General features: G+C 70.3%; 107 protein-coding genes and 2 tRNA genes (2 of these 109 only partly in view). 76 read left to right on the top strand and 33 right to left on the bottom strand.

The features are described from left to right. From ACFWCH_RS13210 to ACFWCH_RS13225, 4 genes are all read left to right on the top strand, one after another. Positions 1 to 1,161, top strand: the 3' portion of a protein-coding gene (locus ACFWCH_RS13210; RefSeq protein WP_378803645.1) for an acetolactate synthase large subunit. 639 nt of this gene lie to the left of the window's left edge; only the last 1,161 of its 1,800 coding nucleotides appear in the window; its start codon lies off the left edge, out of view; the stop codon is at positions 1,159 to 1,161. Positions 1,162 to 1,164: 3 nt separating this feature from the next. Continuing rightward, positions 1,165 to 1,674, top strand: coding sequence for an acetolactate synthase small subunit (gene ilvN, locus ACFWCH_RS13215; protein WP_136036742.1), 510 nt, complete (start codon positions 1,165 to 1,167; stop codon positions 1,672 to 1,674). A 43-nt stretch (positions 1,675 to 1,717) separates the two neighbouring features. Further along, positions 1,718 to 2,746: a ketol-acid reductoisomerase gene (ilvC, locus tag ACFWCH_RS13220; protein ID WP_136046205.1), complete on the top strand. Its 1,029-nt coding sequence runs from the start codon at positions 1,718 to 1,720 to the stop codon at positions 2,744 to 2,746. A 93-nt stretch (positions 2,747 to 2,839) separates the two neighbouring features. After that, positions 2,840 to 4,114, top strand: coding sequence for an alpha-L-fucosidase (locus ACFWCH_RS13225; protein ID WP_378803646.1), 1,275 nt, complete (start codon positions 2,840 to 2,842; stop codon positions 4,112 to 4,114). An 18-nt stretch (positions 4,115 to 4,132) separates the two neighbouring features. Here the strand turns inward: ACFWCH_RS13225 and ACFWCH_RS13230 are convergent, their stop codons facing one another. After that, positions 4,133 to 5,284: an ROK family protein gene (locus ACFWCH_RS13230; RefSeq protein WP_378803647.1), complete on the bottom strand. Its 1,152-nt coding sequence runs from the start codon at positions 5,282 to 5,284 to the stop codon at positions 4,133 to 4,135. 199 nt (positions 5,285 to 5,483) lie between these two features. On the opposite strand from ACFWCH_RS13230, the gene ACFWCH_RS13235 reads away from it, so the two are divergent. The 6 genes from ACFWCH_RS13235 to ACFWCH_RS13260 all read left to right on the top strand — a co-directional run bounded on the left by ACFWCH_RS13235 (position 5,484) and on the right by ACFWCH_RS13260 (position 12,559). Then, the gene (locus ACFWCH_RS13235; RefSeq protein ID WP_136034947.1) at positions 5,484 to 6,743 is read left to right on the top strand and encodes an ABC transporter substrate-binding protein; all 1,260 of its coding nucleotides are present in this window, start codon (positions 5,484 to 5,486) and stop codon (positions 6,741 to 6,743) included. Positions 6,744 to 6,785: 42 nt separating this feature from the next. Next, positions 6,786 to 7,691: a carbohydrate ABC transporter permease gene (locus tag ACFWCH_RS13240; protein ID WP_136034945.1), complete on the top strand. Its 906-nt coding sequence runs from the start codon at positions 6,786 to 6,788 to the stop codon at positions 7,689 to 7,691. Next, positions 7,681 to 8,601, top strand: a complete 921-nt coding sequence (locus ACFWCH_RS13245; RefSeq protein ID WP_136034943.1) for a carbohydrate ABC transporter permease — start codon at positions 7,681 to 7,683, stop codon at positions 8,599 to 8,601. The genes ACFWCH_RS13240 and ACFWCH_RS13245 overlap by 11 nt, the downstream gene beginning before the upstream one ends. Before the next feature lie 2 nt (positions 8,602 to 8,603). Next, complete coding sequence (locus ACFWCH_RS13250) at positions 8,604 to 9,578, top strand: ROK family protein (protein ID WP_378803648.1); 975 nt, start codon at positions 8,604 to 8,606, stop codon at positions 9,576 to 9,578. A gap of 63 nt (positions 9,579 to 9,641) precedes the next feature. Next, positions 9,642 to 11,213, top strand: a complete 1,572-nt coding sequence (locus ACFWCH_RS13255; RefSeq protein ID WP_378803861.1) for a M81 family metallopeptidase — start codon at positions 9,642 to 9,644, stop codon at positions 11,211 to 11,213. Then, the gene (locus ACFWCH_RS13260; RefSeq protein WP_378803649.1) at positions 11,210 to 12,559 is read left to right on the top strand and encodes an alpha-L-fucosidase; all 1,350 of its coding nucleotides are present in this window, start codon (positions 11,210 to 11,212) and stop codon (positions 12,557 to 12,559) included. Before ACFWCH_RS13255 ends, ACFWCH_RS13260 begins: the two co-directional genes overlap by 4 nt. A gap of 83 nt (positions 12,560 to 12,642) precedes the next feature. On the opposite strand, the gene ACFWCH_RS13265 is transcribed toward ACFWCH_RS13260, so the two are convergent. After that, on the bottom strand, positions 12,643 to 15,477 hold the full coding sequence (locus ACFWCH_RS13265; RefSeq protein WP_378803650.1) for an FAD-binding and (Fe-S)-binding domain-containing protein: 2,835 nt from the start codon (positions 15,475 to 15,477) through the stop codon (positions 12,643 to 12,645). A gap of 74 nt (positions 15,478 to 15,551) precedes the next feature. Here ACFWCH_RS13265 and ACFWCH_RS13270 point away from each other — a divergent pair, with 74 nt between their 5' ends. Next, positions 15,552 to 16,214 (top strand): GntR family transcriptional regulator, encoded by a 663-nt coding sequence (locus ACFWCH_RS13270; protein ID WP_378803651.1) that lies wholly within the window; start codon positions 15,552 to 15,554, stop codon positions 16,212 to 16,214. A gap of 3 nt (positions 16,215 to 16,217) precedes the next feature. Here ACFWCH_RS13270 and ACFWCH_RS13275 read toward each other — a convergent pair whose 3' ends face one another. Beyond that, complete coding sequence (locus ACFWCH_RS13275; protein WP_136044571.1) at positions 16,218 to 17,159, bottom strand: hypothetical protein; 942 nt, start codon at positions 17,157 to 17,159, stop codon at positions 16,218 to 16,220. A gap of 82 nt (positions 17,160 to 17,241) precedes the next feature. Here ACFWCH_RS13275 and ACFWCH_RS13280 point away from each other — a divergent pair, with 82 nt between their 5' ends. From ACFWCH_RS13280 to serA, 3 genes are all read left to right on the top strand, one after another. Then, positions 17,242 to 17,790, top strand: coding sequence for a hypothetical protein (locus ACFWCH_RS13280; protein ID WP_378803652.1), 549 nt, complete (start codon positions 17,242 to 17,244; stop codon positions 17,788 to 17,790). Beyond that, positions 17,787 to 18,122 (top strand): hypothetical protein, encoded by a 336-nt coding sequence (locus ACFWCH_RS13285; protein ID WP_136034927.1) that lies wholly within the window; start codon positions 17,787 to 17,789, stop codon positions 18,120 to 18,122. The genes ACFWCH_RS13280 and ACFWCH_RS13285 overlap by 4 nt, the downstream gene beginning before the upstream one ends. Positions 18,123 to 18,270: 148 nt before the next feature. Further along, positions 18,271 to 19,875 (top strand): phosphoglycerate dehydrogenase, encoded by a 1,605-nt coding sequence (gene serA / locus ACFWCH_RS13290; protein WP_136034925.1) that lies wholly within the window; start codon positions 18,271 to 18,273, stop codon positions 19,873 to 19,875. Between the two features lie 61 nt (positions 19,876 to 19,936). Here the strand turns inward: serA and ACFWCH_RS13295 are convergent, their stop codons facing one another. Continuing rightward, complete coding sequence (locus tag ACFWCH_RS13295; protein ID WP_136034922.1) at positions 19,937 to 20,479, bottom strand: TetR/AcrR family transcriptional regulator; 543 nt, start codon at positions 20,477 to 20,479, stop codon at positions 19,937 to 19,939. Positions 20,480 to 20,575: 96 nt separating this feature from the next. Here ACFWCH_RS13295 and ACFWCH_RS13300 point away from each other — a divergent pair, with 96 nt between their 5' ends. From ACFWCH_RS13300 to ACFWCH_RS13335, 8 genes are all read left to right on the top strand, one after another. Then, entirely contained in the window at positions 20,576 to 22,111 is a 1,536-nt protein-coding gene (locus tag ACFWCH_RS13300; RefSeq protein WP_136034920.1) for an MFS transporter, read from the top strand. Positions 22,112 to 22,193: 82 nt separating this feature from the next. Then, a complete protein-coding gene (locus ACFWCH_RS13305) occupies positions 22,194 to 23,237 on the top strand; it encodes a 3-isopropylmalate dehydrogenase (protein WP_136036988.1) in 1,044 nt (347 codons plus the stop codon). A gap of 61 nt (positions 23,238 to 23,298) precedes the next feature. Continuing rightward, complete coding sequence (locus ACFWCH_RS13310) at positions 23,299 to 24,399, top strand: branched-chain amino acid aminotransferase (protein WP_136034915.1); 1,101 nt, start codon at positions 23,299 to 23,301, stop codon at positions 24,397 to 24,399. Positions 24,400 to 24,467: 68 nt separating this feature from the next. Then, entirely contained in the window at positions 24,468 to 25,247 is a 780-nt protein-coding gene (locus tag ACFWCH_RS13315) for a fumarylacetoacetate hydrolase family protein (protein ID WP_136034913.1), read from the top strand. Next, a complete protein-coding gene (locus ACFWCH_RS13320; protein WP_136034911.1) occupies positions 25,244 to 26,503 on the top strand; it encodes an MFS transporter in 1,260 nt (419 codons plus the stop codon). Before ACFWCH_RS13315 ends, ACFWCH_RS13320 begins: the two co-directional genes overlap by 4 nt. Positions 26,504 to 26,595: 92 nt before the next feature. Beyond that, complete coding sequence (locus ACFWCH_RS13325) at positions 26,596 to 27,153, top strand: hypothetical protein (RefSeq protein WP_136034909.1); 558 nt, start codon at positions 26,596 to 26,598, stop codon at positions 27,151 to 27,153. Positions 27,154 to 27,200: 47 nt separating this feature from the next. Next, positions 27,201 to 28,706, top strand: a complete 1,506-nt coding sequence (gene gltX, locus ACFWCH_RS13330; protein WP_136034907.1) for a glutamate--tRNA ligase — start codon at positions 27,201 to 27,203, stop codon at positions 28,704 to 28,706. A 99-nt stretch (positions 28,707 to 28,805) separates the two neighbouring features. Further along, positions 28,806 to 28,877, top strand: a tRNA-Gln gene (locus ACFWCH_RS13335). A gap of 74 nt (positions 28,878 to 28,951) precedes the next feature. On the opposite strand, the gene ACFWCH_RS13340 is transcribed toward ACFWCH_RS13335, so the two are convergent. Together ACFWCH_RS13340 and ACFWCH_RS13345 are read right to left on the bottom strand one after the other, a co-directional pair. Next, positions 28,952 to 29,311 (bottom strand): hypothetical protein, encoded by a 360-nt coding sequence (locus tag ACFWCH_RS13340; protein ID WP_136034905.1) that lies wholly within the window; start codon positions 29,309 to 29,311, stop codon positions 28,952 to 28,954. A gap of 114 nt (positions 29,312 to 29,425) precedes the next feature. Next, complete coding sequence (locus ACFWCH_RS13345; protein WP_136034903.1) at positions 29,426 to 30,265, bottom strand: hypothetical protein; 840 nt, start codon at positions 30,263 to 30,265, stop codon at positions 29,426 to 29,428. Between the two features lie 85 nt (positions 30,266 to 30,350). On the opposite strand from ACFWCH_RS13345, the gene ACFWCH_RS13350 reads away from it, so the two are divergent. The 4 genes from ACFWCH_RS13350 to pepN all read left to right on the top strand — a co-directional run bounded on the left by ACFWCH_RS13350 (position 30,351) and on the right by pepN (position 35,942). Then, complete coding sequence (locus tag ACFWCH_RS13350; protein ID WP_240744679.1) at positions 30,351 to 31,622, top strand: MFS transporter; 1,272 nt, start codon at positions 30,351 to 30,353, stop codon at positions 31,620 to 31,622. 10 nt (positions 31,623 to 31,632) lie between these two features. After that, positions 31,633 to 32,139: a hypothetical protein gene (locus ACFWCH_RS13355; protein ID WP_136034899.1), complete on the top strand. Its 507-nt coding sequence runs from the start codon at positions 31,633 to 31,635 to the stop codon at positions 32,137 to 32,139. Positions 32,140 to 32,217: 78 nt separating this feature from the next. Beyond that, on the top strand, positions 32,218 to 33,252 hold the full coding sequence (locus ACFWCH_RS13360) for a DNA topoisomerase IB (protein WP_136034897.1): 1,035 nt from the start codon (positions 32,218 to 32,220) through the stop codon (positions 33,250 to 33,252). A gap of 206 nt (positions 33,253 to 33,458) precedes the next feature. Then, positions 33,459 to 35,942 (top strand): aminopeptidase N, encoded by a 2,484-nt coding sequence (gene pepN / locus ACFWCH_RS13365; RefSeq protein WP_378803653.1) that lies wholly within the window; start codon positions 33,459 to 33,461, stop codon positions 35,940 to 35,942. Here pepN and ACFWCH_RS13370 read toward each other — a convergent pair. Both ACFWCH_RS13370 and ACFWCH_RS13375 read right to left on the bottom strand, forming a co-directional pair. Next, the gene (locus ACFWCH_RS13370; protein ID WP_378803862.1) at positions 35,939 to 36,409 is read right to left on the bottom strand and encodes a GNAT family N-acetyltransferase; all 471 of its coding nucleotides are present in this window, start codon (positions 36,407 to 36,409) and stop codon (positions 35,939 to 35,941) included. The genes pepN and ACFWCH_RS13370 overlap by 4 nt on opposite strands. 68 nt (positions 36,410 to 36,477) lie before the next feature. After that, positions 36,478 to 37,116 (bottom strand): MBL fold metallo-hydrolase, encoded by a 639-nt coding sequence (locus tag ACFWCH_RS13375; RefSeq protein WP_378803654.1) that lies wholly within the window; start codon positions 37,114 to 37,116, stop codon positions 36,478 to 36,480. Between the two features lie 152 nt (positions 37,117 to 37,268). Here ACFWCH_RS13375 and ACFWCH_RS13380 point away from each other — a divergent pair. Next, positions 37,269 to 37,341 (top strand) — tRNA-Glu (locus ACFWCH_RS13380). A 60-nt stretch (positions 37,342 to 37,401) separates the two neighbouring features. Here ACFWCH_RS13380 and ACFWCH_RS13385 read toward each other — a convergent pair. The 4 genes from ACFWCH_RS13385 to ACFWCH_RS13400 form a co-directional block, all read right to left on the bottom strand. Next, the gene (locus tag ACFWCH_RS13385) at positions 37,402 to 38,643 is read right to left on the bottom strand and encodes an MFS transporter (RefSeq protein WP_378803655.1); all 1,242 of its coding nucleotides are present in this window, start codon (positions 38,641 to 38,643) and stop codon (positions 37,402 to 37,404) included. Next, a complete protein-coding gene (locus ACFWCH_RS13390) occupies positions 38,643 to 39,191 on the bottom strand; it encodes a helix-turn-helix domain-containing protein (protein ID WP_136034507.1) in 549 nt (182 codons plus the stop codon). Before ACFWCH_RS13390 ends, ACFWCH_RS13385 begins: the two co-directional genes overlap by 1 nt. 89 nt (positions 39,192 to 39,280) lie before the next feature. Further along, the gene (locus ACFWCH_RS13395) at positions 39,281 to 40,429 is read right to left on the bottom strand and encodes a DUF4349 domain-containing protein (RefSeq protein WP_378803656.1); all 1,149 of its coding nucleotides are present in this window, start codon (positions 40,427 to 40,429) and stop codon (positions 39,281 to 39,283) included. Beyond that, complete coding sequence (locus ACFWCH_RS13400; protein ID WP_241115020.1) at positions 40,426 to 40,983, bottom strand: sigma-70 family RNA polymerase sigma factor; 558 nt, start codon at positions 40,981 to 40,983, stop codon at positions 40,426 to 40,428. The genes ACFWCH_RS13395 and ACFWCH_RS13400 overlap by 4 nt, the downstream gene beginning before the upstream one ends. Positions 40,984 to 41,239: 256 nt before the next feature. Between ACFWCH_RS13400 and ACFWCH_RS13405 the strand changes: the two genes are divergently transcribed. Further along, entirely contained in the window at positions 41,240 to 42,247 is a 1,008-nt protein-coding gene (locus ACFWCH_RS13405; protein WP_136034513.1) for a TerC/Alx family metal homeostasis membrane protein, read from the top strand. A 16-nt stretch (positions 42,248 to 42,263) separates the two neighbouring features. Here the strand turns inward: ACFWCH_RS13405 and ACFWCH_RS13410 are convergent, their stop codons facing one another. Together ACFWCH_RS13410 and ACFWCH_RS13415 are read right to left on the bottom strand one after the other, a co-directional pair. Further along, a complete protein-coding gene (locus ACFWCH_RS13410; protein WP_247638723.1) occupies positions 42,264 to 43,577 on the bottom strand; it encodes an LLM class flavin-dependent oxidoreductase in 1,314 nt (437 codons plus the stop codon). Further along, positions 43,574 to 44,869: an O-acetylhomoserine aminocarboxypropyltransferase/cysteine synthase family protein gene (locus ACFWCH_RS13415; RefSeq protein WP_378803657.1), complete on the bottom strand. Its 1,296-nt coding sequence runs from the start codon at positions 44,867 to 44,869 to the stop codon at positions 43,574 to 43,576. The genes ACFWCH_RS13410 and ACFWCH_RS13415 overlap by 4 nt, the downstream gene beginning before the upstream one ends. 187 nt (positions 44,870 to 45,056) lie before the next feature. Here ACFWCH_RS13415 and leuC point away from each other — a divergent pair, with 187 nt between their 5' ends. From leuC to ACFWCH_RS13445, 6 genes are read left to right on the top strand one after another with little or no spacing between them, the layout of a single operon-like run. Further along, a complete protein-coding gene (gene leuC / locus ACFWCH_RS13420; protein ID WP_247638724.1) occupies positions 45,057 to 46,502 on the top strand; it encodes a 3-isopropylmalate dehydratase large subunit in 1,446 nt (481 codons plus the stop codon). Positions 46,503 to 46,504: 2 nt separating this feature from the next. Beyond that, positions 46,505 to 47,101 carry a 3-isopropylmalate dehydratase small subunit gene (gene leuD / locus ACFWCH_RS13425; RefSeq protein ID WP_136037000.1) on the top strand — a complete coding sequence of 199 codons (597 nt, stop codon included), beginning with the start codon at positions 46,505 to 46,507 and terminating at the stop codon, positions 47,099 to 47,101. Positions 47,102 to 47,161: 60 nt separating this feature from the next. Next, entirely contained in the window at positions 47,162 to 48,529 is a 1,368-nt protein-coding gene (gene murA, locus ACFWCH_RS13430) for a UDP-N-acetylglucosamine 1-carboxyvinyltransferase (protein WP_136034524.1), read from the top strand. 5 nt (positions 48,530 to 48,534) lie between these two features. Next, positions 48,535 to 49,290, top strand: coding sequence for a 1-acyl-sn-glycerol-3-phosphate acyltransferase (locus ACFWCH_RS13435; protein ID WP_136034526.1), 756 nt, complete (start codon positions 48,535 to 48,537; stop codon positions 49,288 to 49,290). Continuing rightward, on the top strand, positions 49,280 to 50,413 hold the full coding sequence (locus tag ACFWCH_RS13440) for an NAD(P)H-dependent glycerol-3-phosphate dehydrogenase (protein WP_136034529.1): 1,134 nt from the start codon (positions 49,280 to 49,282) through the stop codon (positions 50,411 to 50,413). The genes ACFWCH_RS13435 and ACFWCH_RS13440 overlap by 11 nt, the downstream gene beginning before the upstream one ends. Beyond that, a complete protein-coding gene (locus ACFWCH_RS13445) occupies positions 50,319 to 51,401 on the top strand; it encodes a D-alanine--D-alanine ligase family protein (protein WP_247638725.1) in 1,083 nt (360 codons plus the stop codon). The genes ACFWCH_RS13440 and ACFWCH_RS13445 overlap by 95 nt, the downstream gene beginning before the upstream one ends. Before the next feature lie 19 nt (positions 51,402 to 51,420). Here the strand turns inward: ACFWCH_RS13445 and ACFWCH_RS13450 are convergent, their stop codons facing one another. Next, on the bottom strand, positions 51,421 to 51,903 hold the full coding sequence (locus tag ACFWCH_RS13450) for a DUF3515 domain-containing protein (RefSeq protein ID WP_206251329.1): 483 nt from the start codon (positions 51,901 to 51,903) through the stop codon (positions 51,421 to 51,423). Positions 51,904 to 51,926: 23 nt separating this feature from the next. On the opposite strand from ACFWCH_RS13450, the gene thiL reads away from it, so the two are divergent. After that, complete coding sequence (gene thiL, locus ACFWCH_RS13455; protein ID WP_136034536.1) at positions 51,927 to 52,922, top strand: thiamine-phosphate kinase; 996 nt, start codon at positions 51,927 to 51,929, stop codon at positions 52,920 to 52,922. Here thiL and rsmD read toward each other — a convergent pair. Next, on the bottom strand, positions 52,892 to 53,506 hold the full coding sequence (gene rsmD / locus ACFWCH_RS13460) for a 16S rRNA (guanine(966)-N(2))-methyltransferase RsmD (RefSeq protein ID WP_247638726.1): 615 nt from the start codon (positions 53,504 to 53,506) through the stop codon (positions 52,892 to 52,894). The two genes, thiL and rsmD, sit on opposite strands and share 31 nt — an antisense overlap. 61 nt (positions 53,507 to 53,567) lie before the next feature. Here rsmD and ACFWCH_RS13465 point away from each other — a divergent pair, with 61 nt between their 5' ends. From ACFWCH_RS13465 to mutM, 6 genes are all read left to right on the top strand, one after another. Next, positions 53,568 to 55,742 (top strand): ATP-dependent DNA helicase RecG, encoded by a 2,175-nt coding sequence (locus ACFWCH_RS13465; RefSeq protein WP_378803658.1) that lies wholly within the window; start codon positions 53,568 to 53,570, stop codon positions 55,740 to 55,742. A gap of 30 nt (positions 55,743 to 55,772) precedes the next feature. Further along, positions 55,773 to 56,270 (top strand): pantetheine-phosphate adenylyltransferase, encoded by a 498-nt coding sequence (gene coaD / locus ACFWCH_RS13470; RefSeq protein ID WP_136034542.1) that lies wholly within the window; start codon positions 55,773 to 55,775, stop codon positions 56,268 to 56,270. A gap of 114 nt (positions 56,271 to 56,384) precedes the next feature. After that, entirely contained in the window at positions 56,385 to 56,879 is a 495-nt protein-coding gene (locus tag ACFWCH_RS13475; protein WP_136034620.1) for a DUF177 domain-containing protein, read from the top strand. 2 nt (positions 56,880 to 56,881) lie between these two features. After that, positions 56,882 to 57,091: a 50S ribosomal protein L32 gene (rpmF, locus tag ACFWCH_RS13480; RefSeq protein WP_050721097.1), complete on the top strand. Its 210-nt coding sequence runs from the start codon at positions 56,882 to 56,884 to the stop codon at positions 57,089 to 57,091. 10 nt (positions 57,092 to 57,101) lie between these two features. Continuing rightward, a complete protein-coding gene (gene rnc / locus ACFWCH_RS13485) occupies positions 57,102 to 57,794 on the top strand; it encodes a ribonuclease III (protein ID WP_136034544.1) in 693 nt (230 codons plus the stop codon). Continuing rightward, positions 57,787 to 58,653 carry a bifunctional DNA-formamidopyrimidine glycosylase/DNA-(apurinic or apyrimidinic site) lyase gene (mutM, locus tag ACFWCH_RS13490; protein ID WP_247638728.1) on the top strand — a complete coding sequence of 289 codons (867 nt, stop codon included), beginning with the start codon at positions 57,787 to 57,789 and terminating at the stop codon, positions 58,651 to 58,653. Before rnc ends, mutM begins: the two co-directional genes overlap by 8 nt. 2 nt (positions 58,654 to 58,655) lie before the next feature. Here the strand turns inward: mutM and ACFWCH_RS13495 are convergent, their stop codons facing one another. The 4 genes from ACFWCH_RS13495 to ACFWCH_RS13510 form a co-directional block, all read right to left on the bottom strand. Continuing rightward, positions 58,656 to 59,978, bottom strand: coding sequence for an FtsX-like permease family protein (locus ACFWCH_RS13495; protein WP_247638729.1), 1,323 nt, complete (start codon positions 59,976 to 59,978; stop codon positions 58,656 to 58,658). Further along, positions 59,975 to 60,670 (bottom strand): ABC transporter ATP-binding protein, encoded by a 696-nt coding sequence (locus ACFWCH_RS13500; protein ID WP_378803659.1) that lies wholly within the window; start codon positions 60,668 to 60,670, stop codon positions 59,975 to 59,977. The genes ACFWCH_RS13495 and ACFWCH_RS13500 overlap by 4 nt, the downstream gene beginning before the upstream one ends. 98 nt (positions 60,671 to 60,768) lie before the next feature. After that, the gene (locus ACFWCH_RS13505) at positions 60,769 to 61,848 is read right to left on the bottom strand and encodes a GNAT family N-acetyltransferase (protein WP_247638731.1); all 1,080 of its coding nucleotides are present in this window, start codon (positions 61,846 to 61,848) and stop codon (positions 60,769 to 60,771) included. 131 nt (positions 61,849 to 61,979) lie between these two features. Next, positions 61,980 to 62,264 carry a hypothetical protein gene (locus ACFWCH_RS13510; protein ID WP_136034554.1) on the bottom strand — a complete coding sequence of 95 codons (285 nt, stop codon included), beginning with the start codon at positions 62,262 to 62,264 and terminating at the stop codon, positions 61,980 to 61,982. A 550-nt stretch (positions 62,265 to 62,814) separates the two neighbouring features. Here ACFWCH_RS13510 and smc point away from each other — a divergent pair. From smc to ACFWCH_RS13525, 3 genes are read left to right on the top strand one after another with little or no spacing between them, the layout of a single operon-like run. Then, positions 62,815 to 66,363, top strand: coding sequence for a chromosome segregation protein SMC (smc, locus tag ACFWCH_RS13515; RefSeq protein WP_247638732.1), 3,549 nt, complete (start codon positions 62,815 to 62,817; stop codon positions 66,361 to 66,363). 35 nt (positions 66,364 to 66,398) lie between these two features. Beyond that, positions 66,399 to 67,271 carry a signal recognition particle-docking protein FtsY gene (gene ftsY, locus ACFWCH_RS13520; RefSeq protein ID WP_136034558.1) on the top strand — a complete coding sequence of 291 codons (873 nt, stop codon included), beginning with the start codon at positions 66,399 to 66,401 and terminating at the stop codon, positions 67,269 to 67,271. Positions 67,272 to 67,314: 43 nt separating this feature from the next. Then, complete coding sequence (locus ACFWCH_RS13525) at positions 67,315 to 67,815, top strand: DUF2004 domain-containing protein (RefSeq protein WP_136034560.1); 501 nt, start codon at positions 67,315 to 67,317, stop codon at positions 67,813 to 67,815. Between the two features lie 20 nt (positions 67,816 to 67,835). On the opposite strand, the gene lipA is transcribed toward ACFWCH_RS13525, so the two are convergent. Further along, complete coding sequence (gene lipA / locus ACFWCH_RS13530) at positions 67,836 to 68,825, bottom strand: lipoyl synthase (RefSeq protein WP_136034562.1); 990 nt, start codon at positions 68,823 to 68,825, stop codon at positions 67,836 to 67,838. After that, positions 68,822 to 69,475 (bottom strand): lipoyl(octanoyl) transferase LipB, encoded by a 654-nt coding sequence (gene lipB, locus ACFWCH_RS13535; protein ID WP_136034564.1) that lies wholly within the window; start codon positions 69,473 to 69,475, stop codon positions 68,822 to 68,824. The genes lipA and lipB overlap by 4 nt, the downstream gene beginning before the upstream one ends. Positions 69,476 to 69,568: 93 nt before the next feature. On the opposite strand from lipB, the gene ACFWCH_RS13540 reads away from it, so the two are divergent. Then, a complete protein-coding gene (locus ACFWCH_RS13540) occupies positions 69,569 to 70,156 on the top strand; it encodes a TetR/AcrR family transcriptional regulator (RefSeq protein ID WP_136037014.1) in 588 nt (195 codons plus the stop codon). A gap of 36 nt (positions 70,157 to 70,192) precedes the next feature. Continuing rightward, positions 70,193 to 71,749 carry a signal recognition particle protein gene (gene ffh / locus ACFWCH_RS13545; protein WP_136034568.1) on the top strand — a complete coding sequence of 519 codons (1,557 nt, stop codon included), beginning with the start codon at positions 70,193 to 70,195 and terminating at the stop codon, positions 71,747 to 71,749. A 3-nt stretch (positions 71,750 to 71,752) separates the two neighbouring features. Here the strand turns inward: ffh and ACFWCH_RS13550 are convergent, their stop codons facing one another. Then, entirely contained in the window at positions 71,753 to 72,667 is a 915-nt protein-coding gene (locus ACFWCH_RS13550) for an EamA family transporter (RefSeq protein ID WP_136034570.1), read from the bottom strand. A gap of 78 nt (positions 72,668 to 72,745) precedes the next feature. On the opposite strand from ACFWCH_RS13550, the gene ACFWCH_RS13555 reads away from it, so the two are divergent. Continuing rightward, positions 72,746 to 73,639 (top strand): LysR family transcriptional regulator, encoded by an 894-nt coding sequence (locus tag ACFWCH_RS13555; protein ID WP_247638734.1) that lies wholly within the window; start codon positions 72,746 to 72,748, stop codon positions 73,637 to 73,639. Positions 73,640 to 73,691: 52 nt separating this feature from the next. Here ACFWCH_RS13555 and glpK read toward each other — a convergent pair whose 3' ends face one another. The 3 genes from glpK to ACFWCH_RS13570 form a co-directional block, all read right to left on the bottom strand. Further along, positions 73,692 to 75,206, bottom strand: a complete 1,515-nt coding sequence (glpK, locus tag ACFWCH_RS13560) for a glycerol kinase GlpK (protein WP_136034574.1) — start codon at positions 75,204 to 75,206, stop codon at positions 73,692 to 73,694. Positions 75,207 to 75,239: 33 nt separating this feature from the next. Then, on the bottom strand, positions 75,240 to 75,995 hold the full coding sequence (locus ACFWCH_RS13565) for an MIP/aquaporin family protein (RefSeq protein WP_136034578.1): 756 nt from the start codon (positions 75,993 to 75,995) through the stop codon (positions 75,240 to 75,242). 91 nt (positions 75,996 to 76,086) lie between these two features. Next, positions 76,087 to 77,796: an FAD-dependent oxidoreductase gene (locus tag ACFWCH_RS13570; RefSeq protein ID WP_378803660.1), complete on the bottom strand. Its 1,710-nt coding sequence runs from the start codon at positions 77,794 to 77,796 to the stop codon at positions 76,087 to 76,089. Between the two features lie 103 nt (positions 77,797 to 77,899). Between ACFWCH_RS13570 and ACFWCH_RS13575 the strand changes: the two genes are divergently transcribed. Next, a complete protein-coding gene (locus ACFWCH_RS13575; protein ID WP_136034582.1) occupies positions 77,900 to 78,871 on the top strand; it encodes a sugar-binding transcriptional regulator in 972 nt (323 codons plus the stop codon). A 15-nt stretch (positions 78,872 to 78,886) separates the two neighbouring features. Here the strand turns inward: ACFWCH_RS13575 and ACFWCH_RS13580 are convergent, their stop codons facing one another. Further along, entirely contained in the window at positions 78,887 to 80,038 is a 1,152-nt protein-coding gene (locus ACFWCH_RS13580; protein WP_136034584.1) for a glutamate--cysteine ligase, read from the bottom strand. 207 nt (positions 80,039 to 80,245) lie between these two features. Between ACFWCH_RS13580 and rpsP the strand changes: the two genes are divergently transcribed. From rpsP to ACFWCH_RS13610, 6 genes are read left to right on the top strand one after another with little or no spacing between them, the layout of a single operon-like run. Then, a complete protein-coding gene (rpsP, locus tag ACFWCH_RS13585; protein WP_136037018.1) occupies positions 80,246 to 80,680 on the top strand; it encodes a 30S ribosomal protein S16 in 435 nt (144 codons plus the stop codon). 6 nt (positions 80,681 to 80,686) lie between these two features. Next, positions 80,687 to 80,917: an RNA-binding protein gene (locus ACFWCH_RS13590; RefSeq protein WP_136034588.1), complete on the top strand. Its 231-nt coding sequence runs from the start codon at positions 80,687 to 80,689 to the stop codon at positions 80,915 to 80,917. Position 80,918: 1 nt separating this feature from the next. Further along, positions 80,919 to 81,527 carry a ribosome maturation factor RimM gene (gene rimM / locus ACFWCH_RS13595; protein ID WP_136034591.1) on the top strand — a complete coding sequence of 203 codons (609 nt, stop codon included), beginning with the start codon at positions 80,919 to 80,921 and terminating at the stop codon, positions 81,525 to 81,527. 12 nt (positions 81,528 to 81,539) lie between these two features. After that, entirely contained in the window at positions 81,540 to 82,247 is a 708-nt protein-coding gene (trmD, locus tag ACFWCH_RS13600) for a tRNA (guanosine(37)-N1)-methyltransferase TrmD (protein ID WP_247638736.1), read from the top strand. A 43-nt stretch (positions 82,248 to 82,290) separates the two neighbouring features. After that, positions 82,291 to 83,025 (top strand): class I SAM-dependent methyltransferase, encoded by a 735-nt coding sequence (locus ACFWCH_RS13605; RefSeq protein WP_247638737.1) that lies wholly within the window; start codon positions 82,291 to 82,293, stop codon positions 83,023 to 83,025. Next, a complete protein-coding gene (locus ACFWCH_RS13610; protein WP_136034598.1) occupies positions 83,022 to 83,453 on the top strand; it encodes a pyrimidine dimer DNA glycosylase/endonuclease V in 432 nt (143 codons plus the stop codon). The genes ACFWCH_RS13605 and ACFWCH_RS13610 overlap by 4 nt, the downstream gene beginning before the upstream one ends. Positions 83,454 to 83,462: 9 nt before the next feature. Here ACFWCH_RS13610 and map read toward each other — a convergent pair whose 3' ends face one another. Continuing rightward, positions 83,463 to 84,245, bottom strand: coding sequence for a type I methionyl aminopeptidase (map, locus tag ACFWCH_RS13615; protein WP_136034600.1), 783 nt, complete (start codon positions 84,243 to 84,245; stop codon positions 83,463 to 83,465). Between the two features lie 109 nt (positions 84,246 to 84,354). Between map and ACFWCH_RS13620 the strand changes: the two genes are divergently transcribed. The 9 genes from ACFWCH_RS13620 to ACFWCH_RS13660 all read left to right on the top strand — a co-directional run bounded on the left by ACFWCH_RS13620 (position 84,355) and on the right by ACFWCH_RS13660 (position 91,430). After that, entirely contained in the window at positions 84,355 to 84,843 is a 489-nt protein-coding gene (locus ACFWCH_RS13620) for an MFS transporter permease (protein WP_378803661.1), read from the top strand. Positions 84,844 to 85,012: 169 nt separating this feature from the next. Then, entirely contained in the window at positions 85,013 to 85,360 is a 348-nt protein-coding gene (gene rplS, locus ACFWCH_RS13625) for a 50S ribosomal protein L19 (protein ID WP_136034604.1), read from the top strand. Positions 85,361 to 85,478: 118 nt separating this feature from the next. After that, complete coding sequence (lepB, locus tag ACFWCH_RS13630) at positions 85,479 to 86,204, top strand: signal peptidase I (RefSeq protein WP_136034606.1); 726 nt, start codon at positions 85,479 to 85,481, stop codon at positions 86,202 to 86,204. Beyond that, positions 86,201 to 86,860 carry a ribonuclease HII gene (locus tag ACFWCH_RS13635; RefSeq protein ID WP_136037023.1) on the top strand — a complete coding sequence of 220 codons (660 nt, stop codon included), beginning with the start codon at positions 86,201 to 86,203 and terminating at the stop codon, positions 86,858 to 86,860. Before lepB ends, ACFWCH_RS13635 begins: the two co-directional genes overlap by 4 nt. Positions 86,861 to 86,913: 53 nt before the next feature. Further along, a complete protein-coding gene (locus tag ACFWCH_RS13640) occupies positions 86,914 to 87,240 on the top strand; it encodes a DUF2469 family protein (protein WP_017204525.1) in 327 nt (108 codons plus the stop codon). Between the two features lie 147 nt (positions 87,241 to 87,387). After that, positions 87,388 to 87,750, top strand: coding sequence for a YraN family protein (locus ACFWCH_RS13645; RefSeq protein ID WP_247638740.1), 363 nt, complete (start codon positions 87,388 to 87,390; stop codon positions 87,748 to 87,750). Beyond that, a complete protein-coding gene (locus ACFWCH_RS13650; RefSeq protein ID WP_247638741.1) occupies positions 87,747 to 89,276 on the top strand; it encodes a YifB family Mg chelatase-like AAA ATPase in 1,530 nt (509 codons plus the stop codon). Before ACFWCH_RS13645 ends, ACFWCH_RS13650 begins: the two co-directional genes overlap by 4 nt. Then, on the top strand, positions 89,273 to 90,451 hold the full coding sequence (dprA, locus tag ACFWCH_RS13655) for a DNA-processing protein DprA (RefSeq protein ID WP_136037399.1): 1,179 nt from the start codon (positions 89,273 to 89,275) through the stop codon (positions 90,449 to 90,451). Before ACFWCH_RS13650 ends, dprA begins: the two co-directional genes overlap by 4 nt. A 76-nt stretch (positions 90,452 to 90,527) precedes the next feature. Further along, positions 90,528 to 91,430 (top strand): tyrosine recombinase XerC, encoded by a 903-nt coding sequence (locus tag ACFWCH_RS13660; RefSeq protein WP_247638743.1) that lies wholly within the window; start codon positions 90,528 to 90,530, stop codon positions 91,428 to 91,430. 95 nt (positions 91,431 to 91,525) lie between these two features. Here the strand turns inward: ACFWCH_RS13660 and ACFWCH_RS13665 are convergent, their stop codons facing one another. Next, positions 91,526 to 92,173, bottom strand: a complete 648-nt coding sequence (locus ACFWCH_RS13665; RefSeq protein ID WP_378803662.1) for a murein hydrolase activator EnvC family protein — start codon at positions 92,171 to 92,173, stop codon at positions 91,526 to 91,528. A 304-nt stretch (positions 92,174 to 92,477) separates the two neighbouring features. Between ACFWCH_RS13665 and rpsB the strand changes: the two genes are divergently transcribed. From rpsB to ACFWCH_RS13710, 9 genes are all read left to right on the top strand, one after another. Next, complete coding sequence (rpsB, locus tag ACFWCH_RS13670; protein ID WP_136031920.1) at positions 92,478 to 93,419, top strand: 30S ribosomal protein S2; 942 nt, start codon at positions 92,478 to 92,480, stop codon at positions 93,417 to 93,419. Positions 93,420 to 93,462: 43 nt separating this feature from the next. Then, complete coding sequence (gene tsf, locus ACFWCH_RS13675; RefSeq protein ID WP_136031810.1) at positions 93,463 to 94,290, top strand: translation elongation factor Ts; 828 nt, start codon at positions 93,463 to 93,465, stop codon at positions 94,288 to 94,290. A gap of 90 nt (positions 94,291 to 94,380) precedes the next feature. Continuing rightward, positions 94,381 to 95,097: a UMP kinase gene (pyrH, locus tag ACFWCH_RS13680; RefSeq protein ID WP_136031812.1), complete on the top strand. Its 717-nt coding sequence runs from the start codon at positions 94,381 to 94,383 to the stop codon at positions 95,095 to 95,097. A gap of 66 nt (positions 95,098 to 95,163) precedes the next feature. Next, positions 95,164 to 95,718 (top strand): ribosome recycling factor, encoded by a 555-nt coding sequence (frr, locus tag ACFWCH_RS13685; RefSeq protein WP_378803663.1) that lies wholly within the window; start codon positions 95,164 to 95,166, stop codon positions 95,716 to 95,718. A gap of 6 nt (positions 95,719 to 95,724) precedes the next feature. Further along, entirely contained in the window at positions 95,725 to 96,867 is a 1,143-nt protein-coding gene (locus ACFWCH_RS13690) for a phosphatidate cytidylyltransferase (RefSeq protein WP_205814445.1), read from the top strand. Continuing rightward, positions 96,867 to 97,448, top strand: a complete 582-nt coding sequence (locus tag ACFWCH_RS13695; RefSeq protein ID WP_136037395.1) for a DivIVA domain-containing protein — start codon at positions 96,867 to 96,869, stop codon at positions 97,446 to 97,448. Before ACFWCH_RS13690 ends, ACFWCH_RS13695 begins: the two co-directional genes overlap by 1 nt. Before the next feature lie 65 nt (positions 97,449 to 97,513). Further along, entirely contained in the window at positions 97,514 to 98,188 is a 675-nt protein-coding gene (locus ACFWCH_RS13700; protein ID WP_136031819.1) for a transglycosylase SLT domain-containing protein, read from the top strand. Positions 98,189 to 98,197: 9 nt separating this feature from the next. Continuing rightward, positions 98,198 to 98,485, top strand: coding sequence for a hypothetical protein (locus ACFWCH_RS13705; RefSeq protein WP_136031821.1), 288 nt, complete (start codon positions 98,198 to 98,200; stop codon positions 98,483 to 98,485). After that, on the top strand, positions 98,482 to 99,204 hold the full coding sequence (locus ACFWCH_RS13710) for an alpha/beta hydrolase (RefSeq protein WP_168442836.1): 723 nt from the start codon (positions 98,482 to 98,484) through the stop codon (positions 99,202 to 99,204). Before ACFWCH_RS13705 ends, ACFWCH_RS13710 begins: the two co-directional genes overlap by 4 nt. Positions 99,205 to 99,231: 27 nt before the next feature. Here the strand turns inward: ACFWCH_RS13710 and ACFWCH_RS13715 are convergent, their stop codons facing one another. Beyond that, positions 99,232 to 100,293, bottom strand: coding sequence for an AI-2E family transporter (locus ACFWCH_RS13715; RefSeq protein WP_136031823.1), 1,062 nt, complete (start codon positions 100,291 to 100,293; stop codon positions 99,232 to 99,234). A 177-nt stretch (positions 100,294 to 100,470) separates the two neighbouring features. Between ACFWCH_RS13715 and ACFWCH_RS13720 the strand changes: the two genes are divergently transcribed. Further along, entirely contained in the window at positions 100,471 to 102,432 is a 1,962-nt protein-coding gene (locus ACFWCH_RS13720) for a glycosyl transferase (RefSeq protein WP_378803664.1), read from the top strand. Further along, on the top strand, positions 102,429 to 103,364 hold the full coding sequence (locus ACFWCH_RS13725; RefSeq protein WP_378803665.1) for a tetratricopeptide repeat protein: 936 nt from the start codon (positions 102,429 to 102,431) through the stop codon (positions 103,362 to 103,364). Before ACFWCH_RS13720 ends, ACFWCH_RS13725 begins: the two co-directional genes overlap by 4 nt. Before the next feature lie 51 nt (positions 103,365 to 103,415). Here ACFWCH_RS13725 and glgB read toward each other — a convergent pair whose 3' ends face one another. The 3 genes from glgB to glgX form a co-directional block, all read right to left on the bottom strand. Then, positions 103,416 to 105,623 carry a 1,4-alpha-glucan branching protein GlgB gene (gene glgB, locus ACFWCH_RS13730; RefSeq protein ID WP_136037392.1) on the bottom strand — a complete coding sequence of 736 codons (2,208 nt, stop codon included), beginning with the start codon at positions 105,621 to 105,623 and terminating at the stop codon, positions 103,416 to 103,418. Next, a complete protein-coding gene (locus ACFWCH_RS13735; protein ID WP_378803666.1) occupies positions 105,620 to 107,692 on the bottom strand; it encodes a maltotransferase domain-containing protein in 2,073 nt (690 codons plus the stop codon). The genes glgB and ACFWCH_RS13735 overlap by 4 nt, the downstream gene beginning before the upstream one ends. A gap of 64 nt (positions 107,693 to 107,756) precedes the next feature. Further along, positions 107,757 to 109,829: a glycogen debranching protein GlgX gene (gene glgX, locus ACFWCH_RS13740; RefSeq protein WP_378803667.1), complete on the bottom strand. Its 2,073-nt coding sequence runs from the start codon at positions 109,827 to 109,829 to the stop codon at positions 107,757 to 107,759. 104 nt (positions 109,830 to 109,933) lie between these two features. Here glgX and ACFWCH_RS13745 point away from each other — a divergent pair, with 104 nt between their 5' ends. Together ACFWCH_RS13745 and mnmA are read left to right on the top strand one after the other, a co-directional pair. Beyond that, positions 109,934 to 111,109, top strand: a complete 1,176-nt coding sequence (locus ACFWCH_RS13745; protein WP_378803668.1) for a cysteine desulfurase family protein — start codon at positions 109,934 to 109,936, stop codon at positions 111,107 to 111,109. Positions 111,110 to 111,118: 9 nt separating this feature from the next. After that, positions 111,119 to 111,155, top strand: partial view of a tRNA 2-thiouridine(34) synthase MnmA gene (gene mnmA, locus ACFWCH_RS13750; RefSeq protein ID WP_136031836.1) — the 5' portion only. 1,061 nt of this gene lie beyond the right edge of the window; only the first 37 of its 1,098 coding nucleotides appear in the window; it begins with the start codon at positions 111,119 to 111,121; its stop codon lies beyond the right edge, outside the window.

A 111,155-nucleotide genomic window follows, 5' to 3' on the forward strand; every position in this document is an offset into this window, starting at 1 on the left:
GCGGCCGCCCTGCTCGCCGAGGCCAAGAAGCCGGTGCTGTACGTCGGCGGCGGCGTCGTGCGCGGTCGTGCAGCCGCCGAGCTGCTGGAGCTCGCGGAGTCCACCGGCGCCCCCGTGGTGACCACGCTGATGGCCCGCGGCGCCTTCCCCGACTCCCACGCGCAGCACCTGGGCATGCCCGGCATGCACGGCACCGTTCCGGCGGTGCTGGCGCTGCAGGAGGCCGACCTCATCGTGTCGCTCGGCGCGCGCTTCGACGACCGCGTGACGGGCAAGGCGGCGCTGTTCGCTCCGCACGCCAAGGTCGTGCACGTGGACATCGACCCCGCGGAGATCTCGAAGATCCGCACGGCCGATGTGCCGATCGTGGGCGACGTGCGTGACGTGCTGACCGACCTCGACGCCGCGTTCCGCGGTGCGACGGGTGGCGCGAAGCCCGACATCGAGGAGTGGTGGTCGTACCTCGACGGCCTCCGCAACGAGTTCCCGCTCGGCTACGCGCCGACGACCGACGGGCTGCTGGCGCCGCAGTATGTGATCCAGCGCATCGGCGAGCTCACCGGACCGGAGGGCATCTTCGCCTCGGGCGTGGGGCAGCACCAGATGTGGGCCGCGCAGTTCATCAAGTACGAGCGTCCGAACGCGTGGCTCAACTCCGGGGGAGCAGGCACCATGGGCTACTCGGTCCCCGCGGCGATGGGGGCCAAGGTCGCCGAGCCGGAACGCCAGGTCTGGGCGATCGACGGCGACGGCTGCTTCCAGATGACCAACCAGGAGCTCGCGACCTGCGCGATCAACAACATCCCGATCAAGGTCGCCATCATCAACAACTCCTCGCTGGGCATGGTGCGGCAGTGGCAGACGCTGTTCTACGACGGCCGTCACTCCAACACCGACCTGAACACCGGCCACGGCACGGTCCGCATCCCCGACTTCGTCAAGCTCGCAGAGGCGTACGGCTGCCTCGCGATCCGTGTGGAGAAGGAGGAGGACGTCGACGCGGCCATCCAGCTCGCTCTCGACACGAACGACCGCCCCGTGGTGATCGACTTCGTGGTGAGCGCCGACTCCATGGTGTGGCCGATGGTGCCGCAGGGCGTCAGCAACAGCTATGTCCAGTACGCGCGCGACCACGCGCCCGCCTTCGACGAGGAGGACTGAGCCATGTCGACCCACGTGCTGAGCCTGCTGGTGGAGAACACCCCCGGCCTGCTGACCCGTGTCGCGGGGCTCTTCGCCCGCCGCGGCTTCAACATCGACTCCCTCGCGGTCGGCGTGACGGAGGTGCCGGGAATCTCCCGCATCACGGTCGTCGTCGACGTCGAGGAGCTTCCGCTGGAGCAGGTCACCAAGCAGCTGAACAAGCTGATCAACGTGATCAAGATCGTCGAGCTCGACCCGACCACCTCGGTGCAGCGCGAGCACATGCTCGTGAAGGTGCGCACCGACAACGCCACCCGGTCGAACGTGATCGAGGTCGTGAACCTGTTCCGCGCGTCGGTCGTCGACTACGCCTCCGACGCCCTGGTGATCGAGGTCACCGGGGACAAGGGCAAGGTCGAGGCGCTGCTGCGTGCGCTGGAGCCCTTCGGCATCAAGGAGATCGCCCAGTCCGGTCTCCTGGCCATCGGCCGCGGCGGCAAGAGCATCACCGAGCGCGTCCTGCGCGGCTGACCATTCCCCACTCTTCCGAACCACAATCAAGGAGAAACACACCGTGAGCACCGAGATCTTCTACGACGACGACGCCGACCTGTCCCTGATCCAGAGCAAGAAGGTCGCGATCGTCGGCTACGGCTCGCAGGGTCACGCCCACGCGCAGAACCTGCGCGACTCGGGCGTCGAGGTCGCGATCGCCCTCAAGGAGGGCTCCAAGTCCGCCGCGAAGGCGGAGGAGGCCGGCTTCCCGGTCAAGACCGTCGCCGATGCGACCGAGTGGGCCGACGTCATCATGATCCTCGCGCCGGACCAGCACCAGCGCACAATCTACAGCGAGTCGATCGCCCCGAACCTGACCGCGGGCAAGACCCTCGCGTTCGCGCACGGGTTCAACATCCGCTTCGGCTACATCGACGCCCCCGAGGGTGTCGACGTGATCCTGGTCGCCCCGAAGGCGCCCGGTCACACGGTGCGCCGCGAGTTCGTCGCCGGTCGCGGCATCCCGGACATCATCGCCGTCGAGCGCGATGCATCGGGTCACGCCTGGGACCTCGCGCTGTCGTACGCCAAGGCGATCGGCGGCACCCGGGCCGGCGTCATCAAGACCACGTTCACCGAGGAGACCGAGACCGACCTCTTCGGTGAGCAGGCCGTGCTCTGCGGTGGCATGAGCCACCTGGTGCAGGCGGGCTTCGAGACGCTCGTCGAGGCCGGGTACCAGCCGCAGATCGCCTACTTCGAGGTGCTGCACGAGCTGAAGCTCATCGTCGACCTGATGTGGGAGGGCGGCATCGCCAAGCAGCGCTGGTCGATCTCCGACACGGCTGAGTTCGGCGACTACGTCTCCGGACCGCGCGTGATCGACGAGCGCGTCAAGGAGAGCATGAAGGGCGTGCTGTCCGACATCCAGTCCGGCGCGTTCGCGAAGCGCTTCATCGAGGACCAGGACAACGGCGCCGAGGAGTTCCTCGCGCTGCGTGCCAAGGAGGAGCAGCACCCGATCGAAGCCACCGGCAAGGAGCTGCGGTCGCTGTTCGCCTGGAAGCAGCAGGACGAGGACTACGTGGACGGCAGCGCCGCGCGCTGAGTCGATCGTCGAAGGAACGGGCGTCCCCTCGGGGCGCCCGTTCTGCGTCTCCCGACCTCATTCGTCCGTCAAACATCGGATGTCTATGCCAGGATGGGAGGCATGCGACAGGAATGGTTTGATCACGCCCGCTTCGGGATGTTCGTGCACTTCGGGCTGTACAGCGGCGCGGCGCGGCACGAGTGGGTGCAGAACTATGAACGCCTCACCGACGAGGACTACCGCCCGTACTTCGAGAACTTCGACCCCGATCTGTTCGACGCGGCCGCCCTGGCCAGGACGGCCAAGGAGAGCGGGATGGGCTACGTCGTGCTCACGACCAAGCACCACGACGGCTTCTGCCTGTGGGATTCCGCACTCACGGATTTCACGTCGGTGTCGGCCGTCGGGCGCGACCTCGTGCGCGAGTACGTCGACGCGCTCCGCGCCGAGGGGCTCAAGGTGGGGCTGTATCACTCGGTGATCGACTGGCACCACCCGGACTTCACGGTGGACTGGAACCACCCCCGCCGCGACGACGAGAACGCGCACGCGCTCAACGAGGGTCGCGACATGTCGCGGTACCGCGCGTATCTGCACGGCCAGGTGCGCGAGCTGCTGACCGCGTACGGCGACATCGACTACCTGTTCTTCGACTTCACCTACCCCGAGGAGAAGGACGGCTGGGCCGGCAAGGGGCCCGAGGACTGGGACGCCGAGGCGCTGCTCGCTCTGTGCCGCGAGCTGCAGCCGGAGATGCTGGTGAACGACCGCCTGGGCATCCCCGCCGACTTCGTCACCCCGGAGCAGTACCAGCCGACCGCGCCACTCCTGCGCGACGGCGAGCCCCTGGTGTGGGAGGCCTGCCAGACCCTCAACGGATCGTGGGGATACCACCGCGACAACACCGATCAGAAGTCGCCGACGCTGCTGGTGCAGATGCTGGTCGACTCGGTCTCGATGGGGGGCAACATGCTGCTCAACATCGGTCCGGACGGCCGCGGGGCGATCGCGCCGCGTGATGCCGGGACGCTCGCGGAGATCGGGGAGTGGATGCGGCTGCACGAGCGCGCGGTCATCGGTGCAGGGCACGCCCCGTTCACCCCGCCGCGCGAGGGCGTGTACACGCTGCGGGGCGACCGCCTCTACCTCAGCCTGTTCAGCTGGCCGCTCGGGTTCGTGCACCTTCCCGGGCTCGCCGACCGCGTGACGTACGCGCGCCTGCTGAACGACGGCTCGTGGCTGCGCACCTCGGTGTCCGATCCCGAGCAGCAGGCGGATCTGATGACCCCCGCCGGCGAGGCCGAGGGGACGCTCACGGTGCATCTGCCCGTGCGTCGTCCCGACGTGCTGGTGCCGGTGATCGAGCTGCGCCTGCGCGCGGAGTGAGCGGGCGGTGGCGGCGGCTCAGGCCGTCGCCACCGGGATCTCCACGCCTTCGAGCGCCAGCCGCGCGGCGCCGTACAGGATCGCGTCCGCGCCCGTGGTCGCCGCCTCGATGCGCAGGCGCTGCGTGGCCAGGGGGTGGCAGGCCTCGTAGACCCGGCTGCGGACGGCCGCGATGAACGGCTCCGAGGCGCTCATGCTGCCCGTCAGGAACACGGCGTGCGGGTTGAAGAAGTTCACGACACCGGAGAGCGCCTGACCCAGGTGCGTGCCCGCCGTGCGGACGAGCGTGGTCGCGACGGGATCGGCGTCGCGCGCGAGCGTGAGCACGTCGGCGGTCGAGGCGACGGCGGTGTTGCCGCGCTCGTGCATCTGTCGCACGAGGCTGGCACCGCTGGCCACGGTCTCCAGGCATCCGGTGTTGCCGCACGAGCAGGGGATGTCGCCGCTGCCGTCGATGCGGGTGTGGGTGATGTCGCCCGCCGCGGCCGTCGCGCCGCGGTGCACGTGACCGTCGACGATGATGCCGCTGCCGATCGCGGTCCCCGCCTTCACAGTGATGCTGTGCTGTCCGTGACCGAGCTGCTCCCGATGCTCGCCGAGCGCCGCGAGGTTCGCGTCGTTGTCGACGACGACCGGCACGCCGTAGCGCTCGGCGAGGTGCTCGCCCACGCGGAAGCCCGGCCACCCCGGCATGCGCGAGGGCTGGTCGACGGATCCCGTGGCGATGTCGACCGGGCCGGGGAGACTGACCCCGATTGCGTGCACCCTGGTGTCCGCCACGAGGCGGTCGAACACCTCGGCGACCCGCGCGAGCGTGGCCTCCGGGCCGTCGGCGACGTCGATCGCGATCGTCTCGCTGTCGAGCAGCGCGCCGCTCAGGTCGTGCCGTCCCACGCGGGCGTGCTTTCCGCCCAGGTCGGCGGAGAGCACGAGGCCGTCGGAGGCGATCTGCAGCACGCGGGGCCGGCGACCGCCGCGCGAGGTGCCGGCTCCGGCCTCCTGCAGCACGCCGGCGTCGAGCAGCGCCTGCACGCGGAGTCCGACCGTGGACGCGGCGACGCCCATCGCCGCCGCCAGCTCCGAGCGGGAGCGGGCCTGACCGCGCGCGACGAGGTCGAGGATGCGCCGCGTGTGCGGGTCGTCGACGGGGGTGTCGGCGGGGTTCGTCATGGGAGCCCTTCGTCTCGGAGCATCGTCAGCGTAGCGGGGGAGTGTCGTGTTTCGGGGAGGTGACGCCGTATCACCGTCCGATAAACATCGGATGTTCAGCTTGCGGCACTCCCCGAACTATGAAAGCCTCACTTCATACGAAATCATATTAGGTTAATTCGACCCGCGAAATAACCTTTCCCTTCTCAGGAGGCATTCAATGAAGAAGTTGCGTGTGGGGGCTGTCGCCGCTGTCACGGGCGTCGCCGTGGCGATGACCGGTTGTGCCAGCACGGGCGGCTCCGGAGGCTCCGCCGACGGCGACGCCATCGTCGTCGACATGTGGGCGGGCAGCGAGTCCGACGTCGATGCGCTCGAGGCGCAGATCGAGTTCGCGCAGAAGCAGAACCCCGACATCACCATCAAGCTGCAGACGTCGCCCTGGAGCGACTTCTTCACGAAGCTGACGACCAACATGGCCAGCGGCAACATGGCGTGCATCACCGGGATGAGCGGCGCGCAGCTCGGCGGTTACACGGGCGGCTTCCGCGAGCTGAGCGAGAAGGACCTCGAGACGGCCGGGATCGACTGGTCGGAGTTCAACCCGAGCGCCGACGGCATCCTCAGCTTCGAGGGCAAGGTCTACGGCGTGCCGTTCGACGTGGCCACCATGCTCGTCTACTACAACCAGGACATGCTGACCGCCGCCGGTGCCGCCACGCCGGAGATCGGCTGGACGTTCGACGACTTCTCCGCGATCGCCGCCGACGCCACGAAGGACGGCAAGTACGGCTTCGGCATGGGCATGGGCGGCTACCAGTGGATGTCGATGCCCATCGCGTACTCCGCCACGCAGCCGGCCTCCGAGGACGGCACGCTGCACATCGACGACGACGCGTTCGTCGACGCGGCCACCTGGTACGCCGGGCTGGTCACGGAGCAGAAGGTCGCGGCGCCCGTCGCCTCGGCCTCCGACACCGGCTGGGGCGAGAACCAGTACACCGGCGCCAACGCGGCCATGGCCGTCGACGGCACCTGGAACGCGGTCAGCTACCTCAACAACGAGTCCGGCTTCGCCGCCGGCATGGTGCCGCTGCCCGCGGGCGTCGACGGCAACCCCGGACCGATCCTCGGCTCGGGCTACGGCATCGCCGCCAACTGCAAGAACCCGGAGGCCGCGCTGAAGGTCCTCGGCTCGCTGGTGGGTGAGGACGCGCAGGACTACATCGCGTCGTCCGGCCGCTCGTACCCCGCGCGCACCTCCTCGCAGCCGCTGTACTTCGAGTCGATCGACGAGCAGTACCGCGACCAGGTGCAGTCGGTGTTCGAGGCCGCGTTCGCCGACACCGTCCCGCTGTACATGACCAAGAGCTGGCAGAAGCTCGACAGCTACATCCAGCCCAACCTCGTCAGCGTCTACAACGGCCAGATGACGATGGAGGAGCTGCTGTCGAACGCCCAGGCGCAGTTCGGCGAGTGACCCGGCTCCGGCCGCCGCAGCAGTAACAGAGAAAGACAAGAGATGACGATCACGACGACACGTCGAGGATCGCTCGCCAAGGTCGAGGGCCGCCAGGCGCTGGGTTTCGCAAGCCCGGCCCTGGTGGGCCTCGCCCTGTTCACGATCGTGCCCGTCGGGCTGTCGATCGTGATGAGCGTCTTCGACTGGCCGACCTTCGGCGAGCGGACCTTCAACGGGGTGGACAACTACGTCAAGCTGTTCACCAGCAGCCCCGACTTCTGGCCGGCGCTGCGGAACTCGGCGGTGTACACGCTGCTGTACGTGCCGCTGAGCGTCGCCCTCTCGCTCGTGCTCGCTCTCGGACTCGGACCGCGGATCCGCGGTCGCGGCGCCCTGCGCGTGCTCTTCTTCATCCCGGTCGTGACGCCGATGGTCGCCAACGTGCTGGTGTGGAAGATGATGCTGCAGCCGCAGGGCCTCTTCAACGGCCTCTCGGTCAGCTGGTTCGGGATCGAGCTGCCGAACTTCCTCGCCGATCCCTCCTGGGCCATGATCATGGTCGTCGTGATGAGCGTCTGGCAGGGCCTCGGCTACAACATGCTGATCTTCTCGGCGGCTCTCGAACAGCTCCCCGAGAGCGTGCTCGAGGCGGCCAGCATCGATGGCGCGCAGGGCTTCCGCCGCGTGTGGAGCATCATCATCCCGATGATCTCGCCGTCGATCTTCTTCGCCACCATCATGACGATGATCACCTCGCTGCAGGTGTTCGTGCAGCCGCAGATGCTCACCGGCGGCGGCCCGGGCAACGCCACCAAGCCGCTCGTGATGTACATCTGGGAGCAGGGGTTCACGTTCGGCGACCTCGGCCTCGCGGCCGCCGCCGCCTGGATCCTGTTCGCCATCATCATCGCGATCACCGGCCTCCAGTTCGCCGCGCAGAAGAAGTGGGTGCACTATGAGCACTGAGACCCTCGTCCGCCCCGCCGGCCCCGCGCCGCGCCGCGACCGCGAGCGTGAGCGCGAGAAGGCTCGCGGAGCCTCCACGACTCCGGGTGCCCGCCTCCGTCTTGTACTCGCGCACGTCTGCATCTACATCGCCGCGCTCATCTTCATCGCGCCGCTCGTGTACGCGTTCTTCTCGGCCCTCAAGCCCAACTCCGAGATGTTCTCCATGCCGCCGACGCTCGTCGGCTCGGAGATCCGCTGGAGCAACTTCGTCGACGTGTTCGCCTACGGGCCGTTCCTGACGTACATCATGAACTCGTTCATCGTGGCGGTCGGCGGCACGCTGGTCGTGCTGGTGGTCTCGACCACCGCCGGGTACGCGTTCGGGCGGCTGCGGTGGAAGGGGCGCGACGCCGTGTTCGTGCTCTTCCTCGCCACGCTCATGGTGCCGGCCGAGGTGCTCGTGATCCCGATGTTCCAGGTCATGCAGTGGTTCAACTGGGTCGACACATACCAGGCGCTCATCCTGCCGTTCGCGTTCGGCGCCTTCGGGACCTTCCTCATGCGGCAGTTCTTCCGCGGGATCCCCTATGAGCTGGAGGAGGCGGCACGCGTCGACGGCGCCGGTCCCGTCCGGTCGTTCCTGCAGATCATCCTCCCGCTGTCGAAGTCGGCCGTCGCCGTGCTCGCGGTGTTCACGTTCCTGTCGTTCTGGAACAGCTACCTGTGGCCGCTGATCGTGACGGTCGACTACAACGCGCACGGCACGCTCCCGGTCGGACTGGCCAGCTTCGCCGGTCTCACCGGCACCCGCTGGGACCTGCAGATGGCGGCGGCGATCATCTCGATGATCCCGACCACCGTGCTCGTGATCGTGCTGCAGAAGCACCTGGTCAAGGGCATCGCGATGGCAGGACTGGGCGGACGCTGAGCATGATCGGTCAGGAACAGGGCACCACTGTGCCCATCGACGGTCGACCGCGTCCGCGAACCGGGCTGGCGGGGATCGACATCGGCGGCACCAAGATCGCCGCGCTCGTCGTGGGGGAGGACGGCTCCGTCGTCGCCCGCGGCAGCGTGCCGGCCCCTGCCGCCCTGGGCGGAGCGGCCATGGCCGATGCCGCGGCGGGCCTCGTCCGGGCACTCGCCGGCGAGGCCGGGGTGCCGCTCGCCGCAGCGGGCGTGGGCGCCGCGGGCGTCATCGACCACGAGACCGGCACCGTGCGCGCGGCCTCGGCCACGTTCGTCGGCTGGGCGGGATTCCCGCTCGCGGACGAGCTCGGACGACGCCTGGGCGTGCCGGTCAGCGTCGAGAACGACGTCAACGCGTTCCTGCTCGGAGAAGCGGCCGCGCTGAGCCGCACCGAGCGCGACGTGCTGGGCGTGATGCTCGGCACGGGCGTGGGCGGAGCCGTCATCATCGACGGCGCGCTCCACCACGGGCCCCACGGTGCGGCGGGCGAGATCGGACACACCCCCGGGTACAGCGAGCTCGTGTGCACCTGCGGGCAGACGGGGCACCTGGAGACGCTGGCCTCCGGAACCTCCATCGCCCTGCGCTACCGCGAGCGGACGGGCGGCGAAGCGGCAGACGCCCGGGCGGTCGCCGCCCTCGCTCGGGGTGGAGACGCGGACGCCCTCGCCGTGTTCGCCGCCGCCGGTCGCGCGGTCGCCCTCGCCAGTGCGAGCGCCGCGACCCTGCTCGACCTGCCGACCGTGATCGTGGGCGGTGGCGTCGCCTCGGCGTGGGACCTGCTGGAACCCGCGATCCAGGCGACCCTGCGCACGGACTCGCCGGTGTCGGGCATCCCGCTGCGCATCGTCCCGGCGCAACTGGGCTCCGATGCGGTCGCCCTCGGAGCGATCGAGACCGCCCGTCGGGCCCTCGCCCCCGCACCCCCACTCTGAATCGACTCCCCGGATGAGAGGTATCGCATCGTGACCGCACCCCAGGACGCCCACGAGATCTGGATGGGCCCGCTGCCGCCCGTCGCCGACGGCGGCCTGCCGAAGCCCCGCGTGGGCATCGCCGGCATCTCGATCGAGTCCAGCACGTTCTCGCCGCACATCTCCGGCGACGAGGCCTTCACGATCCGTACCGGCGCGGACCTCCGCGCCTACTACCCGTTCCTCGACGATGGGCGCGAGCTGGCCGAGGCCGCCGAGTGGGTTCCGCTCACGCACGGCCGCTCGCTGCCCGGCGGCGCCGTGGACCCCGAGACGTACCGGCGGATGAAGGACGCGATCCTCGACGGCATCCGCGAGCACGGGCCCTTCGACGGCTTCTTCTTCGACATCCACGGCGCCATGAGCGTCGTGGGCATGGACGACGCCGAGGGCGACCTGGCCCGTGCCGTCCGTGAGGCACTGGGGTCCGACACGCTCGTCTCCACGTCGATGGACCTGCACGGCAACGTGTCGGAGGTGCTGCGCGATGCGGTCGACCTGCTGACCTGCTACCGGATGGCTCCGCACGAGGACTGGCTCAACACCAAGGAGCGCGCGGTGTGGAACCTGCTCGACCGGCTGCGCGGGCCGCACGGCGCCGACCCGCTCGCGCGACGGCCCTTCACCGCCTGGGTGCCGGTCCCCGTGCTGCTGCCCGGTGAGAAGACCAGCACGCGGCTCGAACCGGCGCGCGGTATCTACGCCGAGCTGCCCGCGATCGAGGCGCTGCCCGGCGTGGTCGACGCGTCCGTCTGGATCGGGTACGCGTGGGCCGACGAGCCGCGCTGCCAGGCCTACGTCGTGGTCACCGGCGACGACCGTGAGGTCATCGCCCGGGAGGCCGAGCGCCTCGCCCGCCGGTTCTGGGGCGCGCGCGAGGACTTCGTGTTCGTGGCCGAGACCGGCACGCTCGACGAGGCGCTGGACCGCGCGCTTGCGCCCGCAGCCGCCCGGCCGTACCTCATCTCGGACTCGGGCGACAACCCCACCGCCGGGGGAGCGGGCGACGTGACCTGGACGCTCGCGCGCCTGCTGGAGCGACCGGAGCTCACCGACGGGAGCCAGACGACCCTCGTCGCGTCGATCTTCGACCGTGAGGCCGTCGCGCGCGCGGTCGCAGCGGGTGTCGGCGCCGAGGTCGAGCTCGAGGCGGGGGCCCGCGTCGACCCGGGTCCGCACGGGCCCGTCACGATCCGCGGCACCGTCTTCTCGATCACGCACGGCGACCCCGACGCGGGCACCCAGGCCGTGATCGCGGTCGGCGGCCTGCACGCCATCGTGACCGAGCGCCGCAAGCCCTTCCACCACCTCTCGGACTTCCGGATGCTGGGCCTCGAGCCCACCGAGGCCGACATCGTCGTGGTGAAGATCGGCTACCTGGAGCCGGAGCTGTACGAGCTCGCCGCCGACTGGACGCTCGCGCTCACGCCCGGCGGCGTCGACCAGGACCTGCTGCGCCTCGGCCACCACCGTCTGCGCCCTGGCGTCTACCCCTTCGACACCACCGGCACGCCCGACCTGACCGCGACGGTCGTCCGCCGCGGCGACGCCGAGACGCCCGTCGACTCCACCCCCGCAGAGGAGACCCCCGCATGATGAACTTCGAGAAGCGCACCGGGCCCGACCTCGGCTCCGCGGCACCGGTGTACCCCGCGAACGGTGTGCCGGAGTGGTACCGCGACGCGAAGCTCGGCTTCTTCGTGCACTGGGGCCTGTACTCGGTGCCGGCGTGGGCGGTGCAGCACGGCGAGGGCGTCAACATCCCCACGGAGGACGCCTACGCGTGGCACCAGTACGCGGAGTGGTACGGCAACACCGTGCGCATCGCGGGGAGCCCCACGTGGGAGCGGCACCAGCGCCTGTACGGCCCGGGCACCTCCTACGAGGACCTCGCCGACCGCTGGGACGCCGCCGCGTTCGACGCCGATGCGTTCGTCGGAGAGCTGGTGGGCGCGGGCGCGAGGTACATCGTGCCCACCACCAAGCACCACGAGGGCTTCTGTCTGTGGGACACCGCGACGACCGGCTTCAACGCCGTCGCGCGTGGGCCCCGGCGCGACCTGATCGCCGAGTTCCACGACGCCACGCGTCGCGCGGGCGCGAAGTTCGGCGTGTACTACTCCGGGGCGCTCGACTGGCACGTCAGCGACTTCCCGGCGATCGAGTCCGACACCGACCTGTTCCGGTTCCGCCGCAACGACGAGCACTTCGCGCGATACTCGGCCGCCCAGCTGGAGGAGCTCGTCGAACGCTTCGCGCCGGATGTGCTGTGGAACGACATCGAGTGGCCGGACGGCGGCAAGGGCGACCAGGAGTACGCGGTCGCCGCGCTGCTGCGCCGCTACTTCGATGCGGTGCCCGAGGGCGTCGTGAACGACCGCTGGGGTGTGCCGTACCACGGCTTCCTCACGCGCGAGTACACGGACATCCCGGAGATCATCCCCGAGCCGTGGGAGTCCACGCGCGGACTCGGCTACTCGTTCGGCTTCAACCAGGACGAGGACGAGCGCCACTCCCTGTCCGGCGCGGCCCTGATCCGCCTGCTGGTCGACGTCGTGGCCAAGAACGGCAATCTGCTCATCAACGTCGGCCCCGCGGCAGACGGCTCGATCCCCGAGCTGCAGCGCCGGGCCATGCGCGAGCTCGGGTCGTGGCTCGACGCGAACGGCGACGCCGTCTACGGCACGCGGCCATGGATCCGAATGGGGGAGCAGGCCGGGGCCCCGCGCCGCTACACGACCTCGGCCGGTGCCGTGCACGTCCACGCGCTCGACCCCGCGGCCGGCCGCATCGAGCTCCCCGCGGAGCTCGACCACGCCACGCTGCGCTGGAGCGACGGCTCGGAGGCGGAGGTGTCGCGAGACGGCTCCGGCGCTGTCGCCACCATCCCGCCGGGGCTGCAGCCCGCTCCGGTCGCGGTGCTGTCCGCCCAGGGCGTCTGAGCAGCCACCCCGCACGATGCGAACGACGAGGGCTCCGGTGTCGCGCACCGGAGCCCTCGTCCGCTTCCATCGCCCCGCGCGGCTCAGGGTCGCGTGAGCTCCTCCAGCACCTCGATCACGTGCCGGTAGGGGCGCCCGGTGGCGCGGGTCATGCCGATCTCACACGTGCGGTTGGCGGACACGAACGCGTCGAAGCCCCCGCGCTCCCCGTCAGCGGCCGCGACCTCGGCCGACTCCTGCGCAGTCGCACTCGCGGTGAGCTCGGGGTGCAGCATGCCGCGGTCGCCCGCGAACGCGCAGCAGCCCCAACCCTCGGGCACGAACACGTCGTCGGCCACGGCGGCAGCGATCTCCATCAGGGCCCCGGTCGCCCCGAGCGCCGTGGTCGAGCAGGTGGGGTGCACCGCGATGGAGGGGAGCTTCGCCGGCACGCTCAACCGCGGCAGCACCTCGCGGGCGACGAAGGTCGTGGCGTCCTCGATGCGCAGTCCCGCGTAGCGCGGATCCTTCGCGACGGACTGGGCGAGCATCACGTCGAGCCCCTCGGTGCACGACGCGGCGTCGCACACCACGGGGAGCTCGCCGTGACGGCTGGCCTCCCACAGCGACGCCAGCACCCGGTCGGACATCAGCCGGTAGCCGTCGAGGTGTCCCTTCGACTTCCACGGGGTGCCGCAGCAGAGCCCGCCGTTCTCCTCCGGGATCACCACCGCGATCCCCGCCCGGTCGAGCAGGTGGCGCAGGGCATCACGGGATCCGTGGCCGCCGTCCTCCGCGCCGAACATCGTGCCGATGCACGCGCCGAAGAACACGGCCTGCGCGTCGGGCGGTGACACCGGTCGATCGGGCTTCGAGCCGCCGCGGGGGAGTCCGCCGTCGTACAGCGGCACGGTGTCGGCGCCGAGCACGGCGCGTCCGAGCTGCGTCACGCCGCGGACGAGCGGGGCGGGGAGGGCGTCCGCGACCGTGAGGGCCACGCCGCCCGCGCGGGTGACCATGCTCCAGTGCTTCGCGGCGGTGCCCCAGACGGCGCCCTCGACCGCGTTCGACTGCTCGGCCCGCAGCCGCCGCACGAGGTCGCCCGTGTTGATGTCGACCGGACACGCGACCCCGCACATGCCGTCGACGGCGCAGGTCTGCACGCCGTCGTAGTCGTAGTCGGCGCGCAGGTCGCGCAGCAGCTCGGTGTCGCCCTGCTCCTCGGCCCACGCCATGTCGCGGCGCAGCACGATGCGCTGCCGCGGGGTGAGGGTGATGCTCTTGCTCGGGCACGTGGGCTCGCAGTACCCGCACTCCACGCAGCGGTCCACCTCGCTCTCGACCGTGGGAACGCGCTTGAGGTCGTGCAGGTAGGAGTCGGGGTCGTCGGAGAGCACCACGCCGGGGTTGAGGATGCCGTCCGGATCGATGAGTCGCTTGAGCTCCCACATCAGGTCGGTGAGCTCGTCGCCATACTGCCGCCGGACGAACGGCGCCATGATGCGACCGGTGCCGTGCTCGGCCTTGAGCGACCCCTGCTGGGAGAGGACGAGCTCGACGAGGTCGTCGGTGAAGCGGCGGTAGCGGGCCACGCTGTCGGGGTCGTCGAAGCGCTCGTTGAGCAGGAAGTGCACGTTGCCGTCCTTCGCGTGCCCGAAGATGACGGATCCCTCGTAGCCGTGCTCCGCGAACAGCTCGATCAGGCGCTCGCACGTGGCCAGCAGCCGGGGCACCGGTACCACGATGTCCTCCAGCAGCGCGGTCGTGCCGGAGGGGCGGGCACCGGCGACGGCGGTGTAGAGGCCCTTGCGCACGTGCCACAGCGCGGCCCGCTCGGCCGCGTCGGTCGTGAGCCGTGGCGGCACGGCGAGGGGGAGGGCATCGAAGTGCGACTGGGCGGCGGCGCTCGCGAGCGTCAGTGCGTCGGTGTCGGCCGCGTGCACCTCCACGAGGAGGGCGGCGTGCCCCCGCACGTCGATCTCCGCGATCGCCGCCGGGACGTCGCTCAGCCCCTGGGCCACGCGCAGCGACGCCGCATCCAGGAGCTCGATCGTGGCGAGACCGAGACGGGTGAGGTCGGGCAGTGCGGACATGGCGGCCGACAGCGTCTCGAACACGAGCAGCCCGGTCGCGATCGCGGGGCGTACCTCGATCGTGCGGAAGCGCGCCTCGGCGACGAAGGCGAGCGTGCCCTCCGAGCCGATCACGAGGTGCTCCAGGATGCGGACGGGGTCGTCGAAGTCGAGCAGGGCGTTGAGGCCGTAGCCCATGGTGTTCTTCATGGAGAACTGCTGGCGGAGGAAGGCCACGTGCTGGGGGGAGGCGAGCAACCGCGCGCGCAGGGCGAGCAGGCCGTCGGCGATCGCCGGCTCGGCGGCGCGGAGCACCTCGTTCGCGTCGGGACGGCCCGTGTCGAGGATGGTTCCGCTGGGCAGCACGAGCGTCATCGACGTGATCGTCTGGTACGAGTTCTCGGTGATGCCGCAGGCCATGCCGCTGGAGTTGTTCGCCACGACGCCGCCGATCGTGCACGCGATCTCGCTCGCCGGGTCGGGCCCGAGCTTGCGGCGGTACCGGGCGAGCCGTGTGTTGACCTGCCGCACGGTGGCGCCGGGGCCGACGCGGACGGCGGCGCCGTCGTCCTCCACCCGGATGTCGCGGAAGTGGCTGCGGGTGTCGACGAGGATGTCGCCGCTCACCCCCTGTCCGGAGAGACTCGTGCCACCGGAGCGGAAGGTGAGGGTGCGTCCGGCGGCGCGCACGGCGCCGAACGCGCGGGCCACGCCGGCCGCATCGGCGGGGGAGAGCACGGCATCGGGGACGAGCAGATAGTGGGAGGCGTCGTGGGCGCGGGCGAACCGGTCGATCGACCGGGCATGCACCTCGGTGTCCGGCCCGAGCAGCTCGTGGTCCAGCGGTTCGGCGATGGTGGTCGGCACGGTGCTCCTCTGCTCCGGGTCAAGATTGTCTGACAAGTGTACCGATGACCGGATGCTTCGCTAGGCTGACGGCCATGACCACCCTCACGGACCGCGGCCTCGGCGTCGTCGGCGTGGTCGATGCGGTGACCGCCCAGCTGCGCGCGCGCATCCTCGGCGGTGAGATCCGATCGGGCGAGCCGCTCACCGAGGCCGCGGTGTCGCAGTCCTTCGGTGTGGCCAGGCCCAGCGCGAAGGCGGCGATCGAACAGCTGGTCGCGAGCGGCCTGCTCGTGCGCACAGCACATCGCACCGCACGCGTGGTGGGTATCGATCAGGCGACGGTGCGTGACGTCTACCGCACGCGCACCCGCCTGGAGAGCGCCGCGCTCCGGGAGCTGGCACGGGCGCGCAGAGTGCCCGCCGCCGCGGTCGAGGCGAACGCGGAGCTGCTCGCGATGGGACCGGGGCCCGACCCGGCGACCGTGGGCCCCGATCTGCGCTTCCATACGGCGCTGATCGATGCGCTGCACAGCGAGCGGACCGGACGGATGTATCGGAGCGTGCTCGACGAGGTCCGGTTGTGCATGGCGCAGGTGCAGGGGCGGCGCCTGCTGAACGCGGAGGAGATCGCCGCACAGCATCGGGAGATGCTCGATGCCGTCGCCGCGGGTGCGGAGGACGAAGCGGCCGAGCTGCTGCGGGCGCACCTCGCGTCCGCGGAGGAGCGACTGGTCGAGGCGCTCGGGCGCGACTGAGCGTCAGCCCACGTTCGCCGGGGCGTCCTCGATCTGGATGGGCGCGTCCGCCGGGTCCGCCCACACCGGCGCGGGCAGCGGCGTGTCCACTGCGCCGTCCTGGATCGCGCGCAGCGCCTCCGTGATCTCGTCCGCGTTCTCCGGCACCGCGAGGCCGCACGTGCGCAGCTCCGAGGCGAACTGCAGCGTGAGGCGGATCTTGCCCGCCTCGATCGCCTGCGCCGTCGTGCCGGTGCGGATCTCACTGCCCGTCTGGATCGCGGGCACCTCGTCGCACACGTGATAGACCTTGCCGCCGTCGACCCAGACCACCTCGTCCTTGCCGAGCAGCTGGATCACGGTCGACTGATCGGCCGTGTACTGCTCGACCGACGGCGGGGCGAAGTCCACGCCGACGAACACGGCCAGTGCGGCCAGGACGACGCCGACGATGCCGGCCGTCGTCTTCTGCCCCTTGTCCATGTCCTTGTTCAGGAAGATCAGGATCACGAGCGGGAGGAAGGCGACGATCGCGATGATCGCGCCGAGCTGGTTCTGCACGAAGAAGCGGGTCTTGTCCGCCTTCCGCGCGGGATCGAGCCGGTTCGCCTTCTTCCAGAGCACGGAGCCCGTGATCGACAGGGCCGCGATCACGACGAGCAGCACGAGCAGAGCGATGAACGCCCACTGCGGGAAGTGTGCCGTGACGCCCTGCTCCTCGAGCAGACCCGTGTCGGGGTCGCGCACGAGCGTGCCGTCCTCGCCGACGTAGACGCGCTGGCGGAGCAGCCAGAAGATCCCGACGCCCTCGCCGATGATCGCGAGGGCCCACAGCGCGCCCGCGATCCAGCGGAAGCGCATCGCCGTCGTCTTCGCCGCGGCGCTCGGCGTCCACCCCGCCGGTGGCTCCGTGCTCGCGGCGGTGTTCCTGTCCGTGCCGGCGGTCCTGTCGTCGCTCTCGGCCACGTTGATCCCTTCCCCCGAAGGCCCGACCGCACCGGCCAGGGCACGCAAGATCCTAGTGGACGGGGTGTCCTACGCTGGAGGCATGACCTCCGACTCCGACGACGCCCTGAGCTGGGAGGGCGACGACGACACGGCGTCGCATCGCACCGGTCGCCCGCGGCGACGTGAGAACGCGGCCCCGCCCGTCGAGCCGCCTCTTCACGACGCCACGCCCACGGAGAGCGCCGCGGGCGCGCCCACGACGCGACCCCCCGCGTCTCCACCGCCCACCGAGGCGGCACCGCCGTCGGCGCCCGCGGCGTCCGTCGCCGCCGACGACGACGAGGCGCCGGCGGGACTCAGCAATGCGATGCTCCTGCTCGTCGGGGTGGTCGGCGGGGTGTATCTCCTCTATTCGGTCGGCTGGGTCGTCGGTGGGCTGCGGCTGCAACCGCTCGCCTCGTTCCTGGTCGCCGACGCGATGTTCCTGCCCTGGTTCGTGCTCGCGATCGCGGCGCCCGCGCTGTGGTTCCTCGCGACGTGGGTCCTCACGCGGGGGAGGGCCGCGTGGGTGCGGGCCGCCCTGCTGCTCGCCGGGGTCGTGCTCCTGGTGCCGTGGCCGTTCGTGACGGTGGGGGTGGTCGGATCATGAGCTCGTCGGAGAACGCATCGGCGGTGTCGTCCGGATCGCCGCGCTGGCTCGCCGGCACCGTCATCGTCCTCGCCGGGCTGTTCTACGCCTACGCGGTGTGGAACGCGGTCGCGCATCTGATCACGATGGCGCAGACCGGTCTGACGGGTGCGGGCTGGGCCGTGCTGCTGTTCGGTGTCGTCTTCCCCCTGATCGTGTTCGGCTTCGCCTCCGCGATCGGGCGTCGCCGGCGCGTGGGCGAGCTCGCCCTCGTGTTCCTCGCGGGGCTGGGCATCGTCGCCGTCTTCTGGATGAGTCTGCTCGCGCTCAGCCTCACGCTCCCCAGCGCCTGACCCGGACGCCACCGGTCGAGCCGGACCGCGCGGCGTCACACGGCACGGAGCGGCATGGCGGCTCGGGTAGAGTTGTCGCGATCGCGCCCCCGACGGTGTGCGGCGCATCGGCCCCTCCCGCCTGTCGCGCTGCCCCGAAGGATCCACTGTGCCGAAGCCCGTCGTGCTCATCGCCGAAGTACTCTCTCCCGCCACGATCGAGGCGCTCGGCCCCGACTTCGACGTCCGCCACGTCGACGGCACCGACCGCGAGGCCCTGTTCGCCGCGCTGGCCGAGGCCGACGCGGTGCTCATCCGCTCGGCGACCCGCATCGACGAGGAGGCGCTGGCGCACGCGCCGAAGCTGAAGGTCGTCGCGCGTGCGGGCGTGGGCCTCGACAACGTCGACATCAAGGCCGCGACCACGGCGGGCGTCATGGTCGTGAACGCTCCGACGTCGAACATCGTCTCGGCCGCCGAGCTCACGGTCGGTCACATCCTCAGCCTCGCTCGGCGCATCCCGGCCGCGCACGCCTCGCTCGCCGCCGGGCAGTGGAAGCGCAGCTCGTTCACGGGCGCCGAGCTCTTCGAGAAGACGGTCGGCATCGTGGGGCTCGGACGTATCGGTGCGCTCGTCGCCGCCCGCCTCGCGGCGTTCGACATGCGCGTCGTCGCGTACGACCCCTACGTCACGTCCGCCCGCGCCCAGCAGCTCGGCGTGCAGCTCCTGTCGCTCGACGAGCTGGTGGCGGAGTCCGACTTCCTGACGATCCACATGCCCAAGACTCCGGAGACCACGGGCATGATCGGCGCGGAGCAGTTCGCGGCGATGAAGCCGACCGCCTTCGTCGTCAACGTCGCGCGCGGCGGGCTGATCGACGAGGAGGCGCTGCACGAGGCGCTCGTCGCTGGCGAGATCGCCGGCGCCGGTCTCGACGTCTTCACGTCTGAGCCGCCGGCGGAGGGCGGCAGTGCCCGTCCGCTGCTCGACCTGCCCAACGTGGTCGTCACGCCGCACCTCGGCGCGAGCACGGAGGAGGCGCAGGAGAAGGCCGGTGTCTCGGTCGCCCGCTCGGTGCGACTCGCGCTGGGCGGCGACCTGGTGCCCGACGCGGTCAACGTGGCCGGCGGCGTGATCGACCCGTATGTGCGTCCGGGGATCTCGCTCGTGGAGAAGCTGGGCCAGATCTTCGCGGCCCTCGCGACCTCGCCGCTCACGAGCCTCGACGTCGAGGTGCACGGCGAGCTCAACGATTACGACGTCAGCGTGCTCAAGCTCGCGGCGCTCAAGGGCGTGTTCACGAACATCGTCAGCGAGACCGTGTCGTACGTGAACGCTCCGCTCCTCGCCGAGCAGCGGGGGATCGCGGTCCGCCTGCTCAAGGACGACGTGAGCGAGGAGTACCGCAACGTCATCACCCTGACGGGCGCCCTGTCCGACGGATCGCAGCTCTCGGTGTCCGGCACGCTGACCGGTCCGAAGCAGGCGGAGAAGCTCGTCGGCATCAACGACCACGCGCTGGAGCTGCCGATCGAGAAGCACCACGTCGTCATGCTCTACACCGACCGTCCGGGCATCGTGGCCGTGTACGGCCAGAAGTTCGGTGAGGCGGGCATCAACATCGCGGGCATGCAGATCGCGCGCCGCGCGGCCGGCGACCAGGCGCTCAGCGTGCTGACGCTGGACTCGCCCGTGTCGGAGGAACTGCTCGACGACGTGCGCGACGCGATCGACGCCGACCTGTTCCGGCAGATCGAGATCACCGAGGTCTGAGCCGCAGCACCACGGAGGAGGGGCGGGAGCGTGACGCTCCCGCCCCTCTTCGGTTCGCGAGTCAGGCGGTCGCGCGCAGGACCAGGGCGATCAGGTCGGCGAGCTCATCGCTGCGGGGGACGAGCCGCTCCGGGCCGTGCACGTCGAGCGAGTTGTTGAAGTAGAGCCCGTCGCTGACCAGCATCACCAGGTCGAGGCTGGCGGTGTCGCGCACGTGCGGGCGGATGGTGTCGGCCCAGCGGCGCCGGGTCTCGCGGAGCATGTCGGCCGCACGGGCCGAGCCACCCTGGGCGAGGCGGGTCGTGGCGATCAGTGCGCGGTCGAGGGCGTCGTCCTCCATGACCGATGTGCGGACGTAGTAGGCGACCGGGCCCTCCTCCGCCGCGTTCATGCGCTCCAGATCGAGGGTGGTGAGGTGGTCGAGCCGCTCCACGAGGCCGGCCTCGAGGTCGTCCTTGGAATGGAAGTGGTACAGCAGCCCGCCTTTGGAGACGCCCGCGGCCTTGGCCGTCGCGTCGAGCGTGGCCGCGCGCTCGCCCTCGTCGATGAGGATCGCCTCGAAGGCGTCGAGAACCTTCTCGCGGGCGAGGGGAGGTCGGGGCATCGTTCATCCTCTGTTCGGAAACGGGAGGCCGGTCTCTGTTACTATACCAGCCGGACGGTTCACTAACGGAGCCGCCGAGAGTCTGAGAGGTGTTCCATGAGCCGTACTGCGTCGATCCCGACGACAGAGACGGAAGCCCCGCGCGTCGGCGCCAGAGGGTGGGCGGCGCTCGTCGTCCTCATGCTCCCCGTGCTGCTGGTGTCGGTCGACAACACGGTGCTGAGCTTCGCCCTGCCCGAGATCTCGATCTCGCTCGCACCCACCGGTGCCGAGCAGCTGTGGATCATCGACGTGTACCCGCTCGTGCTGGCCGGACTGCTGGTGACCATGGGCACGCTCGGTGATCGGTTCGGGCGGAGGAAGCTGCTGCTCATCGGAGCCACGGGGTTCGCCGTGGTCTCGGCCCTCGCCGCGTTCGCTCCGACGGCCGGTCTCCTCATCGCCGCCCGCGCCCTGCTCGGCTTCTTCGGCGCGATGCTCATGCCCTCCACGCTGTCGCTCCTGCGCTCGATCTTCCAGAACCGCGATCAGCGGCGCATGGCGATCGCGGTCTGGGCGTCCGCGTTCTCCGCCGGTGCGGCCCTGGGGCCGATCGTCGGCGGGTTCCTGCTCGAGCACTTCGCGTGGGGCTCGGTGTTCCTCCTCGCTGTACCGGTGCTGATCCCGCTGCTGATCGGCGCACCGCTGCTGGTGCCCGAGAGCCGTGACCCGCACCCCGGTCGCATCGACCCGCTGAGCATCGCCCTGTCGATGGCCGCGATGATCCCGGTCGTCTACGCGATCAAGTCGTTCGCGGTGGACGGGCCCTCGCTGTACGCGGGGGGATGGGCCGTGCTGGGCCTTCTGATGGGCGCGCTGTTCGTGCGGCGTCAGCTCCGCTCCGACGTCCCGATGCTCGACATGGCGCTGTTCCGAAGGGGCTCCTTCTCCGGGGCTATCCTGGTGAACCTGCTCAGCGTGGTCGCCCTGGTGGGCTTTCTCTACTTCGTGTCGCAGCACGTGCAGCTCGTGCTCGGGCTCTCGCCGATGATGGCCGGGCTCGCACTCGTGCCCGGCATGGCGGCGATGATCGTGGCCGGCCTCACGGTCGTGCCGATCTCGCGTCGCGTGCCGCCGCACGTGCTGATCCCCGCGGCGCTGGTCTTCTCCGTGGTCGGCTACCTGATCGTGGCGATGACGACGCACGACCACGGTGTCGTGCCGCTGATCCTCGCGTTCGCGGTGCTCGGCATCGGCATCGGTGCCGCGGAGACGATCTCGAACGAGCTCATCCTCTCCAGCGCTCCGGCCGCGAAGGCCGGCGCGGCCAGCGCCGTGTCCGAGACCGCGTACGAGCTCGGCGCCGTGCTCGGGACCGCCATCCTGGGTGGCCTCATCACGGCGTTCTACCGCGGAGCGCTCGTGCTTCCGGAGGGGCTGCCCGCCGACGTCGCGCACGCGGCGCAGGAGACGCTGGCCGGCGCGTACACCGCGGCGCAGCAGCTCCCGTCGCAGCTCGGAGACGCGCTGTGGCAGGCCGCCGCCGACGCGTTCGGCTCCGGGGTGACGGTGACCTCGCTGATCGGCGCCGGGCTCGTGGTCGTCGCCGCGGTGATCGCCGCCGTCACACTGCGCAAGGCACCCACGCACTGACCACTACGCTGGGGGGACCGGCCCGTACGACCCGCGGTCGCGCCGCGGCCGGTCCACCCCCGTGCAGTGCGCAAGGAGTCTCATGTCGCGTGTCGTGAAGCTGGCTGTCATCCCCGGTGACGGCATCGGTCCCGAGGTCATCGCGGAGGCGGAGAAGGTGCTCGACGCCGTCACCGCCCACAGCGACGTGACGTTCGACAAGACCCGCTTCTCTCTCGGAGCCGGCCGGTTCCTCGAGACCGGCGACACGCTCACCGATGACGACCTGGCGGCGATCTCGGCGCACGACGCGATCCTGCTCGGCGCGGTCGGAGGCACGCCGGGCGACCCGCGCCTGAAGAACGCGAACATCGAGCGCGGCCTGCTGCTGAAGCTCCGCTTCACGCTCGACCACTACGTGAACCTCCGCCCGTCGAAGCTCTTCCCGGGTGCCCCTGGTCCGCTCGCCGACCCGGGGGAGGTCGACTTCGTCGTGGTGCGCGAGGGGACCGAGGGGCCCTACGTCGGCAACGGCGGCGCGATCCGCGTCGGCACGCCGCAGGAGGTCGCCAACGAGACCTCGGTCAACACCGCCTTCGGTGTGGAGCGCGTCGTGCGCTACGCGTTCGACCTTGCCGAGCGTCGGCGCCGGAAGCTCACCCTCGTGCACAAGACCAACGTGCTCGTGCACGCCGGGGCGATCTGGCAGCGCATCGTGAACGAGGTCGCGGCCGAACACCCCGATGTGACCGTCGACTACCTGCACGTCGACGCCGCCACCATCTTCCTGGTCACGGACCCCTCGCGTTTCGACGTGATCGTGACGGACAATCTCTTCGGTGACATCCTCACCGACCTCGCCGGCGCCGTCACGGGCGGCATCGGCCTCGCAGCCTCGGGGAACATCAACCCCGACGGCGCCTTCCCGTCGATGTTCGAGCCCGTGCACGGCTCGGCTCCGGACATCGCGGGTCAGCAGAAGGCCGACCCGACCGCCGCGATCCTCTCGATCGCGCTGCTGCTCGACCACCTCGGCTTCGCGGCCGAGTCGGCGCGTGTGAGCGCCGCGGTCGAGGCGGACATCGCCGCGCGCAGCGGTGCCCGCACCACCGCGGAGATCGGCTCCGCGATCACTGCCCGCCTCTGAGCGGCGGGCGTAGGCTGACAGGGCGCGAGGATGCGCCCACCCACGAGGATTGGATGACGACATGACGACGATCGACGCCGAGACGAGCGTGGCTCCCCTGGAGTTCGCCGTGACGAAGAACCTGAACGCCGCGAGCCCGACGCGGCTCGCCGAGGTGCTGGAGAACCCCGGGTTCGGGGTCGTCTTCACCGACCACATGGTCGACATCTGCTGGTCGGCCAAGGGCGGCTGGCACCGTCCGCGCGTGCAGCCCTACGGCCCGATCCCGCTCGACCCCGCCGCCTCGGTTCTGCACTATGCGCAGGAGATCTTCGAGGGCATCAAGGCCTACCGTCACGCCGACGGGTCCATCCACACCTTCCGTCCCGACCGCAACGCCGCCCGCCTGCAGGCGAGCGCGCGCCGCCTGGCGCTTCCGGAGCTGCCCACCGAGTACTTCATCCAGTCGCTGCGCGAGCTGATCACCGTTGACGGTCGGTGGGTGCCGTCGGGCGCCGACCAGAGCCTGTACCTGCGGCCGTTCATGTTCGCCAAGGAGGCGTTCCTCGGGGTGCGGGCGGCGCAGAAGGTCGCGTACTACGTGATCGCGAGCCCCGCCGGCGCGTACTTCAGCGGCGGGGTGAAGCCGGTGCGCATCTGGCTCTCGGAGGACTACGCTCGCGCGGGCAAGGGCGGCACCGGGAAGGCGAAGACCGGCGGCAACTACGCCTCGAGCCTCCTCCCGCAGGCCGAGGCCGCCGCCAAGGGCTGCGACCAGGTCGTGTTCCTCAACGAGAAGCGCGACGTCGAAGAGCTCGGCGGCATGAACGTCGTGTTCGTCTTCAAGGACGGCCGCGTCGTCACCCCGGAGTCCGACAGCATCCTCGAGGGCATCACGCGCGACTCGCTGCTGCAGCTCGCGGAAGACCGCGGCTACACGGTCGAGAAGCGACCGATCTCGATCGACGAGTGGCGTCAGGGCGTCGCCTCGGGCGACATCGTCGAGGTCTTCGCATGCGGCACGGCCGCCGTCGTCACCCCGATCGGTGCGCTGGTCGGCGACGGCTTCGACGAGCCGCAGCCGCTCGGCGAGCTGGCCCTGTCGCTGCGCGAGGAGCTGACCGACATCCAGTACGGCCGCCGCGAGGACAAGCACGGCTGGCTCGTGCGCCTCGACGCCTGATCCCCACCTCCGAAGACCCCGCGCCGGCTCGCCCGGTCCGGGGTCTTCGTCGTCGCTAGGCTGGACGCATGAAGATCGCCCGGTTCAGCCACGACGACGCCATCATGTACGGGATCATCGACGAGCGCGAGCTCGTGGTGCTGGCCGGGGACCCGATGTTCGCCGGGTACGAGACCACCGGCGACCGGGTGCCGCTCGCCGAGGCGAAGCTCCTCGCCCCCGTGATCCCGCGCTCCAAGGTCGTGTGCGTCGGCAAGAACTACCACGACCACGCCGCCGAGATGGGTGGGGTCGCGCCCGAGGAGCCGCTGCTGTTCCTCAAGCCGAACACGGCCGTCATCGGCCCGGACGACGCGATCGTGCGTCCCACCGCCCTGTCCGAGCGCACCGAGTACGAGGGTGAGCTGGTGGTCGTGATCGGCAAGATCGCCAAGAACGTCACGGCGGAGAACGCCCTCGACTACGTGCTCGGCTACACGATCGGCAACGACGTCACCGCGCGCGATCTGCAGCGCAAGGACGGACAGTGGTCCCGGGCGAAGGGCTTCGACACCTTCTGCCCGCTCGGCCCCGTGATCGAGACCGACTTCGACGCGTCGACGGCGACCATCGAGACCAGGGTCAACGGCGAGGTGCGGCAGCACGCGCCGCTCACCGACATGATCCACTCGGTGGCGGACATCATCGCGTACGCCTCGGCCGTGTTCACCCTTCTCCCCGGTGACGTGATCATGACGGGGACCCCGGCGGGTGTCGGCACGTTCACGGCGGGCGACGTCGTGGAGGTGGAGATCTCCGGCCTCGGCATCCTCCGCAACACCGCGCGCGACGCCGTTCCCGCGACATGACCTCCGGCGCCCTGACGGCGGCGCAGCAGACGGCGGTGCAGCGGCGCACCGTCCTCGTGCTGTCGCTCGGGCAGGTCCTCGGGGGCATCGCGTTCGGGGCGACCGTCTCGCTCGGTGCCCTGCTCGCGGCCGACATCTCCGGCAGCGACGCGCTCTCCGGGCTGGCGACCGCCTCCGTCACGCTCGGCGCGGCACTGTGCGCGATCCCGCTCGCTCGGCTGGCGGCACGGCTCGGTCGACGCCGCGCGCTCACGCTCGGCAACCTCTTCGCCCTGGTCGGCATCGCCGTGGTGATCCTCGCGGCCTCGGTCCAGGTGTTCCCGTTGCTCCTCGTCGGCATCCTGTTGATCGGTGCGGGCAACGCGGGCAATCTGCAGTCGCGGTTCGCCGCGACCGACCTCGCGGCCCCGCAGCACCGCGGCCGCGATCTGTCGATCGTGGTGTGGTCGACGACGATCGGCGGCGTCGCGGGACCGCTGCTGCTCGGCCCCGGCGAGGTCGTCGGCCACGCGATCGGGATGCCGCCGCAGACCGGGTCGTACGTGTTCTCGTTCGTGGCGCAGTGTGCCGCGCTCGTGCTGTACCTCGTGGCGCTGCGCCCGGATCCGCTCCTCGCGGCGCAGCGCCTCGCGACGCAGGCGGCCGCCGCCACCGGGACGACGGCGGTCGACCGTCCGCGGGTCGCGCGCTACGCCATCTTCGCCATCGCCGGTTCCCACGTGGTGATGGCGTCGGTCATGGCGATGACCCCGGTGCACCTGTCGCACATGGCGCACGGGGCACACGGCGCTGCGGCGACCCCGGCCGACGTCTCGGCCCTGGTGGGGATCACGATCGCGCTGCACGTGGGGGGCATGTACGCGCTGTCGCCCGTGTTCGGTGTGCTGGCCGACCGGTGGGGGCGGCTGCGCGTGGTGCTGCTGGGGCAGGTGCTCCTGGGCGGCGCGCTGGCGTTCGCGGTGTTCACGGGAACGGAGGCGTGGGGTGTGATGGTCGCGCTCATCCTGCTCGGCCTGGGCTGGAGCGCGGCGACCGTGGCGGGCGCCGCCCTGCTGACCGAAGCCTCGGCACCCGAGCTGCGCACGCGCCGCCAGGGTCGCAGCGACTCGCTCATGAGCCTCTCGGCCGCCGCCGGTTCCGTGCTCGCGGGCATCGTGCTGTCGAACTTCCAGTACGCGGGCCTCGGCATCGCCGCCTCCGTGCTCGTCCTCGCGATCGTGGTGCTCTCGCCGCTCGCGCGGACCACTGCGCGGTGACCGACGGCGGGGGAGCCGTCACACGGCGATCGCCCTGAGCGCCATCCGCTGAGCTCACGCGGAGGCGGTGTGTACTGCGCTACGGTCGAGCCATGTCCTCCCAGGCCGGACGAGTCGCCGCAGCTGCGCTCGTCGTCATCGTCGGCGCGCTCACCGGGTGTGCACCGAGCATCGGGACGCTGGTGAGGGACAGCCTCGCCGAGTCCGTGGAAGACGCGCAGGACTCGTTGTGGGAGTACCGCGACCAGATCGTCAGCGACCCGGAAGCGGCCGTCGCCGGACTCGGCTTCGTCCACGACGCGCGTGAGGGTGCCGAAGACGGATCCGGTCTGTACACCCTGGTGGCCCTCGACGACGCCGAGGACGCCGTGACCCTCACTCTCGTCGTGGGCGGCGGTGCGACGACCGGCGGCGGGCACTGGTATCAGCAGTCGAGCGCCGCGACGTGCGTCGACTTCGTCTTCCCGCAGGCCGCCGCCGAGATCCGTGCGGAGGACGGCGTGTGCGGAGACATCCCGGACGCGGACAGGTACGACGAGGTCGTCCCCTTCACCGAGCTCGACGTTCGGGAGTCGGTGACGGCGGCGGACTACCCGCCACCGATCTGCCAGTGCCACAGCGGAGGCGACTGCGACTGCCCGGGAGGCTGAGCGAGCGCCGCGGGCTGAGCCCCGCGCACCCGTAGAATCGAAAGGCTATGGCTACTCCTCACCCCCTCACCACGACCGCCAGCGGCGCCGACATCCGCGTCCGCTTCTGCCCCTCTCCGACGGGGCTGCCGCACGTCGGCATGGTCCGCACGGCTCTGTACAACTGGGCGTACGCGCGCCACAACGGCGGGAAGATGGTGTTCCGCATCGAGGACACCGACGCCGCGCGGGACAGCGAGGAGAGCTTCCGTCAGCTGGTCGACGCGCTCACCTGGCTTGAGATCGACTGGGACGAGGGCGTCGAGGTGGGCGGTCCCCACGCACCGTACCGCCAGTCCGAGCGGCACGACATCTATCGCGGAGTGATCGACAAGCTGCTCGCGACGGGCGCGCTCTACGAGAGCTACTCGACGGCGGAGGAGATCGACGCCCGCAACGAGGCCAACGGTCGGGCGAAGCAGCTCGGCTACGACAACTTGGACCGCGACCTCACGGATGAGCAGAAGGCGGCGTTCCGCGCGGAGGGTCGCCAGCCGGCCCTGCGCCTGCGGGTGCCGGACGAGGACCTCACGTACGTCGACCTCATCCGCGGCGAGGTCACCTTCCCGGCCGGATCGTTCCCCGACTTCGTGGTCGTGCGTCCGAACGGCGTGCCGCTGTACACCTTCGTGAACCCGGTCGACGATGCGCTGATGGGCATCACCCACGTGCTGCGCGGCGAGGACCTCATGCCCTCCACCGCCCGTCAGCTGTCGCTCTATGCCGCGCTGATCGACGCCGGGGTGACGACGTTCGTCCCACGCTTCGCGCACATGCCGCTGGTGCTGGGGGAGACGGGCACGAAGAAGCTCTCCAAGCGCGACCCCCAGGCCGACCTCTTCCTGCACCGGGAGCGCGGCTTCATCCACGAGGGGCTGCTGAACTACCTGGCGCTGCTGGGCTGGTCGATCGGCCCCGACCGTGACGTGTTCTCGCTCGACGAGTTCATCGCCGCGTTCGACATCGAGAACGTGAACCCGAATCCGGCCCGCTTCGACCAGAAGAAGGCGGAGTCGATCAATGGCGACCACATCCGCATGCTCGACGTGAAGGACTTCGCCGAGCGCTCGGTGCCGTACCTCGCCGCGGCCGGCCTGTTCGACGAGCCGACCCACGAGCAGCTCGTGCTGGCCTTCCGCGCCGCGCCGCTCGTGCAGGAGCGGGTGCAGCTGCTGGGTGAGGTGCCGGGCATGCTCGGTTTCCTCTTCCGCGACGAGGTGTCATACGACGCGGACGCCCTCAAGGGTCTGCCGGCGAACGCCGCGGAGGTGCTCGAGGCCTGCGTCGCCGCGCTCGAGCCCGTGCAGGACTTCACCCCGGAGAAGGTCCAGGAGGCCCTGTCGACGGCGCTCGTGGACGAGCTCGGGCTCAAGCCCCGCGTGGCCTACGGGCCGCCGCGCGTCGCCATCACCGGGCGCCGCGTCTCGCCGCCGCTGTTCGAGTCGATGGAGCTGCTCGGCAAGGACGAGTCGCTGCGGCGACTGCGCGCCCTGGCCGCGTTCCTGGCCGACTGAGCCGCGACGCGCCCGAGCGGCGGCACACGCCGGTGGTTTTGGCGATCGGTCGCCGCTCGGGTAAGCTTGACTCTCGGTGCGAGGCTCTGGTTTCGCCCTTGGGGTATGGTGTAATTGGCAACACGGCTGATTCTGGTTCAGTTGTTCTTGGTTCGAGTCCAGGTACCCCAGCACTTCACAGAAGCCCGGAAATCCGCAGGAATGCGGCTCCGGGCTTCTGTCGTTCTCGGGCGAGGGCGGGCACGCTACGGGGTGTTCGCCGGCGGGCCCGTCCGCTCCGCGCGGAGCACCAGGGCGATGGTGGCGAACGCGATCGATGCGGCGACGGCGGGGAGATAGGTCAGGATGTCGGGCGTGACCGTCGAGGCGCCCCAGCACACCGCGGCGGCAAGTGCGGACACCAAAAAGGCGAGGATGTCGAGGGGACCGCGCTTCCTGACGAAGACGGCGGCCAGGAGCAGCGCCGCGGCGATCAGTGGTGCCCCGGTGGTCAGCACGGCGGCGACGCCGTGGTGGTTCGCCGCGTTCCAGACCGCGAAGTAGAGCTGCGCTCCGGCGAGGACGGAAGCCGCGACGCGGCGGGTTTCGCGATAGAAGGCGTGCATCAGTGCTCCTCAGTGACCCGGGAGCATGGGCCGCTCCCGACGGAGTGAGGGTACGTCAGATCTGTGGGGGTGTCCGCATATGAGGACGCCAACGCGACCGAACCGTGCTCCCCGCTACTCGCACTCCCCGAGGAAGCCCAGGTAGCAGACGGCCTCGTGGGTCACGGCGGGCTCGTAGTCGTCGTTGGATACCTGGCGGGTCGCGGTCTCCGGCGTGCGGGTGAGGTGTCCGAAGTCGCCCAGGGAGGCGACGTACGTGCCGTCGACATCCTCCGCGATCATCCGGTCGATCTCGGCGCGGTGCTGTGCGCACAGGTCGGCCGCGGTCGGCACCAGTTCCACGCCGGCGCACGCCCCCGCGTACTGGGCCTCCATCGCGGCGATGCAGTCGGTCCAGTCCTGGTCGACGTAGCACGGGCTCACCCCGTCGTCGGCGACGAGGTAGGCGCCGGTCTCGTACTCCTCGCTGTGGAAGGTCTCGGGCTTCTCCGGCACGTCGACCTTGGTCCAGTGGCGCGCCGTGACCACGGCGTAGACCGTGACGATCGCGGCGATGAGCAGCAGGGCGCCGACGATCGACAGCGCGATCCAGAGCCCCGCACGACTCTTGCGGCCGGTGCCGTCGGCGGGCGGGGCGTTCGGGTCGAGCGGCGGGGTGGCGAACGGAGCGGCGCCGGTCGCGTACGCCTCGGTGGTCGCGCCGTACGCCGCGGGGTACGCGGTCGGCGCGGACGTGGGGAGGTCATGGCCGCCCAGGGGCATCGTCGCGGCGACGGTCGCGGCGGGCGGCGTGGCCTGGCCGCTGACGGTGAGCCAGTAGTCGTACCAGCTGCGGCTCGCCTGGTCGTCGGCCTGCACGCGCTGGGCCTCGGCGGCGGTCAGCGGGAGGCCGAGGGCCTGCAGCCCCTCGTCGCTCAGCAGGGACGATCGGAACTCCTCGTATGACAGCGGCATGGTCGCAGAATATCGGTTCGGCGCCGGATCGGCAGGCCGCGCGGCCGATGTCGGAAGACCCTGGAACACTACCGAGGTGATCGGAATGAGCTCCTTCTGGAAAGCGCTGCCCACCGAAGGGCGCTGGCTGCTGTCCACCGTCGCCATCCAGACGCTCGGGCGGGGCATGACGTTGCCGTTCACGATCATCTACCTGCACGAGGTCCGCGGGTTCGACCTGGGGCTCTCGGGTGCGCTGATGAGCCTGATCGCCATCACCGGGCTCGTCGTGACCGGTCCGGGAGGCACGCTCATCGATCGCTTCGGTGCCCGCCGCGTGCTGATCACGGGGCTGCTGGCGATGATCGCGGGGTGCACGCTCTTGGCGTACGCGACGCACCCTGCCGTGGCCACCGTGGCCGTCGTGCTGATCGGCGTGAACTTCGGCGTCTCCTGGCCGGGGTTCAACGCCCTGATCGCCTCGGTGGTCGAGGGTGAGCTCCGCCAGCAGTACTTCGGCGTGAACTTCGCGCTGGTGAACCTGGGCATCGGCGTCGGCGGCATCGTCGGCGGCTTCTTCGTGAACGTCGACGATCCCGCGACCTTCACCACGATCTTCCTCATCGACGCGGCGACCAGTCTCATCCCGCTCGCGCTGCTCCTCGGGCCGCTGCGACGTGTGCGCACGCAGCCCGACCACGACCCGGCCGACGAGACGGCGGGTGGCTACCGCGAGATCGTGCGCCGGCCCGCGGTGCTGTGGCTGACGCTGCTCACCTTCCTCTCCGTCTTCATCGGCTACGGACAGCTGGAGGCCGGCTTCCCGGCGTTCGCGCGACAGGTGGCAGAGGTGTCGACACAGGTGGTCGGCGTCTCCTTCGCCGTGAACACCGCGGTGATCGTGCTGCTGCAGTTCGCGGTGCTCCGGCTGATCTCCGGCAAGCGTCGCACGCGGGTGATGCAGGTGATGGCGCTCATCTGGGCCCTGTCCTGGGTCGCGCTCGGAGCTGCGGGGCTGCTGCCCGACTCGCTCGCGGCCGCGATCGGGGTGATCGCGTTCATGGGGGTGTTCGCATTCGGGGAGACGATGCTGCAGCCGACGGTGCCCGCGATCTACAACGACCTCGCCACCGACCGCACCCGGGGCCGCTACAACGCGATCAACTCGGCGGCGTTCCAGGGTGGAGCGATCACCGGGCCGTTGGTGGCCGGTCTGCTGCTCGGCGCGGGGGCGCAGGGCTGGTTCATCGGCGTGATGGTGGCCGGAAGTCTGGCGGTGGGCGTGCTGGCTCTCGTGCTCGAGCGCGTGGTGCCTTCGGAGGCGAACGGCGTCCCCCTCCATCGAACGGAGGAGGTCGCGGGCGAGGCCGCGGTCTAGGCTCCGGAGCATGGCACTCGAATCGCTCTTCCTCCGCCTCGATCGGATCGCCGGCGGGCGGCAGGCCGGCGTCGCGATCAGCGAGGCCGGACGCACGCATCCGAAGACCGTGCGCGCCTTCACCTGGATTCTCTGGCTGCTGGTCGCGGAACTGGTGCTCGGGGTCGGCGCCGTCGTCGTCGCGCTGATCCTCGCCGTCGACGGCGAGAGGGTGCCGTTCGCCGTGTGGATGCGCACGCTCATCGTGCTGGCGATGACGGCGACCCTGTTCTACTTCGCCTGGCGGGCCCGTCGTGGTTGGCGCTGGGCCTACCAGCGCCTGCGCCTCTTCGCGCAAATCTTCCCGGTCATCACGCTCGTCATGGCCGCCATCCCCGGGCTGTACCCGGTGTGGATGGTGACCGAGCAGATCGTGTTCAGCCTCATCATGATCGGCATCGCCGACTTCCTCACCAGCGACCACATGCGATCCGTCTTCGCGAAGGATCCGCAAGCGGATAGCACCTCGGCCGGGTGACGCGCCACTCCCTTTTCGTCCGGTCGCACCCGAGGCAGGCTTCAGGGGACCGGAACGACGACGGCGGGAGGAGCAGGGATGGCGCGGCTGATCAGGGTGGTGCCGGGCGTCGACCCGGGGTTCCGTCGACAGCGGTCGGGTTCCGGGTTCCGCTACGTCGACCCGACCGGCGCACCGGCGCCCGAGGCCGACCGGGAGCGCATCAACGACCTGGTCATCCCGCCCGCGTGGCGCGACGTGTGGATCGCGGCCGACCCGCTCGCGCATATCCAGGCCGTCGGCATCGACCAGGCCGACCGCAAGCAGTACCTCTACCACCCGCTGTGGCGCGTCTCCCGCGACCGCCGGAAGTTCGTGCGCGCCCTCGATCTGGCCTCCGCGCTCCCGAGCGCGAGGGCGCAGGTGACCAGGGCGCTGCGCGAAGAGGGGCAGACCAAGGACAGGGCCCTCGCGATCGCGTTCCGACTGCTCGACGACGCGGCCCTGCGCATCGGATCCGAGCGGTACCTCGCGCGTCACGGCAGCCGTGGACTGACCACGCTGAGGCGCCGCGACGTGCGCCTCAGCGGCCGCGACGTCGCACTGTCGTTCCCCGCCAAGAGCGGTCGCACCGCCTCGATCGAGATCACCGACGAGGCCCTCGCGGAGGCGCTCACGGACTTCGCGGCGGGAGCCTCGAATGCGTTCCTGCTCGCGTACCGCAAGGGGAGGAGGCGTGTGAAGATCACCCCCGCGGAGGTGAACGCGTACCTCAAGGACGTGTTGGGGGCGAGCTTCACGGCGAAGGACTTCCGCACGCTGCACGGCACGATCATCGCCGCCGACGCCCTCGCCCGCATCGGGGCCCTCGACCGCAAGGGTCAGCGCGCTCAGGCCGAGCGGCTGGCCGTGCAGGCCGCCGCGACCGCGCTCGGGAACACGACCGCCGTCGCCCGCAACAGTTACATCGACCCGCGGGTGTTCCGGCAGTACGCTCGCGGACGCACCCTCGACCTCGACGTGACCCCCGAGACCGCGATCCGTCGCCTCCTCGGCGGTCCCGAGACCTCCCGCAAGATCAACCGGCGAGGGACGAGCAGAGGGCGGCGATCAGCAGCGGCACGAGCCGCGTGAGCACGGCCGCGACCACCGGCCAGCACTGCGCGCGCGTCTTGACGCCGCGTACCGCGGCCGGGACCCGGTCGCGCGGCGACGAGGCCGTCGCGTCGGCCCGGCAGGCCGCGTCCCGGGGGCTCTCCGCGGAACCGGGGGCATCGGCTCGTCCAGGTCTGAACCTCGCCGAGGCCGTGCGAACGGCTCCAGGATGCCAGGATGGAAGGATGGACACCGCCAACCTGACCCGCGAGGAGACCGCCGCGCGATCCGCGGCCGTCACCCTCCACCGCATCCGCGTCGAGCTCGACCTGACCGGAGCGCCGGAGCGGGCCCGCACCGGATTCCCCACCGCGACCACGCTGGAGTTCGACGCGACGACCGACGCGACCTGGCTCGACTTCATCGGCGAGGAGGTGCGCCGCGTCGAGGTGAACGGCGAGGAGCGCGAGGTCGACTACGACGGAGCACGGATCGCGATCACCGGTCTGGCACCGTCCAACGTGGTGCGGGTCGAGGCGGTCGGCGCTTACAGCCGCTCGGGGGAGGGGCTGCACCGCTTCCACGACCCCGCCGACGACCGCACCTACCTGTACACGCAGTACGAGCCGGCGGACGCCCGCCGCGTGATGGCGTGCTTCGAGCAGCCCGACCTCAAGGCCGAGTACACCTTCGTGGTCGATGCGCCGTCGGGGTGGGAAGTGCTGTCCAACCAGTCGCCCGCCCATGTGGACCTCGGCGTGGGCGTGCAGCGCGTGGAGTTCGCCCCTACGCTGCCGATCTCCAGCTACATCACCGCGGTGGCCGCGGGACCGTACACCCGCGTGGACGGGGAGTGGACGCGCGACGAGCAGCGCATCGCCCTCGGACTGTTCGTGCGACGCTCGCTGGCCGAGCACCTCGAGTCGGACGAGATCCTGGAGGTCACGCGGCAGGGGCTCGACTTCTTCACCGAGGCCTTCGCCTATCCGTACCCCTGGGGCAAGTACGACCAGCTCTTCGTACCCGAGTACAACCTCGGCGCGATGGAGAACCCCGGGCTGGTGACCTTCACCGAGTCCTACCTCTCGCGCGGTGCCGCCACCGACGCACAGCGGGCGGCCAGGGCCAACACGATCCTGCACGAGATGGCTCACATGTGGTTCGGCGACCTCGTGACCATGACCTGGTGGGACGACCTGTGGCTCAAGGAGTCGTTCGCCGACTACATGGGCTCGCACGCGTCCGCGGTGGCGACGCGCTTCCACGACGCCTGGGTCACGTTCGCGATGCGGCGCAAGTCGTGGGCCTATCAGCAGGATCAGCTGCCGACGACGCACCCGATCGTGGCCGACATCCCCGATCTCGAGGCGGCGAAGCTCAACTTCGACGGCATCACGTACGCCAAGGGTGCCTCGGTGCTGAAGCAGCTGGTCGCCTACGTCGGCGACGAGGCGTTCTTCGAGGGCGCGCGACGCTACTTCGCGGCGAACGCCTTCGGCAGCACCACGCTCGACGACTTCCTCGTGGTGCTGAGCGAGGCGTCCGGGCGCGACATGAGCGACTGGGCGGCGGCGTGGTTGCAGACCACCGGGGTCTCGACGCTGTGGATCGAGGCGGACGACGACGGCCGCCGCACCCTCGTGCAGAGCGGGACCCGTCCGCATCGCCTCCGCATCGGCTTCTACGACCGGGTCGACGGTCGGATCGTCCGCCGCGAGCAGCGGGAGCTCGACCTTCCCGGCGAGCGGGTCGAGCTCGACGTCCCCGAAGCGGACCTCGTGCTCCTGAACGACGACGACCTCACCTACGCGAAGGCGAGGATGGACGACCGCTCGCTGGCGACCGCGGAGGAGTCGCTCTCGGCCATCGAGGACCCCCTGGCGCGGGCGCTCGTGTGGTCGTCGCTGTGGAACGCGACCCGCGACGGTGAGCTCGATGCGGGACGCTTCCTGCGCATCGCCCGTGCTCACGCCCCGGCCGAGCCGAACGGCGGACTGTTGGGGGCGGCGATCCAGAACGCCGCGTTCACCGTGCGCCACTTCGTGGCCGACGAACGCCGGGTCGAGGAGCAGCGCGCCTGGACGGAGGCCGCCTGGTCGGCGCTGCAGGCCGCGGAGGCGGGAAGTGACGCGCAGCTGTCGTGGGCGCGCGCGCTGGCGACGGCCTCGGCGTTCGACGATGTGCACCACGCCGACCTGCGCGACATGCTCGACGGCCGGGGTCCGGACGGTCTCGTGATCGATCCCGACCTGCGGTGGCAGCTGCTGACCGCGCTCGTCACCACCGGACACGCCGACGGTGCCGACATCGCGGCGGAGGAGGAGCGGGACGACACCGGCGACGGACGCACGGCCGCCCGCCGTGCCCGCGCGTCGCGCCCGGAGGCGCCCGTGCGCGCCGCGGCCTGGGCGGCTGCCTGGGATGACCGCTCGCTGACGAACGACCACCTGGACGCCGAGATCGCCGGGTTCCGCGCGGGCGGCCGTCGCGACCTGATCTCCGATTTCGACGCGGAGTACTTCTCCCGCATCCGCGACGCGTGGAGCGAGCGGAGCATCGAGCTGGCGCAGCGCCTGGTGATCGGGCTGTTCCCGGCCGGTGACACGCTCGACCCCGTCGACGCGTGGCTCGACGCGAACGCGGACGCCCCGGCGGCGCTGCGTCGCCTCGTGGTGGAGCAGCGCGACCACCTGGCGCGGGATCTCCGGGTCCGCGCCGGCCAGGCCTAGATCGGCTCGACGGTCATCCCCATGACCGTGCGCACGATCCACGGGTGCGCACGGTCGTCGTCGATGTGGCGCATGCCGAGCTTCTCGGCGACCCGGCGGGACGCGGTGTTGTCGGGGTGGATGATCGCGGTCAGCAGCGTCGGCGCGAGCTCGCGCCCGACGAGCTCGACGCAGGCGCGTGCGGCCTCCGTGGCGTAGCCGCGCCCCTGGAGCTCCGCGCGCACGTGGTAGCCGACCTCGAGCACGGGCTGCCCGTTCGACGACTGCCACGTGAGACCGCAGTCGCCAACGAACGCGCCGTCGTGGGTCTCCAGGGTCCACAGGCCGTGCCCGTCCTGCGCGTAGCGCTCGCGCATGCGGGCGATCCACGCGGCGCTCTCGGCGCGGGTCTTCGGCGCGGGATAGTAGGTCATCACCGCGGGGTCGCCGAGGAGCGCGGCGAGGTCGTCGAGGTCGTCGTCGATCATCTCGCGGAACACGAGCCGCTCCGTGGGGCGGGGCAGGAGCCGTCGCGGGGCCGACCGCGGTGGGGTGCTCACAGGTCGAGCGTGTCGCCGGGGTCGAGCACGAAGAACTCGCCGCCGTTCTGTTCCGTCGCCCACTGCAGCCGCTGCCGGTGCATGTTCCTGCCGATCACGGACAGCGTCATGTCGTGCGTGCCGAACGCCCGGCGCGGCTTGACGGCGAGCACGTAGTCCATCGCCTCGCCGATCTTGAGCCACGGGCCGCCGAGCGGTGCGGCCAGGGTCTGCACGTCCACACCCTCGGGTACTGCGTACGAGTCGCCGGGGTAGTAGAGCTCGTCGTTCACGAGCACGCCGACGTTGTCGATGGTCGGGATCGAGGAGTGGATCACGGCGTGGGTGCCGCCGAAGAACCGCAGTGTGAACGGTCCGACCTCGATCGTGTCGCCGGGCGAGACCACCGCGATGTCGTATCCCTCTGCCGCCCGGGCGACCCCTTCCGGGCCGTAGACGGGGGTGCCGGGCGCGGCGCGGAGGATCCGGTCCAGCTGCTCCGGCGTCCAGTGGTCGGGGTGCTCGTGGGTGAGGACGACCCCCACGAGTCCGCTGAGGTCGTCGGGCGGCGTGGTGAAGGAGCCGGGATCGATCAGGAGGGTCTGACCGTTGAGGTCGAGACGGAGGGCGGCATGTTCGAACTTGGAGACGCGCATGACACGAGTCAACCGCTCCGTGGCGGTCGCGGCAATCACCGCGACGGCGCGCCACGCCCGGGAGTCGCGCGGACGCGGTGCCGATTTGGCGCGCAGAGAACGGCCGTGCCATACTTGAACGGTTGTCGCGGGACGGAAACGCTCCGCCAGACGGCCCCATCGTATAGCGGCCTAGTACGCCGCCCTCTCACGGCGGTAACGCGGGTTCGAATCCCGCTGGGGTCACACAACACGACGAAAGCCCTCCGGTTTGCCCGGAGGGCTTTCGTCGTCTGCGGCAGGTGCTCATCCCGCGGGTCGCAGCGACAGGATGCGGAAAGCCGCCGTGCGAAGGGGGACGATCATGAGCGCCATCATCGCCCCGCCGAACACCGCGAACGGCACCCAGACCGCGGCCGCCGAGGCGAGCGCCCCGAATCCGGCCATCGCCGCCGGCATCAGGCAGTCATCGCCGAGGCGGGTGAGCGCGCCCATCCGTCCGAGGTACGCGGTGTCGACCGTCGCGGAGAACGTCGCGCTCAGCAGCACCGAGGCGAACCCTGCGGTGGCGCCGATCACGAAAGCCGCCGTTCCCACCGTCCAGGCCGGTCCCACGCCCAGTGCCGCGATCCCCGCCCCCTGCACGACCAGCGCCCAGAATCCGCCGTAGGCCTCGCGCCGCGGACGCCACTTCGCGACCGAGACCGCCCCGAGCGCGGCGCCGAGGCCCAGCAGCGCCTCGAACAGTCCGACGGCCTGGGCGCCCCAGCCCTCGTCGTGCGCACGCAGCGCCAGACCGATGCCCACGGCCGGCCCCACGGCGAGGTTCAGCCCCGACAGCGCGATCACCAGGGTGCGCGTGGTGCGGTTCGCGGCCAGGTGGGCGAAGCCGGAGCCGATGCCGCGCAGAGTCGACTGCCGGGCGGCACGCGCCAGGCGGAACCGGGGGCGCAGCCAGAGGGCGAGGAACGCCAGGACGACCGTGAACGTGAGCGCGTTGACCGAGGCGCTGCCCACCAGCCCGATGTGCGCGACCACCAGGCCACCGGCGGCGGCACCGCCCATCGTCCCGAGTCGCGAGGCCGTCTGCGCGGCGGCCCCGTACGACGGCAGGTCGGACGTGCGCACGAGCTGCCGGGCGATGGCGCCCGCCGACGGCTCGTAGAACGCGTCGCACACGCCGAACGCGACCGCGGCGAACACCAGCACTGCGACGGTGGGGGGCGTCGCCAGCACCCACAGGGCGACGGCGACGAGAACGGCCACGCGGGCCACGGTGAACAGCAGCATCACGCGGCGGGCGTCCACGCGGTCCGCGAGCACCCCGCCGAACAGCAGGATCAGTGCCCGGGGGAGGGTTCCGGCGGCGACGATGAGCCCGGCGACCGCGGGGGACGCGATCTGCACCGCCGTCCACGCCAGGGCGATGGTCCACAGCGCATCCCCTGCGTCGGAGAGGGCCTTCACGCCGATCCAGGCATGGACCAGGCGGTCGCGCCGGAACGGCGGAGGCGGCGCGAGCTCGACCGGCTCCTCGACCGCGGTCATCAGGGCTCCGTGGGGAATGCGTGGGCGAACACGAAAACCGGCACGCGCTCCTGGCCGTCGTCCAGGGCGATGCCGCCCTGCCACTCGCGGATGGTCTGCAGCAGCCGCGCGGAGAGGTCCCGCAGCTCGTCGGGGGAGGCCCACGCGGTGGTCTCGGTGTTGGATGCGTCGTACCCGGCATAGGCGGGGTCGTCCCGGTGCCGGTGCCAGCGCTGGAGCCGGTCGATCTGCATGCGGATGCCCTGGCGTTGCGCCTCGCGGGCGAGCAGCGCATCGGCGGGGGAGTCGGCGAAGTCGTCCACCGACCAGGTGAGCCCTCGTCGGGCCACCCGCCACCAGCTGGTGCGGCGGTCGTCCGACTCATCGGGCGCGCGTTCGACGACGCCCGCGCGTTCGAGCATGCGCAGGTGATGGCTGATGCTGCCGACCTGGCTGTCGAGGGCGCGCGCGAGCGTGGTCACCTGGCACGTGCCGTAGAGCAGGAGGTAGTCGTAGATGCGGCGGCGCAGCGGGTGGTGCACGGCGGTGATCACGGAGATGTCTTCCACGGGCATCACGCTAGGGCGGGGTCCACGGGTGCACAAGAGTTCTTGTATACCCCGGGAAATCAGGGTTGCGAGTCGGGTCCCTCTCGCCGTCAGCCCTCGTCGCCCGTGCGCGCGGCCGGTGCCTCGGAGCGATTCCGGCGGGTGCGACGCGACCGACGGATCAGCCAGACCACGAGCACGACCACCGCGGCGACCGCCAGCCAGGGGAGCAGGAAGCCCACCGCGATGACCAGTGCGTTCAGCGACACGACGAGGCCGTTCCACCCCGCAAGGAGACCGTCGCCGAAACCAGCGGGGTCAGCCGTGCTCGGCGCGGTGGCCTTCGTCAGCTGCACCTGCAGCGACGACATCGCCACCTGATCGTCGAGGGCAGCGAGCTGCTGCTCGTACGACTCCAGCTGCGCTTGCCGGTCGGTGAGAGCCACCTCGGCCTCGATGAGCTCCGACACGCTGCCCGACTGCGCCATGAGCTGCGTGAGCCGGTCGACCGACGCCCTGGTCGAGTCGACGCGTGCCCGCAGGTCGATCGCGGTCGACGTCACATCCTGCTTCGACGTGGAGGACGACAGCACCTCGCCGGTGTCGCCGAGCGCCGCGATCACGGCGGTGAGGTCGGTGGAGGGAACGCGGATGCTGATCCAGCCGTACGCGGAGTCGGCGGGCGCGGGCGCGCGAGTGTCGTCCGCCGCGAGCGCCTTGCCCACCTCGGTGCTCTCGACGTAGCCGCCGTGCTCCTCGGCCAGCGCGGCGATGGCGTCCGCCGCGTCGGGGATGCTCTTCACCTGCACCGTGGCCTGCGCGGTCGCGATGATGTCGCGGCCGGCGTCCGCCGTGGCGGCCCCCGGCAGCGTCACTCCGGGCAGCATCCCGCCGCTCGTGTCGGAGCGCGCGCCGTCGCCGGGCACCGAACCGGGCGGGACCGCGGTGGTGCCCTCCGGCGCGGAGTCGGTCGACGACTCGGTCACCGCGTCGCCCGGGAGGCTCAGTCCCTCGACCGTCGACACCGCGGAGCCCCCGACGCTGTGCAGGATCGGCGGGGTGACGAGCACGCCGATCACGAACGCGGCGGCGATCCCGCCCCCGGTGAGCCAGGCGCGGCGGCGCCGACGGGCCTTCCCCTCCGCCGGCCGCGCCGGGGCGCGCTCCTCGGCGATCTCGGCGAACACCGCGTGCTCGATGCGGGCGATGGCCTCGTCCGACAGCTCGGGGAGCTGCTCGGCGGGAGTCTGTGCGTTCATGCGTCTCTCACTTCCTTCACGGCGCCGCGCAACTGCGTGCGCACTCGCGAGAGACGGTTCCGGACGACGGCGTGCGTGACCCCGAGCTCCTCCGCTGCGGCCTGATAGGCGTAGCCCTCCGCCGCGCACAGCCGGAAGATCTCCCGGTCGAGCTCGCTCAGCGTGCCCACCTCGGCAGCGATCCGCGCGGCGAGCGCGGCCGTGATGACCTGCTCCTCCACGCTGACCGTGCTCGCCAGCTCCTCGTCGACCGCGTCCGCCGTGTGCGCCCGGTCGCGGCGACGCTGGCGCAGGCGGTTCGCCGCCTGGAACCGGCAGATCGTCGCGAGCCAGGGCAGGATCGACTCGCCCTGCAGCTCCAGGCCGGGGAGCTTGCGCCACGCGACCACGAACGTCTCCTGGGTCACGTCCTCGGCATCGGCGGGGGAGGCGAGGATGCCCTGCGCGATCCAGTACACGGGCCGCACATGGGCCCGGTAGAGCTCGCGGAAGGCGCCCTCGTCGCCGGCTGCGGCCTGGGCCGCCCACCTCTGATCAGTCGTCTGGGAAGGCATCGGGTTTCCGTTCGGTGTCTCTCACCGGTGAGTGTCACGATCGGGCCCATCGTCTCAGACCCGGATTCCCGACGCGATCGCTCACGCCGCAGGTCGGATGCTCCGGTAGCATGGCTCCGGCGAGAGGGAGTATCCCGGACCCGCGCGTAACGTCATCACGAGCACCGACACCGCTGCTCCGGGCGCGCGACGCACTTCGGTGCGGGGGAGAGACTTTCGGACATCACCGACCCCTCGCGAAAGGTGCAGTGCGCCGTTGGACATCCCCGTCTGGTTCGAGATCACCTCGATGGTCGTGCTCACGATCATCCTGATCGGCGACCTCCTGCTCATCCGGCTGCGGCCGCACATCCCCTCGACGAAGGAGTCGACCCTCTGGGTGGTGTTCTACGTCGGGCTCGCGCTGCTGTTCGCGGTGCTGCTGGGAAACGTCGGCGGCTGGCAGAACGCGGGCGACTTCATCACGGGCTGGGCGCTCGAATACAGTCTCTCGGTCGACAACCTGTTCGTGTTCGTGCTGATCATGGCGCAGTTCGCCGTGCCGCGTCGGCTGCAGCAGCAGGTGCTGATGGTCGGCATCATCATCGCGCTGATCCTGCGCGGACTGTTCATCCTGGTCGGCGTCGCGGTGATCGAGAACTTCTCGCCGATCTTCTACGTGTTCGGCGCCTTCCTGGTCTACACCGCGATCCGCCAGGCCATGCCGGAGGGCGACCACGAGGACGAGGTCAAGCGCGAGAACTTCATCGTGCGACTGCTGCGTCGCCGCATCGACATCAGCGAGACGTACGACGGCTCGAAGATCCGCACGACCGTCGACGGGAAGCGCATGTGGACGCCCATGGTGATCGTGTTCATCACGATCGGCGTGACCGACCTCATCTTCGCGATCGACTCGATCCCGGCGATCTTCGAGATCACCACGAACGGCTTCCTCGTGTTCGCCGCGAACATCTTCGCGCTGATGGGGCTGCGGCAGCTGTACTTCCTCCTCGGCGATCTGCTCGACCGCCTGCGGTACCTCCACTACGGCATCGCCGTGATCCTCGGCTTCATCGGCATCAAGCTGATCCTGCACGCGCTGCACGTGAACGAGCTGCCGTTCATCAATGGCGGACAGCACGTGGAGTGGGTGCCCGACATCGACAACATGGTGTCCCTGGGCGTCATCCTCGTGTCGATGACGGTCGCCACGGTGGCCAGCCTCGTGGCGTCCTCGCGGGAGAAGCGCGCGGAGCGGCGCAGCGCCCCCGTCGGGGACTGAGCGGCCGGGAGGCCCGTCAGAACGATCGCAGGTTCGCCTGCAGCCCGCCGTCGGCGTACTCGCGCCGGAGCAGCCCGCGTCGGCGCAGGATCGGCACGAGCTCGTCGAGGGTGCGGTGCAGGGTGACGGGGTGGAAGTCTCCCCACAGGAGCACGCCGTCGTTGCCCCAGTCGCCGAGTTCCTCGACGAGGTCGGCGAACTCGTCCGCGGTGCCCACGAATCCCGTCCGGTCGGAGAGGCGTCCCGCCCGCGCGAGAGCGGTGAGGTGAGCGCGCAGCGGGGCGTCCTCGCCGCGGTCCCCGATCAGCCGCTGGATGCTGCCGCGCGACACGTGCGCACCGAAGATCGACAGGTCGAGCGGTCGGTCGAGGTCGAGCGTGGTGAGGTCGGTCTCCAGGTCGCTCGACTGCTTGCGGGCGATCTGGTGCAGCGCGGCGTCGTCGGGGCGCGCGGAGGCGGCGACGATGCGGTCGGCCTCCTCGCTCGACGACGTGATGACGGGCTGGATGGCGAACAGGATCGTGATGTCCTCGGGGCGTCGGCCCTTCGCGACAGCGGCCTCGTGCACTCTCGCGCGATAGTCGCGCACCGACTTCTCGTGCAGCGGGGCGAGGGCGAGCTGCACGTCGGAGTTCGCTCCCGCGAAGCCCAGGCCGCGTCCGGAGCCCCCGGGCGAGACGATCGCGGGCTCCCCGTCCGTGAAGGGCAGGGCGTTCAGCGGTCCGTCGAACGCGTAGTGGCGGCCGCGATGCGCGACGGGTCGCAGGCGACTGCCGTCGGCGTACACGTCGGTGGCGCGGTCGGCGACGAGCGCCCCGTCGTCCCAGCTGTGCCACAGCGACCGGATGCCGTCGAGCCACTCCTCGGCGCGGTCGTACGCCTCGTCGTGCCCGAGCTGCGGGGCGTCGGAGAAGTGCCGCGCGCTCCCGGTGTCGGTGACCACGTTGAGGCCGAGCCGATGGCCGCTCAGGTGGTGCAGCGTGGCGAACTGCCGCGCGGACGTGTACGGCAGCGATGCGGCGGGGTTCACGGTGGGGACCACGCCGAGGTGCCGCGTGGCCTGGAAGAGGTACGGCGCGAGCAGCAGCGGGTCGTGCTTCGGGCCGCCGAACGCGTGGCGCACCCGGAGGTCGATGGTCTCGGGCGAGCCGAGCGAGGGGCTGTCCTCGATGATCACGAGGTCGAAGCCCGCCTGCTCGAGCGTGCGGGCGGCCTCCTGGTACACCTCGGGCCGCGTCCAGTCGTAGTCCCAGTCGAGGGACGGGTAGCCCCACCCCTGCGGGCCGAAGCCGCGGGCGAGGAACCATCCGAAGTGCTGCGGCCTGGTCATGCCACCGTCTCCCGCACCGACTCGAGCACGCGCGCCAGGTCGGCCACGAGGTCGTCGACGTCTTCGATGCCGATCGAGAGGCGCAGCGTCCCCGGTGCGACGCCGAGCACGCGGCGCTCCTCGTCCGTGCGCTGCGCGTGGCTCGTGGTGCCCGGGTGCAGCACGAGCGAGCGCACGTCGCCGATGTGGGTCATGTGCGTGAACACCTCGACCTCCTTCACGAAACGACGCGCGGCGGGGAGGCCGCCGCGCAGCGTGACGGTGAAGATCGAGCCGAAGCCGCCGTCCAGGTAGCGTCGTGCGGTCGCATGGTGCGGGTGGGTCGGGAGGCCGGCGTAGTCCACGCTCTCCACGGCGTCGTGCGCGGCGAGCCAGCGCGCGACGGCGAGCGCGTTGCGCGACTGCCGCTCGACCCGCAGCCCCAGCGTCTCCGTGCCCTGCCCGATGAGGAAGGCGTTGAGCGGGGAGGGGGAGGCGCCGAAGCGCGGCGCGACCGACTCCCGCACGTACGCGATGCGGGCGTTGCCGCCGTGGCGGGCGTACACGCTCGGCAGTCCGCCGCGGCCGGGGAGCACGAGGTGCGGGGCGTTGTGTCCGGCGCGGTCGGCGTCGAAGCGGCCGTCGTCGACGATCACGCCGCCGAGCACGGAGCCGTGCCCGGCGAGGAACTTGGAGGCGGAATGCACGACGATCGCTGCGCCGTGCTCGAGCGGGCGCAGCAGGGCGGGAGTGGGGAGGGTGTTGTCCACGATCAGCGGGATCGCGGACTCGTCGCCGATCGCGCTCACTGCGGCGACGTCGAGCACGTCGTTGCGGGCGTTCGCGAGCGATTCGGCGAACAGCGCGCGGGTGGTGGGACGGATGGCCTCGCGCCAGGCGTCTGGATCGGCGATGTCGTCGACGAACGTGGTCTCGATGCCGAGGCGGGCCAGGTTGTCGAGGAAGAGCCCCCGGGTGCCCTCGTAGATGTGGGTCGACGACACGATGTGGTCGCCGGCTCCGACGACCGACAGCACCGCGGCGGTCACAGCGGCCTGACCGCTCGCCACGAGCACCGCGTCCGCCCCCGACTCGAGCGAGGCGAGCTGGCGCTCGACCGCGCGCACCGTCGGGTTCCCGGTGCGGGTGTAGCCGAATCCCGTCCCCGTGCCGAAGTGGTCGGCGGCGTGGTCGAAGTCGTCGAACTCGAAGCCGGCCGTGAGGTAGATCGGGGTCGCGCGCGACGCAGCGGTCTCGCGACGGCGTGCGGCGTGGACGGCACGGGTGGCGAAGCGGGCGGTGTCGACGGTCATGCGGGGCCTCTCGATCGGGCGGGTGAGCAACAGAGTGTCACGGCGCGTCGCGGCGTGTCCGAGCGGTGGTAACCTGACGTCATGCGGACCGTGCTCCTTCTTAGCGGCCGCGGCGAGACCTCGATCTGAGCCCCTCCTCGTCGCGGAGTCCATCGTGGGCCGAACCGCCAGCCACAGGAGACACGCCATGACCAGCCCCGATTCCGGAGCCCCTTCCGCACGCCGCAGGACCCTCGCCGAGAAGGTCTGGGACGACCATCTCGTCGTGAAGGGCGAAGACGGCCAGCCCGACCTCATCTACATCGACCTGCACCTCGTGCACGAGGTCACCAGCCCGCAGGCCTTCGACGGTCTGCGCAGCGAGGGCCGCCCACTGCGCCGCCTCGACCTGACGATCGCGACCGAGGACCACAACACCCCGACGTGGGAGATCGACAAGCCGATCGCCGACCTCACCAGTCGCACGCAGATCGAGACGCTGCGCCGCAACGCGGCCGAATTCGGGGTGCGCCTGCACTCGCTGGGCGATGCCGAGCAGGGCATCGTGCACGTGGTGGGGCCGCAGCTGGGCCTGACGATGCCCGGCATCACGGTGGTGTGCGGCGACTCGCACACCTCGACCCACGGCGCGTTCGGCGCGATGGCGTTCGGCATCGGCACGAGCGAGGTCGAGCACGTCATGGCGACGCAGACCCTGCCGCTCAAGCCGTTCAAGACCATGGCCATCACGGTCGAGGGCACGCTGCGCCCCGGTGTCACGGCGAAGGACATCATCCTCGCGGTGATCGCGAAGATCGGCACGGGCGGCGGGCAGGGCTATGTGCTCGAGTACCGCGGCAGCGCGATCCGCGCCCTCTCGATGGAGGGCCGCATGACGATCTGCAACATGTCGATCGAGGCCGGAGCCCGCGCGGGCATGGTGGCGCCCGACGAGACGACCTTCGCGTACCTGGAGGGGCGGCCGCACGCACCGAAGGGCCAGGACTGGGAGGACGCGGTCGCGTACTGGCGCACGCTGCCGACCGACGAGGGTGCCGAGTTCGACGCGGAGGTCTTCATCGACGCGAACGAGCTCGAGCCGTTCGTCACGTGGGGTACGAACCCGGGACAGGGGAGCTCCCTCTCCGCCGCGGTGCCGGACCCCGCGCAGATCGCCGACCCGAACGAGCGCGCTGCCGCCGAGCGCGCGCTGGAGTACATGGCTCTGACGCCCGGCACTCCGCTCAAGGAGGTTCCGGTCGACGCCGTGTTCATGGGTTCCTGCACCAACAGCCGGATCGAGGACCTGCGCGCCTTCGCGTCGATCATCCAGGGCAAGAAGAAGGCCGACGGGGTCCGCGTGATGGTCGTGCCGGGCTCCGCGCGCGTGCGGCTGGAGGCCGAGGCTGAGGGCCTCGACAAGGTCATCACCGACTTCGGTGCCGAGTGGCGTTTCGCCGGCTGCTCGATGTGCCTGGGGATGAACCCCGACCAGCTCGCCCCCGGTGAGCGGTGCGCGTCCACCTCGAACCGCAACTTCGAGGGACGACAGGGCAAGGGCGGCCGGACGCACTTGGTGTCTCCGCTCGTGGCGGCCGCCACGGCGATCCGCGGCACCCTGTCCAGCCCGAGCGACCTGACGGAAGAGGCCTGACCATGGAGAAGTTCACGACCCACACGGGCATCGCGGCTCCGCTGAAGCGGTCGAACGTCGACACCGACCAGATCATCCCCGCGGTGTTCCTCAAGCGCGTCACCAAGACCGGCTTCGAGGACGCGCTGTTCCACGGATGGCGGCAGGACCCGGAGTTCGTGCTCAACCAGCCCGTGTACCAGGGCGCATCGATCCTCGTCGCCGGTCCCGACTTCGGTACCGGCTCGAGCCGGGAGCACGCCGTGTGGGCGCTGCGCGACTTCGGCTTCAAGGTCGTGCTCAGCCCGCGGTTCGCCGACATCTTCCGCGGCAACTCCGGTAAGCAGGGCCTGCTCGCCGCGACGATCTCGGAGGACGACCTCGAGCGGTTCTGGGCCGAGATCGAGCGGAATCCCGGGGCGCAGATGACCGTCGACCTCGAGGCGCGCACCGCGTCGGTCGGCGGCATCCAGGCCGACATCGGCATCGACGATTACACTAGATGGCGGCTCCTCGAAGGGCTCGACGACATCGGGCTCACGCTGCGCAACGAAGACAAGATCGCGCAGTTCGAGGCCCGTCGCGAGTCGTGGCGGCCGCGGACCCTCCCCGTTCAGTGAGACGGAGGGGGCGGGGGAGCCAGGGGTAACCCCGCCCCCGATGAACGAAGTGAGGCCCCAATGACGACACCCGTGCGCGACGCTCTTCCCGACGACGTCCCTGCGCTCACCGGAGACGTCCTCGCCATCCGAGGAGGCCGACCGCTGCGTGGCCGGGTCGACGTCAAGGGCGCGAAGAACCTCGCCACCAAGGCGATGGTGGCTTCGCTCCTGGGAGAGACGACGAGCGTCCTGCGCGACGTGCCGGCGATCAGCGATGTGGCCGTGGTCCGCTCCCTTCTCGAGGTGCACGGTGTCCGGGTGTCGGAGGGCGATGAGCCGGGCTCGCTCGTGTTCGACCCGAGCGACGTGGAGTCGGCGCACTTCGAGGAGATCGACGCCCACGCGGGCGCGTCCCGCATCCCGATCCTGTTCTGCGGGCCCCTGCTGCACCGGCTGGGCCAGGCGTTCATCCCCGACCTCGGCGGCTGCCGCATCGGCGATCGCCCGATCGACTTCCACCTGGACGCGCTGCGCAAGTTCGGCGCGATCGTCGAGAAGCTGCCGAGCGGCATCCGCCTCTCGACCGGCGGCACCCGCCTGCACGGCGCCAACATCCACCTGCCGTACCCGAGCGTCGGGGCGACCGAGCAGGTACTGCTGACGGCGGTGCGCGCCGAGGGCGTCACGGAGCTGCGCAACGCCGCGATCGAGCCCGAGATCATGGACCTGATCGCCGTGCTGCAGAAGATGGGCGCGATCATCTCCTACGAGCCGAACCGGGTGATCCTCATCGAGGGCGTCGAGAAGCTCCGCGGCTACGACCACCGGTCGATCTTCGACCGCAACGAGGCGGCCTCGTGGGCGTCGGCCGCTCTGGCGACGGACGGCGAGATCTTCGTCGGCGGCGCCAAGCAGCAGGAGATGCTGACGTTCCTCAACGTGTTCCGCAAGGCGGGCGGCTGGTTCGACATCCAGGAGGACGGCATCCTGTTCCGGCGCGACGGCGACATCAAGCCGGTCGTGATCGAGACCGACGTGCACCCCGGCTTCATGACCGACTGGCAGCAGCCCCTCGTGGTCGCGCTGACCCAGGCGCACGGCCGCTCGGTCGTGCACGAGACCGTGTACGAGAACCGCATGGGCTTCACGGAGGCCCTCGTGAAGATGGGCGCCGACATCGTCGTGCACCCGCGCGGGCTGCAGGACGGCCCTCGCCGCGTGCCGCGCCGTGACCTGGAGCAGGCCGCCGTCATCACCGGCCCGACGCCGCTGCACGGCGCCGACATCGTCGTGCCCGACCTGCGCGGCGGATACAGCCACGTGATCGCGGCGCTCACGGCCTCCGGCGAGTCGAAGGTGTCGGGCGTCGACATCCTGGCCCGCGGGTACGAGAAGTTCCTCGCCAAGCTCGACGCGCTCGGCGCCGACTTCGACGTCCTCCGGTGAGCCCGATGGCTTCCCGGTCGCCGGAGAAGACGCGTCCGAGTCTGTTCTGGCCGCTCGCGGCGATCGTCATCCCGCTCGTGTCGCTGCTCGCCAAGATCCGTGTCACCGGTGGTGAGAAGCTGCCGCGCGACGGCGCGTTCGTGCTCGCCCCGAACCACTACTCCGAGTTCGACCCGCTGATCGTCGCGGTCGCCGTGTGGCGCATCGGCCGAGCCCCGCGGTTCATGGCGAAGGAGAGCCTGTTCCGTGTCCCCGTGCTCGGATGGGTGCTGCGTCGCACGGGCATGGTGCCGGTCGCGCGGACGTCGTCGGCGACCGCGGCCAAGCAGACCATGGCGCAGTCGGCGGAGCTCGTCGAGCACGGCCGCGGCGTGATCGTGTACCCGGAGGGCACGCTCACGCGCGACCCGGATCTGTGGCCGATGCGCGGCAAGTCCGGCGCGGTCCGCCTCGCCCTCGCCGACGGGATCCCGCTGATCCCGATGGCGCAGTGGGGTACTCAGGAGATCATGGGTCGCTATCAGAAGGGCCTGAGCCTGTGGCCGCTGCGCAAGCCGGTCCGCGTGCTGGTGGGCGACCCGATCGACGTCGAGGATCTGCGCGGGCGTGCGACCGAGCCCGCCGCGCTGACCGAGGCGACGAGCCGCCTGATGAACGCGATCACGGCGCTGCTCGAGGAGTTGCGCGAGGAGAAGGCACCAGCGGAGCGGTGGAACCCCGCGAGCCACGGCCAGAAGGAGACCGGTCGACTTGACTCCTAAGAGGAACACACCAGCGGGACCCCGGGTCGCCGTGATCGGCGCGGGCAGCTGGGGCACCACGTTCGGGAAGATCCTGGCCGATGGCGGAGCGCAGGTCACGATGTGGGCCCGCCGCGCCGAGCTGGCGCACGAGATCGACGAGGCCAAGCGCAACTCGCGCTACCTGCCGGGCATCAACCTCCCGCGCACCATGGCGGCCACGCACGAGCTCTCCTCGGCGCTCGACGGGGCGGAACAGGTGTACCTGTCGGTGCCGAGCCAATCGCTGCGCGAGAACCTCAAGGCGCTGCGACCGCTGATCGCGTCCGGCGATGCCCGGATCGTCAGCCTCATGAAGGGGGTCGAGCGGGGCACGGGTCTGCGCATGAGTCAGGTGATCGAGCAGGAGCTGCGCTGCGACCCGGAGCGCATCGCGGTGGCGTCCGGCCCCAACCTGGCGCTGGAGATCGCGCGCGAGCAGCCCACCGCGGCCGTCATCTCGTCGCTGAGCCAGGAGACGGCGGAGGTCGTGGCGCGGGCCGCGCGCAACGGCTACTTCCGCACGTTCGTGAACACCGACGTGATCGGCACCGAGTTCGGCGGGGTGCTGAAGAACCTCATCGCCGTCGCGATCGGCATCGTCGACGGCGTCGGCTACGGCGAGAACACCAAGGCCTCGATCATCACGCGTGGTCTGGTCGAGATGACCGACTTCGCGGTCGCGAACGGCGCGCAGCCGGAGACGCTGCAGGGGCTCGCGGGGCTCGGCGACCTGATCGCGACGTGCCAGTCGCCGCTGAGCCGGAACAACACGGCCGGGCGGCTGCTCGGACAGGGCTATTCGTTCCAGGACGTCGTGAAGCAGATGCAGCAGACCGCGGAGGGGCTGGCCTCGGTCGCCCCCGTGCTGCAGCTCGCCCGCGAGGCCGGCGTCGACATGCCGATCGTCGAGCAGGTGAAGATGGTGCTCGACGGCAAGATGGATCCCCGGGATATCGCCCCGCATCTCACGACGGACGACGACACCCCGCAGGGGGAGAGGACCAACCATGGACAAGCAGACGGTGGTGGTGCTCTTCGGAGGGCGCTCCAGCGAGCATTCGATCAGTTCCGCAACGGCGGGGGGAGTGCTCGGCGCGATTGACCGCGACCGCTACGCGGTGATCCCGGTGGGGATCACGCGCGAGGGCGCCTTCGTGCTGGAGGACGACGACCCGGCGAAGTTCCCGCTCGATGCGGCGCACCTGCCCGAGGTGGTCGACAATGGCACGCGCATCCTGTGGCCGGAGCCGGGCGGCGACCGCACGCTCCGCGTGGTGCACCCCGGCGGCGCCGTCGACGGTCTCGGCGAGATCGACGTGGTGCTGCCCATCCTGCACGGACCGCACGGCGAGGACGGCACGATCCAGGGGTACTTCGACACGCTCGAGGTGCCGTACGCGGGCGGCGGCGTGCTCGATTCGGCGCTGTGCATGGACAAGCACTTCATGAAGATCGCCCTGCAGGCCGCGGGCATCCCGGTCGCGCCGTGGGTCACGGTGCGGCGCGCGGCGTGGGACGGCGACCCGTCGTCGGTACGCGAGCAGGCGGCCGGTCTGGGCCTCCCGGTGTTCGTGAAGCCCGCACGGGCGGGCTCGAGCGTGGGGGTGTCGAAGGTGAGCGCCCCGGAGGAGCTCGACGCGGCTCTCGCTGTGGCGTTCGCGGAAGACGACAAGGTCCTCATCGAGTCGGGGATCACCGGGCGCGAGATCGAGGTCGCGGTGCTGGAGGCGGCGGAGGGTGTCCGTGCCTCGCTCCCGGGCGAGATCGTCCTCACGTCGCGCGGCTTCTACGACTTCGAGGGCAAGTACCTCGGCGGCGACGGGGTCGACGTCGTGTGCCCGGCCGAGCTGAGCGACGCGGAGGTGTCGGCGGTGCAGGAGGCCGGGGTCCGCGCGTTCGAGGCGGTGGACGGCCGGGGCCTCGCCAGGGTCGACATGTTCCTCACGCCGTCGGGCGAGCTCGTGGTGAACGAGCTGAACACGATGCCCGGGTTCACGCCGATCTCGATGTTCCCCAAGTGCTGGGTGTCCTCCGGGCTGAGCTACCGCGACCTGATCACGGAGCTGGTGGAGGCGGGTCTGCGCCGCTGACCCGGGTTCTCCGCGGCGCTCAGCCCGCGGGGAACTCCACGCGGTCCGTGCACTGCGCGGTCGCGGGCGACAGGCCGGACTGGATGCTCGACGAGAGGGTGTTCACGATCGATTGGAAGTCGATCTGCTCGCCGCGGCGGATGATGACCTCCACCGCGGGCTCGCGCCCGTAGGTGACGAGGCGCTGCCGCTCCTCCTCCTGATCGAGCACCAGCCAGTCGACGCCGCCGAGCGTCGTGCAGACGAGCGCCGATGGCGCGGGGGGCTCCACGCCGCAGCGCAGCACGATCGTGGGGTCGCCCCAGGCGCCCGTGGCCTGCGCGTCGGTCCACACCCGGTCGAACCCGTCGACGCTGTCGGGGAGCAGCACGGAGACGGAGGCGCAGCCCGGATCGTTGGCGTCGTCCGCGGGTTCCAGGTGGACGGTGGTCGAGCATCCGGTGACGACGGCGGCGAGGGCGATCGCCCCGGCGACGGCGGCGAGACGACGAGAACGGGGCATGCATCCAGGCTACCTTTGACGACATGCACTCCCGACCCGATGCCGACGACCCGCGCCTGGCAGAGCTCTCGGAGGGACGCATCCTGCGGTCGATCCTGAGCCGCACGACCCCGGGAGCGCACACGCTCCTCGGGCCGGGTGATGATGCGGCCGTGATCGCGGCGCCGTCGGGCTCGGTCGTCGCGACGACGGACACGCTGGTGCACGGTCCCGACTTCCGACTGGCGTGGTCCAGCGGGCATGATCTCGGCTGGAAGGCCGCGGCCGTGAACCTCGCGGACGTCGCGGCGATGGGGGCGCGTCCGACCGCGCTGCTGGTGGCCCTGGCGGTGCCGCGCGATCTGCGGTTGTCGTTCGTGGAACGGCTGGCCGACGGATTCCGCGATGCGTGCGCGGCCCTGGCGCCGGGGTGTGCGGTGGTGGGCGGCGACCTGACGGTGTCCGATGTGCTGACGGTGGCGGTGACCGCTCTCGGTGACCTGGAAGGGCGCCCTCCCGTCACGCGGGCGGGTGCGCGACCCGGTGACGTGGTCGCGGTCGCCGGCGAACTCGGTCATGCCGCGCATGGGCTCGCGATCTTGTTCGGGCGCTTCCGCGACGGGGACGCGCCGATTCCGGTCGACCCGTCCCTGCTCGGACCAGGGGAGAGCGCGGCGGTGGCTGCGCAGCTGCGTCCGTCGCCGCCGATCGGGCTGGGCGTGGTGGCCGCGGCGGCCGGGGCGACCGCGATGATGGACGTCTCCGACGGGCTGGCGCTCGACGCGCGGCGGATGGCGGATGCCTCGGGGGTGACGATCGCGCTGGAGCGCGCCGAGCTCGGTGACTTCCCGGAGCGGGCGCTGGCGGGCGGGGAGGATCATGCGCTGCTGGCGAGCTTCCCGGACGGGATCCTGCCGCCGGGGTTCCGGGCGATCGGCACCGTGAGGGAGCGCGCGGACGAGAACCTGCTCTGCGACGACCTCCCGGTCGACGTCAGCGGCTGGGACCCCTATCGCGACTGGGACTCCGTGGCGGGCTGATCCTGTTCCGCAGGCGCGGCCTCGCCCGCGCGTTCGCACCACCAGAGCGCGGTGTCGCCATAGGTCTTCTCGCGGAATACGTGCAGTTCCGCCGCCTCGACGTCCGGAGGGGTGGAGCGACGGGCACGTTCGACGATCAGCACCGCGTCGTCGCTCAGGAGCGGCGCGAGGGCGATCAGGTCCGCGGTCATGGCGGCGTCATCGAGGTCGTACGGCGGGTCCGTGAACACGAGGTCGTAGGGCCCCGTGGCGCGGGCCAGGTAGGAGCGGACGCTCGCTTCGTGCACCCGTGCCGGCGGCCGGCCGCTCGCCCTGGCCACGGCTCCCGCGTTACGGCGCACGACGGCCGCGGCGGGGCGACCCCGCTCGACCAGGTCGGCGGTCGACGCTCCGCGGCTGAGCGCCTCGAGCCCGAGGGCCCCTGAGCCGGCGTACAGGTCGAGGACCCGCGCGCCGTCGATCGCTTCGAGCGACTCGAGCGCGGCGAACAGGGACTCCCGCACGCGATCGCTCGTGGGCCGCGTCCCCGCCCCAGGAACCTCGAGACGGATGCCGCGCGCGCGTCCTGCGATGATCCTGGTCACCCGTTCACGATACGACAGGGGGCGACGACGTCGTGTCGGTCGCGTTCTCTAGACTCGGAGCATGTCGCTCACGCTCGAATCCTCGCTGGAGGAGGCTATCGGCGCGGCGTCGGCCAAGACGCTGGGTCGCGCCTTCGGCATGAAGACCGTGGGCGATCTGCTCGGCCACTACCCGCGGCGCTATGCGGATCCGGGTGAGCTCACGCCGATCCGCGATCTCCCGATCGGCGAGACGGTCACGATCGTCGCCGAGGTGCTGTCGTCGAGCTTCCGTCGTATGCGCAACCGACCCGGCGCGATGGTGGACGTGGTGATCGGCGACGGGGTGGGCCGCATGTCCTTGACCTTCTTCGCGAAGAACATCGGTGCGGCCGAGTGGCGGTCGAACGATCTCGCGGTCGGCCGACGCGGGGTATTCTCCGGCAAAGTGGGCGAGTTCAACGGCGTCACGCAGTTCGCGCATCCCGAGTACGAGCTGTTCGATGATGAGGATGCGGCGCGCCGTCGGGCCGACGCGCGGGCGGCGGTGCCCATTCCCATCTACCCGGCGACGTCGGCGATCCAGACGTGGCAGATCGCCCGCCTGGTCGGCCGCGTGCTGGACGGGCTGACCGAGGTGCCTGAGCCGCTGCCCGAAGAGGTCCGTCGCGGCGAAGAACTGCTCACGGCGCGGGAGGCGCTCGAGCGCATCCACCGCCCCCGCACGCGCAACGACATCGACCCCGCGGTGCGCACCCTCCGCATGCACGAGGCGCTGACCCTGCAGACGGCGCTGCTGCAGCAGCGCCAGGCGGTGCGCGCCCTGGCGGCCACGTCGCGCCCGGCTCACCCCGGTGGGCTCCTCGAACGGTTCGACGCTGCGCTGCCGTACACCCTGACCCCCGACCAGGAGACCGTGGGCGCGCAGATCGCGCATGACCTGGTCGGTGCGTGGCCGATGAACCGACTGGTGCAGGGCGAGGTCGGCTCGGGAAAGACCCTCGTCGCGCTGCGCGCCATGCTGCAGGTGGCCGAGAGCGGGGGACAGGCGGCCCTGATCGCCCCGACCGAGGTCCTCGCGGCCCAGCACCTGCGCTCCATCACGAAGATGCTGGGCCCGCAGCTCGCCCCGCTGCTGATGCCGACGCTGCTCACGGGTCAGCTCCCCGCGGCCGAGCGGCGCAAGGCTGCGCTCCGGGTCGCCTCCGGGCAGTCGCTCATCGTGGTCGGGACGCACGCGCTGCTGGGGGAGAAGACCACGTTCGCCGATCTCGGGCTCGTCGTTGTCGACGAGCAGCACCGCTTCGGTGTGGAGCAGCGGGAGGCGCTGCGCGCGAAAGGATCCAGTCCGCACGCGCTCGTCCTCACCGCGACGCCGATCCCGCGCACGGTCGCGATGACGGTCTTCGGCGACCTCGACACCTCGGTCATCCGCACGATGCCCGCCGGTCGCGCCGGCATCGAGTCGTACGTCGCTCCGCTGGCCGAGCATCCCGGCTGGTTCAACCGCGTGTGGGAGCGGGCGGCGGAGGAGATCGCGCAGGGTCGACAGGTGTTCGCGGTATGCGCGGCGATCGACACGGCGGCGAAGACGGCGGAGGCGGGCGAGCAGGAGCTTTTGGCGCCGGAGGGCGGGAAGGGGCCGCGCTGGGGCGTCGTGCAGCTCGACGAGGCGCTGGCCACGCATCCGACGCTCGGCGGCCTCCGGCGCGCGGTGCTGCACGGGCGCATGCCGTCGGAGGAGAAGGATGCGGTGATGCAGTCCTTCGCCCGCGGCGACATCGATCTGCTGCTGGCGACGACCGTGATCGAGGTCGGGGTCGACGTGCCCAACGCCTCGACCATGATCGTGCTCGATGCCGACCGCTTCGGGGTGTCGCAGCTCCATCAGCTGCGCGGACGTGTGGGTCGTGGCGGCGTGCCGGGGTTGTGCCTGCTGGTTACCGAGGCCGAGGAAGGCTCCGTCGCGCGGGAGCGGGTCGATGCGGTCGCTGCGACCCTGGACGGGTTCGCCCTGGCCGAGGTCGATCTGGAGCTGCGGGGGGAGGGCGACGTGCTCGGTGCTGCGCAGGCGGGCGTGCGCTCGTCGCTCAAGCTGCTCAGGGTCGTGAAGGATGCGGCGCTGATCACCCGCGCGAGGGAGCTCGCGGAGGGGATCCTGTCCGACGACCCGGAACTCGCGCGCCACCCCGGTCTCCGCGACGCCATCGGTCGCCGCGTGACGGACGAGGACCGCGCGGCGCTGGCGAAGAACTGACGCCGTTCGGCCGTGCCCTAGGCTGGATGCATGAGCAGCAGGATCGCCGTCGTCCCGGGTTCGTTCGATCCGCCGACCCTGGGTCACCTCGATGTGATCCGCCGCGCGGCCGCCCTGTACGACGAGCTGCACGTGCTGGTGGTGCACAACCCCGGCAAGGAGGCGATGCTGCCGATCGCGCAGCGGCTGTCCCTGCTCGAGCGCTCGATCGCCGAGGACGGCATGCAGGGCAACATCGTGATCGGCTCCTGGAGCATGGGTCTCCTCGTCGACTACGCGCGCGACGTGAACGCGGGCGTGCTGGTGAAGGGCATCCGCTCGCAGGTCGATGTCGCGTACGAGTCGCCGATGGCGATCGTGAACCGTCACCTGGCCGACATCGAGACCGTCTTCCTGCTGCCCGATCCCGCGCACGCCATGGTGTCGAGCTCGCTCGTGCGCCAGGTCGCGTCGCTGGGGGGAGACATCGCGCCGTTCGTTCCGCCGGCCGTCGCGTCGTTCCTCGACACCGGTGCGCGCGGCCTCTGAGGCCGCCCGTCCGGCCCGGTCGCAGGGAGACCCCGGTAGCATTGAGGGGTGCGTTCCCGACTCAACAGCCCCTTCGTGCTCCCCGTCCGTGACATCGTCCGGCGTCCGGGGGAGATGCGCGAGCACACCTTCACGGTGACGCTCCCCGAGCAGTGGGGGGAGGGCATCGTGACCTTCGAGTCAGGCTCCGAGCTGGATCTCGACGTGCGTCTGGAGTCGGTTCACGAGGGCATTCTCGTGTCCGGTTCCGCGGATGGAGAGTACGTCGGCGTCTGCGGCCGCTGCCTCACCGACATCTCCGAGCCTGTCGAAGTCGAGTTCCAGGAGCTTTTCGCGTATCCTGGTGAGGAAGAAACTGACTTCGAGGTTCAAGACGACCACGTGGATCTTGAAACTCTCGTCAGGGATGCGGCCGTATTGTCGCTTCCATTTCAGCCGGTGTGTCAGCCGGATTGCCTCGGGCTCGACCCGGTCACAGGCGAGAGGCTGACCGAGAGCACCGGGACGGAGCAGGCCGCTCCCATCGATCCTCGATGGAGTGCGCTCCAGCAGATCACAGACCAAGACGGCACGGCAGAGAGCCGTGCCGCCGAGAAAGAAGAGAGCTAGTCATGGCTGGTAACCCCCCGAAGCGCAAGGTCTCCCGTTCGAACACCCGCTCGCGTCGCGCGCAGTGGAAGGCGGAGGCTCCGGCGCTCGTCAAGACCGTCGAGAACGGCAAGGTCGTCTACAGCCGTCCGCACCAGGCGAAGGTCGTCACCGACTCGCAGGGCACCGAGCTCTTCCTGGAGTACAAGGGCCGCAAGGTCGCCGACGTCTGAGTCGCGTACCGTGACGGAGGTCCCCGGGGGGACGAGACCTCTCCCAGCAAAGCTCCGCGTCGACATCGACGCGGAGCTTCTGGAGTTGGCACTCACCCATCGCTCTTACGCCTACGAGCACGGCGGCATCCCGCACAACGAGCGCCTGGAGTTCCTCGGCGACTCGGTGCTGGGGCAGGCGGTGACGGTGATGCTGTTCACCACGCACCCCGACCTCGACGAGGGCGAACTGGCCAAGCGGCGGGCAAGCGTCGTCTCGACGGTGGCCCTGGCCGAGGTGGCCCGCGGTATCGACCTCGGAAGTCATCTCTTGCTGGGTCGCGGTGAGGAGCAGACGGGCGGTCGCGACAAGGACTCCATCCTGGCCGACACCATGGAGGCCGTGATCGGCGCCACCTACCTCTCCGCGGGGCCGGAGGCGGCGACCGAGCTGGTGCTGCGATTGACCGAGCCTCTGCTGGCGGACCCGGAGCGCTACGGCGCCGCGATGGACCCGAAGACCAGCCTGCAGGAGCTTGCCGCCCGGGTGGGTGCTACGCCGCCGCAGTACTCGGTCGAGGCGAGCGGACCGGATCACGACCGTCGCTTCACGGCCACGGTCGCCGTCGGAGACGTCGAGATGACCGGCACCGGAAGCAGCAAGAAGACCGCGGAGATGGCGGCCGCGCTCAGCGCCTGGCGCGTGCTCAACGAGCGTGCCTGAGCTTCCCGAGGTCGAGGTCGTCCGCGCGGGCCTCGCCCCGGCCGCGGTCGGCGCGACGATCACGGCCGTGAGCGTCTTCGACGAGCGCGCCCTCACCAGGCACACGGCGGGTGCTGCCGACTTCGTGCAGCGCCTCGAGGGACGTGCCGTCACGGCGGCGATGCGTCGCGGCAAGTTCCTGTGGCTTCCCCTCGATGACGACGGGGAGTCGGCGCTGATCGCGCACCTCGGGATGAGCGGACAGCTGCTGCTGCGGGCTCCCGACGCTCCGTCCGAGCGCCATGAACGCGTGCGCCTCGGGATCGAGCATCCCGTTCACGGTGAGCTCGCGGTCGTATTCGCGGATCAGCGCACGTTCGGCTCCCTCGCCGTCGATGCCTTGGTGGAGGACGGGCCCTCGCGCGTACCGACGCAGGTGGCGCACATCGCGCGCGATCCGATGGACCCGTTCTTCGACGACGACGCCTTCCGACTGGCTCTCGCTCGCCGGCACAGCGCGGTCAAGCGGGTGCTGCTCGACCAGGGCGTCGTGAGCGGTATCGGCAACATCTATGCCGACGAGTCGCTGTGGGCCGCGCGTATCCACCCCGAGACGCCGGCCGATCGACTCTCGACCCCGGCCGTGCACCGTCTGCTCACCGAGGTCCGCACCGTGTTGGCGAAAGCCCTCGCCGAGGGCGGGACCAGCTTCGATGCGCAGTACGTCAACGTGAACGGCCAGGCGGGGTACTTCGCCCACTCCCTCAATGCCTACGGCCGCGGCGGGGAGCCGTGTCCGCGGTGCGGCGGCGCCATTCGGCGGGTGTCGTTCATGAACCGGTCGTCCCACTTCTGCCCGACCTGCCAGCGCCGCCGCTGAGGTCACACCGGCTGGAAGGCTCGCCCGAGGAGCGGCCGCGTCGCCCAGGTGCTCGCCCACACCAGCCCGATCCCGGTGATGAGAACCACGGCGATGGTGGCGATCGAGACGGGCGCCGTGATCAGTGCGATTCCGAGCAGGGGGAACACGAGGAACGCGGCGCAGAGGGCGGAGCCGAGAGAGGTCACGAGCACCGGGGCGACGATGGAGCGTCGGCGGGCGCGATCGATCATCTCCATCGGCATCCCCAGCTGGTGCAGGCTTCGGTGGAGGTCTCTCTGATCGATCACGTCCGCAGCCTGATTGACGCCCACGGATGCCGCCACCATGAGGAACGATCCGATCAGGGTGATGATGAGTCCGGTGCGGATATCGGCGGCGAGCGTCGCGTCGGCTCCGGATGCACCAGGACCGTCGATCTCCGCCATGAGCGCGACACCGGTCCCCGCGAAGACGGCCATGAAGCTCGCCATCGCGATGCCACCGACCTGACGCCACGCAGCTTTCGGCGCATCCAGGACGATGCGGGCCGAGAGCATGCGGTCGGGCTCCTGTGCCCGGCGCAGGCTCGTGCGTGCCCAGATCGACAGTGCCCAGGGGCCGACCAGGTTCAGCACGGCGAGCGCCGCGGCGTAGAGGCCACACAGCACGATGACGGCGATCATCCCGCCGGCGATGGCGGGAACCGCCTTGATGAGCACGAAGGCGATCGCCAATCCCCCCACGGCGATCACCGCACGGATCCAGTGCATCTTGGTGACGACGGCGCGAGTGCGCACTCCCAGCGGCGAGATCACCACGCGGCGCAGACCGATGGAGGCACTCACCACGGCCAGCAGCAGCACCACGGCGACCACGAGGAGGATCGGAACGGGTGGCAGGAGCACAGCATCGAACCCGAGCGGTGCGCCGCGGAACGGGATCAAGCCGATGAGCGGACTGATCGCGAGGTGACCCGCCACCCCGATCGCGGCGCCGACGGCTGCCACGAGCAGCGACTCCGCCACGGTGGCGACCGTCACCCCCGCGGGTGTGACACCGAGCAGGCGGAGTGTCGACAGCCTCTCGTCGCGACGGCGCGCTGACAGTCGGGCGGCCGCACCACCGAGGGACATGAGCGGCACGACGAGGAGGACGAGAGCGATGCCAGCGAGTGCCTGGTAGAGGGCAGCACTGTCATCGGACCACCGCCAGAACGACTGCGCACCGCCGATCACCGTGAGGACCAGGGTGGTGACGATGCCGAAGGCGACGACGGGGAGCACGAGGACGCTGTTCTCGCCGCGGGCCGGCCGCAGGAGGAGCGTCAGCACGCCGGCGTTCATGCGTCCACCGCCGAGGAGACGATGCGCCCGTCACGCACGGCGACCGTACGGGTGCAGCGTGCCGCGACGTCGGCGTCGTGCGTGACCACCACCAGCGTGCGTCCCTGGCCGGTGGTCGACCACAGCAGTGCATCCATCACCTCTGCGGAGGTGTGCGAGTCGAGCGCGCCGGTCGGCTCGTCCGCGAAGACGATCTCCGCCCCCGTCGCCTGCGCGCGCGCGATCGCGACACGTTGCGCCTGACCGCCGGAGATTTCGCCGATGCGTCGATCCTCCATTCCCGCCAGTCCGAGCGCGGCGAGCCAGGAGGCGGCGTGCGGGATGGCATCCTTCTTCGCCACGCCGTTGATCATGGAGGCCAGGGCCACATTCTCGACCGCGGTGAGCTCGGGGATGAGGAGTCCCTGCTGGAACACGAAGCCGAATCGTTCGCGCCGCAGGCGCGAGCGCGCGGATTCCCCGAGTGCGGTGACCTCGACGGGTCCGCCGGCGGACGGGTGGAACGTGACGCTGCCGGCGTCGGGGGCCGTGATGCCCGCGAGCACGTGCAGCAGAGTGGTCTTGCCCGATCCGGAGGCGCCCATGATGGCCACGGCTTCTCCGCGCTGCACGGCGAGGTCGATGCCGGCGAGGGCGCGCGTGGCCCCGAAGGTCTTGGTGAGAGCGTGAGCTTCGATCACGAATGCGTTCATGATTCCAGCCTTCCCGCGCGCGGCCCCCACGTCGTCGGCCGTCCGGATGACCGTCCGGGAGCGGAGTCATCCAGGAGGATGACTCCGCTCCCGCGGGATCAGAGCTTCTTCTGCCACGCGCCCGCGTACGAGACCGGGCGGAACCCGATCGCCTCGTTGATGTCGAGCATCGGCCGGTTCTCCTCCGCGTTGAAGGTGGAGACCACGGTGGCATCCGGCACGAGCTCACGCCAGCGGAGCAGGTTCGCGCACTTCACGATCATGCCCAGACGATGCCCGCGGTGGTCCTTGGACACCAGGGTGCCGAACTGATGCGTGACGCCGGTGCGCTCCGCTCCGATGACCAGCTCGTTGTACGCGACGATGTCGCCGGTGGGCACGTGCTCCACGGCGACGACGGACACCGTCTGCCCGGCGCCCGTCAACCGCGCATCTCGCCGGGCCACCCGGTCGGCGTCCCAGACCTCCGCGACGAAGTCCATGTCGCCGCTCGGAGCGTCCGTCGACAGCCGCGCCAGCACCGCCGCGTACCCGGAGCGGAGCTCGGGCGGTGTGGGCAGCAGCCACTCCACCACGCGGTAGTCGGGTCCTGCCGCCTGCGTGGCCTCGGCCAGAGCGGCCTCCAGAGGAGCGGGGTCCGCGCGCAGGTTGAATTCACTGTTGCGCTCGACCTGCTCCAGTGTGAATCCGTGGGCGTCGACGAGGTCGCTCAGCGGCGTCGCCGGAATGCGGCCCCATCCGGTCCGAGGAACCAGCATGCGAGATGTCTCCTCCGGACGATGCAGGCTCCAGATCTGCAGCACGCTGCGCCCGCGGGCCCGTGCCTCGCTCTCGGCTCGCGCGAGGAGCGCGTCTTCGATGCCTCGGCCCCAGTGTGCGTCAGACACGAGCAGGTCGACCTCGGCAGCGTTCGCGTCCGCCTCCTGCGCGAAGGACACCGTCACCATGCCCACGATGTCGGCACCGTCGCGGGCGACGAAGCCGAGGTCGAGGGAGTCGGTGTCGTCTTGCCAGCCCGGGAGCATCTGCGCGGCATCCGGCGCGAGATCCGGGATACCGACCTGCTCGTCGCAGATCTGCCGGTTGAGTTCGCCGTACGCGCGGAAGTCGGCGGCGTCGTCAGCGTCGAGCGCGGCGGGGACGGTCAGCGGTGAGATGGTCAGTTCCGCGATGGTCATGTCGGTTCCTTCGGGGTGGCGGGCGGCTGCGGGGGAGACGGCGAAGGGCCGTCCACGGTCTCCTCCGCCCACGGACGGGGCGGAGGAGACCGATGGTGCGGTGTCGACGGCGTGCGATGCGGTCATGCGGATCAGCGCATTCCCCGCTGCATGTCGAACATGAGCATGGCGTTCGACTCCGCTGCGGAGCGGTGACGCTGCTCTCCGACGAGGAACAGGTCGGCCGGGTCGAGGGTCAGCCCTCGGCGCGGCCGCCGCGGCCGCTGAGCCCGCTGGAGCAGCCAGAGGCCGATCCGGAGGGAGAGGCGGTCCGTCAGACGGAGCTGTCGCCGTTCGTCGTCGCGGGGGAGGGGGAGGACCTCACGGTCCTCGATATCGGGCGGGTGGGTGGTGCTGCGGTACAGCGTGGTGTTCACGATGATTCCTTCGAGGTTGCGTGATGGGAGGGGGTGCGGAAGCACCGGCGCAGGCCGAGGATCCGGCCGGAGACGGTGCGGACGGTGGCGACCGCTCGGGGATGCGCTGACGCGAGAATGCGAGAGCGCGTGCCGAGGGTGGCGGGGAATCCATGACTCCGCGGTGCGGGTCAGAGGGTGGTGGCGCGGGGGAACCGGCAGGACGGATGGCCTCGGAGAGGCGTCACATCCCGGGCGACGGTTCTAGCAGATCGTGCCGAGGCGGTCGCCGGCGGTTACCGAGTACGCACGGTTCGGCGCGGTGTGCGCGGGCGCGGTGCGGCCGTTGGCCTTCGCGGTGTGCTGAGTGATCATCATCGGTAACCTCCTTTCGTGTGGCGATCCGGAGGCCAACCGTAGCGAAACTCTCAGCCGATCGTCAAGCATTTCGTGCTAGCGCCGGCGTGTCGCCGCCGGAGGAGCTCGCTCCGAGACCCGCGCGGGATCCGTGGGAATCCGCGCGATTCCGGTAGCGTAGCGACGTGATTCTCCCCCGACGAGCGGTGCCCGCATGCATCTGAAGAGCCTGACGCTCAAGGGGTTCAAGTCGTTCGCCCAGCCGACGAGCTTCGTCTTCGAGCCCGGCGTGACCTGCATCGTGGGTCCGAACGGCTCCGGCAAGTCCAACGTGGTCGACGCCCTCGCCTGGGTCATGGGGGAGCAGGGCGCGAAGACCCTCCGCGGCGGCAAGATGGAGGACGTCATCTTCGCCGGCACCTCCACGCGAGGGCCCCTCGGGCGAGCCGAGGTGCAGCTCACGATCGACAACGCCGACGGAGCACTGCCGATCGAGTACGCCGAGGTCACGATCAGCCGCACGCTGTTCCGCAACGGATCGAGCGAGTACGCGATCAACGGCGAGGGCTGCCGACTGCTCGACGTGCAGGAGCTCCTGAGCGACTCGGGTCTCGGCCGCGAGATGCATGTGATCGTGGGTCAGGGGCGCCTCGACACCGTGCTGCAGGCGTCGCCGGAGGATCGCCGTGGCTTCATCGAGGAGGCGGCGGGGATCCTCAAGCACCGACGCCGCAAGGAGAAGACCCTCCGCAAGCTCGACGCCATGGAGGCCAACCTGACGCGTCTGAGCGACCTGGCCGGTGAGATCCGGCGGCAGCTGAAGCCGCTGGGCCGTCAGGCCGAGATCGCCAGGGAGGCCCAGACGATCGCGGCCGTGGTGCGCGATGCGAAGGCCCGGCTGTTCGCGGACGACGTGGTCGCCCTGCGCACGGCCCTGGCCGACCACACCCGCACGGAGCAGGAGCGTCACACGGAGCGCCTCGTGCTGTCGGATCAGGCCGAGGCGGTGCGTGCGAGCATCGCGCGGCTCGAGAAGGACCAGAACTCTGTCGCCGTCGATGCGGCGCGCGGCGTGGCCTTCGGGCTCGAGCAGGTCCAGGAGCGCATGCGGGGGCTGTACACCCTCGCCAATCAGCGTCTTGCTCTGCTCGGCTCGGAGGAGGACGATGCCGCCGTGACCGCGGTCACGGTGACGCAGGCGACGATCGACGAGGCGAAGGACGACATCGAGACGATCTCCTCGGGGCTGGGCGATGCGCAGGATGCCGCGGTCGCGGCGAGCCGCGAGGTCGTGCACGCCAGGGCGGAGCTCGACACGCTCGACGTCGACATCGCGGAGCAGAGCGCGCTCGTGTCGGAGTACGACATGCGCCTGACGGCCCTGCGCGGTACGGCTGATGCGGCGGCGTCGGCCCTTGCCGCGGTGCGTGGTGCCGTGCTGCGCCAGGAGAATGCGCTCGAAGCGGCGAACGAACGGCGGCGGGAGGCGGCGGAGGCACTGGAGGCGATCGAGGACGCCGAGGCCCCGCAGGGCACAGCCGTCGAGCACGCTGCCGCCTATGAGAGCGCGCAGCGGGCGGCGACGGCGGCGGAGGCCGAGCGCGAGACGCTGCGCGAACGGCTCCACGCCGCGGAGCGCGAGGTCGACTCGCTCACGGCGAAGGCGGCGGCGCTGAGCAGCGCGCTGTCGCTGTCCGGTGGTGCCGCCGAGATCGTGAAGGCCGGTGGCGCGGGAGTCCGCGGACTGGTCGGCGACGCGGTGCAGGTCAGGCCGGGGTTCGAGGCGGCGATCGCCGCAGTCCTCGGTCCGCTCGCGGAGGGCGTGCTGATCGACAGCGCGGACGCCGCGTTCACGCTGGCGGCCCTGGCTGCGGCGGAGCGCCGTGGGGTCGTGGATTTCGTGGTGGCGGATGCTCTGCGCCCCGAGTCGACCGCGCCTCCCGTCGACGGTGTCACGTCCGCGATCGACGTGGTGACCGCACCCGACGGCGTCCTGGGCATCCTGTCGCATGTGCTGATCGCCGAAGACCTCGATGCGGCGCGCTCGGCGCGAGCCGCTCTGGATGCGCTGTCCGACACGCGCACGACGATCGTGACGACCAGCGGCGAGGTGATCACCGCGCAGACGCTGCGCACGGGCTCCGGTGGTGAGCGGTCGCGTCTCGAGCTCGCGGCCGAGCGCGACGCGGCGACGGAGCGGCTCGCCGAGATCCAGATCGTCGTCGACTCGCTCCGGGAGGCGCGGATCGAGGCGGACGAGCAGGTGGAGGCGACACGGCGTCAGGCCAAGGACGCGTTGCGGGCGCTGCGCGAGCACGATGCCGCCCTGGCCACGCACGCCGAGCAGGTCAACCGCGTCACGGTGCGGCACGAGTCCGCCGTGGCCGAGTGCGAGCGCCTGGAGTCGGGGCTCGCGCAGGCCCAGGCTGCGGTCGCGGATGCCGAGGCGAAGGCGAAGTCGGCCCGTGCGGAGCTCGACGAGGCCGTGGCCGCGCCGCGTCCCGTGCTGGACGCGTCTGCCCGCGACGGTCTGCTCGAGGCTCTCGAGCTCGCCCGCGAGGGAGAGGTGCGCGCGCGGCTCGAGGTCGAGACGCTGCGCGAGAGGGTGCGTGCGGCGCAGGCGAGGGTCGCGACGCTCGAACGGCAGCGCGAGCAAGAGCGGGACGCCGCCGCCGAGGCCGCCCGCCGCGCAGTGATCCGTCGGGCACAGCGGGAGGCCGCCTCCGGGGTGGCAGAGGAGCTTCCGCGCATCCTTGACTCGCTGGACCGCTCGGTGACCGAGGCCCGCGTGGCTCTCGCCGAGGCGGAGGCCGCCAGAGCAGCGCAGAACGAGGAGCTGGTGGCGCTCCGGAAGCAGGAGACGTCGCTGCGCGAGCGGCTCGCCGGCCTCACCGAGAGCGTGCACGGCCTGGAGCTGCAGATCCACGAGAAGAAGCTCCACCTGCACAGCCTGCTGGAGCGTGTGTCCTCCGAGCTGTCGCTCGACGAAGATATTCTCGTTGCGGAATATGGACCTGATCAGCTCGTTCCTCGCGATCCCGGAGTGGAGCCCCCTGCGGACGAACTGCTCGACGACACGGCGATCCCGTTCGATCGTCGTATCCAGCAGCGCCGGCTGGCCGAGGCCGAGCGGAAGCTCGCCCAGCTGGGCCGCGTCAATCCGCTCGCTCTGGAGGAGTTCGCCGCGCTCGAGCAGCGCCACGCCTTCCTGACGGAGCAGCTCGCCGACCTGACCCAGACCCGTCAGGATCTGCTGACGATCATCGCGGACCTCGACGAGCGGATGCAGACCATCTTCGCCAGTGCGTTCGAGGACACCAAGGAGGCGTTCGGCCAGGTCTTCCCGCTGCTGTTCCCCGGTGGGACGGGGAGCATCTCCCTGACCGACCCGGACAACATGCTCACGACCGGCATCGAGGTCTCGGTGCGGCCCGTCGGGAAGAAGATCGAGCGCCTGTCGCTGCTCTCCGGAGGGGAGCGGTCGCTGGCCGCTGTCGCGCTGCTGGTGGCGATCTTCAAGGCGCGTCCCAGCCCGTTCTACATCCTCGACGAGGTGGAGGCGGCCCTCGACGATGCGAACCTCGGCCGGCTGCTCACCGTGTTCGAGCAGTTGCGGGAGACATCTCAGCTCCTGGTGATCACGCACCAGAAGCGCACGATGGAGATCGCCGACGCGCTGTACGGCGTCTCGATGCGCCAGGACGGCGTGTCCGCTGTCGTCGGTCAGCGCGTCGGTGACCGCGCGGCCGCCGCGGCGAGCTGACCGGCGTAGCGAACCGCTACCCGTAGGCTGGGGGGATGGCAGAGAAGTCCTGGTCTCTCGGTCGCGCCCTGCGCGGCATGTTCGTCAAGCCCACGATCGATGAGACGACGTGGGAAGACCTGGAGACCGCCCTGATCACGGCCGACTTCGGGCCGGACATCAGCGAGCGCATCGTCGACGAGCTCCGCGACAAGGTCGCGAAGTACCGCACGACCGACCCCCGCGACCTCCAGCGCATGCTGCGCGAGACGCTCGAGGAGCACTTCGCGAAGTTCGACACGACGCTCAAGCTCACCGAGCGCCCGGCCGTCGTGCTCGTCGTCGGCGTCAACGGGGTCGGGAAGACCACCACGATCGGCAAGTTCACCAAGTTCCTGCGCGGCTACCAGCGCAGCGTCGTGGTGGGGGCCGCCGACACGTTCCGTGCCGCCGCCGTGGACCAGCTCGCCACGTGGGCGCAGCGCGGAGGGGCGGCGATCGTCCGCCCGCAGCACGAGGGGCAGGACCCGGCGTCTGTGGCGTTCCAGACCGTGGAGTACGCCAAGCGCGAGGGCATGGAGATCGCGATCATCGACACGGCCGGTCGTCTGCACACCAAGGGCGGGCTGATGGACGAGCTCGGCAAGATCCGCCGGGTCGTGGAGAAGCAGGCCCCGATCAGCGAGGTGCTGCTGGTTCTCGACGCGACGACGGGGCAGAACGGGGTCATGCAGGCGGAGACGTTCCTGCAGCACGCCGGTGTCACCGGGCTCGTGCTGACCAAGCTCGACGGGTCGGCCAAGGGCGGCTTCGTTCTCGCGGTTCAGGAGCGCACCGGGATCCCGGTGAAGCTGCTCGGACAGGGCGAGGGCATCGACGATCTGACCGGTTTCACCCCGCACGTGTTCGTGCAGGCGCTGGTCGGCTGACACAGGGCTACCGCCCTGAGCACGAGGCTGGTTTCATAGCGTTATGGCGATCGAACACGACTACTTCGGACTGCTGTCGTCGGGCCCCGACGGCTCGATCTTCTGGTCGGAGACCGTCGAGCTCGGTGACCAGAGCGTGACGGTCGACCTCACCGCTCCGGACCAGGACGACGTGTCCGCTGATGCCCTCGACATCGCCGCCGCGCTGATCGCGGGACTGGAGAACGTCGACGCCACGGCCCGCCGCGGCATGTTGTCCGAGGTGGATGACCGGACGAGCGAGGTGACCGAGTACATCCTTCAGCAGCAGGAGGCCTTCGGCGACGACCTGCCGGACGTGCTGGTGGACGTGTCCGGCGATGCAGCGGTGGACATCATCCGCTCGTTGCGCCTGATGAGCATGACGATCCTGGCGGACGAGCATGGCGGGTCCGAGCCCTTCGCGGTGCTCGAGTACGCGCTCGACGACAGTGCGACCGACGACGTGCTGCTCGTGAACCTCGGCTCGGACGGAAGCGTGCAGTCCGTGATGAGCGCTGACTGACCCGGCGCTCACCCCGCAGATCACACGGCCTGGGCGAACCCGAGGTCGGCGCCCTCGGCGATGTGCGCGAGGTGCGGCGGGATCTCCCGCCCCTTCGAGACCATGGACTGCGCCCAGAGGCGTCCGGCACGGTACGAGGAGCGCACCAGCGGTCCGGCGAGCACCCCGAGGAAGCCGATCCGCTCCGCCTCCTCCTTGAACTCGACGAACTCGGCCGGCTTCACCCAGCGGGCGACGGGGAGGTGCCGCGGCGACGGCCGCAGGTACTGCGTGATGGTGATGATGTCGCAGCCGGCGTCGTGAAGATCCTGCAGGGCCTGCACGACCTCCTCCGGCTCCTCGCCCATGCCCAGGATCAGGTTCGACTTGGTGATGAGGCCCGCGTCGCGCGCCTGGGTCAGCACTCCCAGCGAGCGCTCGTAGCGGAAGGCCGGCCGGATGCGCTTGAAGATGCGCGGGACGGTCTCGACGTTGTGGGCGAACACCTCGGGCCGGGACTCGAACACGACACCGAGCTGATCCGGGTCGCCGTTGAAGTCGGTGGCGAGCAGTTCGACGCCGGTGTTCGGGTTGAGGCGATGGATCTGGCGGACGGTCTCTGCGTTGAGCCAGGCACCGCCGTCGGGAAGGTCGTCGCGGGCGACGCACGTGACGGTGGCGTAGCGGAGGTTCATGCGCACGACGCTCTCGGCGACGCGGCGTGGCTCGTCGGTGTCGTAGTCCGCGGGCTTGCCGGTGTCGATCTGACAGAAGTCGCAGCGCCGAGTGCACTGGGATCCGCCGATCAGGAAGGTCGCCTCGCGGTCCTCCCAGCACTCGAAGATGTTGGGACAGCCCGCTTCCTGGCACACGGTGTGGAGGTCTTCGCTCTTCACGAGCGAGTGGAGGGCGGTGTACTCCGGACCCATCTTGGCCTTGGTGCGGATCCACTCGGGCTTGCGCTCGATGGGGGTCTCGGCGTTGCGGATCTCGAGTCGGAGGAGCTTCCGGCCCTCGGGGGCGGCGGTCATGCGGGGACTCCCGTCCGTGCGATGTCGGTGTATTCGGCGAGGAAGGCGGCGCGGACGGCGTCCACGAGGTCGCGGGGTTCGACGACGGCCCCGGAGACCTCGCTGACCGTGGTCACACCGGCGTCGGTGATGCCGCACGGGATGATGTCGCGGAACGGTGCGAGCGAGTTGGCGCAGTTGATGGCGAAGCCGTGCATGGTCACGCCCTGCTGCACGCGCACCCCGATGGCGGCGACCTTGTCCTCGGAGAGGGGGCGGCGAACCCACACCCCGCTGCGACCGGGCACCTGGTAGCCGTCGACGCCGAACGGTCGCAGGACGTCGATCAGCAGATGCTCGAGCCGGCGCACGTGCGCGACGACATCCATGGGCTCAGGGAGGCGGACGATCGGGTAACCGACCAGCTGCCCCGGGCCGTGCCAGGTGATCTTGCCGCCGCGGTCGACGTCGACCACGGGGGTGCCGTCCTGCGGTCGCTCGTGCGGCTCGGTGCGCTTGCCCGCCGTGTAGACGGCCTCGTGTTCGAGCAGGATCAGCGTGTCCGGACGCGCGCCGGAGAGCACATCGGCGTGCACGCGGCGCTGCAGGTCCCAGCCGTCGAGGTACGGCACGGGGGTCGGGGAGAACCCGGGGGTGAGGATGTCGAGCATGAAGTCTCGCCTCCGAAATAGTTGGATTGCGTCTAAGAATACGCCCTGTTGTGACGCCCGAGCGCGACTCGCCGCGCGCGGTAGCGTGAGGGTATGAACTCCACCGGCCGCGCTGGCCGCCCCAAGGCGTCGTCGCGCGAGACGCTCGCGGAGGCGGCGTGCGAGCTGTTCCTGGAGCGCGGGTACGACGCCACGTCGGTCGCCGACATCACGCAGCGCGCCGGGGTGAGCCGCTCCAGCTTCTTCAACTACTTCACCTCCAAGAGCGACGTGCTGTGGTCCGCCGTGGACGAGCGCATCGAGGAGGCCGTCAAACGCCTGCAGGGCCTCGGGCGCGAGGCGGACGGCGACGCCGTGCGCGGGATCCTGCGGGGCATCGTGCGGGACTTCGCGCCGGACCCGCTCGCGCTCGCTCTGCGCAACGCCGGCGCGATGGGACTGCAGGATGAACTCGTCCGCGACACCGGGGTGCGCCTGGCGCGGCTGTCGGAGGCGATCGCCACCGCGGCCCGTGGCTCCGGCGTCGACGCGATCAGGGCGGACATCCTCGGCGCAGCCCTCGCGGCCGCCGTGTTCTCCGCGTTGCGCGTGTGGGCCGAGCAGGGCGCGGGGCTCGGAACCCCGCAGGCCGTGCTCGACGACGCCCTCGGCGCGATCCACGACCTCCCGTGGTCCGGCTGAGCGAGTCGTCGGCGCTCGCGTAGAATCGGGAGCACCATGGCTACCTTTGGAACGCTCTCCGACCGTCTCACCGAGACCTTCCGCAACCTCCGCACGAAGGGGAAGCTCACCGCCGCCGACGTCGACGGCACCGTGCGCGAGATCCGTCGCGCGCTGCTCGACGCGGACGTCGCTCTTGCGGTCGTCAAGGACTTCACGGCGAAGGTGCGCGAGCGCGCGCTCGGCGACGAGGTCAACAAGGCGCTGAACCCCGCCCAGCAGGTCGTGCAGATCGTGAACGAGGAGCTCGTGCAGATCCTCGGCGGGGAACAGCGTCGTCTGCAGTTCGCCAAGACGGCGCCGACCGTCATCATGCTCGCCGGGCTCCAGGGCTCCGGAAAGACGACGTTCGCCGGCAAGCTCGCGAAGCAGCTGGAGGGGGAGGGGCACACCCCGCTCCTGGTCGCCGCCGACCTGCAGCGTCCGAATGCCGTCAACCAGCTGCAGGTCGTCGCGGAGCAGGCCGGTGCGACCGTGTACGCACCCGAGCCGGGCAACGGCGTCGGCGATCCGGTCAAGGTGTCGCGCGACGGCGTGGAGCACGCCCGTCGCCAGCAGCATGACGTGGTGATCATCGACACCGCCGGACGCCTCGGTGTCGACGCCGAGCTGATGAAGCAGGCCGCCGACATCCGCAAGGCGGTCGACCCGGACGAGGTGCTGTTCGTCATCGACGCGATGATCGGTCAGGATGCGGTCAACACGGCGAAGGCCTTCCAGGAGGGCGTCGACTTCACCGGCGTCGTCCTGTCGAAGCTCGACGGTGACGCCCGCGGTGGTGCGGCGCTCTCGGTCGCCTCCGTCACCGGCCGGCCGATCATCTTCGCCTCGACCGGTGAGCGCCTCGAAGACCTCGAGCCGTTCCACCCCGACCGCATGGCGAGCCGCATCCTCGACCTCGGCGACATCCTGACCCTGATCGAGCAGGCGCAGCAGGCGTTCGACGAGGAAGAGGCGCTGAAGGTCGCCGAGAAGCTCGCCAACGAGGCCTTCACGCTGGAGGACTTCCTCGAGCAGCTGCAGCAGATGAAGAAGATGGGCTCGATGAAGAAGATGCTCGGCATGCTGCCGGGCATGGGCCAGATGAAGCAGCAGCTGGAGGACTTCGACGAGCGGGAGATCGATCGCACCGAGGCGATCATCCGCTCGATGACGCCGGGGGAGCGGCGTAACCCCAAGATCTTGAACGGGTCGCGTCGTCTGCGCATCGCCCGGGGCTCCGGCATGACCGTGACCGACGTGAACCAGCTGGTGCAGCGTTTCGACCAGGCGGCGAAGATGATGAAGACGGTCGCGCGCGGTGGCACGCCGAACATCCCCGGCATGGGTCCCGTGCCCGGCATGGGCAAGCCGGGAGCATCGTCCAAGCGCGGCAAGAAGGGCAAGGGGTCTCAGGGACGCTCGCGCTCGGGTAACCCCGCCAAGCGGGCGGCCGAGAACGCTGGCCTGGCAGCATCCGCCTCCGCGAACGGCTCGGGCTTCGGTCTCGGCGGAGCTCCTGCGCCCACCGAGGCGGATCTCGCCGAGATCCAGAAGCTCTTCGGCAAGAGCTGATCCTCAGGCGCGTGCCGCCGGCACCGGTGGCTCCTCGCCGATCGTCGGCGTCGTCGGTGTTCGCCGTGGCCGCGCCGTCAGCTGTCCCACCACGAGCGCACCCAGAGCGAGGGCCAGTCCGACGCCCTGAACCGCGGTGAAGCTCTCCCCGAGGACGATGACGCCCAGCAGGGCGGCCACGAGCGGCGAGAGCAGGGCGAGCAGGCCGGGCGCGATCACCGGCAACTGCTGGATGCCCCGGAACCAGAGGGTGTAGGCGACGATGCCCCCGACCGTACCCAGCCAGAGGTAGCCGAGCGCTGCGGCCCCGTCGATGGACGACGGCACGCCCTCCACGGCGAGGGTCACGGGAAGCAGGAGCAGACCACCCGCGGTGAGCTGCCATCCGGCGTAGACCACGGGGCCGATGTCCCGCGGACGGCCCCAGCGCTTGGTGAGGATCATGCCGAGGCCCGTCGCGGTGACGCCGCCGAGCGCCGCGAGCACGCCCCAGAGGTCGAGCTGCGCCGCCGGACCGAGGACGACCAGTGCGACACCGCCCGCTCCGGTCACGGCGGCCGCGGCGGACACCGCCCTGATCCGCTCCTGGAGCACCAGGGCACCCAGCACCAGCACGATGAGCGGCTGCGCCCCTGCGACTGCGGCGGCGACCCCGCCGGGCAGCCGCTCGGCGGCGAGGAAGAGCAACGGGAAGAACGCGCCGATGTTGAGCGCGCCCAGCACGAGCATCTTCGGCCACCACGTGCCGCGCGGCAGGCGACGAGCGAGAAGCACGGCCACGAGACCCGCCGGGAGCGAGCGGAGCAGCCCCGCGAACAGCGGGTGGCCAGGAGGGAGGAGCTCGGTCGTGACGAGGTAGGTCGTGCCCCACGACAGCGGGGCCAGAGCGGTCAGCAGCACGATGCGCCATCTGTTCATGGCTCCAGCGTGGGGGCTTCCCGCGCATGAGTCCAACGCGGGCTTGTCATCCTATCCATGAGGCGCGATCATGATCGGATGGATCTGCAGCAACTGCGGTACGTGGTCGCGGTCGCGGCGACCGGGAGCTTCACCCGCGCGGCGGAGCAGTGCTTCGTGACGCAGTCGGCGCTGAGCCACCAGATGGCGGCGCTCGAGCGCGAGCTCGGCCATCGGCTGTTCGCGCGATCGAGCCGCAGTGTGCGCCTCACGGAGGCGGGCGAGGCGTTCCTCGAGCATGCACGGGTCGCCGTCCGCGCCGCCGAGCAGGCGAAGGACGCCGTCGCTGCGGTTGCCGGCGAGGTGACCGGAACGCTCCGCCTCGGCGCGATCCCCACCGTGACAGCGATCTCGGTGCCGGAGCTTCTGCGCGCGTTCCGGGAGGCGTATCCCGCGGCACGGGTGGAGCTGCGCGGTGGCAACAGCGACGAGCTCATCGCCGCGCTCCGCCGCGACGACCTCGACATCGCGCTGCTGGGCTTGCGCGGCGACCTGGAACCCGCGGGGGTCGCGTCTCGCGCGGTACAGCATCAGCGACTGGTCGCGGTGCTGCCGCATGACCACGGGCTCGCGACGCGGCGGCGGCTCCGGCTCGCCGATCTCGCCGGGTGCGCCTTCGCGGACTTCCCCGCCGGGACATCGGGTCGGGCGCAGAGTGACGCCGCCTTCACCGCCGCAGGACTCGAGCGGGACGTGGCCTTCGAGGTCGACACCGCTCCGCTGCTTCTCGGACTCGTGAGGGCGGGGCTCGCCGTGACCCTTCTGGCCCCGGGGGTGGTCGACGGCGCAGAAGGTGTGGTCGCGGTGGCGGTGAGCGACGGGCCCGAGCGGACGGAATACGTCGCGTGGGATGCCGTGGCTCCGAGGGGCGTGGCGCGGGCGCTGCTGGCCGTCCTGGACGGGATGCGGAACCAGGAATCGGAGCGCGGGTGAAACGAGAAGCGGGCCCGGGGGAGACCCCGGACCCGCTTCATCCTTCCTCGGACTACTTCACGTCCTCGTCGACCCAGTCCATCGACTTGGTGACGGCCTTGCGCCACAGCCGCAGCTGGCGCTCGCGCTCGGCGTCGTCCATCGTCGGCTCCCAGCGCTTGTCCTCCTGCCAGTTGGCGGAGAGGTCGTCCAGCCCGTTCCAGAAGCCGACGGCGAGACCGGCGGCGTAGGCGGCACCGAGCGCGGTGGTCTCGGCGACGACCGGGCGCACGACCGGGACCCCGAGCACGTCGGCCTGGAACTGCATGAGCGCGTCGTTGGCCACCATGCCGCCGTCGACCTTGAGCTCGCTCAGGTCCACGCCCGCATCCGCGTTGACGGCATCGAGCACGTCGCGGGTCTGGAACGCGACGGCTTCGAGCGCTGCGCGCGCGATGTGGTTCTTGTTCGCGTAGCGGGTGAGACCCACGATCGCGCCGCGGGCGTCCGGACGCCAGTACGGCGCGAACAGACCGGAGAACGCGGGGACGATGTACACGCCGCCGTTGTCCTCGACCTGCTCCGCCAGCTTCTCGACCTCGGGCGCCGAGGAGATGATCCCCAGCTGGTCGCGGAGCCACTGGATCAGCGAGCCCGTCACGGCGATCGACCCTTCGAGCGCGTAGTGCGTCGGCTGGTCCCCGAGCTTGTACCCGACGGTCGTGAGCAGCCCGTTCTTCGAGTGGACGACTTCCTCGCCCGTGTTGAAGATCAGGAAGCAGCCCGTCCCGTAGGTGTTCTTGCTCTCGCCCTTCTGGAACGCCGCCTGACCGAAGGTCGCCGCCTGCTGGTCGCCGAGGATCCCGGCGATCGGCGTCTCGCGCAGCAGCGACGAGCTCTCGGCGGTGCCGTAGACCTCGGAGGAGGAGCGGATCTCCGGCATCATCGACCGCGGCACGCCGAACACCTCGAGGATGTCGTCGCGCCACTCGAGCGTCTCCAGATCCATGAACAGCGTGCGCGAGGCGTTGGTGACGTCGGTGGCGTGCACGCCGCCGTCCACACCGCCGGTCAGGTTCCAGAGCACCCAGCAGTCGGTCGTGCCGAACAGCAGGTCGCCCGCCTCGGCCTTCTCGCGCGCACCCTCGACGTTCTCCAGGATCCACGCGATCTTGGTGCCGGAGAAGTAGGTCGCCAGCGGCAGGCCGACGACCGGCTTGAAGCGCTCGACGCCACCGTCGGCTGCGAGACGGTCGACGATCTCCTGCGTGCGGGTGTCCTGCCACACGATCGCGTTGTACACCGGCTTGCCCGTGGTCTTGTCCCAGACCACCGCGGTCTCGCGCTGGTTGGTGATGCCGACCGCGGCGATGTCGTGCCGGGTCAGGTCGGCACGGCCGAGCGCCAGTCCGATGACCTCCTGCACGTTGCGCCAGATCTCCGCCGCGTCGTGCTCGACCCAGCCAGCCTTCGGGAGGATCTGCTCGTGCTCCTTCTGGCCGGTGGCAACGATGCTGCCCTTCTTGTCGAAGATGATCGCGCGGCTCGACGTCGTGCCCTGGTCGATCGCGATGATGTAGTCAGCCATGTGTTCTCCTTTGAATTCGCTTGCGGGTAGGGATCAGCCGGCGAGGCCGAGCAGAACGGGTGCCGCGAGGGCGGCGATGACACCACCGATGAGCGGGCCGACGACCGGGACCCACGAGTAGGACCAGTCGCTCGCGCCCTTGCCCTTGATCGGGAGGATGGCGTGAGCGATGCGCGGGCCGAGGTCACGGGCGGGGTTGATGGCGTAGCCGGTCGGGCCACCGAGGGAGGCGCCGATCGCGACCACGAGCAGGGCGACCGGAAGCGCCGTGAGCGGGCCGAGGCCACCGGGGGTGCCGATCTCGATGTCGCCGTAGTCGGCGAACGCGAAGATCACGAACACCAGCACGAACGTACCGATGATCTCGGTGACGAGGTTCCAGCCGTAGGAGCGGATGGCCGGGCCGGTCGAGAACACGCCGAGCTTGTTGGCCGCTTCGGGCTCCTCGTCGAAGTGCTGCTTGTAGGCGAGCCACACGACGATCGCACCGAGGATCGCACCGAGCAGTTCCGCCCCGGTCGCGGTCAGGAACATCGCGAAGTCGATCTTGCCGGCGACGAGCAGGCCGATGCCGACGGCGGGGTTCAGGATGGCGCCCGAGTAGGCCGAGACGAGGACACCGGCGAACACCGCGAGACCCCACCCCCAGTTGACCATCAGGAAGCCGCCACCGAAGCCCTTGTTCTTCGCCAGGGCGACGTTCGCGACGACACCGCAGCCGAGCAGCACCAGCATCGCCGTGCCGACGAGCTCGGACAGGAAGTAAAGACCGAGATTGACGTCAGTCATGTCTTCATTGACCTTTCTTACGGGTCGGGGCCCCTCTGCCCCGACCCCCTATGGGGGTAGCACCGCGAGGAGGGCGGTGGTCGGACTTCCGTCAGCCGCGGGCGCGGGACGGAAGGTGGAGTCCGTGTCGTTCGTTGAGGAGGAGGCGGGTCTGCTCGACTTCGGCATCGTGCCGCTCGCGGTCCCAGCCGAGGAGGGGAGCGAGCGCCTCAGCGATCTCGTCGAGCACCTCGGCGTTGGCGCCGCCCGTGAAGGCGATGCTGGTGCGGCGCAGGATCACGTCCTCCAGCCGTGCGACCATCTCGTTCTGCACCATCCATTCGAGCTCCCGTGTGGAGAGGTCGCCGCCGGCGAGGGGCGCGTCCGGTCCCTGCTCGACGTGCGCCCAGACCTCGGCCGCCCGCGTGCCGTAACGGGCCAGGAGCTGCTCGGCACGTGCTCCGGCGCCCGGCAGGTTCTCCTGGATCCAGATGCGCTTGGCCTTCTCGGTGCGCGGGAACTCGCGTCCGCCGCCGATGGCACGACCCGCGGTCGACACCGTGCGCGTGCGACCCAGGAGGTCGAGCACCTGGTTGGACAGCGATTCGCCGAGCGCGCGGAACGTGGTCCACTTGCCACCGACCAGGCTCACCAGCGGGACGGCGCCCTGGCGGTCGACCTCGACCCGGTAGTCGCGCGAGACGAACCCGGGGGCCGTGTCCTCGTGGCGGGGGAGCGGGCGGATGCCGGAGAAGTTGTAGACGATCTGCTCGCGGGTCACCGAGATCGTCGGGAACACGTGGTGGATGAGGTCGAAGAAGTAGTCGATCTCCTCCTCGGTGCACACCGGGACCTCGCGCGGGTCGGCGTCGATGTCCGTGGTGCCGACGAGCACTCGGCCCTTCAGCGGATAGATCAGCACGATGCGGCCGTCGGAGTGCTCGAAGAAGATCTCGCGGCCGCGGGTGGCGTCCAGCAGCTCCGGGTGGTCCAGCACGATGTGCGAGCCCTTGGTGCCGCCCATGAGACGGCTCTGGAGGCCGAGCTCCTCGTTGGTGAGGTCGGTCCAGGGGCCGGACGCGTTGACGATCACGTCGGCGGACACGACGAACTCGGTGCCGCTCTCGCGGTCGCGCAGCAGCACGCTGTCGCCGTCGCGACCGACCGCCTCGACGTAGTTGAGAGCCACGGCGCCGGGGTGCGCGGCGCGCCCGTCCTGCAGCACGTCGAGGGCGAGCCGCTCCGGGTCGTGCATCGAGGCGTCGTAGTACGTCGCGGTGTACTTGATGTCCGGGTCGAGCGACGGCAGTTCAGCGAGCGACTTCTTACGTCCGAGGAAGCGGTGGCGCGGCACGGTGCCGCCGTCGCGCGAGAAGGTGTCGTAGATCGTGAGGCCGACCTTGATCAGGAACGCTCCGCGCTCCTTCGGCTTGCCGCTCTTGTGGGTGAGGAAGCGGAGCGGCGCGGAGAGGATGCCCGAGAACGTCGAGTAGATCGGGATCGTGGTCTGCAGCGGCTTGACGTAGTGCGGCGCGATCTTGAGCAGACCGTTGCGCTCCTCCACCGACTCGCGGACGAGGCGGAACTCGCCGTTCTCCAGGTAGCGGATGCCCCCGTGGATCATGTGGCTGGAGGCGGCGGAGGCCCCGGACGCGAAGTCGCCGCGCTCGACCAGGAGGACATCGACCCCCTGCAACGCCAGGTCGCGGAACGTGGAGATGCCGTTGATGCCACCGCCGATGACGAGGACGGTGGTGCGTCCGGACTCGCGGACAGCGCGGACGTCCGCGCGCTCGGGGGACGCGTGTGTGGAATCGATCATCGTCGACCCTCTCTTCCTTGCTTGCCACCAGCATCGACCCGTCTGACGTGGGCGCGCAAGTCCGCTGCACATATGTGCAAGGATCGAAGGACAGGAGGAAGTCATGGCAGGTTCCGGCGCGCAATCCCGCGACAGCAAGCTGATCGCGGCGCTCACCGCCGCTCAGCTCTACTACATGCAGGACAAGACCATGGAGGTCATCGCCACGGAGCTCGGCACGTCGCGGTCCTCGGTCTCACGGCTGCTGAGCTTCGCGCGGGAGAGCGGACTCGTCGACATCCGCATCAACTCACCGCTCGAACGGCTCGGCATGCTCGAACAGCGCATCCGCGATCGCCACCGCGTCGTCGCACACGTGGTGCCGATGGCCGAGATCGTGAGCGAGGTGGAGCGGCTGGAGCGCGTCGCCCTGACGGCGGGACGACTCCTGTCTCAGTTCGTCGACTCCAACATGATCGTGGGCGTGGCGTGGGGATCGACCATCAGTGCCGTCAGCCGTGGTCTCACGCAGAAGGAGACGCACAACACCACGTTCGTGCAGCTCAACGGCGCCGGCAACACGCAGACCAGCGGTGTGGAGTACTCCAGCGACATCCTGCAGCGCTTCGGCAGTGCGTTCGGCGCGCAGGTGCAGCAGTTCCCGGTCCCGGCGTTCTTCGACGACCCCGCGACGCGAGAGGCGATGTGGCGGGAGCGCAGCACACGGCGGGTGCTCGACCTCCAGGCGAAGATGGACATCGCGGTGTTCAGCCTCGGCTCGCCAGCGGCAGAGGTCCCCAGTCGCGTCTACGTCGGCGGGTATCTGGGGCGTGAGGACTACCGGAGCCTCCGCGAGGATCACGCGATCGGCGACGTCGCGACCGTGTTCTTCCGCGCGGACGGCTCGTGGCGCGACATCCGCGTCAACGCCAGGGCGACCGGGCCGGGCCTCGACCGCCTGCGGCGCGTGCCCCGGCGGGTGTGCGTCGTGTCCGGGGTGCCGAAGCTCGCGAGCCTGCGGGCGGCGATCGCCGCGGAGCTCATCACCGACGTCGTGCTCGACGAGGGCCTCGCGCGCCGGCTCATCGAGGACTGAACCGCCGACGGGGCGTCACTCGCCGTCGATCGACGACTCCGGCCCCGAGCGGAACTCGCGGATCAGGTGCTGCACGACCGCGGCGAGGTCGCCGTCCGTCGCGTCGGCGACGGCCAACTGACGCGCATAGCTCGCGCCTCCCTCGAGGATGCCGCCGATGCTCGCGAACTCCCGCCCGCAGCCGAGCTCGACCGCGACCGGGGCGAGCTCTTCGATCTTCTCCGCCAGATGATCTCCTACGAGACGCTGCGTTCCGATCGCGTCGACGATCACGCGAGCGTCGAGGCCGTAGCGGGCGGCGCGCCACTTGTTCTCCCGGTGGTACCAGGCGGGAAGCTCCGGAAGCGCCGCGCCCTCGTCCAGCAGCCGCGAGAAGTGCTCGACCAGCACCTGCACGAGAGCCGCGACGGCGGCCATCTCGGACAGCGTGGACAGCCCGTCGCACGCCCTCACCTCGATTGTGCCCCAGCGCGGTGCGGGGCGGATGTCCCAGCGCACCTCGGTCGCGTCGGCCATGACGCCCGTGCGGACCATGTCGTCGAGGTACCGCTCGAACTGTGCCCAGTCGCGCAGCGGCCAGGGGAGCCCAGCGGTCGGAAGCTGCTGGAACACCAGGGCGCGGTTGGAGGCGTATCCCGTGCGCTCCCCGGCCCAGAACGGGCTCGACGCCGACAGAGCCTGGAGGTGGGGGAGGTAGGCGGACAGGGCGTTGATGATCGGGAACACCTTGCGCTGGTCCTCCACGCCCACGTGCACGTGGATGCCCCAGATCATCATGTTGCGTCCCCACCACTGGGTGCGCTCGATGAGGGTGTGATACCGGGTCTTGTCCGTCACCTGCTGATCGAACCATTGCGCGAACGGGTGGCTGCCGGCGGAGAGGAGCTCGATCCCCGCCGGGTCGGTGGAGGCCCGGACCGCGGAGATGGCGTTGGCGATGTCGTCGACCGCGTGGGCCACCGAGTCGCCGATGCCGCTCGTGACCTCGATCGTGTTCGTGAGGAGCTCCCCGGTCACGGTGTGGCGTTCGTCCTCGCTCTCCGCTTCCAGCGCGGCGAGGAGCTCGGGCGCGCGGCCGACCAGATCGCCGGTCGCGGGATCGGCGAGCATGATCTCCCATTCGAGACCGACGGTGGAGCGGGCCGAAGCGGCGAAGTCGAGCTGCACGACCACAGTCTGACACGGCGTCGCCGACACGCGGCCACGCCGTGTCGCCGCGTTTCGCGCGGGGCCGGTGCATCTGGCAGAATAGAGGGTCGGACGACGTGCTCGACCCTCTATCCAGCATTCGTCCTCCCTATTGAGCTTCCGCCGGGTGTGCACCCCACTCTCCAGGCGATCGGTTCGTTTCCTTCCACACCATTCAGGAGAATCGTGTCTGTCAAGATTCGTCTCAAGCGCCTGGGCAAGATCCGCGCGCCTTACTACCGCATCGTCGTCGCCGACTCGCGCACCAAGCGCGACGGTCGTGTGATCGAGGAGATCGGCAAGTACCACCCCACCGAGGAGCCCTCCTTCATCGAGGTCGACTCCGAGCGTGCGCAGTACTGGCTGTCCGTCGGCGCTCAGCCGACCGAGCAGGTCACCGCCATCCTCAAGATCACGGGCGACTGGGGCATCTTCAAGGGCGACAAGGACGCGAAGTCCACGCTCAAGGTCGCCGAGGAGAAGACGGCGTTCGAGGCCGACTCCTCGAAGAAGTCGGTCATCAAGCCGAAGGCGGAGAAGAAGGAGGCTCCCGCTGAGGAGGCTCCCGCCGCTGACGCCGACGCGGAGGCCGCCGAGGCTCCCGCCGCCGACGCCGAGTAATCCATCGTGCTTGCCGCCGCGCTCGAGCACATCGTCAAGGGGATCGTCGATCACCCGGAGGATGTGCGCATCACCGAATCCACCTCGCCGCGAGGCGACCTCCTCGAGGTGCGCGTGCACCCCGACGACCGTGGACGCGTGATCGGGCGTGGCGGCCGCACGGCCAAAGCCCTGCGCACCCTCGTCAGCGCTCTCGCGGACGGGCGTCGCGTTCGTGTCGACGTCGCGGACGACTGACGTGGTGGCGAAGGACCGCAGCCAGGGCAGGAACCAGCTCCGCGTCGGACGGCTCGTCAAGGCGCACGGGCTGAAGGGCGCCCTGAAGCTGGAGCTGTACACCGACAACCCCGAGGGCCGATTCACCCCGGGGGCCGTGTTCACGTTGCAGGTGCCCGAGGCATCTCCGTGGCACGGCAAGGAGATCACCGTCCGCGAGTACCGAGTGATGAACGGGAACCCGGTCGTGTTCTTCGACGACGTCGACGACCGCACGGCCGCCGAGAGCCTCGTGCGCGCGATCCTCTGGATCGATCAGGACGAGGACGAGGTCGAGGAGAACGCCTGGTTCGACCACCAGCTGGTCGGACTCGACGTCGTCCGCGACGAGACCGTGGTCGGTCGCGTCGTCCGCGTCGATCACTTCCCCGCCCAGGACCTTCTCATCGTGAAGGCGGGCGAGCAGGAGATCATGGTGCCGTTCGTCGAGGCGATCGTGCCGACCGTCGATGTCGCGGGCGGCCGCGTCATCGTGACGCCGCCGTCCGGTCTGTTCGAGGAACTCCCCGACTCGGAGGATGCCCAGGCGGACGAGTCGACGGAGGCGGACGACGCTTCCGAATCGCGCTGATACGGTTCCCCCGTGCGCATCGATGTCGTCTCCATCTTCCCGTCGTACTTCGACGGCCTGACGCTGTCGCTGCTCGGAAAGGCTCGGCACACCGGTCTGCTCGATCTGCGCGTCCACGACCTCCGCGACTGGACGCACGACCGCCATCGCACGGTCGACGACACCCCGTACGGCGGGGGAGCGGGCATGGTCATGAAGCCGGAGCCGTGGGGGCTCGCCCTGGATGAGATCGCCGGTTCCGACGTGTCCGGCACCGAAGCTCCCACCTTCATCTTCCCGTCTCCGGCGGGGGAGGTCTTCACGCAGGCGACGGCGCGCGATCTCTCGACGCGGGGACATCTCGTGTTCGGTTGCGGCCGCTACGAGGGGATCGACGAGCGCGTCTTCGAGTACGCGTCCGGCCTGGGCGAGGTCCGGTTGCTCAGCCTCGGCGACTACGTGCTGAACGGCGGCGAGGTCGCCGCGATGGCGATGATCGAGGCTGTCGGACGGCTCATCCCCGGTGTCGTCGGCAATCCGGAGAGCCTCGTCGAGGAGTCGCACGAGGACGGGCTGCTGGAGTACCCGTCGTACACGAAGCCCTCGGTCTGGCGCGAGCGTGCGGTGCCGGAGGTGCTGCTCAGCGGCAACCACGGGGCGATCGCGGCCTGGCGCCGCGAACAGCAGATCGAACGGACTCGGCGCCGTCGGCCGGACCTCCTGCCACCGGCGGAGGCCTGAACCGACCTCCGAACGCGTGTCGCGCACCTGTTAGCGTCGGAGCATGGTGGACAGGGCACTCGCGCAGTCGTTCGAGACGATCGGCGAGGAGTACGACCGTCATCGGCCAGGATTCCCCGTCGCCGCGGTCGAAGCCATCCTCCCCGCCGCGGTTCCTACGGTGCTCGACCTCGGCGCGGGGACGGGCAAGTTCACCGAGCTCCTGCTCGAGCGCGCGGATCACGTGGTGGCCGTCGAGCCTTCCGCGCCGATGCGCGAGGTGCTTTGGTCCAAGCTGCCAACGGTCAGCGCTCTCGACGGTACGGCTGAGCGCATCCCCCTGGGCGACGGCGCCGTCGACGCGGTCTGCGTTGCGCAGGCCTTCCACTGGTTCGACCGAGACACGGCCGCGGCGGAGATCGCGCGGGTGCTGGTGCCGACGGGTGTGCTGGGTCTGCTCTGGAATCGCGCGGATCCGACGTGCGCGTGGGACGTCGCATGTCACCGCATCGCGCACCCGGCCGTGGGCGATGCCGATGCCACGACCGCGACCGCCGTGGAGCTGCCGGGCTTCGACTTCGTCGGGCACCACGAGATCCGCTGGAAGGAACGGATCAGCCGTGCCGGCTACGTCGCCCGGTGGGCCACGGTCAGCAGCTATCTCGTCGCGAACGAGTCCGGGCGCCGCGCGATGCGTGATGCGATCGAGGCCGTGCTCGACGACAGCCCGGAGACGGCGGGCAGGGCGGCCTTCGACCTTCCGCATCTGACTGACGTCTTCCGCTACCGGCGCGCATGAGGATCTGGTCGTTGCATCCGGTGTACCTCGACCGGCAGGGCCTCGTGGCGTGCTGGCGCGAGACCCTGCTCGCTCAGGCTGTGCTCGCCGGAACGACGAAGGGCTATCGCGAGCACCCGCAGCTGGCGCGCTTCCGCGAGGCACCCGAGCCGTCGACGGCGGTGTCGGCCTATCTGCGCGGTCTTGCGGACGAGGCTGACGCGCGTGGCTACCGCTTCGATCGCTCGCGCATCCGTACCCTCGGCACCACTGTGCCGCCCCTCGAGGTCACCACCGGTCAACTCGACCTGGAGTGGCGCCATCTGCGTGCCAAGCTCGCCGCCCGAAGCCCGGACCGCCTGGCCCTGCATGCGCACACGCACCGTCCGGCGCCTCATCCGCTGTTCGTCGTGGTCGAGGGCCCCGTGGCGTCGTGGGAACGGGCGTGACGTCGCGGGTCAGTCGACGCCGAGGAAGGAACGGTCGGTGAGGATGATCGGCCCGTCATCCGTGATCGCGATGGTGTGCTCCGAATGCGCACCGCGGGAGCCGTCGACGCTGCGCAGCGTCCAGCCGTCGGGGTCGGTCACGAGCTCGTCGGTGGTCGCGAGGAACCACGGCTCGAGAGCCAGGACCAGGCCGGCGCGGAGCGGGAAGCCGCGGCCCGCTCTGCCGTCGTTCGCCACATGCGGGTCTCCGTGCATGGTGCGTCCGACGCCGTGCCCGCCGAAGTCGGTGTTGATGGAGTAGCCCTCGCCGTGGGCGACGTCGGCGATCGCAGCGGAGATGTCGCCGATGCGGTTGCCCACGACAGAGGTCTTGATCGCGGCCGTGAGAGCCCGCTCGGTGGTGTCGATCAAACGCAGGTCCTCGTCGCGCGGCGTGCCGACCACGAACGAGACGGCGGAGTCGGCCACCCATCCGTCGACGGAGACCGCGAAGTCGAGGGTGACCAGATCGCCGTCGCGCAGGGTGTAGTCGTGGGGGAGGCCGTGCAGGACCGCGTCGTTCACGGAGGTGCAGATGACCTTGCCGAAGGGGCTCGCCCCGAAGGACGGGTGGTAGTCGATGTAGCAGGACTCCGCGCCCGCTCTGCGGATCATGTCGTGGGCGCGACGGTCGATCGCCAGAAGGTTGGTGCCCACTTTCGTCTCGTCGCGCAGGGTCGCCAGGGTCTCGGCGACGAACCGGCCTGCCGCGCGCATCTCGTCGATCTCGGCAGGGGTGCGCAGTTCGATCATGGGTGTCCTCTCGTTTCCTCCATTCTCCCTGATCGAAGCGCCCAGGGGAGCCGCGCGCTCAGAGCGAACACGCTGACCCGACGAGGGGCGATCGACGTAGCATCGGAGCATGTGGTTGCGTCAGGCGTTCTTCCGGTGGCTCCTGCCGTCTGCCTTCGTGCTCCCGCTGTGGCTCCTCGTCGGCTGGGGCGTGTTCCAGGGCGGCTGGGCCATCCTGTGGGTGTTGCTCATCGCGATTCCGTCCGTCTTCATCGGGCAGCTCCTGCTCACACTGCTCACGCGTTCGCGGCCGTCGGTCCGCGCTGAGCGTGCCGTGTCCTGGTGGGATGTCGCCGGCTTCGCGCTGTGGCACGGCCTCACCATCGCGGTGGGGTTCTTCATCGACGGCGCGTTCGGCTGGTTGCTCGCGGCGGCGATCGTCGTCGGGATCGCGCTCGTCTGGCTGCAGCTGTGGCAGCTGTGGAACGAGGCCCGTGGCAGTGGGGCGCGCATCAGAGAGACCATCACGTGGTCCACGATCCCCGCCGCGGACGAGCCGACCGTGCGCGCGGAGCCCCATGAGATCATCGTCGTGCGCGAGAGTGATCCCCGGGACTGAGTGACCGTTTTGGTCGCATCTGCCATCCGTGGCAGAATGGATTCTTGTGCCGTGACCGGCTCTGCCTCAGGGGAGCCCGCGGACGCGTCAGCGCCGTTCAGCACACACCCGTTCTTGTTCCTTCCATCATCATGCATCCGACCTGTGGCGAGTGCAGAGAGAGACGATCATGCAGATCCTCGACGCCGTCGACGCGGCTTCGCTCCGTTCCGACATCCCCGAGTTCTTCCCCGGTGACACCGTCAAGGTGCACGTCAACATCACCGAGGGCAACCGCTCCCGTATCCAGGTCTTCCAGGGCGTCGTCATCGGCCGCCAGGGCGACAGCGTGCGCGAGACCTTCACGGTCCGCAAGATCAGCTTCCAGGTGGGCGTGGAGCGCACCTTCCCCGTGCACTCCCCGGTGATCGACCACATCGAGGTCGTCACGCGCGGTGACGTTCGTCGTGCGAAGCTCTACTACCTGCGCGAGCTGCGTGGCAAGAAGGCGAAGATCAAGGAGAAGCGCGACAACTGAGTCGCAGCTTCCTCACAGCACCCCGGGACACGATGTCCCGGGGTGCTTTGTCGTGCGCGGGGTGTGCGACCCTTGTTACTGCCGTGTGCCAACGGTGCTCCACTCGAGAAGGAACCAGATGACTGACTCTCCGTCCGCACGTCCGACGAGAAGGCGCCGCGGGTTCCTGGTCTTCCTCCGTGATGTGCTGGTGATCGTCCTGATCGCGGCGCTGGTGTCGTTCGTCATCAAGACGTTCGTCGTCCGCTCGTTCTACATCCCCTCGGCCTCGATGGAGCGGACGCTGCTCATCAACGACAGGATCCTCGTCGACGAGCTGACCCCACGCTGGACCGGCTACGAGCGGGGCGACGTGGTCGTGTTCAAGGACCCCGGGGGATGGCTCGACGGTCAAGTGCAGACACCGGCGCAGCCGCCTCTGATCCAGGCCGTGGATTGGGTGCTGAACTTCGTGGGTATCTCGGCGACGGACTCGCAGGACCATCTCGTCAAGCGCGTGATCGGGGTCGCGGGCGACCACGTGGTGTGCTGCAACGCGCTGGGGCAGATCACGATCAATGGTGCACCGATCGACGAGCTCGGATACCTCAACCTCCCGCAGGGCGACACCGCCGCCTCCAACGAGCCGTTCGACGTGGTCGTGCCTGAGGACTCGGTGTGGCTCCTGGGCGACAACCGCGATCGCTCGCGAGACGCGCGCGCCCACCAGGATCTCCCGAGCGGCGGCTTCGTGCCCGTCGGCAACATCGTCGGCAAGGCGTTCCTGACGACCTGGCCGCTCGATCGGTTCGGCACGATCGACGGGCATCACGAGATCTTCAACGGGGTACCGGAGTCGGAATGACCGTCGTCGCGCCCCGTCTGACGCTCGAGCGACGGCTCCTCGGCGAATGCGAGCTGATCATCGCGCTCGACGAGGTCGGTCGCGGTGCCCTCGCGGGGCCGGTCGCCGTGGGGGCCGCCGTGATGGACGCCAAGGGAGCGCGCCGGCGGGTTCCCGAGGGTCTGCGCGATTCGAAACTCGTCACGGAACGACGGCGCCCTGAGGTGGCTGCGCGCGCCGCGGCGTGGGTCCAGGCCTCCGCCGTCGGCTGGGCGACGGCGAGGGAGGTCGACGAGGTGGGGATCATGCGGGCGCTCGGTCTCGCCGCGTCGCGGGCCGTTCAGGCCGTGGTGGACCAGGGGGCCGCCCTCGAGAATGCGCTGGTGCTGCTCGATGGGAATCACGACTACGTGTCCCGCGTCCATCCCGTCCCCCTCCGTGTGCGGCCGGTGGTCAAGGCCGACCGCGACTGCGCCTCCGTGTCGGCCGCCTCCGTGATCGCCAAGGTCGCACGCGACGGGCACATGGCCGAGCTGCACGAGGGTCATAGCGGCTATCAGTGGGATCGGAACAAGGGCTACGCGAGCCCCGAGCATCGGGACGCCATCCGCGCTCTGGGCCTGTCACCGTTCCACCGGTCGTCCTGGGCGATCGCCGATGCCCCGACGCTCTTCTGAGGGCGCCCGCGGATACCGCTCCGTGCGGTCCGCCGCCATAGGATGGAGTCATCATGGATGAGGAAGCCTTCGACGACTACGACCGCGAGCTCGAGCTGGCGCTGTTCCGTGAGTACCGTGACGTCGTCTCGCAGTTCCAGTACGTGGTCGAGACCGAGCGGCGCTTCTACCTCGCCAACGAGGTCAACGTCGTGCGACGCGACACCGAGCACGACTTCTACTTCGAGATCTCCATGAGCGATGTCTGGGTCTGGGACATCTATCGCGCGGACCGCTTCGTGAAGGCCGTGCGGGTCCTCACCTTCAAGGACGTCAACGTCGAGGAACTGCAGCGACGCGAGTTCGAGCTCCCGCAGGAGCTGTCCCTCGACGGCGAGTGACCTGACGCCGTCGGAGAGGTCCCGACCCGCCGGTCGGCTGCGACTCCCGTTCTGCACCGACCGCAGGAACGAGGGTCTTCTCCGCGGCGTCCCTCGCAAAGCCCGACAGCCCCACGGCGCAGGGCGGGAGTGCGGGATCCTCTCCGCATGGCAGCGAAAGACGAGCTCGGACGAGCGGGCGAACAACGTGCGGCGGAGTACCTCCGATACCGCGGGTACACCATCCTCGACCGGAACTGGCGGTGTGCGCAGGGCGAGATCGACATCGTCGCCCAGCGGGACGGATGGCTCGCGATCGTCGAGGTGAAGACACGGCGGAGCGCCGCATTCGGGCATCCGCTCGAGGCGATCGATGCACGGAAACGCCGTCGTCTCTGGCAGCTCGCGTACGCCTGGCGAGCCGCGCACGTGGATGCGGCGACGGGCCTGGCGGTGCGGCTCGAGGCGATCGGGATCACCGGTCCGGACGCCGCGCAGGGCGTCGTCGACCATCTCGAGGACGTCGCGTGACCACCGCGCGCACCTGGTCCGTCGCCCTCAACGGTGCTGTCGGACACCTCGTCGAGGTGGAGGCCGATCTGTCCAATCAGACGCCCGAGTTCCGCATCATCGGGCTTCCGGACAAGTCGCTCGGCGAGGCCGTACAGCGGGTCCACAACGCCTGTCAGAACTCCGGGCTGGATCTCCCACGGCGCCGTCTCACCGTCAACCTGTCGCCGGCCAGTCTCCCGAAGCACGGCTCGGCCTTCGACCTCGCCATCGCGATCGCCAGCCTCGCCACGGGCGGCACTCTGAACCAGCGAACGGTTCGACGGACGGTACATCTCGGCGAACTCGGGCTCGACGGGAGGATCCGCCCGGTGCCCGGCGTCCTCCCGGCGGTCTTCGCCGCCGTGCGGGCGGGGTTCACCCAGGTCGTGGTGCCGCGCGGCAACGAGCCGGAGGCGCGGTTGGTTCCCGGTGTGGAAGTGCGGTCCGCGGCGTCGCTGGCCGAGGTCGCCGTCTGGCATGGCGCCGCCGTGGACGTGGACGACGTCGAGCCGGTCCTGCTTCCGGCCCCCGTCTCCCGGCGCGAGGATGAGCACGACCTCGCAGACGTCATCGGACAGGACGAGGCGGTCGAGGCCCTCATCGCAGCCGCCGCGGGCGGCCATCATCTGCTCCTCAGCGGTCCTCCTGGCGCGGGGAAGTCCATGCTCGCCGCACGTCTGCCGGGGATCCTGCCGCTGCTCGATGAGCGAGAGGCGCTGGAGGTCGCATCGATCCGGTCGCTGAGCGGCGAGTCCGTCACCGCTCTGGACCGTCGACCGCCGCTGGAGGCGCCCCACCATACGGCTTCCACCGTGGCGTTGATCGGCGGAGGATCGCGCTCTGCGAGGCCGGGAGCCGTGGCTCGTGCGCATCGCGGGGTGCTGTTCCTCGACGAGGCGGCGGAGTTCTCCCGCGTCGCGCTCGACGCGCTTCGCCAGCCGTTGGAATCGGGGGTGGTGGACGTGCACCGATCCGGCTTCACCGCGCGTTTCCCTGCCCGCTTCCAACTCCTGCTCGCCACGAACCCGTGTCCCTGCGGCAACTTCGGTGTGCGGAACGCGGAATGCACCTGTCCGCCGAGCGCCGTCCGACGGTATGCCGCTCGGATATCCGGCCCTTTGCGTGACCGAGTCGACATCGATCTCGGGCTCACCCGTGTTGCCGCGTCGAAAGCCATCTCCCACGAGCGTGCCCGGGTGACGACGGCGTTCGCGCGTGAGCGCGTGCAGGCAGCACGGGAGCGCGCGGCGCATCGCTGGCGTGGGACACCCTGGCAGAAGAACGCCGAGGTGCCGGGTCCCGTCCTCCGACGGGCCCCGTTCCATGTGGAGAAGACCGAGCGGATGATCCTCGATCGTGCCCTCGAGCGCGGTGCGCTCACGCTCCGCGGTTACGACCGTGTGCTCAGGGTTGCGTGGACGATGGCGGACCTCGCCGGCCGGGAGCGGCCCGGCGAAGAGGAGATCGGTCGCGCCTTGCACCTACGTCGAGGGGTGGCGGCATGATCGACGCTCTGCTCGCCGACGAGAGCACGTGCGCGGTCGCCCGTCGGATTCGAGGAGGCCAATCCGAAGGACTTGCGGACGTCGTCGCCCGCGCGGCCTGGAGCGTCATCGCCGAACCCGGAGATGCCGTCGCCGGAGTCTTGACGCAGGAGTTCGGAGCGGTGGGTGGGCTCCGCTACGCCTTCGACGCGAGTGCGCGCACGAAACCCGAAGTGCGCCGTGCCGGAGCTGTACGCGCGCTCGCTGAGGCACGGAGGCGCTGGGCACCCCGCGCGTCACCAGCAGCGGTGTGTCGTGCGTTCCGCGCGGCGGAATCGGTCGGGGCTCACCTCGTCGTGCCCGGTGACGCCTGCTGGCCGGTCCGTCTGTCCGATCTCGGCACACAGGCACCCGCGGCTCTCTGGGTGCGCGGGCGCTGCGAGCTCCTGGTTGCGCAGCCCCTGGTCGCCGTCGTCGGCGCGCGGGCTGCGACCGGGTACGGCGACCGCGTGGCGTCGGAGCTGGCGGGAGACCTGGCGACGACCGGCGCGGTGATCGTGTCGGGTGGTGCGTATGGCATCGACGGAGCGGCACACCGCGCTGCTCTCGGGGTGGGAGGGGAGACGGTCGCGGTGCTCGCCGGCGGCGTGGACCGTCTTTACCCCGCCGGTCATCACGACCTGTTGACGCGCATCGCGGAGCGCGGTGCCGTGGTGAGCGAGCCCCCGTGCGGGGCCGCTCCTACCAAGTGGCGGTTCCTCGCTCGAAACAGACTCATCGCGGCGCTGGGGCATGCGACGGTCGTCGTCGAGGCGGGGTGGCGAAGCGGCTCCCTGAACACCGCGGGCCATGCCGCGACTCTCGGACGGCCCCTCGGCGCGGTGCCGGGACCCGTGACGTCCGCATCATCGGCCGGGTGCCATCGGCTCCTGCGGGAGTACGATGCGACCTGCGTGACGTCGGCCGCGGAGGTCAGAGAGCTCATGGGGGAGTCGGTGGGGGCGCCTCCTGGCGTCTCCTCCCTCGGCCCCGATCGGAGTCGTGTCGAGGCAGCGATGAGCACGGCGGTCTCCCTGACGATCGCCGACATCGCGGAACGAGCGGGGGTCGAGGCAGGGCGAGCGCGCGCGATCCTCGGGCTTCTCGATCTGGAGGGCACCGTGCGCCGAGACGAGCGGGGGTGGCGCCGCCGCTGAGTTGCCCGTGTACCGCCGAACGTCGCGGTGCGGCGGGGCGCGACGAACTCGCCGACGATCCGGGCAAGCTGGAGACGTGGATTACGCAGTCGCGGTGGAGGCGTTCACCGACCACCTGGAGAAGGTGCGCCGGCTCTCGCCCGCGACCGTGCGCGCCTACGGTGCAGACCTGCGAGACCTCGGGTCCACGGTGGGCATCGGGCCGGTGGCCAGCGTGGACCTGGAAGATCTTCGGGAATGGCTCTGGCACGCGACCCAGCGTGGCGACGCCCGCTCCACCCTGGCACGACGCGCGGCCGCCGCACGATCCTTCTTCGCCTGGGCGCGCGAACGCGAGCTGATCGCGACCGACCCGAGCATCCGCCTCGTGGCCCCCAAACGAGCGAAGACGCTGCCGACCGTGGCGTCGAAGGACGCGATGACCCAGTTGCTCGACGCGCACCGCGCGGCCGCGAGCGAGGGAGACCCGGTGGCACTGCGAGATCACGCGATCCTGGAGCTCCTGTATGGGGCAGGCATCCGCGTCTCCGAGTTGTGCGGCCTCGACGTCGACGATGTCGACCTCGAGCGCGGGACCGTCCGCGTCCTCGGCAAGGGCGCGAAGGAGCGGGTCGTGCCCTTCGGGGCTCCGGCGGTCGTGGCCACAGGTGCGTACCTCACCCGTGCCAGGCCCACGCTGCTCGCCCGCGCCATGTCCCCCGGAACGGCAGTCTTCCTCGGAGCGCGAGGGGGACGCATGGGACCGCGAGCCGTGTACGCCCTGGTGGCCCGAGCGCTGGCGCCGGTCGTGGGGGCGGAGACGATCGGCCCGCATGCGCTGCGACACAGCGCGGCGACCCACCTCCTCGACGGAGGCGCGGATCTGCGTGCCGTGCAGGAGATCCTCGGCCACGCCAGCCTGGGCACGACCCAGATCTACACGCATGTCTCCGCGGAGCGCCTCACGGCGACCTATCGTCTCGCTCATCCCCGCGCCTGACGGCGCCCGAGCCGCTCACGTCCCGCACCCCTGTTGCAGCACCCCGGGGGTGCGACGGGCACGCGAGGAGGCTGCCGGTCGTCGGACTCGCCGGATCACTCGCGACAGCAGGGGAGGAGCACCGCGCGTCGCACCTCTCCGAACAGCGTCAGTGGATCGACGTACAGGCCTTGCAGCCGCACGCCGAGATGGACGGTGCCATCGGCCGCGTGTCCGCCCCGCGCGACCGTGCCGACCTGCTGTCCACGTGTCACACGTTCGCCCGGCGAGAGTGAAGAGTCCACCGGCTCGAACGTCGTGACCAGACCGCCGGCGTGAGTGATGGTCAGAAGAGGCCGATCGACGACGACACCTCGGAAGGCCACGACACCGTCCGCCGGAGCCATCACCGCGGCGCCGACGGGCGCAGCGATGTCCACACCGCGATGACCCGGGCCGTACGGCTGCGTCGGAGCACGGAAGCGGACCACGACGGAGCGCGCGCCCTCCACGGGCCAGTGCCAGTCGCCGGCGGGTTCGCGCGTGCGGTCGCGCGGCCTCCCGGTGCTCGAACCCGCCATCCGTACGCGCGACACCCCGAGGGAGAGACCGGTCGGCGCGCGATAAACCGCCGCGACGTTCGTCAGCTCCGGGCCCGAGCCCGCGACGGGAGCGGTCGTGGCCGCCGCGCCGCTCAGGGTGCCCGAGAGCACGGCTGCGACCAGCCCGAGAGCGAGGACGACCGATCGGTGTTCTGAGGTCATGCGGCGAGTCTGAGGGGAGCGGCGGACGCATGGCGGGCGGGCGAGTCGCTGGTTCGGCGGCCGGGAACAAGTCGCGCGAGCTCCAGGCTGTGCAGTGCGAGCGCCGCACCGTGATCCTGTATGCTGGACGAGCACCTCGATCTCGGGGTGACTACGCGTGCCCACAGCGATTCTCTCGTGGCATCCACTCCCGCAGGTCCTGCTTCCCGCAGGTGGGCGTGAGCCGGGCACCAGGGCGTCCGATCATCCGGTCGGCGTGAACAACCTCAACGGCGCCTTCGAGCGCCAGAACCAGGAGACGACCATGGCTGTGGTCACCATCCGCCAGCTGCTCGACAGCGGCGTGCACTTCGGACACCAGACCCGTCGGTGGAACCCGAAGGTGAAGCGCTTCATCCTCACGGAGCGCAGCGGCATCCACATCATCGACCTCCAGCAGTCGCTCGGCTACATCGACAAGGCGTACGACTTCGTCAAGGAGACCGTCGCGCACGGCGGCACCATCCTCTTCGTCGGCACCAAGAAGCAGGCGCAGGAGATCCTCGCGGAGCAGGCCACGCGCGTCGGCCAGCCGTTCGTGAACCAGCGCTGGCTGGGTGGACTCCTCACCAACTTCTCCACGATCGCGAAGCGTCTCGCCCGCATGAAGGAGCTCGAGGAGCTCGACTACGAGAACCCGGCCGCTTCGGGCTTCACCAAGAAGGAGCTGCTGCTCAAGAAGCGCGAGCTCGACAAGCTGCACAAGTCGCTCGGCGGCATCCGCAACCTCACCAAGACGCCGTCGGCCCTGTGGGTCGTCGACGCCAAGCGCGAGCACCTCGCGATCGACGAGGCCAAGAAGCTCGGCATCCCGGTGATCGGCATCCTCGACACCAACGCGGACCCGGACGACTTCCAGTACCCGATCCCCGGCAACGACGACGCGATCCGCTCCGTCTCGCTGCTGACCCGCATCATCGCTGACGCCGCGGCCGAGGGCCTGCAGCAGAAGCACAACCCCGAGTCGGGTGACGCCGAGCCGCTCGCCGAGTGGGAGAAGGAGCTGCTCGAGGCTCCGGTCGAGGAGTCGGCCGACGCCGCTGAGGTGGTCACCGCCGCCGATGAGGCCGCTGTCGTCGAGACGCCCGCTGCCGACGAGACCGCCGCCGACAAGGCCGGTGCCGAGGCGCACGACGAGGCGATCGCCGCCGCTTCCGGTGAGGAGACCGCTGAGGTCGCCGCCGCCGAGGCCGCAGACAACAAGTAACCCCTCGTTCACACCCACATCACGAAGCAAGGAGCCACCACACATGGCCAACTTCACCATCGCGGACCTCAAGGCGCTGCGCGAGCAGCTCGGCACCGGAATGGTCGACACCAAGAAGGCGCTCGAGGAGGCCGACGGCGACGTCGAGAAGGCCACCGAGATCCTGCGTCTCAAGGGTGCGAAGGGCAACGCCAAGCGCGCTGACCGTTCCACGAGCGAGGGCCTCGTCGTCGCTCGCGAGCAGGACGGCGCCGTGACCCTGATCGAGCTCGCCTGCGAGACCGACTTCGTCGCGAAGAACGACCGATTCATCGCGCTGGCCGACAAGGTCGCCGACGCCGCGGCCGCGGTCAAGGCGGACTCGGTCGAGGCCGCGCTGGCCGCCCAGGCCGGCGACAAGAGCGTCGAGCAGGTCATCTCGGAGGAGGCGGCGATCATCGGCGAGAAGGTCGAGCTGCGTCGCGTGCGCACGATCTCCGGCGACAAGGTCGAGGTCTACCTGCACCGCACCAGCAAGGACCTGCCGCCGCAGATCGGCGTCGTCGTCGCCTACTCGGGTGACGACGCCGAGACCGCGCGCAGCATCGCTCAGCACATCTCGTTCGCGAACCCGTCGTACCTGTCCCGCGAGGACGTGCCGGCGGACGCGGTCGAGAAGGAGCGTGAGATCGTCACCGAGATCTCCCGCAACGAGGGCAAGCCCGAGGCCGCCCTGCCGAAGATCGTCGAGGGCCGTGTCGCCGCGTTCATCAAGCAGGTCGCCCTGCTCGAGCAGGACTACGCGAAGGACAACAAGCTCTCCGTCGCCCAGGTGGCGAAGGACGCCGGTATCACCGTGACGGACTTCGCGCGCTTCAAGGTCGGCGCGTAACACCGTCGAAGGGGTTCGGATCGCATGATCCGAACCCCTTCTTCATGCCCACGAGGCACTATCTTGAATCGGGACGAGAGGACACTACCCATGACTGAACGCACCGGACGCCGCCGCGTCCTGCTCAAGCTCTCCGGAGAGGCCTTCGGAGCGGGGCAGTTGGGGGTGAACCCGGACGTCGTCAGCCAGATGGCGCGGGAGATCGCGGCGGCGGTGGATCGGGTCGAGGTCGCCGTGGTCGTCGGCGGTGGCAACTTCTTCCGCGGCGCCGAACTGAGTCAGCGCGGCATGGACCGCGGCCGCGCGGACTACATGGGCATGCTCGGCACCGTGATGAACGCTCTCGCGCTGCAGGACTTCCTCGAGCAGGCGGGGGCGGCGACCCGCGTCCAGTCGGCGATCGCGATGACGCAGGTCGCCGAGCCGTACATCCCGCGGCGGGCGGAGCGACACATGGAGAAGGGGCGCGTCGTGATCTTCGGCGCGGGTGCCGGACTGCCGTACTTCTCGACCGACACCGTCGCGGCGCAGCGCGCCCTGGAGATCGGTGCGCAGGAGGTGCTCGTCGCCAAGAACGGCGTCGATGCCATCTACACCGCCGACCCGAACAAGCACGCCGACGCCGAGCGCATCGAACGCGTGACGTACCGCGACGCGCTGCAGCAGGGCCTCAAGGTCGTCGACTCCACCGCCTTCAGCCTGTGCATGGACAACAACATGGACATGCGCGTCTTCGGGATGGAGCCGGCCGGGAACGTCACCCGCGCGCTTCTGGGCGAGACGATCGGCACGCTCGTCACCGCCTGACGGCCTGCGCGGTTCGAGCACGCCCGACCGATAGAATTTCTGAACACCCCGACGATAGGAGTCACCGTGATCGCGGATGTCCTCGCTGAAACCACTACCCGCATGTCTCGCGCCGTCGAGGCTGCCAAGGAGGACTTCTCCACGGTGCGCACGGGCCGCGCCAACCCCCAGCTCTTCCAGAAGGTGCTCGTGGACTACTACGGCACCTCGACGCCGCTCGCGCAGCTGGCCTCCCTGGCGAACCAGGAAGCGCGCACGCTCATCATCACCCCGTACGACAAGTCGGCGCTGAAGGCGATCGAGCAGGCCATCCGCGAGATGCCGAACCTCGGTGCGAACCCCACCAACGACGGCAACCTCGTGCGCGTCACGATGCCGGAGCTCACGGCTGAGCGTCGCAAGGAGTACGTCAAGCTCGTGAAGTCCAAGGCCGAGGACGCGAAGGTGCACGTGCGTGGCATCCGTCGCAAGGCGAAGGACGAGCTCGATGCGCTGAAGAGCGAGCTCGGCGAAGACGAGATCGCCCGCGGCGAGAAGGAGCTGGACGCGCTGACGCGTCAGCACGTCGATCTGATCGACGACGCGCTCAAGCGCAAAGAGGCCGAACTTCTCGAGGTGTAAGCCCGCATGACCGACGAAACGCGAGACGCCGAGGAGGGCAAGCCGCTCACGCGCCGCGATGCGCGTGACGATGGCGTGTCCGAGGCCGGCGCCCCGCTCGCCGATGCAGCGTTCCCGGGGTTCGACGTCGCCGCGGTGCCGCCCCGCCCGCCGCTTCCCGAGCCCGAGACGCCGGCCGGTCCGGCGCGACGCCTCGACACGGCCGACCACAACGCGATCCGCGAACAGTGGCGCGCCGCCCGCGACGAGTTCGGCACGCACGTGTCGCACGCGCGGGATCAGTTCGATCAGGCCAACGAGCGGATCAAGCAGCGGACGGGGCGCGACCTCATGCTGGCGATCCTGATCGGGCTCGCGTTCGGCGGTGCCCTGCTCGCCTCGCTTCTCTTCATCAAGGCGCTGTTCGTGCCGTTCGCCCTCGCCGCCGCGCTGCTCGGTGTGTACGAGCTGTCCCGCGCGCTGCGGGCGGCAGGACGCCGTGTGGACGTCGTGCCGCAGCTGATCGCTGCGACGTTCCTCGTCCTCGGCGCCTACTTCGCGGCGCCGTGGCTGTCGTGGGTCATGCTGTTCGTGTCGGTGGCGTTCGTCATTGTCTGGCGCCTGGTGGCCCAGATGATCGCCAAGGACGGGCGCACCTACGGCGACGTGCTCACCGATGCGGTCATCGGCGGTTTCGTGCAGGTGTACGTCCCGTTCCTGGCGGGAGTGGCGCTGATCCTGCTCGAGCAGGAGGGCGGGCAGTGGTGGGTCCTGAGCTTCATCGCCATCGCCGTCGCCGCTGATACCGGTGCCTATGCGGCCGGTCTCGCGTTCGGACGCCATCCGATGGCACCGCGGATCAGTCCCAAGAAGACCTGGGAGGGCTTCGGCGGTGCTGTCGTGGCGTCGCTCGTCGCCGGTGTGCTCCTCGCGATCCTTCTGCTGGATCTGCCCTGGTGGGGCGGGCTGATCTTCGGAGCAGCGATCCTGCTGTCCGCGACGCTGGGTGACCTCGGCGAGTCCATGCTCAAACGCGATCTCGGCATTAAGGACATGAGCTCCTGGCTGCCCGGTCACGGCGGTCTGCTGGATCGACTCGACAGCATCCTGCCCTCGACGATCCCCGCGTTGTGCCTCTACTTCCTCCTCTCTCCCTGGGTGGTGCTGTGATGACCGACAACCGGACCGACGAGAAGACCCGGCCTTCGGCGCCCCCTGCGTTCGCGGTGACGACGGGGCGCACGCGCGGATATCACCGTGCAGCCGTCGACACGTTCCTCGCGTCGGCGCGCCGCGCGTTCGAGACCGGGAGCGACGAGCTCACGGCGGACGCCGTCCGCACGGCCTCATTCCCCCTCGTCAAGGAGGGTTACGTCGTCGCTGACGTGGACGCCGCACTCGGACGGGTGGAGGACGCCTTCGCTGCACGCGAGCGGGAGCGCGCCGTGCGATCGCTGGGTGCGGGTGCCTGGGTCGAGCAGGCGAGGGCGGACGCGCAGGTCATCCTCGATCACCTCGCGCGGCCGGCGCGCCACCGTTTCGGCCGGACCGGCATCCTCACCTTCGGCTACCGCGTCGACGAGGTCGATCATGTGATGTCGCGCATCGTCCGCTACCTGCGCGACGGCGACCCCCTGACCGCGGAGCAGCTCCGATCCGCGGCGTTCCGCATGCAGCGCGGGGGGTACCGGGAGGAGCAGGTGGACGCGCTCCTGGACGCGACGATCGACGTGATCCTGGCGGTCCGCTGAGTCGTGGATGGCCTGTCCAGGCTCCTGTGCGTAAACTGTCTCCCATCGTGTACTCCCGAAACGACATGAACCTCGATCGAACCGCTGCGTCGCCGGTGCCTGCCGCGACCGCGACGTCGGTGTCCCGAGGAGCCCGCCGGTGGACGCGACGTCGTGGCGTCGCCGGTGCCTTCAGCGGGCTGGCTGTCGTCGGATTGGCCGCCGCGATGGTCGCACCGACCGGCGTCGCTCTCGCAGAGCCCGCCCCGCAGGAGTCGCCGGAGTCGGTCTACGCCGCTGCCCTCGCCGACACGCAGGACCTGACGGTGACGGTGAAGGGCGCCGAGATCACTCCGCTCGCCCGTGGCACGTTCGAGATCTACGTCAAGCCGAAGCCGCCGCCCCCGCCGCCCGCCCCGACCGCGACGAGCGGATCGAAGGGCAAGCCCTCCGGCGGCGGATCGCTCCCGCCGTACAGCGGTGGCGGTGCGCCGGCCGAGTGGATGGCTGCGGCGGGCATCGCTCAGAGCGACTGGCAGTACGTCGACTACATCGTGTCGCGCGAGAGCGGCTGGAACCCCAACGCGACGAACAAGTCGTCCGGTGCCTGCGGTCTCGTGCAGGCGCTGCCGTGCAGCAAGGTGCCCGGAAACGGCTACAACCCGGTCGACAACCTGCGCTGGGCCACCGGCTACGCCACGGGTCGCTACGGCAGCTGGGCGGGCGCGTACAACTTCTGGACCACCAACCACTGGTGGTGAGCAGGCACCATGCCCCGCTCACGTCGACGCCCTCCGGCGCGCCCTGACCCCGACGCGTCGCTCGATCGCCTGCTGGCGGGGTGGAAGCGCACGGAGATCCGTCGCGGTGTCGAGTGGACCGTTCAGCCCGTCTCCGCGGTGCAGGCGCTGAAGGAGTACGTCTGCCCGGGGTGCGGACGGGTGATCGAGCCCGGTACCGCGCACGTCGTCGCCTGGCGGGCGGACGGGGTTCTGGGGGAGGCTGCCGCCCTCGCCGACCGCCGGCATTGGCACAACCACTGTTGGAGGATCGCATGACCATCGAGATCCGGGGACCGCTGCAGTTGCCGGCGCGCCGCGAGGACATCGAGCTGACGACGGCGGACGGCCTGACCCTGGTCGGGGAGCTCGCCCTGCCCGCGGAGAGCGAGCCGGTCGCGACGCTCGTCACGCTGCATCCGCTTCCCACGGCCGGCGGATTCATGGACTCGCACATCCTGCGGAAGGCGGCGGCTCGTCTGCCCGCCCTCGCCGATCTCGCGGTCCTGCGCTTCAACACCCGTGGCACCACGTCTCCGCGCGGCACGAGCGATGGTGCGTTCGACGGCGGGGCTCTGGAGCAGTTCGACGTCGCCGCGGCCATGGAGTTCGTGCACGCTCGCGCGCTGCCGCGCCCCTGGCTGCTGGGCTGGTCGTTCGGCACGGAGCTGGCGCTGAAGTACGGCCGCGACCACGCGATCGAGGGCATCATCCTGCTGTCGCCGCCGCTGCACCGCGCGACGGACGAAGAGGTCGCCGCCTGGGCGGAAGCCGATCGTGAGGTCGTGGTCCTGGTTCCGGAGTTCGACGACTATCTGCGGCCGGCCGAGGCCGAGAAGCGCTTCGCCTCGATCCCGCACGCGCGTCTGATCCCCGTGGAGGGCGGTAAGCACCTCTGGGTGGGGGAGACGCAGACGCGACGCGTGCTCACCGAGGTGGTCGCTGCTGTGAACCCGTCGGCGCTCCCACTGCCGACGCACTGGTCTGACGACTCCTGACCGTCGCGCGGCGCGTCGGACGACGCGTCAGAGGTCGTTCATGCGCGGGATCAGCACCTGGCGGTAGATGATCAGGATGCTCGCCGCGACGGGGATGGCGATGAGCGCCCCGAGCAGACCCAACAGGCTGCCGCCGGCGAGCGCGGCGACGACGACGACCGCGCCGGGGACGGAGACCGCGCGGCTCATGATGCGCGGGGAGATGACGTACGCCTCGATCTGCATGTAGATCAGGTAGTAAATCCCCGCGGCCAGCGCGGTGGCGGGGGAGCCGAGCCCGGGGATCAGGCAGACCAGCACGATGATCGTGGAACCGGTGAGTGTGCCCACCAGCGGGATCAGGGAGAAGAAGAACGCGATGACTGCGAGGACGGCGGGGAACGGCGCCTCGATGATCGTCAGGTAGATCGCGCTGAGCACGCCGTTGATGACGCCCTGGGACACCTGGCCCATGACGTAGTAGCCGACCGAATCGGTGATCTGCTCGGACAGGTCGATGAACCGGTCGCGCTTCGACGACGGCACCAACTGGTACACGGCTCGCTTGAGCGACGGGGTCGACGCCGTGAGGTAGATCGTGAGGATCAGCACGATGAAGGCCCCGAACACGCCGCTCAGCACGGCGCCGCTGGCGATCAGCACTCCCTGTCCGATCGACCCCCCGATCTCCGCCAGGTTCGTGGTCAGCCAGTCCTCGATGTAGTTGAAGACGTCGTCGACGAGAAGGTTCGGGAACGTCTCCTGGATCCAGTCCTTCAGGTCGTCGATCGCGGTGCCGCGCTGGACGATCGTGGTGATCTGCGCGATCAACTGCGAGATCTGGTCGACGAGCACCGGCAGCACGATCAGGATGATCCCGACGAAGACCGCAAGGACCGCGAGGATCGTGACGAGCACGGCGAGCCACCGGGGGAGTCGCCGTCGCTCGAGGAACGAGACGAGCGGATCGAGGCCCAGACTCAGGAAGAGCGCCGTCCCGATGTAGAGCAGCACGGTCGAGAGGGTCTGCACGCTGCTGATCAGCAGGATCCCGAGTCCCACGCCGAGCGTCGCCACGAGGGCGGTGCGGAACGGATTGTGGATCTTCATCGGTGCTCCTCGAGACGGCTGCAGCAAGGCTATCGAGCCCGGAGCACGGTGCCGCGACGACGTGCCGTCCGTTGCCCACGGGAACTGCTCGTGGGCAACACACAGGTGACTTCGCTAGTCTGAAATGTCGAGTGTGGCGTCGCGGGCGGGTATTCGCGATGCGTGAGGAGACTATTCGTGCGTTTCGTATGGGCCGTGGTGGCCTTCGTGCTGGCTGCCGTGCTGATCGGCGCGGGTATCGCTCAGCGGACCGTCTTCATGGGCCCATCGAACCAGCAGGAGCGCGTCTCGATCGAGGAGCCCGCGCCGTTCGTGCTGATGGACGGCGACGTGCTGCGGACCAACCCGGGCTCGCAGAAACTCGTGGTGAGCGGCGAGGGCGAGATCTTCGCCAGTTACGGCCGGACCGCCGACATGCAGGCCTGGCTGGCCGACTCCGACTACAACCACGTCTCGGTCGGTGACGACGGTGAGTTCGTGGTGGAGCACGTCTCGGCTCCCGCTGAGGAGGAGACGACGGAGCCCGGCGACGAGACGGGAGCGACGCCGGCACCCGAAGAGACGCCGGCCACCGACGCCGAGACCGAGGAGCCCGCAGGTCGCGACCCGGTCGGCTCCGACCTGTGGCTGGACTCCTTCAGCGAGGAGAACCTGCTCACGGCCGACAACATGCAGCTCCCGGAGGGCACGAGCGTGCTCATCGCCTACGACGGCACGAAAGACGCTCCGGACGACATCGTGGTCTCCTGGCCCCTCGACAACAGCACCCCGCTCGCCGGACCGTTGATGGTCGCGGGTGGGATCGTGCTCGTGATCGGCCTCGTGCTCTACATCCTCGCGATCCGCCACCAGCGCCGCGGACGTGGGCCGCGCCGGAAAGGCCCCGGGCCGCTCCCGATGACGGAGCCGATCGAGGTCGCCGCACTGCCCGCGGGCGAGCGCGCGGCTCTCGATGCGGCCGACGCGAAGCCGACGTCCGACCCCGGTGTCGAGGACGCCGAGGTGGTGGAGGACGAGCCGACGCCTCGCACAGAGCCGGAGGGGAAGTCCTCCCTGCGCGCCGCCGGAGCGACGCGCCGCCGTCGGATGCTGGTCCTGCCCGCCCTGGGGCTCACCGCGCTCCTGGCCGCCGGGTGCTCGGCCGACTCCTGGCCGCAGCTGGGCGACGCCTCCGCCACGCCCTCGCCGTCGCCGACCGTCATCGCCCCCGAGAACCAGAAGCCGCCGGCGGTCACCGAGGCCCAGGCGAAGCGCATCCTGAAGAGCCTGGCCGACACGGTCGCCGAGGCCGACAGCACCCTCGACGCCGACCTCGCGGCCACCCGCCTCGTCGGCCCCGCGCTCGAGGAGCGCGTCGCCGACTACGCCATCCGCGCGAAGGTCACCAACGACGCGCCTCCCGTCGCCATCCCCACCGACGACGTGCGGGTCGTGCTGCCCGAGGCCACGGACCGCTGGCCGCGCACCGTTCTCATGCTCTCGCAGAGCGCCGACGACGACACCGTCCCGCCCGTGCTGCTCACGATGACGCAGGACGACCCGTGGTCGAACTACAAGGTGACCAACCTGGCCCAGATGGCCGCCGACGCACAGTTCCCGGAGGTCGCGGCGAGCTGGCTCGGCACTTCCATGGTGCCGGCCGACTCCGCGTTCCTGACGCTGCCGCCCGACCAGGTGGCCACGGCGTTCTCCGACGTGGTCGACAACGTGGAGAAGAGCCAGTACTACGGCCAGTTCGACGATCTCTCGCTGGCGGTCGCCCAGTCGATCCGTGATGGGCGGCAGACCGTGGTGCAGGGGCTCGTGGATGCCAATGCCGCCGAGACATCGAAGACGGCGTTCAAGGCGGCGCCCACGACCGCCGAGCCGGTCTCCATGACCACCCTCGACAGCGGCGCGATCGTCGCCGTCTCGGTGCTCGACGTCGAGACCATCACCCCGGTCAACTCCGACGTCGTCATCCGTTTCGGCAACAACGAGCAGGCCAAGGCGCTCACGGGCGTGACCGAGTCGTCGACGGGTGTCGAGACGACGTACCTGAGTCAGTTGTTCTTCGCCGTCCCCTCGCAGGGTTCGAGCGAGCCGATCAAGCTCCTGGCCTCCACCCAGGACCTGCTCTCCGTGAAGGTGATCAAGTGACCGACATCTCTCCCGCGGCGCTGCGTGGCGCCGTCGACCTCTCGAGTCTCCGCAACCGCCCCACCCCGTCCTCCGGGGGCGGCCCCGCGACGCAGGGCCAGGGCATCACCGATGTGGTCGTCGATGCGACGGACGAGACCTTCGGCGAAGTCCTGGAGATCTCCCGCACCGTCCCGGTCGTGGTCGACCTGTGGGCCGAGTGGTGCGGGCCGTGCAAGCAGCTGAGCCCGATCATCGAGAAGGTCACCCGCGAGCTGGGCGGTCGCGTGCTGCTGGCGAAGGTGGACGTGGACGCGAACCCGCAGCTCGCCCAGAGCTTCCGCGCGCAGTCGATCCCGATGGTGGTCGCGCTGATCGCCGGGCAGCCGGTGCCGATGTTCACGGGTGCCGTGCCGGAGCAGCAGGTGCGCGAGGTGTTCGCCCAGCTGCTCCAGGTAGCGGCGCAGAACGGCGTGTCCGGGACGCTCTCGATCTCGGGCGATGCTGTAGCGGATGCGCCCGAGCCGGTCGAGCCCGAGCTGCCCCCGCTCCACGCCGAGGCGTACGCCGCGATCGAGGCGGGCGACTTCGCCGCCGCCATCCGCGCATATGAGAAGGCGCTGGCCGAGAACCCGCGCGATGAAGACGCCATCGCCGGGCTCGGGCAGGTGCGCCTGCTCCACCGCGTGCAGGGCCTCGATCTGCAGGAGGCGCGGGCCGCGGCCGCCGCCGGACCGCTCGACGTGCAGGCGCAGTTCGACGTGGCGGATCTCGACCTCGCCGGAGGGCACGTGGACGACGCGTTCGCGCGGCTCCTCGATCTGTTCGCTCAGCTCCCGTCGGACCAGCGGGCGCCGGTGCGCGAGCGGCTCGTGGAGCTGTTCGGCCTCATCGGCCCCGCCGACCCGCGCGTCGTGTCGGCGCGCAACCGGCTGTCCTCGCTGCTGTTCTGAGGCGTCCGCGCCCCGGGCGAGGTCGTCCTCGCGGGGCGCGGCCGGCGCAGCTCAGCCGTTGTTGACGGTGGGGACGTGCGGCTCGGGCTGGTAACGCAGCCAGAGGGTCGACAGCGCGGGGAGCGTGATCGCCGCCGTCGCGGTGCCGCTGTCGTCGCGCACGGCGACCACCATGCCGAGGTTGCCCGATCCGTGTCCTCCGTACTCCGCGGCGTCCGAGTTGAGCACCTCCTGCCACACGCCCTCGCGGGGGAGTGCGAGTCGGTAACCGGTGCGCTCGACCCCGGCGAAGTTGCTCACGACCACCAGCCGCCCGCCGTGGGCGTCGCGGCGCTCGAAAGCGATCACGGAGGGGTCCCAGCTGGGGGCGCCGAGTCGCGTGAACGACGATCCGTCGCTGTCCCGCTCCCACAGCGGCGCCTGGGCGCGGTACACGCCGTTGAGCGCGCCGACGAAGTCCTGCAGCTGGGCGTGCGAGGGCTGCTCGCGCAGCCACCAGTCGAGTTCCCGCCCCTCCGACCACTCGGCGAGCTGCCCGAACTCCTGGCCCATGAACAGCAGCTTCTTGCCCGGGTGTCCCCACATGTAGGCCAGGTAGGCGCGGACGTTGGCGAGCTTGTGCGTGTGGTCGCCGGGCATCTTCGCGAGCAGGCTGCCCTTCCCGTGCACCACTTCGTCGTGACTGATTGGCAGCACGTAGTTCTCTCCGAAGGCGTAGACGAACGAGAACGTCATCTCGCCCTCATGGTGCGCGCGATACATCGGGTCGCGGGCGATGTACTGCAGCGAGTCGTTCATCCAGCCCATGTTCCACTTGAACCCGAACCCGAGTCCCGCGTGATCCGTGGGCGCGGTGACGCCGGGGAAGCTCGTCGACTCCTCCGCGATCATGAGGATCCCGGGGTGCAGGCGGTAGGCGGTGGCGTTCACCTCCTGGAGGAACCGGATCGCCTCGAGGTTCTCGCGACCCCCGTGGACGTTGGGCTCCCACTCGCCGTCGCGGCGCGAGTAGTCGAGGTACAGCATCGAGGCGACCGCGTCGACGCGCAGCCCGTCCACGTGGAACTCCTCCAGCCAGTAGAGGGCGTTCGCGACGAGGAAGCCGCGGACCTCGGGGCGACCGTAGTCGAAGATGAGCGTGCCCCAGTCCTGATGCTCGCCGCGGCGGGGATCGGGGTGCTCGTAGAGGGGCTGGCCGTCGAAGCGGGCGAGCGCGAACTCATCCTTCGGGAAGTGGCCGGGGACCCAGTCGAGGATCACGCCGATGCCCGCCTGGTGCAAGCGGTCGATGAGGTAGCGCAGATCGTCCGGCGTGCCGTAGCGGCTCGTCGGCGCGTAGTACCCGCTGACCTGGTAGCCCCAGGAGCCGCCGAACGGGTGCTCGGCGAGCGGGAGGAACTCCACGTGGGTGAACCCCGTCTGCTGCACGTGCTCGATGAGGGGATCGGCGACCTCACGGTAGCCGAGGCCGCCCCGCCAGGAGCCCAGGTGCACCTCGTAGACCGAGAGCGGCTGCGCGACCGCGTGGGTCGCGGCGCGCCGGGTCATCCACGCGCCGTCCTGCCACGCATAGGTCGAGGCGGTGACGACCGACGCGGTCTCCGGCGGCAGCTGCGCGGCGAGCGCCATCGGGTCGGCCTTGAGGATCCACGCACCGGCGCGGGTGCGGATCTGGTACTTGTACCGGGTGCCGAGCGGCAGGTCGGGGATGAACAGCTCCCAGACGCCGCTCACGCCCATCGACCGCATGGCGTGCGTCTCGCCGTTCCACCCGTTGTGGTCTCCGACCACGCGTACGGCGCTGGCGTTCGGCGCCCAGACCGCGAACGCGACACCCGCCTCGCCGTCGTGCGTGGTGGGATGCGCTCCCAGCACCTCCCAGAGCCGCTCGTGCCGTCCCTCCGCGATGAGGTGCAGGTCGAGCTCGCCGAGCGCGGGGGAGTGACGGTACGGGTCGCCGGTGATCGCTTCGTCGTCCACGTCGCGGTAGCGCGTCGCCAGTCGATAGGGGACGGGCGGCCCGGGGTGACGGCCCTCCCACAGCCCGTGGGTCACGTGCGAGAGCTCGAGCCGGGTGCCGTCGGCGAACACGGCGGCGACGGAGGAGGCCAGCGGGCGGCGGGCGCGGATGATCGTGACCGTCCGCCCCGCGGCGTCCTCGGCGGGATGGGTTCCCAGCACGGCGTGCGGATCGTGGTGCTGTCCCTCGGCGACGGCGACCCACTCGGCGGATGCGATCGCTTCTTCGGCAAAGCTCATGCTCTCTCCCTCACCTTCAGGATGTGCACCGGCTCGGCGAAGGCGTCGAGCCGCACGTAGTTGTGGTCGCTCCAGGTCCAGACACTGCCGGTCAGCAGATCCTCGACCTCGAACGGTTCGCCCGGGGGGACACCCCAGCGGGTCGTGTCGAGGTGGACCGTGGTCTCCCTGACCGAGTGCGGGTCGACGTTCGCGACCACGATGATCGTGTCTGCCTGTCCGGTGCCGGTGAACGCCGCATCGAGGTGCTTGCTGTAGACCAGGACGGCGTCGTCGTCGCTCCAGTGGGTCTCCAGGTTCCGCAGCTGCCTCAGCGCCGGATGCTCGGCGCGGATCGCGTTGAGCCGACGCAGCAGCGGGGCGAGGGACTCACCGCGCTCCTCGGCACCGCGCCAGTCGCGGAACTTGTACTCGTACTTCTCGTTGTCGATGTTCTCCTCCGAGCCGGGACGCGCCACGTTCTCGAAGAGCTCGTATCCCGCATACACCCCGTACACCGGCCCCGCGGTGGCCGCGATGCAGGCCCGGATGCGGTAGGCCGCCCGGCCGCCGAACTGGAGGTACTCGGTGAGGATGTCGTGCGTGTTCACGAACAGATTCGGTCGCATGTAGTCCGCGGTGTCGTGGGAGATGCTGGTGAGGAACTCCTCCAGCTCCGCCTTGGTGTTGCGCCAGGTGAAGTAGCTGTAGCTCTGCTGGAAACCCACCGCAGCGAGCGCCCGCATGACGGCGGGACGGGTGAAGGCCTCCGCGAGGAACACGACCCCCGGATCGCTCTCGTTCACGGTGCGGATGAGCCACTCCCAGAACCGGAGCGGCTTCGTGTGCGGGTTGTCCACCCGGAAGATGCGCACGCCCTGTGCCACCCAGTGCTGCACGACCCGCAGCATCTCCGCGGCGATGCCCTCGGGGTCGTTGTCGAAGTTGAGCGGATAGATGTCCTGGTACTTCTTGGGCGGGTTCTCCGCGTAGGCGATCGTGCCGTCCGGCAGGGTCGTGAACCACTCCGGATGCTCGCGGACCCACGGGTGGTCGGGGGACGCCTGCAACGCGAGGTCGAGCGCGACCTCGAGCCCTTCCTTCTCAGCAGCCCGGACGAAGGCCCGGAAGTCCTGGGCGCTACCGAGGTCGGGATGGATGGCGTCGTGCCCGCCCTCGGCCGCACCGATCGCATACGGGGATCCGGGGTCGCCCGGCTCGGCCACCAGCGTGTTGTTGCGTCCCTTGCGGTTGGTCGAGCCGATGGGGTGGATGGGCACGAGGTAGATCACGTCGAACCCCATGGCCGCCACGTCGGGGAGCCGCTTCGCAGCCGTCCGGAAGGTGCCGCTCCGCACCGAGCCGTCCTTCAGCCGCCGCGCCCCCTCCGAGCGGGGGAAGAACTCGTACCAGGCACCCACCCCTGCTCGCGTGCGATCGACGTGGAGGTGCTGGTCCGCAGAGGCGGAGCGCAGCGACATCAGGGGACGCTCGGCGAAGACGACCGCGAGCTCCGGGTCTGCCGCGAGGGAGGCGGCGATCGCGGCGTCTCCCGTGCGCAGCGCCTCGGCGCCCTCGCGCAGGCGGCGACGCTGGGCCGCTGGCCGGTCCTTCTCGGCGGCAGCCCTGGCCAGCAGCTCGGCGCCGAGTGCGGCCACGACCGGGACATCGACGCCGGCGGCGAGCTTGAGCCGTGCGGCATGCGCCCAGGTGGCGTAGTCGTCGGAGAAGGCCTCGAAGCGATACCGCCACGGACCCTCCAGGTCCAGCGCGATCGAGACCATCCACGTGTCGGTGCCGTCCGCGAGCGCGGTCAGGCGGTGCAGGCTCCGCTCTCCGGTGGGGGCGGTGAGGCGCACGTGCACGCCGATGAGGTCGTGCCCTTCCCGGAACGACACCACCCGGAACGGCACGACCTCGCCGGCGAACGCCTTCGCGGGAAAGCCGCCCGGGACCGAGGGCGAGCCGTCGAGGAGCGGGATCCGCGTCGTGCGCAGCTCGCCGGGGAGGTCTGCGCCGTCGAACTCGCGCGGCGGGATCTGAGCGGGGCTCCGGAGAGCCGGGGGCCGGGTACCAGCACGTGCAGTCACAGTGCGAATCTACCGCTCCGGTGTGCCGGAGCCTACCGCTCGACCCGGGCGCAGAACCGTGCTATCACTCGACGCGGAACAGGCGCATCGAGGTGCCGGGAACGGACAGGACGTCGCCGGGCTCGAAGACCTCCGCGTGCGCGGAGGGGTGCTCGTCGGCACTCGACCAGAGCGAGACGAACCGGTTCGCGCCGTCGATCTCCAGCGGCAGTCGCACGTCGATCGGCGCCTCCGTGCCGTGCACGATCAGGAGGATGCGGTTCGCCGCCTCGGTGTCGGGCGTGGAGGCGGCGACGTACTGCAGCGTGCGGTTGCCGGGATCGTTCCACTGCCCCGGTTCCATCGTCTCGCCGTTCTGGTCGTACCAGTCCATGACCGACGCGTTCGGGATGTGCTCGCCGAGCCGGGCGTAGCGGCTGGGGCGCAGAGCGGGATTCTCCTGTCGCAGCCGGATGAGCCGCGTGACGTGCGCCCGCAGATCCTCCTGCCACGGCTCCAGCTCCCATCCGAGCCACGTGAGGGGAGAATCCTGGGCGTAGGCGTTGTTGTTCCCGCGCTGAGTGCGCCCGACCTCATCGCCGGCGGTGAGCATGGGGATGCCCGCGGACAGCAGGACCGTGCCCAGGAGGTTGCGCATGGCCTTCCGGCGGGCAGCGAGGATCGCAGGATCGTCAGTGGGGCCCTCGACGCCGTGGTTGAAGGCGCGGTTGGTGTCGGCGCCGTCGCGGTTGTTCTCGCCGTTCGCCTCGTTGTGTTTGACGTCGTACGAGACGAGGTCGTGGAGCGTGAAGCCGTCGTGCGCCGTGATGAAGTTGATGCTGGCGAGCGGACCGCGCTCCTCGCTGAAGGTGTTGGAGGAGCCCGCGAGGCGCGTGGCGAAGCCGCCGATGCCCACCGGGGCGGAGGCGCGACGGGCGTAGTCGATGTCGCTCAGCCAGAAGTTCCGCACCCGGTCGCGGTAGCGGTCGTTCCACTCGTGCCACCCCGTGGGGAAGTTGCCCGTCTGCCAGCCGCCCAGCCCCACGTCCCACGGCTCGGCGATGAGCTTGGTGTCGGCGAGCACGGGGTCGGCGGCGATCGCCCGCAGCAGCGGATGCTCCGGGTTGTATGTGTGGGCGGCGTCTCGGGCGATCGCGGTCGCGAGGTCGAAGCGGAAACCGTCGATCTGCATCTCCTCCGCCCAGTACCGCAGCGAGTCCAGGACGAGGCGGGCGCCGGCGTCGGTGCTGGTGTCCAGCGTGTTGCCGCACCCGGTGGTGTCGATGTAGACGCCGTTCCCGTCCTGCCGGTAGTAGCTCGCATTGTCGATCCCGCGCAGGCTCGAGCGCGGGCCGCCGATGCCCTCCTCCGAGGTGTGGTTGTAGACGACGTCGAGGATGACCTCGAGCCCGGCCTCGTGGAGCAGCTTCACCATGCCCTTGAACTCGGCGATGATCGCCTCCGGTCCGCGCTTGCGGGCGTCCTCGGTGGCGTACGCGGCGTGAGGCGTGAAGTAGTTGAGGGTGTTGTAGCCCCAGTAGTTGGTGAGGCCGCGCTCGAGCAGGCGCGGCTCCGGCACGAAGGCGTGCACGGGCAAGAGCTCGACGGAGGTGATGCCGAGCGCGTGGAAGTGCTCGATCATCGCGGGGTGTGCGAGACCCGCGTACGTGCCGTGCAGCGCGGGCGGCACCTCGGGGTGGCGCTTGGTCATGCCCTTGAGATGGCCCTCGTAGATCACGGTGCGATCGAGCGGGATGCGCGGCTTGCTCGTGTTCCCCCAGTCGAAGCCGTCGACGATGACCACCGACCGCCACTCCTGGTAGCCGTGTCCCTGGGCGAGGCCCTTCGCGTACGGGTCGAGCAGCAGCGTCTCGGGGTTGAACGTGTTGCCGGGGCCGTGCGGCCCTCCCACGCGGACCGCGTACCGGGTTCCTGGCTGGAGCAGGGCAGACGTGACCTCCCACACGCCGCCCGGCCGCCGCTCGAGCGCGGCCTGGTCCGTGACCCAGTCGAGGTCGGTGGCGTCGAAGACGACCAGCTCCATCGACGAGGCGTTGCCCGACCAGACCCGCAGGATGCCGCCGCCGTCGTGCAGGCGGACGCCGAGATCGTCGAGGGCCGATCCGCCGGGGACGACGGGGACGCGGGAGACAGGCATGAATACACCCTAGGCGTGTTGCATTTCAGTCTCATGTCGGCGCGGACCCGGTCCCCGAGGCACGACCGTGTCCGCACGACCGGGGAACGGGGGAGAATCGAGGTATGCGGCACTACCTCGACCACGCGGCGACCACGCCTCTGCGCGCGGAGGCCCGCGACGCCTGGCTCGAGGCGGCGACCGTCGTGGGCAACGCCTCGTCGACGCACGGCGCCGGACAGGACGCGCGGCGCCTGCTGGAGGAGTCGAGGGAGCGGCTCGCCGCGGTGCTCCGCGCCGACCCGATCGAGGTCGTGTTCACCTCGGGGGGCACGGAGTCGATCAACCTCGCCGTGCAGGGGCTCTGGCGCGCACGGGACGCGGGCACCACCGCGATCGTGCTGCCCGACGGGGAGCATCACGCCACGATGGACACCGTCGCGGCTCTCGCCGAGGAGGGCGCGGAGGTCCGCGCGGTCCCGGTGTCGCCGGAGGCGCGCATCGATGACCCCCGCTTCGCCGCCGCGCTTCCGGGTGCCGCGCTCGCGACGGCTCTGGTCGCCAACAACGAGGCCGGCACGATCAACGATGTGGCCGCCCTCGCTGCGGCCGCGGCCGACAACCGCGTGCCGTTGCACCTCGACGCGGTCGCGGCCCTGGGCCACGTGCCGCTCTCCTTCCGGGGCCTGCGCGGGTCGGCGGAGGGTCATGGCGGGCTCGTCGCGCTGAGCATCGCGGGCCACAAGGTGGGTGCTCCGGTCGGGACCGGCGCACTGCTGGTCGCCCGGTCGGCTCGTCTCGCTCCGCTGCTGCGCGGCGGTGGACAGCAGCGGGGACTCCGGGCGGGCACGCAGGACGTGGCGGGCGCGGCGGCGCTGGCCACCGCGGTCGAGCTCGCCGAGAGCGAGCGCGAGGAGGAGGCGCGGCGGCTGCGTGCTCTGCGTGACCGCCTCGTCGAGGGCGTTCGCGCGCGGGTGCCCGCCGCCGAGCTCCTGGGCGACCCGCACGTGCGGTTGCCGGGCAATGCGCAGCTGCTGTTCCCGGGGGCCGTGGGGGAGAGCCTGCTCTTCCTCCTCGACGTCGCCGGGGTATCGGTGTCCACCGGCTCGGCCTGTCAGGCGGGGGTCGCGGAGCCCTCCCACGTGGTGATGGCGATGGGCCGGTCGGAGCGAGACGCCCGCAGCGTGCTGCGCTTCTCTCTGGGGCGCACCTCCCGCGATGATGACGTGGACGCCGTGCTGTCGGTGATCGCGGACGCGTATGCGCGTGCGTCCGGCGCCGGCTCAGCCGCGCGCTCGTAGACTGGACCCATGCGGATCCTTGCGGCGATGAGCGGCGGCGTCGACT

This window comes from Microbacterium sp. NPDC060132 (assembly GCF_042729675.1).
In the GTDB taxonomy this organism is placed as follows: Bacteria; Actinomycetota; Actinomycetes; order Actinomycetales; family Microbacteriaceae; genus Microbacterium; species Microbacterium sufflavum.

What these genes read in the sequence shown, in the direction of transcription:
- coaD (WP_136034542.1), top strand. Translation starts at nt 55,773, where the DNA reads ATGAGCAGCAGGATCGCCGTCGTCCCGGGTTCGTTCGATCCGCCGACC.
- rplS (WP_136034604.1), top strand. Translation starts at nt 85,013, where the DNA reads ATGCAGATCCTCGACGCCGTCGACGCGGCTTCGCTCCGTTCCGACATC.
- ACFWCH_RS13550 (WP_136034570.1), bottom strand. Translation starts at nt 72,667, where the DNA reads ATGAACAGATGGCGCATCGTGCTGCTGACCGCTCTGGCCCCGCTGTCG.
- ACFWCH_RS13350 (WP_240744679.1), top strand. Translation starts at nt 30,351, where the DNA reads ATGAGCTCCTTCTGGAAAGCGCTGCCCACCGAAGGGCGCTGGCTGCTG.
- ACFWCH_RS13645 (WP_247638740.1), top strand. Translation starts at nt 87,388, where the DNA reads ATGGCAGCGAAAGACGAGCTCGGACGAGCGGGCGAACAACGTGCGGCG.
- ACFWCH_RS13235 (WP_136034947.1), top strand. Translation starts at nt 5,484, where the DNA reads ATGAAGAAGTTGCGTGTGGGGGCTGTCGCCGCTGTCACGGGCGTCGCC.
- ACFWCH_RS13435 (WP_136034526.1), top strand. Translation starts at nt 48,535, where the DNA reads ATGGCTTCCCGGTCGCCGGAGAAGACGCGTCCGAGTCTGTTCTGGCCG.
- murA (WP_136034524.1), top strand. Translation starts at nt 47,162, where the DNA reads ATGACGACACCCGTGCGCGACGCTCTTCCCGACGACGTCCCTGCGCTC.
- ACFWCH_RS13715 (WP_136031823.1), bottom strand. Translation starts at nt 100,293, where the DNA reads ATGAAGATCCACAATCCGTTCCGCACCGCCCTCGTGGCGACGCTCGGC.
- ACFWCH_RS13360 (WP_136034897.1), top strand. Translation starts at nt 32,218, where the DNA reads ATGGCGCGGCTGATCAGGGTGGTGCCGGGCGTCGACCCGGGGTTCCGT.
- ACFWCH_RS13700 (WP_136031819.1), top strand. Translation starts at nt 97,514, where the DNA reads ATGAACCTCGATCGAACCGCTGCGTCGCCGGTGCCTGCCGCGACCGCG.
- smc (WP_247638732.1), top strand. Translation starts at nt 62,815, where the DNA reads ATGCATCTGAAGAGCCTGACGCTCAAGGGGTTCAAGTCGTTCGCCCAG.
- ACFWCH_RS13540 (WP_136037014.1), top strand. Translation starts at nt 69,569, where the DNA reads ATGAACTCCACCGGCCGCGCTGGCCGCCCCAAGGCGTCGTCGCGCGAG.
- glpK (WP_136034574.1), bottom strand. Translation starts at nt 75,206, where the DNA reads ATGGCTGACTACATCATCGCGATCGACCAGGGCACGACGTCGAGCCGC.
- ACFWCH_RS13370 (WP_378803862.1), bottom strand. Translation starts at nt 36,409, where the DNA reads ATGATCGACGACGACCTCGACGACCTCGCCGCGCTCCTCGGCGACCCC.
- ACFWCH_RS13355 (WP_136034899.1), top strand. Translation starts at nt 31,633, where the DNA reads ATGGCACTCGAATCGCTCTTCCTCCGCCTCGATCGGATCGCCGGCGGG.
- ACFWCH_RS13465 (WP_378803658.1), top strand. Translation starts at nt 53,568, where the DNA reads ATGTCGCTCACGCTCGAATCCTCGCTGGAGGAGGCTATCGGCGCGGCG.
- ACFWCH_RS13400 (WP_241115020.1), bottom strand. Translation starts at nt 40,983, where the DNA reads ATGCCTTCCCAGACGACTGATCAGAGGTGGGCGGCCCAGGCCGCAGCC.
- ACFWCH_RS13305 (WP_136036988.1), top strand. Translation starts at nt 22,194, where the DNA reads ATGTCGCGTGTCGTGAAGCTGGCTGTCATCCCCGGTGACGGCATCGGT.
- rpsB (WP_136031920.1), top strand. Translation starts at nt 92,478, where the DNA reads ATGGCTGTGGTCACCATCCGCCAGCTGCTCGACAGCGGCGTGCACTTC.
- dprA (WP_136037399.1), top strand. Translation starts at nt 89,273, where the DNA reads ATGATCGACGCTCTGCTCGCCGACGAGAGCACGTGCGCGGTCGCCCGT.
- ACFWCH_RS13250 (WP_378803648.1), top strand. Translation starts at nt 8,604, where the DNA reads ATGATCGGTCAGGAACAGGGCACCACTGTGCCCATCGACGGTCGACCG.
- pyrH (WP_136031812.1), top strand. Translation starts at nt 94,381, where the DNA reads ATGACTGAACGCACCGGACGCCGCCGCGTCCTGCTCAAGCTCTCCGGA.
- ACFWCH_RS13575 (WP_136034582.1), top strand. Translation starts at nt 77,900, where the DNA reads ATGGCAGGTTCCGGCGCGCAATCCCGCGACAGCAAGCTGATCGCGGCG.
- ACFWCH_RS13635 (WP_136037023.1), top strand. Translation starts at nt 86,201, where the DNA reads ATGACCGTCGTCGCGCCCCGTCTGACGCTCGAGCGACGGCTCCTCGGC.
- ACFWCH_RS13315 (WP_136034913.1), top strand. Translation starts at nt 24,468, where the DNA reads ATGAAGATCGCCCGGTTCAGCCACGACGACGCCATCATGTACGGGATC.
- ftsY (WP_136034558.1), top strand. Translation starts at nt 66,399, where the DNA reads ATGGCAGAGAAGTCCTGGTCTCTCGGTCGCGCCCTGCGCGGCATGTTC.
- lipB (WP_136034564.1), bottom strand. Translation starts at nt 69,475, where the DNA reads ATGCTCGACATCCTCACCCCCGGGTTCTCCCCGACCCCCGTGCCGTAC.
- ACFWCH_RS13525 (WP_136034560.1), top strand. Translation starts at nt 67,315, where the DNA reads ATGGCGATCGAACACGACTACTTCGGACTGCTGTCGTCGGGCCCCGAC.
- ACFWCH_RS13340 (WP_136034905.1), bottom strand. Translation starts at nt 29,311, where the DNA reads ATGCACGCCTTCTATCGCGAAACCCGCCGCGTCGCGGCTTCCGTCCTC.
- ACFWCH_RS13450 (WP_206251329.1), bottom strand. Translation starts at nt 51,903, where the DNA reads ATGCCCCGTTCTCGTCGTCTCGCCGCCGTCGCCGGGGCGATCGCCCTC.
- thiL (WP_136034536.1), top strand. Translation starts at nt 51,927, where the DNA reads ATGCACTCCCGACCCGATGCCGACGACCCGCGCCTGGCAGAGCTCTCG.
- ilvN (WP_136036742.1), top strand. Translation starts at nt 1,165, where the DNA reads ATGTCGACCCACGTGCTGAGCCTGCTGGTGGAGAACACCCCCGGCCTG.
- ACFWCH_RS13395 (WP_378803656.1), bottom strand. Translation starts at nt 40,429, where the DNA reads ATGAACGCACAGACTCCCGCCGAGCAGCTCCCCGAGCTGTCGGACGAG.
- ACFWCH_RS13375 (WP_378803654.1), bottom strand. Translation starts at nt 37,116, where the DNA reads ATGCGCGTCTCCAAGTTCGAACATGCCGCCCTCCGTCTCGACCTCAAC.
- ACFWCH_RS13565 (WP_136034578.1), bottom strand. Translation starts at nt 75,995, where the DNA reads ATGACTGACGTCAATCTCGGTCTTTACTTCCTGTCCGAGCTCGTCGGC.
- ACFWCH_RS13255 (WP_378803861.1), top strand. Translation starts at nt 9,642, where the DNA reads ATGGGCCCGCTGCCGCCCGTCGCCGACGGCGGCCTGCCGAAGCCCCGC.
- ACFWCH_RS13665 (WP_378803662.1), bottom strand. Translation starts at nt 92,173, where the DNA reads ATGACCTCAGAACACCGATCGGTCGTCCTCGCTCTCGGGCTGGTCGCA.
- rpmF (WP_050721097.1), top strand. Translation starts at nt 56,882, where the DNA reads ATGGCTGGTAACCCCCCGAAGCGCAAGGTCTCCCGTTCGAACACCCGC.
- ACFWCH_RS13445 (WP_247638725.1), top strand. Translation starts at nt 50,319, where the DNA reads ATGGACAAGCAGACGGTGGTGGTGCTCTTCGGAGGGCGCTCCAGCGAG.
- ACFWCH_RS13415 (WP_378803657.1), bottom strand. Translation starts at nt 44,869, where the DNA reads ATGACCGTCGACACCGCCCGCTTCGCCACCCGTGCCGTCCACGCCGCA.
- ACFWCH_RS13610 (WP_136034598.1), top strand. Translation starts at nt 83,022, where the DNA reads ATGAGGATCTGGTCGTTGCATCCGGTGTACCTCGACCGGCAGGGCCTC.
- ACFWCH_RS13410 (WP_247638723.1), bottom strand. Translation starts at nt 43,577, where the DNA reads ATGACCAGGCCGCAGCACTTCGGATGGTTCCTCGCCCGCGGCTTCGGC.
- ACFWCH_RS13325 (WP_136034909.1), top strand. Translation starts at nt 26,596, where the DNA reads ATGTCCTCCCAGGCCGGACGAGTCGCCGCAGCTGCGCTCGTCGTCATC.
- ACFWCH_RS13690 (WP_205814445.1), top strand. Translation starts at nt 95,725, where the DNA reads ATGACCGACGAAACGCGAGACGCCGAGGAGGGCAAGCCGCTCACGCGC.
- glgB (WP_136037392.1), bottom strand. Translation starts at nt 105,623, where the DNA reads ATGAGCTTTGCCGAAGAAGCGATCGCATCCGCCGAGTGGGTCGCCGTC.
- ACFWCH_RS13225 (WP_378803646.1), top strand. Translation starts at nt 2,840, where the DNA reads ATGGGAGGCATGCGACAGGAATGGTTTGATCACGCCCGCTTCGGGATG.
- ACFWCH_RS13570 (WP_378803660.1), bottom strand. Translation starts at nt 77,796, where the DNA reads ATGATCGATTCCACACACGCGTCCCCCGAGCGCGCGGACGTCCGCGCT.
- ACFWCH_RS13385 (WP_378803655.1), bottom strand. Translation starts at nt 38,643, where the DNA reads ATGACCGCGGTCGAGGAGCCGGTCGAGCTCGCGCCGCCTCCGCCGTTC.
- ACFWCH_RS13620 (WP_378803661.1), top strand. Translation starts at nt 84,355, where the DNA reads ATGTGGTTGCGTCAGGCGTTCTTCCGGTGGCTCCTGCCGTCTGCCTTC.
- glgX (WP_378803667.1), bottom strand. Translation starts at nt 109,829, where the DNA reads ATGCCTGTCTCCCGCGTCCCCGTCGTCCCCGGCGGATCGGCCCTCGAC.
- ACFWCH_RS13260 (WP_378803649.1), top strand. Translation starts at nt 11,210, where the DNA reads ATGATGAACTTCGAGAAGCGCACCGGGCCCGACCTCGGCTCCGCGGCA.
- gltX (WP_136034907.1), top strand. Translation starts at nt 27,201, where the DNA reads ATGGCTACTCCTCACCCCCTCACCACGACCGCCAGCGGCGCCGACATC.
- ACFWCH_RS13745 (WP_378803668.1), top strand. Translation starts at nt 109,934, where the DNA reads ATGCGGCACTACCTCGACCACGCGGCGACCACGCCTCTGCGCGCGGAG.
- ACFWCH_RS13555 (WP_247638734.1), top strand. Translation starts at nt 72,746, where the DNA reads ATGGATCTGCAGCAACTGCGGTACGTGGTCGCGGTCGCGGCGACCGGG.
- ACFWCH_RS13245 (WP_136034943.1), top strand. Translation starts at nt 7,681, where the DNA reads ATGAGCACTGAGACCCTCGTCCGCCCCGCCGGCCCCGCGCCGCGCCGC.
- lipA (WP_136034562.1), bottom strand. Translation starts at nt 68,825, where the DNA reads ATGACCGCCGCCCCCGAGGGCCGGAAGCTCCTCCGACTCGAGATCCGC.
- tsf (WP_136031810.1), top strand. Translation starts at nt 93,463, where the DNA reads ATGGCCAACTTCACCATCGCGGACCTCAAGGCGCTGCGCGAGCAGCTC.
- ACFWCH_RS13270 (WP_378803651.1), top strand. Translation starts at nt 15,552, where the DNA reads ATGACCACCCTCACGGACCGCGGCCTCGGCGTCGTCGGCGTGGTCGAT.
- pepN (WP_378803653.1), top strand. Translation starts at nt 33,459, where the DNA reads ATGGACACCGCCAACCTGACCCGCGAGGAGACCGCCGCGCGATCCGCG.
- ACFWCH_RS13240 (WP_136034945.1), top strand. Translation starts at nt 6,786, where the DNA reads ATGACGATCACGACGACACGTCGAGGATCGCTCGCCAAGGTCGAGGGC.
- ACFWCH_RS13710 (WP_168442836.1), top strand. Translation starts at nt 98,482, where the DNA reads ATGACCATCGAGATCCGGGGACCGCTGCAGTTGCCGGCGCGCCGCGAG.
- ACFWCH_RS13640 (WP_017204525.1), top strand. Translation starts at nt 86,914, where the DNA reads ATGGATGAGGAAGCCTTCGACGACTACGACCGCGAGCTCGAGCTGGCG.
- ACFWCH_RS13320 (WP_136034911.1), top strand. Translation starts at nt 25,244, where the DNA reads ATGACCTCCGGCGCCCTGACGGCGGCGCAGCAGACGGCGGTGCAGCGG.
- ACFWCH_RS13300 (WP_136034920.1), top strand. Translation starts at nt 20,576, where the DNA reads ATGAGCCGTACTGCGTCGATCCCGACGACAGAGACGGAAGCCCCGCGC.
- lepB (WP_136034606.1), top strand. Translation starts at nt 85,479, where the DNA reads ATGACTGACTCTCCGTCCGCACGTCCGACGAGAAGGCGCCGCGGGTTC.
- ACFWCH_RS13695 (WP_136037395.1), top strand. Translation starts at nt 96,867, where the DNA reads ATGACCGACAACCGGACCGACGAGAAGACCCGGCCTTCGGCGCCCCCT.
- ACFWCH_RS13345 (WP_136034903.1), bottom strand. Translation starts at nt 30,265, where the DNA reads ATGCCGCTGTCATACGAGGAGTTCCGATCGTCCCTGCTGAGCGACGAG.
- ffh (WP_136034568.1), top strand. Translation starts at nt 70,193, where the DNA reads ATGGCTACCTTTGGAACGCTCTCCGACCGTCTCACCGAGACCTTCCGC.
- ACFWCH_RS13230 (WP_378803647.1), bottom strand. Translation starts at nt 5,284, where the DNA reads ATGACGAACCCCGCCGACACCCCCGTCGACGACCCGCACACGCGGCGC.
- ACFWCH_RS13475 (WP_136034620.1), top strand. Translation starts at nt 56,385, where the DNA reads ATGCGCGAGCACACCTTCACGGTGACGCTCCCCGAGCAGTGGGGGGAG.
- ACFWCH_RS13505 (WP_247638731.1), bottom strand. Translation starts at nt 61,848, where the DNA reads ATGACCATCGCGGAACTGACCATCTCACCGCTGACCGTCCCCGCCGCG.
- leuD (WP_136037000.1), top strand. Translation starts at nt 46,505, where the DNA reads ATGGAGAAGTTCACGACCCACACGGGCATCGCGGCTCCGCTGAAGCGG.
- ACFWCH_RS13605 (WP_247638737.1), top strand. Translation starts at nt 82,291, where the DNA reads ATGGTGGACAGGGCACTCGCGCAGTCGTTCGAGACGATCGGCGAGGAG.
- ACFWCH_RS13310 (WP_136034915.1), top strand. Translation starts at nt 23,299, where the DNA reads ATGACGACGATCGACGCCGAGACGAGCGTGGCTCCCCTGGAGTTCGCC.
- leuC (WP_247638724.1), top strand. Translation starts at nt 45,057, where the DNA reads ATGACCAGCCCCGATTCCGGAGCCCCTTCCGCACGCCGCAGGACCCTC.
- ACFWCH_RS13705 (WP_136031821.1), top strand. Translation starts at nt 98,198, where the DNA reads ATGCCCCGCTCACGTCGACGCCCTCCGGCGCGCCCTGACCCCGACGCG.
- ACFWCH_RS13285 (WP_136034927.1), top strand. Translation starts at nt 17,787, where the DNA reads ATGAGCTCGTCGGAGAACGCATCGGCGGTGTCGTCCGGATCGCCGCGC.
- ACFWCH_RS13295 (WP_136034922.1), bottom strand. Translation starts at nt 20,479, where the DNA reads ATGCCCCGACCTCCCCTCGCCCGCGAGAAGGTTCTCGACGCCTTCGAG.
- ACFWCH_RS13500 (WP_378803659.1), bottom strand. Translation starts at nt 60,670, where the DNA reads ATGAACGCATTCGTGATCGAAGCTCACGCTCTCACCAAGACCTTCGGG.
- ACFWCH_RS13280 (WP_378803652.1), top strand. Translation starts at nt 17,242, where the DNA reads ATGACCTCCGACTCCGACGACGCCCTGAGCTGGGAGGGCGACGACGAC.
- ACFWCH_RS13495 (WP_247638729.1), bottom strand. Translation starts at nt 59,978, where the DNA reads ATGAACGCCGGCGTGCTGACGCTCCTCCTGCGGCCGGCCCGCGGCGAG.
- map (WP_136034600.1), bottom strand. Translation starts at nt 84,245, where the DNA reads ATGATCGAACTGCGCACCCCTGCCGAGATCGACGAGATGCGCGCGGCA.